General features: G+C 60.0%; 102 protein-coding genes (2 of these 102 running past the window's edge). 45 read left to right on the top strand and 57 right to left on the bottom strand.

Annotation, left to right across the window (positions count from 1 at the left end):
• From ACIQWS_RS17380 to ACIQWS_RS17405, 6 genes are all read left to right on the top strand, one after another.
• On the top strand, positions 1-740 hold the 3' end of the coding sequence (locus ACIQWS_RS17380; RefSeq protein ID WP_403181997.1) for an ABC transporter substrate-binding protein. It extends 913 nt beyond the left edge of the window; the window shows 740 of its 1,653 coding nt (coding positions 914-1,653); its start codon lies off the left edge, out of view; its stop codon occupies positions 738-740.
• Between the two features lie 55 nt (positions 741-795).
• A complete protein-coding gene (locus ACIQWS_RS17385; protein WP_105733352.1) occupies positions 796-1,773 on the top strand; it encodes an ABC transporter permease in 978 nt (325 codons plus the stop codon).
• Positions 1,774-1,788: 15 nt separating this feature from the next.
• Positions 1,789-2,667 carry an ABC transporter permease gene (locus tag ACIQWS_RS17390; protein ID WP_346307995.1) on the top strand — a complete coding sequence of 293 codons (879 nt, stop codon included), beginning with the start codon at positions 1,789-1,791 and terminating at the stop codon, positions 2,665-2,667.
• Positions 2,664-3,479: an ABC transporter ATP-binding protein gene (locus ACIQWS_RS17395; protein WP_403182002.1), complete on the top strand. Its 816-nt coding sequence runs from the start codon at positions 2,664-2,666 to the stop codon at positions 3,477-3,479. Before ACIQWS_RS17390 ends, ACIQWS_RS17395 begins: the two co-directional genes overlap by 4 nt.
• The gene (locus ACIQWS_RS17400; RefSeq protein ID WP_403182005.1) at positions 3,476-4,402 is read left to right on the top strand and encodes an ABC transporter ATP-binding protein; all 927 of its coding nucleotides are present in this window, start codon (positions 3,476-3,478) and stop codon (positions 4,400-4,402) included. The genes ACIQWS_RS17395 and ACIQWS_RS17400 overlap by 4 nt, the downstream gene beginning before the upstream one ends.
• 136 nt (positions 4,403-4,538) lie before the next feature.
• Positions 4,539-5,441, top strand: coding sequence for an AraC family transcriptional regulator (locus ACIQWS_RS17405; RefSeq protein ID WP_105733355.1), 903 nt, complete (start codon positions 4,539-4,541; stop codon positions 5,439-5,441).
• Here ACIQWS_RS17405 and ACIQWS_RS17410 read toward each other — a convergent pair.
• The 6 genes from ACIQWS_RS17410 to ACIQWS_RS17435 form a co-directional block, all read right to left on the bottom strand.
• Positions 5,438-6,514, bottom strand: coding sequence for an ABC transporter ATP-binding protein (locus ACIQWS_RS17410; protein ID WP_403182010.1), 1,077 nt, complete (start codon positions 6,512-6,514; stop codon positions 5,438-5,440). The two genes, ACIQWS_RS17405 and ACIQWS_RS17410, sit on opposite strands and share 4 nt — an antisense overlap.
• Complete coding sequence (locus ACIQWS_RS17415) at positions 6,511-7,446, bottom strand: PfkB family carbohydrate kinase (protein WP_403182013.1); 936 nt, start codon at positions 7,444-7,446, stop codon at positions 6,511-6,513. Before ACIQWS_RS17415 ends, ACIQWS_RS17410 begins: the two co-directional genes overlap by 4 nt.
• Positions 7,447-7,450: 4 nt before the next feature.
• Positions 7,451-8,473: an SIS domain-containing protein gene (locus ACIQWS_RS17420; RefSeq protein WP_403182016.1), complete on the bottom strand. Its 1,023-nt coding sequence runs from the start codon at positions 8,471-8,473 to the stop codon at positions 7,451-7,453.
• Complete coding sequence (locus ACIQWS_RS17425; protein WP_130271882.1) at positions 8,470-9,315, bottom strand: carbohydrate ABC transporter permease; 846 nt, start codon at positions 9,313-9,315, stop codon at positions 8,470-8,472. The genes ACIQWS_RS17420 and ACIQWS_RS17425 overlap by 4 nt, the downstream gene beginning before the upstream one ends.
• Entirely contained in the window at positions 9,315-10,196 is an 882-nt protein-coding gene (locus ACIQWS_RS17430) for a sugar ABC transporter permease (protein WP_346307982.1), read from the bottom strand. Before ACIQWS_RS17430 ends, ACIQWS_RS17425 begins: the two co-directional genes overlap by 1 nt.
• A gap of 215 nt (positions 10,197-10,411) precedes the next feature.
• Complete coding sequence (locus tag ACIQWS_RS17435; protein WP_403182024.1) at positions 10,412-11,650, bottom strand: extracellular solute-binding protein; 1,239 nt, start codon at positions 11,648-11,650, stop codon at positions 10,412-10,414.
• 222 nt (positions 11,651-11,872) lie between these two features.
• On the opposite strand from ACIQWS_RS17435, the gene ACIQWS_RS17440 reads away from it, so the two are divergent.
• The gene (locus ACIQWS_RS17440) at positions 11,873-13,087 is read left to right on the top strand and encodes an ROK family protein (protein ID WP_403182029.1); all 1,215 of its coding nucleotides are present in this window, start codon (positions 11,873-11,875) and stop codon (positions 13,085-13,087) included.
• On the opposite strand, the gene ACIQWS_RS17445 is transcribed toward ACIQWS_RS17440, so the two are convergent.
• Positions 13,088-14,416, bottom strand: coding sequence for an aspartate aminotransferase family protein (locus ACIQWS_RS17445; protein ID WP_288192075.1), 1,329 nt, complete (start codon positions 14,414-14,416; stop codon positions 13,088-13,090).
• Between the two features lie 150 nt (positions 14,417-14,566).
• Between ACIQWS_RS17445 and ACIQWS_RS17450 the strand changes: the two genes are divergently transcribed.
• A complete protein-coding gene (locus ACIQWS_RS17450; RefSeq protein ID WP_223614742.1) occupies positions 14,567-15,115 on the top strand; it encodes a cupin domain-containing protein in 549 nt (182 codons plus the stop codon).
• On the opposite strand, the gene ACIQWS_RS17455 is transcribed toward ACIQWS_RS17450, so the two are convergent.
• Complete coding sequence (locus tag ACIQWS_RS17455; protein WP_223614743.1) at positions 15,116-15,703, bottom strand: LuxR C-terminal-related transcriptional regulator; 588 nt, start codon at positions 15,701-15,703, stop codon at positions 15,116-15,118.
• An 82-nt stretch (positions 15,704-15,785) separates the two neighbouring features.
• Here ACIQWS_RS17455 and ACIQWS_RS17460 point away from each other — a divergent pair, with 82 nt between their 5' ends.
• From ACIQWS_RS17460 to ACIQWS_RS17480, 5 genes are all read left to right on the top strand, one after another.
• Positions 15,786-16,532 (top strand): CoA transferase subunit A, encoded by a 747-nt coding sequence (locus tag ACIQWS_RS17460; protein WP_403182036.1) that lies wholly within the window; start codon positions 15,786-15,788, stop codon positions 16,530-16,532.
• Between the two features lies 1 nt (position 16,533).
• Positions 16,534-17,175, top strand: coding sequence for a 3-oxoacid CoA-transferase subunit B (locus ACIQWS_RS17465; RefSeq protein ID WP_403182038.1), 642 nt, complete (start codon positions 16,534-16,536; stop codon positions 17,173-17,175).
• A 279-nt stretch (positions 17,176-17,454) separates the two neighbouring features.
• Positions 17,455-18,714, top strand: a complete 1,260-nt coding sequence (locus tag ACIQWS_RS17470; RefSeq protein ID WP_403182041.1) for an efflux RND transporter periplasmic adaptor subunit — start codon at positions 17,455-17,457, stop codon at positions 18,712-18,714.
• On the top strand, positions 18,711-19,430 hold the full coding sequence (locus tag ACIQWS_RS17475) for an ABC transporter ATP-binding protein (RefSeq protein ID WP_346305358.1): 720 nt from the start codon (positions 18,711-18,713) through the stop codon (positions 19,428-19,430). The genes ACIQWS_RS17470 and ACIQWS_RS17475 overlap by 4 nt, the downstream gene beginning before the upstream one ends.
• 2 nt (positions 19,431-19,432) lie before the next feature.
• Positions 19,433-20,632 carry an ABC transporter permease gene (locus ACIQWS_RS17480; protein WP_223614748.1) on the top strand — a complete coding sequence of 400 codons (1,200 nt, stop codon included), beginning with the start codon at positions 19,433-19,435 and terminating at the stop codon, positions 20,630-20,632.
• A gap of 252 nt (positions 20,633-20,884) precedes the next feature.
• On the opposite strand, the gene ACIQWS_RS17485 is transcribed toward ACIQWS_RS17480, so the two are convergent.
• Together ACIQWS_RS17485 and ACIQWS_RS17490 are read right to left on the bottom strand one after the other, a co-directional pair.
• Positions 20,885-21,517, bottom strand: a complete 633-nt coding sequence (locus ACIQWS_RS17485) for an outer membrane protein (RefSeq protein WP_403182046.1) — start codon at positions 21,515-21,517, stop codon at positions 20,885-20,887.
• Positions 21,518-21,945: 428 nt separating this feature from the next.
• On the bottom strand, positions 21,946-22,131 hold the full coding sequence (locus tag ACIQWS_RS17490; RefSeq protein ID WP_346305361.1) for a hypothetical protein: 186 nt from the start codon (positions 22,129-22,131) through the stop codon (positions 21,946-21,948).
• A 265-nt stretch (positions 22,132-22,396) separates the two neighbouring features.
• Between ACIQWS_RS17490 and ACIQWS_RS17495 the strand changes: the two genes are divergently transcribed.
• Positions 22,397-22,663, top strand: coding sequence for a helix-turn-helix domain-containing protein (locus tag ACIQWS_RS17495; protein WP_105733374.1), 267 nt, complete (start codon positions 22,397-22,399; stop codon positions 22,661-22,663).
• Positions 22,664-22,752: 89 nt separating this feature from the next.
• Here the strand turns inward: ACIQWS_RS17495 and ACIQWS_RS17500 are convergent, their stop codons facing one another.
• From ACIQWS_RS17500 to ACIQWS_RS17515, 4 genes are all read right to left on the bottom strand, one after another.
• Entirely contained in the window at positions 22,753-23,577 is an 825-nt protein-coding gene (locus ACIQWS_RS17500; RefSeq protein WP_346305362.1) for an alpha/beta hydrolase, read from the bottom strand.
• Positions 23,578-23,660: 83 nt separating this feature from the next.
• Positions 23,661-24,575 (bottom strand): ABC transporter permease, encoded by a 915-nt coding sequence (locus tag ACIQWS_RS17505; RefSeq protein ID WP_346305363.1) that lies wholly within the window; start codon positions 24,573-24,575, stop codon positions 23,661-23,663.
• A gap of 5 nt (positions 24,576-24,580) precedes the next feature.
• Positions 24,581-25,363, bottom strand: coding sequence for an ABC transporter ATP-binding protein (locus tag ACIQWS_RS17510; protein ID WP_346305367.1), 783 nt, complete (start codon positions 25,361-25,363; stop codon positions 24,581-24,583).
• Positions 25,364-25,473: 110 nt separating this feature from the next.
• Positions 25,474-26,448 (bottom strand): ABC transporter substrate-binding protein, encoded by a 975-nt coding sequence (locus ACIQWS_RS17515; RefSeq protein ID WP_346305364.1) that lies wholly within the window; start codon positions 26,446-26,448, stop codon positions 25,474-25,476.
• A gap of 117 nt (positions 26,449-26,565) precedes the next feature.
• Here ACIQWS_RS17515 and ACIQWS_RS17520 point away from each other — a divergent pair, with 117 nt between their 5' ends.
• From ACIQWS_RS17520 to kynA, 3 genes are read left to right on the top strand one after another with little or no spacing between them, the layout of a single operon-like run.
• Positions 26,566-27,309, top strand: coding sequence for a GntR family transcriptional regulator (locus ACIQWS_RS17520; RefSeq protein WP_223614754.1), 744 nt, complete (start codon positions 26,566-26,568; stop codon positions 27,307-27,309).
• 22 nt (positions 27,310-27,331) lie between these two features.
• Positions 27,332-28,567 (top strand): kynureninase, encoded by a 1,236-nt coding sequence (gene kynU / locus ACIQWS_RS17525; protein WP_403182058.1) that lies wholly within the window; start codon positions 27,332-27,334, stop codon positions 28,565-28,567.
• Entirely contained in the window at positions 28,564-29,403 is an 840-nt protein-coding gene (gene kynA, locus ACIQWS_RS17530; protein WP_223614756.1) for a tryptophan 2,3-dioxygenase, read from the top strand. The genes kynU and kynA overlap by 4 nt, the downstream gene beginning before the upstream one ends.
• A gap of 12 nt (positions 29,404-29,415) precedes the next feature.
• Here the strand turns inward: kynA and ACIQWS_RS17535 are convergent, their stop codons facing one another.
• The 7 genes from ACIQWS_RS17535 to ACIQWS_RS17565 form a co-directional block, all read right to left on the bottom strand.
• Positions 29,416-29,775 carry a hypothetical protein gene (locus ACIQWS_RS17535; RefSeq protein WP_346305366.1) on the bottom strand — a complete coding sequence of 120 codons (360 nt, stop codon included), beginning with the start codon at positions 29,773-29,775 and terminating at the stop codon, positions 29,416-29,418.
• A gap of 243 nt (positions 29,776-30,018) precedes the next feature.
• Positions 30,019-31,335, bottom strand: coding sequence for an NAD(P)H-dependent oxidoreductase (locus ACIQWS_RS17540; RefSeq protein ID WP_403182062.1), 1,317 nt, complete (start codon positions 31,333-31,335; stop codon positions 30,019-30,021).
• A 68-nt stretch (positions 31,336-31,403) separates the two neighbouring features.
• Complete coding sequence (locus tag ACIQWS_RS17545) at positions 31,404-32,426, bottom strand: aldose epimerase family protein (protein ID WP_403182065.1); 1,023 nt, start codon at positions 32,424-32,426, stop codon at positions 31,404-31,406.
• A gap of 2 nt (positions 32,427-32,428) precedes the next feature.
• Positions 32,429-33,406 carry an ABC transporter permease gene (locus ACIQWS_RS17550; protein WP_403182069.1) on the bottom strand — a complete coding sequence of 326 codons (978 nt, stop codon included), beginning with the start codon at positions 33,404-33,406 and terminating at the stop codon, positions 32,429-32,431.
• Positions 33,403-34,404 carry an ABC transporter permease gene (locus ACIQWS_RS17555; protein ID WP_403182072.1) on the bottom strand — a complete coding sequence of 334 codons (1,002 nt, stop codon included), beginning with the start codon at positions 34,402-34,404 and terminating at the stop codon, positions 33,403-33,405. The genes ACIQWS_RS17550 and ACIQWS_RS17555 overlap by 4 nt, the downstream gene beginning before the upstream one ends.
• Complete coding sequence (locus ACIQWS_RS17560) at positions 34,401-35,939, bottom strand: sugar ABC transporter ATP-binding protein (protein ID WP_403182076.1); 1,539 nt, start codon at positions 35,937-35,939, stop codon at positions 34,401-34,403. The genes ACIQWS_RS17555 and ACIQWS_RS17560 overlap by 4 nt, the downstream gene beginning before the upstream one ends.
• 103 nt (positions 35,940-36,042) lie before the next feature.
• Positions 36,043-37,023 (bottom strand): ABC transporter substrate-binding protein, encoded by a 981-nt coding sequence (locus tag ACIQWS_RS17565; protein WP_403182079.1) that lies wholly within the window; start codon positions 37,021-37,023, stop codon positions 36,043-36,045.
• Positions 37,024-37,199: 176 nt separating this feature from the next.
• On the opposite strand from ACIQWS_RS17565, the gene ACIQWS_RS17570 reads away from it, so the two are divergent.
• Positions 37,200-38,351, top strand: a complete 1,152-nt coding sequence (locus ACIQWS_RS17570) for a LacI family DNA-binding transcriptional regulator (protein WP_403182082.1) — start codon at positions 37,200-37,202, stop codon at positions 38,349-38,351.
• On the opposite strand, the gene ACIQWS_RS17575 is transcribed toward ACIQWS_RS17570, so the two are convergent.
• Both ACIQWS_RS17575 and ACIQWS_RS17580 read right to left on the bottom strand, forming a co-directional pair.
• A complete protein-coding gene (locus ACIQWS_RS17575) occupies positions 38,320-39,684 on the bottom strand; it encodes a sigma-54 dependent transcriptional regulator (protein WP_346306886.1) in 1,365 nt (454 codons plus the stop codon). The genes ACIQWS_RS17570 and ACIQWS_RS17575 overlap by 32 nt on opposite strands.
• A gap of 2 nt (positions 39,685-39,686) precedes the next feature.
• Positions 39,687-41,558 carry an ATP-binding protein gene (locus tag ACIQWS_RS17580; protein ID WP_403182087.1) on the bottom strand — a complete coding sequence of 624 codons (1,872 nt, stop codon included), beginning with the start codon at positions 41,556-41,558 and terminating at the stop codon, positions 39,687-39,689.
• Between the two features lie 232 nt (positions 41,559-41,790).
• Here ACIQWS_RS17580 and ACIQWS_RS17585 point away from each other — a divergent pair, with 232 nt between their 5' ends.
• A complete protein-coding gene (locus tag ACIQWS_RS17585; RefSeq protein ID WP_223614765.1) occupies positions 41,791-43,116 on the top strand; it encodes a dicarboxylate/amino acid:cation symporter in 1,326 nt (441 codons plus the stop codon).
• Positions 43,117-43,163: 47 nt separating this feature from the next.
• Here the strand turns inward: ACIQWS_RS17585 and ACIQWS_RS17590 are convergent, their stop codons facing one another.
• From ACIQWS_RS17590 to ACIQWS_RS17620, 7 genes are all read right to left on the bottom strand, one after another.
• On the bottom strand, positions 43,164-44,525 hold the full coding sequence (locus ACIQWS_RS17590; protein ID WP_403182091.1) for an FGGY-family carbohydrate kinase: 1,362 nt from the start codon (positions 44,523-44,525) through the stop codon (positions 43,164-43,166).
• 6 nt (positions 44,526-44,531) lie between these two features.
• A complete protein-coding gene (gene rhaM, locus ACIQWS_RS17595; RefSeq protein ID WP_403182096.1) occupies positions 44,532-44,855 on the bottom strand; it encodes an L-rhamnose mutarotase in 324 nt (107 codons plus the stop codon).
• Complete coding sequence (locus ACIQWS_RS17600) at positions 44,852-45,853, bottom strand: ABC transporter permease (protein ID WP_403182100.1); 1,002 nt, start codon at positions 45,851-45,853, stop codon at positions 44,852-44,854. The genes rhaM and ACIQWS_RS17600 overlap by 4 nt, the downstream gene beginning before the upstream one ends.
• Positions 45,850-46,848 carry an ABC transporter permease gene (locus ACIQWS_RS17605; protein WP_403182554.1) on the bottom strand — a complete coding sequence of 333 codons (999 nt, stop codon included), beginning with the start codon at positions 46,846-46,848 and terminating at the stop codon, positions 45,850-45,852. Before ACIQWS_RS17605 ends, ACIQWS_RS17600 begins: the two co-directional genes overlap by 4 nt.
• An 11-nt stretch (positions 46,849-46,859) precedes the next feature.
• A complete protein-coding gene (locus tag ACIQWS_RS17610; protein WP_403182105.1) occupies positions 46,860-48,380 on the bottom strand; it encodes a sugar ABC transporter ATP-binding protein in 1,521 nt (506 codons plus the stop codon).
• A 68-nt stretch (positions 48,381-48,448) separates the two neighbouring features.
• Positions 48,449-49,444: a rhamnose ABC transporter substrate-binding protein gene (gene rhaS, locus ACIQWS_RS17615; protein WP_346306892.1), complete on the bottom strand. Its 996-nt coding sequence runs from the start codon at positions 49,442-49,444 to the stop codon at positions 48,449-48,451.
• A 44-nt stretch (positions 49,445-49,488) separates the two neighbouring features.
• On the bottom strand, positions 49,489-50,301 hold the full coding sequence (locus ACIQWS_RS17620) for a DeoR/GlpR family DNA-binding transcription regulator (protein ID WP_346306893.1): 813 nt from the start codon (positions 50,299-50,301) through the stop codon (positions 49,489-49,491).
• A gap of 214 nt (positions 50,302-50,515) precedes the next feature.
• Between ACIQWS_RS17620 and ACIQWS_RS17625 the strand changes: the two genes are divergently transcribed.
• The 7 genes from ACIQWS_RS17625 (at position 50,516) to ACIQWS_RS17655 (ending at position 59,213) form a co-directional block, all read left to right on the top strand.
• The gene (locus ACIQWS_RS17625; RefSeq protein WP_403182110.1) at positions 50,516-52,606 is read left to right on the top strand and encodes a bifunctional rhamnulose-1-phosphate aldolase/short-chain dehydrogenase; all 2,091 of its coding nucleotides are present in this window, start codon (positions 50,516-50,518) and stop codon (positions 52,604-52,606) included.
• Positions 52,607-52,628: 22 nt separating this feature from the next.
• Complete coding sequence (gene rhaI / locus ACIQWS_RS17630) at positions 52,629-53,921, top strand: L-rhamnose catabolism isomerase (RefSeq protein WP_403182113.1); 1,293 nt, start codon at positions 52,629-52,631, stop codon at positions 53,919-53,921.
• 143 nt (positions 53,922-54,064) lie between these two features.
• Entirely contained in the window at positions 54,065-55,594 is a 1,530-nt protein-coding gene (locus ACIQWS_RS17635) for an ABC transporter substrate-binding protein (protein ID WP_403182116.1), read from the top strand.
• A gap of 87 nt (positions 55,595-55,681) precedes the next feature.
• Positions 55,682-56,623, top strand: coding sequence for an ABC transporter permease (locus tag ACIQWS_RS17640; RefSeq protein ID WP_346306897.1), 942 nt, complete (start codon positions 55,682-55,684; stop codon positions 56,621-56,623).
• Positions 56,623-57,492, top strand: coding sequence for an ABC transporter permease (locus ACIQWS_RS17645; protein WP_403182122.1), 870 nt, complete (start codon positions 56,623-56,625; stop codon positions 57,490-57,492). Before ACIQWS_RS17640 ends, ACIQWS_RS17645 begins: the two co-directional genes overlap by 1 nt.
• Before the next feature lie 2 nt (positions 57,493-57,494).
• Entirely contained in the window at positions 57,495-58,706 is a 1,212-nt protein-coding gene (locus ACIQWS_RS17650) for an amidohydrolase/deacetylase family metallohydrolase (RefSeq protein WP_403182126.1), read from the top strand.
• A 9-nt stretch (positions 58,707-58,715) separates the two neighbouring features.
• Positions 58,716-59,213, top strand: coding sequence for a RidA family protein (locus ACIQWS_RS17655; RefSeq protein ID WP_346306899.1), 498 nt, complete (start codon positions 58,716-58,718; stop codon positions 59,211-59,213).
• 2 nt (positions 59,214-59,215) lie between these two features.
• On the opposite strand, the gene ACIQWS_RS17660 is transcribed toward ACIQWS_RS17655, so the two are convergent.
• Positions 59,216-60,049: an IclR family transcriptional regulator gene (locus ACIQWS_RS17660; RefSeq protein WP_374042759.1), complete on the bottom strand. Its 834-nt coding sequence runs from the start codon at positions 60,047-60,049 to the stop codon at positions 59,216-59,218.
• 113 nt (positions 60,050-60,162) lie between these two features.
• Here ACIQWS_RS17660 and ACIQWS_RS17665 point away from each other — a divergent pair, with 113 nt between their 5' ends.
• Entirely contained in the window at positions 60,163-61,374 is a 1,212-nt protein-coding gene (locus ACIQWS_RS17665; protein ID WP_403182132.1) for an aminotransferase class V-fold PLP-dependent enzyme, read from the top strand.
• 40 nt (positions 61,375-61,414) lie between these two features.
• Positions 61,415-63,265, top strand: a complete 1,851-nt coding sequence (locus tag ACIQWS_RS17670) for an ABC transporter ATP-binding protein (RefSeq protein ID WP_403182135.1) — start codon at positions 61,415-61,417, stop codon at positions 63,263-63,265.
• Between the two features lie 4 nt (positions 63,266-63,269).
• On the opposite strand, the gene ACIQWS_RS17675 is transcribed toward ACIQWS_RS17670, so the two are convergent.
• From ACIQWS_RS17675 to ACIQWS_RS17685, 3 genes are read right to left on the bottom strand one after another with little or no spacing between them, the layout of a single operon-like run.
• A complete protein-coding gene (locus ACIQWS_RS17675; protein WP_403182138.1) occupies positions 63,270-64,466 on the bottom strand; it encodes an ABC transporter substrate-binding protein in 1,197 nt (398 codons plus the stop codon).
• A gap of 30 nt (positions 64,467-64,496) precedes the next feature.
• Positions 64,497-65,516, bottom strand: a complete 1,020-nt coding sequence (locus tag ACIQWS_RS17680) for an N-acetylglucosamine-6-phosphate deacetylase (RefSeq protein ID WP_403182142.1) — start codon at positions 65,514-65,516, stop codon at positions 64,497-64,499.
• On the bottom strand, positions 65,513-66,250 hold the full coding sequence (locus ACIQWS_RS17685; protein ID WP_403182146.1) for a glucosamine-6-phosphate deaminase: 738 nt from the start codon (positions 66,248-66,250) through the stop codon (positions 65,513-65,515). Before ACIQWS_RS17685 ends, ACIQWS_RS17680 begins: the two co-directional genes overlap by 4 nt.
• Positions 66,251-66,374: 124 nt before the next feature.
• On the opposite strand from ACIQWS_RS17685, the gene ACIQWS_RS17690 reads away from it, so the two are divergent.
• The 4 genes from ACIQWS_RS17690 (at position 66,375) to ACIQWS_RS17705 (ending at position 71,080) form a co-directional block, all read left to right on the top strand.
• Positions 66,375-67,553, top strand: a complete 1,179-nt coding sequence (locus ACIQWS_RS17690) for an ROK family protein (protein WP_403182149.1) — start codon at positions 66,375-66,377, stop codon at positions 67,551-67,553.
• A gap of 79 nt (positions 67,554-67,632) precedes the next feature.
• Positions 67,633-68,823, top strand: a complete 1,191-nt coding sequence (locus tag ACIQWS_RS17695) for a glycine C-acetyltransferase (RefSeq protein WP_223614784.1) — start codon at positions 67,633-67,635, stop codon at positions 68,821-68,823.
• 10 nt (positions 68,824-68,833) lie between these two features.
• A complete protein-coding gene (gene tdh / locus ACIQWS_RS17700; RefSeq protein ID WP_288194286.1) occupies positions 68,834-69,871 on the top strand; it encodes an L-threonine 3-dehydrogenase in 1,038 nt (345 codons plus the stop codon).
• A gap of 102 nt (positions 69,872-69,973) precedes the next feature.
• Positions 69,974-71,080 carry a (5-formylfuran-3-yl)methyl phosphate synthase gene (locus ACIQWS_RS17705; RefSeq protein ID WP_403182155.1) on the top strand — a complete coding sequence of 369 codons (1,107 nt, stop codon included), beginning with the start codon at positions 69,974-69,976 and terminating at the stop codon, positions 71,078-71,080.
• A gap of 14 nt (positions 71,081-71,094) precedes the next feature.
• Here the strand turns inward: ACIQWS_RS17705 and fae are convergent, their stop codons facing one another.
• The 5 genes from fae to ACIQWS_RS17730 form a co-directional block, all read right to left on the bottom strand.
• Positions 71,095-71,577 carry a formaldehyde-activating enzyme gene (fae, locus tag ACIQWS_RS17710; RefSeq protein ID WP_223614787.1) on the bottom strand — a complete coding sequence of 161 codons (483 nt, stop codon included), beginning with the start codon at positions 71,575-71,577 and terminating at the stop codon, positions 71,095-71,097.
• A gap of 72 nt (positions 71,578-71,649) precedes the next feature.
• Positions 71,650-72,390, bottom strand: coding sequence for an FkbM family methyltransferase (locus ACIQWS_RS17715; RefSeq protein WP_403182159.1), 741 nt, complete (start codon positions 72,388-72,390; stop codon positions 71,650-71,652).
• 321 nt (positions 72,391-72,711) lie between these two features.
• Positions 72,712-73,977 (bottom strand): glycosyltransferase family 4 protein, encoded by a 1,266-nt coding sequence (locus tag ACIQWS_RS17720; protein WP_403182162.1) that lies wholly within the window; start codon positions 73,975-73,977, stop codon positions 72,712-72,714.
• A complete protein-coding gene (locus ACIQWS_RS17725) occupies positions 73,974-76,097 on the bottom strand; it encodes a capsular polysaccharide biosynthesis protein (RefSeq protein ID WP_403182164.1) in 2,124 nt (707 codons plus the stop codon). The genes ACIQWS_RS17720 and ACIQWS_RS17725 overlap by 4 nt, the downstream gene beginning before the upstream one ends.
• Positions 76,094-77,341, bottom strand: a complete 1,248-nt coding sequence (locus ACIQWS_RS17730; RefSeq protein WP_403182167.1) for a capsular biosynthesis protein — start codon at positions 77,339-77,341, stop codon at positions 76,094-76,096. The genes ACIQWS_RS17725 and ACIQWS_RS17730 overlap by 4 nt, the downstream gene beginning before the upstream one ends.
• A 477-nt stretch (positions 77,342-77,818) precedes the next feature.
• Here ACIQWS_RS17730 and ACIQWS_RS17735 point away from each other — a divergent pair, with 477 nt between their 5' ends.
• Entirely contained in the window at positions 77,819-79,021 is a 1,203-nt protein-coding gene (locus tag ACIQWS_RS17735; RefSeq protein ID WP_403182170.1) for a Wzz/FepE/Etk N-terminal domain-containing protein, read from the top strand.
• Positions 79,018-79,764 (top strand): ABC transporter ATP-binding protein, encoded by a 747-nt coding sequence (locus tag ACIQWS_RS17740; protein WP_223614793.1) that lies wholly within the window; start codon positions 79,018-79,020, stop codon positions 79,762-79,764. The genes ACIQWS_RS17735 and ACIQWS_RS17740 overlap by 4 nt, the downstream gene beginning before the upstream one ends.
• A gap of 17 nt (positions 79,765-79,781) precedes the next feature.
• On the opposite strand, the gene ACIQWS_RS17745 is transcribed toward ACIQWS_RS17740, so the two are convergent.
• The gene (locus ACIQWS_RS17745; protein ID WP_403182175.1) at positions 79,782-80,540 is read right to left on the bottom strand and encodes a class I SAM-dependent methyltransferase; all 759 of its coding nucleotides are present in this window, start codon (positions 80,538-80,540) and stop codon (positions 79,782-79,784) included.
• A gap of 53 nt (positions 80,541-80,593) precedes the next feature.
• On the bottom strand, positions 80,594-81,403 hold the full coding sequence (locus ACIQWS_RS17750) for an ABC transporter permease (protein WP_346306915.1): 810 nt from the start codon (positions 81,401-81,403) through the stop codon (positions 80,594-80,596).
• Between the two features lie 241 nt (positions 81,404-81,644).
• Here ACIQWS_RS17750 and ACIQWS_RS17755 point away from each other — a divergent pair, with 241 nt between their 5' ends.
• A complete protein-coding gene (locus tag ACIQWS_RS17755) occupies positions 81,645-82,739 on the top strand; it encodes a Wzz/FepE/Etk N-terminal domain-containing protein (RefSeq protein ID WP_403182181.1) in 1,095 nt (364 codons plus the stop codon).
• A 30-nt stretch (positions 82,740-82,769) separates the two neighbouring features.
• On the opposite strand, the gene ACIQWS_RS17760 is transcribed toward ACIQWS_RS17755, so the two are convergent.
• From ACIQWS_RS17760 to ACIQWS_RS17810, 11 genes are all read right to left on the bottom strand, one after another.
• A complete protein-coding gene (locus ACIQWS_RS17760; protein ID WP_403182184.1) occupies positions 82,770-83,609 on the bottom strand; it encodes a tetratricopeptide repeat protein in 840 nt (279 codons plus the stop codon).
• Positions 83,606-84,586, bottom strand: a complete 981-nt coding sequence (locus ACIQWS_RS17765; RefSeq protein ID WP_403182187.1) for a hypothetical protein — start codon at positions 84,584-84,586, stop codon at positions 83,606-83,608. The genes ACIQWS_RS17760 and ACIQWS_RS17765 overlap by 4 nt, the downstream gene beginning before the upstream one ends.
• Positions 84,564-86,831: a glycosyltransferase family 4 protein gene (locus tag ACIQWS_RS17770; RefSeq protein WP_403182189.1), complete on the bottom strand. Its 2,268-nt coding sequence runs from the start codon at positions 86,829-86,831 to the stop codon at positions 84,564-84,566. The genes ACIQWS_RS17765 and ACIQWS_RS17770 overlap by 23 nt, the downstream gene beginning before the upstream one ends.
• Before the next feature lie 211 nt (positions 86,832-87,042).
• On the bottom strand, positions 87,043-88,236 hold the full coding sequence (locus ACIQWS_RS17775; protein ID WP_346306920.1) for a Hint domain-containing protein: 1,194 nt from the start codon (positions 88,234-88,236) through the stop codon (positions 87,043-87,045).
• A 61-nt stretch (positions 88,237-88,297) separates the two neighbouring features.
• Positions 88,298-89,002 carry an outer membrane protein gene (locus ACIQWS_RS17780; protein WP_403182194.1) on the bottom strand — a complete coding sequence of 235 codons (705 nt, stop codon included), beginning with the start codon at positions 89,000-89,002 and terminating at the stop codon, positions 88,298-88,300.
• 147 nt (positions 89,003-89,149) lie between these two features.
• Positions 89,150-90,292 carry a hypothetical protein gene (locus tag ACIQWS_RS17785; protein WP_403182197.1) on the bottom strand — a complete coding sequence of 381 codons (1,143 nt, stop codon included), beginning with the start codon at positions 90,290-90,292 and terminating at the stop codon, positions 89,150-89,152.
• 9 nt (positions 90,293-90,301) lie between these two features.
• Entirely contained in the window at positions 90,302-91,633 is a 1,332-nt protein-coding gene (locus ACIQWS_RS17790; protein WP_403182201.1) for a glycosyltransferase family 4 protein, read from the bottom strand.
• Positions 91,634-91,687: 54 nt separating this feature from the next.
• Positions 91,688-92,551 carry an FkbM family methyltransferase gene (locus tag ACIQWS_RS17795; protein WP_403182203.1) on the bottom strand — a complete coding sequence of 288 codons (864 nt, stop codon included), beginning with the start codon at positions 92,549-92,551 and terminating at the stop codon, positions 91,688-91,690.
• Between the two features lie 109 nt (positions 92,552-92,660).
• Positions 92,661-93,812, bottom strand: a complete 1,152-nt coding sequence (locus ACIQWS_RS17800) for a polysaccharide biosynthesis/export family protein (RefSeq protein ID WP_403182206.1) — start codon at positions 93,810-93,812, stop codon at positions 92,661-92,663.
• 114 nt (positions 93,813-93,926) lie between these two features.
• Complete coding sequence (locus tag ACIQWS_RS17805) at positions 93,927-94,919, bottom strand: helix-turn-helix transcriptional regulator (protein ID WP_403182210.1); 993 nt, start codon at positions 94,917-94,919, stop codon at positions 93,927-93,929.
• A gap of 491 nt (positions 94,920-95,410) precedes the next feature.
• Positions 95,411-95,683, bottom strand: a complete 273-nt coding sequence (locus ACIQWS_RS17810; RefSeq protein WP_346306927.1) for a hypothetical protein — start codon at positions 95,681-95,683, stop codon at positions 95,411-95,413.
• Between the two features lie 389 nt (positions 95,684-96,072).
• Here ACIQWS_RS17810 and ACIQWS_RS17815 point away from each other — a divergent pair, with 389 nt between their 5' ends.
• Positions 96,073-96,972, top strand: coding sequence for an alpha/beta hydrolase-fold protein (locus tag ACIQWS_RS17815; protein WP_346306928.1), 900 nt, complete (start codon positions 96,073-96,075; stop codon positions 96,970-96,972).
• Positions 96,973-96,998: 26 nt separating this feature from the next.
• Positions 96,999-97,766 (top strand): 4'-phosphopantetheinyl transferase superfamily protein, encoded by a 768-nt coding sequence (locus ACIQWS_RS17820; protein ID WP_346306929.1) that lies wholly within the window; start codon positions 96,999-97,001, stop codon positions 97,764-97,766.
• On the opposite strand, the gene ACIQWS_RS17825 is transcribed toward ACIQWS_RS17820, so the two are convergent.
• The 3 genes from ACIQWS_RS17825 to ACIQWS_RS17835 are packed head-to-tail and all read right to left on the bottom strand — an operon-like array spanning position 97,763 to position 103,375.
• Positions 97,763-99,109 (bottom strand): SidA/IucD/PvdA family monooxygenase, encoded by a 1,347-nt coding sequence (locus ACIQWS_RS17825; RefSeq protein ID WP_346306930.1) that lies wholly within the window; start codon positions 99,107-99,109, stop codon positions 97,763-97,765. The two genes, ACIQWS_RS17820 and ACIQWS_RS17825, sit on opposite strands and share 4 nt — an antisense overlap.
• 36 nt (positions 99,110-99,145) lie before the next feature.
• Complete coding sequence (locus tag ACIQWS_RS17830) at positions 99,146-103,129, bottom strand: amino acid adenylation domain-containing protein (RefSeq protein ID WP_403182219.1); 3,984 nt, start codon at positions 103,127-103,129, stop codon at positions 99,146-99,148.
• Between the two features lie 39 nt (positions 103,130-103,168).
• The gene (locus ACIQWS_RS17835; protein ID WP_403182222.1) at positions 103,169-103,375 is read right to left on the bottom strand and encodes an MbtH family protein; all 207 of its coding nucleotides are present in this window, start codon (positions 103,373-103,375) and stop codon (positions 103,169-103,171) included.
• Positions 103,376-103,635: 260 nt separating this feature from the next.
• Between ACIQWS_RS17835 and ACIQWS_RS17840 the strand changes: the two genes are divergently transcribed.
• The 7 genes from ACIQWS_RS17840 (at position 103,636) to fhuB (ending at position 113,211) form a co-directional block, all read left to right on the top strand.
• Complete coding sequence (locus tag ACIQWS_RS17840) at positions 103,636-104,577, top strand: GNAT family N-acetyltransferase (RefSeq protein ID WP_403182557.1); 942 nt, start codon at positions 103,636-103,638, stop codon at positions 104,575-104,577.
• Complete coding sequence (locus tag ACIQWS_RS17845) at positions 104,574-106,001, top strand: MATE family efflux transporter (RefSeq protein ID WP_403182225.1); 1,428 nt, start codon at positions 104,574-104,576, stop codon at positions 105,999-106,001. Before ACIQWS_RS17840 ends, ACIQWS_RS17845 begins: the two co-directional genes overlap by 4 nt.
• The gene (locus tag ACIQWS_RS17850; protein ID WP_403182227.1) at positions 105,998-107,185 is read left to right on the top strand and encodes a PLP-dependent transferase; all 1,188 of its coding nucleotides are present in this window, start codon (positions 105,998-106,000) and stop codon (positions 107,183-107,185) included. Before ACIQWS_RS17845 ends, ACIQWS_RS17850 begins: the two co-directional genes overlap by 4 nt.
• A 185-nt stretch (positions 107,186-107,370) precedes the next feature.
• The gene (locus tag ACIQWS_RS17855) at positions 107,371-109,533 is read left to right on the top strand and encodes a TonB-dependent siderophore receptor (protein ID WP_403182230.1); all 2,163 of its coding nucleotides are present in this window, start codon (positions 107,371-107,373) and stop codon (positions 109,531-109,533) included.
• 13 nt (positions 109,534-109,546) lie between these two features.
• Entirely contained in the window at positions 109,547-110,326 is a 780-nt protein-coding gene (locus tag ACIQWS_RS17860; RefSeq protein ID WP_403182232.1) for an ATP-binding cassette domain-containing protein, read from the top strand.
• A gap of 17 nt (positions 110,327-110,343) precedes the next feature.
• Positions 110,344-111,213 (top strand): ABC transporter substrate-binding protein, encoded by an 870-nt coding sequence (locus ACIQWS_RS17865; RefSeq protein ID WP_403182234.1) that lies wholly within the window; start codon positions 110,344-110,346, stop codon positions 111,211-111,213.
• Positions 111,214-113,211: a Fe(3+)-hydroxamate ABC transporter permease FhuB gene (fhuB, locus tag ACIQWS_RS17870; protein WP_403182236.1), complete on the top strand. Its 1,998-nt coding sequence runs from the start codon at positions 111,214-111,216 to the stop codon at positions 113,209-113,211. It abuts the gene before it with no gap.
• Here the strand turns inward: fhuB and ACIQWS_RS17875 are convergent.
• A complete protein-coding gene (locus ACIQWS_RS17875) occupies positions 113,198-113,716 on the bottom strand; it encodes a sigma-70 family RNA polymerase sigma factor (protein ID WP_288192195.1) in 519 nt (172 codons plus the stop codon). The genes fhuB and ACIQWS_RS17875 overlap by 14 nt on opposite strands.
• A 322-nt stretch (positions 113,717-114,038) precedes the next feature.
• On the opposite strand from ACIQWS_RS17875, the gene ACIQWS_RS17880 reads away from it, so the two are divergent.
• Complete coding sequence (locus ACIQWS_RS17880) at positions 114,039-114,518, top strand: class I SAM-dependent methyltransferase (protein WP_346307285.1); 480 nt, start codon at positions 114,039-114,041, stop codon at positions 114,516-114,518.
• Between the two features lie 34 nt (positions 114,519-114,552).
• On the opposite strand, the gene ACIQWS_RS17885 is transcribed toward ACIQWS_RS17880, so the two are convergent.
• On the bottom strand, positions 114,553-115,038 hold the 3' portion of the coding sequence (locus tag ACIQWS_RS17885) for an adenylate/guanylate cyclase domain-containing protein (RefSeq protein ID WP_403182240.1). 1,248 nt of this gene lie beyond the right edge of the window; the window shows 486 of its 1,734 coding nt (coding positions 1,249-1,734); the start codon falls outside the window, past its right edge — the gene reads right to left on this strand; its stop codon occupies positions 114,553-114,555.

Consider the following 115,038-nt stretch of genomic DNA (forward strand, 5'->3'; position numbering starts at 1 on the left):
TGATCGACGTGGCCGGTTACGGCTATCCCACGCTGAACGACGATCCCTCGGGCATGGGCGAACTGTACAAGAACTGGTCCGATCCGTCTGTGCTCGCCGACTTCGGCAAATACGGCAAATATGACACGGATGCGGCCAAGGCCCTGCTCGATGAGGCGGGCTATGTGGACAAGGACGGCGACGGCTTCCGTGACAACCCCGATGGCACCAAGCTGTCGTTCTCGCTGATCGTGCCCAATGCCTGGACGGACTGGATCGACACGGTGCAGATCGCCATCGAAGGCATGCAGGCGGCCGGGCTCGACGTGAAGATCGCAACGCCGGAAGAAGCGGTCTGGTCGGGTAATCTGATCAATGGCAATTTCGACATGGCCATCAACAGCCTGCCGGCGGCAGCCTCGCCCTATTATCCCTATCAGCGCGCCTATAACGAGCAGGATAAGGGCAAGACCCGCTTCACTTCGCAGCGCTGGTTCAATACGGATCTCGCCAAACTGTTGGTGGATTTCACACGGACTGCCGATCCGGCTGAACAGAAGACCGTGATGAACAAGGCCCAGCGCATTGTTGCGGAAAACCTGCCGATGATGCCGGTGTTCAACAATCCGAACTGGTATCAGTACAACACCAAGCGGTTCACCGGCTGGTCGACAAAGGAGCACCCTTTCGTCAATCCGTCGATCACCCGCAACAACCCGGCGCGTCTCATCCACCTCCTGGCGCTTGAGCCGGTTAAATAGGCATCGCACAGGCAGGGACGGGTGAAACCTGTCCCCGCCGCGATGGGAGATGCATATGGCCTTTTTGCTTCGACGCCTCGGATTCTATCTGGCTGCCTTCATTGCGGCTGCCACGATCAATTTTTTCCTGCCGCGCCTGATGCCGGGGGATCCGATCCAGATCATGTTTTCCAGCACCGGCACGGAACTGTCGGCGGAAAATCTCGCGTCGTTGAAGCTGACCTTCGGCTTTGTCGACGGGCCGCTCTGGCAGCAGTACCTCACTTATCTCAAGAGCATTTTTACCGGTGACCTCGGCCGGTCGATCAAATATTTCCCGCTGCCGGTGACGGAGGTTCTCGGCCATGCCCTGATCTGGACCGTGGCCCTGATGGGAACCGCCACGCTGATCAGTTTCACGCTCGGGACATTCCTCGGCATTCTCGCCGCCTGGCGGCGCGGCAGTGTCTTCGACGTCGTCGTGTCCGTCGGCGCAATCTTCGCCACCTCCGTTCCGGCGGTGGTCACGTCGCTGATCGTGCTTTTCTTCTTCGGCTTCACGCTCAACTGGTTCCCGACCGGCTACTCCGCCGATCCGGCGCTCGATCCGGCGTTCTCCCTGACCTATATCCTCAGCGTCCTCTATCATGGCATCCTGCCGATGCTGACCCTGTGCACGGTATTGACCGGTGGTTTTGCCGTCACCATGCGCAACAACATGATCAATCTTCTTGGCGAAGATTACATCGTCATGGGGCGGGCCAAGGGGCTTTCCGACAGCCGGGTCATGATCTGGTATGCGGCGCGCAATGCGCTGTTGCCAACGGTCAGCAGCCTTGCCATCGCCATCGGCACGGTGCTCGGCGGTTCGCTGGTGACCGAAGTCGTGTTCAATTATCCCGGCCTTGGCAATATCCTCTACCAGGCCATTCTCGCCCGCGACTATCCCGTAATCCAGGGCCAGCTCCTGATCATGACCATCGCCATGCTTGTCGCCAATTTCATCGTGGATATCAGCTATGTGCTGCTCGATCCGCGCCTGCGGAGGACATGAGCCATGCAACCTCTCATCGCCGGACTTGTCCGCAACCGCAAGGCCCTGGTCGGCATGATCATTCTTCTGGTCATCGTCCTGATCGCCCTCGCGGCACCGCTGCTGACAGAGTATAACCCGGCAGCGCGCGTCGGCCGGCCGCACCAGCCGCCATCGGCCGAGCATTGGCTCGGCACCACACGCATCGGCCAGGATGTCTTTGCCCGGTTGATCTACGGGGCGCGGACATCGCTTGCCGTCGGTTTCGGCGCCGGGCTCCTGATTACGGTGCTGGGCACGGCGCTCGGCATCATTGCCGGGTATCGTGGCGGCAAGACGGATGAAGTCATCAGCTTCTTCACCAATATGGTGCTGGTGGTGCCCAACCTGCCGCTGCTGCTGGTGCTTGCCTCCTTCATCGGTCAGGCCAGCCCGCTGGTCATTGCCATCATTCTCGGCTGCACGTCCTGGGCCTGGGGCGCGCGCGTCACCCGCGCCGAAACCCTGTCGGTCAAGCAGAAGGATTTCGTCAAATCGGCCGAAATGATGGGCGAGCCGCGCTGGCGCATCATGACCTTTGAAATCTTCCCCAATCTGATTTCCATCGTCGGCATCAACTTCATCGGCAGCGTTATTTTTGCGATCATCACGGAAGCAACGCTGGAGTTCCTTGGTCTTGGCGATCCCAAGACCGTGTCCTGGGGCATGATGCTGTACAACGCGCAAAAAGCGTCAGCCCTGTCCGTCGGCGCCTGGTGGGATATCCTGACTCCGTGTTTTGCTCTTGCGCTGCTGGGGATCGGCCTGTCGCTGCTGAACTTTGCCGTCGATGAGATTGCCAATCCGCGCCTTCGCACGGGAAACAGCATGAGCCGCTGGTCGGCACTGATCCGCTCCGGGGAGGGCCGCCTGTGACCGCACCGCTGCTTCAGGTGAAGAACCTCACCATCGACTATATCGGCGACAGTACAGATTTTCGCGCTGTGGACGACGTCAGCTTCGACGTCGCCCGCGGCGAAGTCTTCGGCCTTGCCGGAGAATCCGGTTGCGGCAAGAGCACGATTGCCTTTGCCATCAGCCGCCTGCACAAGCCGCCGGCATTGATCCGCTCCGGCCGGATACTGCTCGAGGACAGGGATGTGCTTGATCTCAACCCGGCGCAGTTGCGGGATTTCCGCTGGCGCGAAGTGGCCATGGTGTTCCAGAGCGCCATGAATTCGCTCAATCCCGTGCTGCGCATTCAGGAACAGTTTTATGACGTGCTGCGCACGCACCAGAAGATGAACCGGGCGCAGGCGCGCGAGCGGACGGCGGAGATGCTGCGTCTCGTCGATATTCCGCCCGACCGGATGAAGGACTATCCGCACCAGTTTTCCGGTGGTATGCGCCAGCGTATCGTCATTGCGATCTGCCTTGCGCTCAATCCGAAGATCGTCGTGATGGACGAGCCGACCACCGCGCTCGATGTGGTGGTGCAGCGCGAAATCCTGCAGCGCATCAACGAGCTGCGCCGCACCTTCGGCTTTTCCGTGCTGTTCATCACCCATGACCTCGGCCTGATGGTGCAGTTCTGCGACCGCATCGGCATCATGCTGGCGGGCAGGCTCGTGGAGCAGAACACCGCGGAAAACATTTATGGCGCGCCGCAGCACGACTACACCAGAAAGCTCTGGGCTTCCTTCCCGTCGCTGCACGGAGAACCGGTGATGGAGAAGGTATCGATATGAGCGATCCGCAAACCGCTATCCTTGCACTTGACCGCGTGTCGAAGTCCTTTGGCACGGCGCCCTTCAAGGTGAATGCAGCGCAGTCGGTTTCCTTCGAGCTGCATGCCGGGCGAACCCTTGCGCTTGTCGGTGAATCCGGCAGCGGCAAGACCACCTGCGCCCGGCTGGTGATGCGGGAATACATGCCAAGCGAAGGCCAGCTGCTGTTCAAGGGCAAACCTGTCGCGACCGACAACGCCAAGGCGCTCGCCGCCTATCGCCGCTCGGTGCAGATGATTTTCCAGGATCCGTTTTCCTCGCTCAATCCGGCCCATACCATCGACTATCACCTGCGCCGCCCGCTGCAGCTGCACCGGCGCGACCTCAAGGGAAAACAGCTCGATGCTGCCATTGAGGAACTGCTGACCCGGGTCAAGCTCGACCCGAAAATCGTCGCGCGCAAACACCCGCATGAACTGTCGGGCGGACAGCGCCAGCGCGTCAACATTGCCCGCACGCTGGCGGTCGGCGCCGAGGTGATCGTGGCGGACGAGCCGACCTCGATGCTCGACGTGTCGGTGCGTCTCGGCGTACTCAACCTGCTCAACGAGATGAAGCGGGACATGAAGCTTGCGCTGCTTTATATCACCCATGACATCGCCACTGCCCGCTACGTCGCCGAGGACATTGTCGTCATGTATGCCGGCCAGATCGTCGAATGGGGCAATGTCAACAAGGTCATCGACAACCCGCAGCATCCCTACACCCGGCTTCTCCTGTCGGCGGTGCCCGATCCGCAGATGCGGTTCGACGATCCGAAGGCGCAATTGAAGGCGGCCGACGTCGACGAAGTCCGGCGGTTGTCAGGGGTGCCGCAGGATCGCATCGTCGCTGTTGAGCCCGGCCATTTCATCCGCCAGATCGCAAGCGGCAGGGCGGCGTAGAACGCGCCGTCGCGATTGACCAAAACTGCCAGATGATTGCACAATCCTCCAAAGCGGATCAAAGCTGGCGGTTCGGCTCTGGTTCGCGCGCGTGATGACACCTAGATAGGGTGGGCATTACCCGAGGAGAACTGCCGTGGACAAAATTACCGAGCTTGCACAATTGATCGAAAAGCACACGGGTGCCGATGGGCTGTTTTCGACGGATATTCCGCGCCTGAACCTCGCCCGTGCCACGGCGCCGACCGAACCGAACCATGTGGTGCATGAACCGGCGGTCTGTGTGATCGCCCAGGGCCGCAAGCGCACCATGCTGGGGGACGAGGTGTATTATTACGACAAGGCGACCTATCTGACCGTTTCGGTTGACCTGCCCATCGTTGGGCATGTCATCGAAGCGTCGGAAGACGAGCCCTATCTGTCGCTGCGCCTTGACCTTGATCCCACCATGCTCAGCGCATTGCTGCTGGAAGCGCCGAAGGAAAGTTTCAGCAACCAGCTGCCCGACCGCGGCATGTCGCTCAATCCGATGGGGCCGGACCTGCTCGACAATGTTGTGCGGCTCGTCCGCCTTCTCGATACGCCGAAGGACATTTCCATGCTGGCGCCGCTGACCGAGCGTGAATTGCTCTACCGGCTCCTGACGGGCGAACAGTCCGGCCGCCTGCGCCAGATCGCCCAGTCGGAAAGCCGGCTGCATCAGGTGAACAAGGCCATCGGACTGATCAAGCGCAATTTCCGCAAGACGCTGCGCATCGAGCATGTGGCCTCAGAAGCCAATATGAGCCCGTCCTCCTTCCATCAGCATTTCAAGGCGGTGACGTCGATGAGCCCGCTGCAATACCAGAAGCAGCTGCGGCTGCAGGAAGCACGGCGGCTGATCCTCAGCCAGTCACTGGATGCGGCAACGGCGGGTCATGCGGTGGGCTATGATAGCCCGTCGCAGTTCAGCCGCGAATATGCGCGCCTGTTCGGCCAGCCGCCGCTGCGTGATATCGCCCGGCTGAAGGACATGCCGGACTATCTGCTGGAAGGCTAGAGTCGTTTGCCGGTCGCCTTGTCAAAAATGTGCAGGGCACCGGCATCGATGGCAAAGCGCTGGGCCATTCCGGCTGTCACCGCCGATTTCGGCGGCAGGCTGGCGGTCAGGCGCTGGCTGCCGATGGTTGATGTGACCACCAGTTCGGGGCCGGTCAGTTCCACCACCTCGACCATGGCATCGATGCCAAGCGCCGCATCGCCCGCCGGAGCAAGGCTTAGGCTTTCGGGGCGGATGCCGATGACGACATCGCGTGCCTGACCGGCCTTTTCCCGGATATCGGCGGGAAGCGCAAAGCCGCTCAGCGATCCGTCAATATGGGCGATACCCTCGGCCACCGTGGCTTCCAGCATGTTCATCGGCGGCGAGCCGACGAAGCTGGCGACATAACGGGTAGCCGGGCGGTTGTAGATCTCATCAGGCGTTGCCAATTGCTCGATCTGGCCGTCGCGCATCACGGCGATGCGGGTTGCCAGCGTCATCGCTTCGATCTGGTCATGGGTGACATAGACAATCGTTGTCCCCAGCATCAGGTGCAGGCGCTTCAGTTCGGTGCGCATTTCCATGCGCAGTTTCGCGTCGAGGTTCGACAGCGGCTCGTCGAACAGGAAAATTTGCGGATCGCGCACCAGAGCCCGGCCGATGGCGACGCGCTGGCGCTGGCCGCCGGAAAGTTCGGAAGGCTTGCGTTCGAGCAGGTTTTCGATCTGCAGGATTTTCGCGGTCTTGCGCACGGCGTCCGTGCGTTCGGCCGCCGGAACCTTGCGCATTTCCAGCCCGAAGCCGATGTTGCGCGCCACCGACATGTTCGGATAGAGCGCGTAGGACTGGAACACCATGGCGATGTCCCGGTCCTTCGGATGTACGCCGGTCACGGAGCGGTCGCCGATGCGCACGTCGCCTTCCGTTGCTTCCGCCAGCCCCGCAATGATGTTGAGGAGCGTGGACTTGCCGCAGCCGGAGGAGCCGAGCAGCACCAGGAACTCGCCGCTGGCAAGCGACAGGTTAATACCTCTCAGGGTTTCGATGACGCCGTAGCGCTTCCTGATGTCGATGAGTTCAAGGGCGCTCATTGCGCATTCTCCGGCGTGGTGTCGAGGTCATGGCTGTCATAGCGGCGGGGTACGGTCGAGATAGCTTTGGATGCCACATGGACACCGGCGGCAATGCAGTTTTGCAGGGGCATTTCCCGGGCAAGTGCGGCCAGGAAGGCCGCATTGAAAACGTCACCGGCGCCGATCGTGTCGGCAACGGACACCATCGGTGCATCGGTTGTCACCAGCTGATTGTCCGGGCCGATGGCCAGGGCACCGTCCGATCCGCATTTGACCACGACGATGGCGTTTTCCGGCATCAGCGCCTTCAGCGTGCGCGCCGCCTCTGCGGGCTCGATGCTGTTGGCAAGCCGCGTTGTTTCCACCTCGTTGAACAGGGCGCAGTGACAGCGCGCCAGCCATCGGCGGGTCGCCGCCCGGTTGGCGTCGCTCCAGCCGTCGGCTGGCCAGCCGGTATCGAGCGCGACGCGGATATCGTTGGCGTCGGCCCAGTCAAACAGCGCGTCATAGTCCGCCACCAGCGCATCGGTCAGGAAAGAGCCGCACAGGAGGACGTAGCCGCCGCGCAACCGGTGCGTGTCCAGCATGGCGAGCACATCCGGCCAGGACAGGGCACCGAGATGGCCGCGCGTCGTGAAGAATGTGCGCTCGCCATTCGGGTGGGTAATACCGACGGACAGGGTTGTTCCCATCGGGGCGACAGGCCAGCGCTGGCCGCGCCCGCCGAATTCCTCGCGCAGCCATTGGCCGAACCGGTCGCTGCCGACATTGGCGGCGATCTGGAAGTCGATGCCGAGCCCTTCCCAGGTCAACGCCGAATTGCCGGCCGAACCGCCGACACGCAGTTCGTCGTAATCGACCATGATCTCTGTGCCGGGCGTCGGCCAGGGGTCGGCGGGGCCGAGGATCAGGTCCACGTTCACGTTTCCAATGACGGCCAGCGGGCGCATGATCCTATTCGCTCCGCGTAATCTTGGTGGAGCGCACGGGCGTTCCGACATCGGCGACCCGTTCACCGGCAAAGGCGATCATGAAATGCTGCGCGGCGGGCAGCAGCGCGAAAATGGCAGCGATCCCGGCTGCTTCTCCGGCATTGACGGTGGTAACGCCATCAATCGGCTTTTCGCCCGAGGCGTCGAACACCACCACAGGCGATCCTGCTTCGCATGCGGACACGGCCATTCCGGCAACCAGCCCGGCGGTGGCATCCTTGCCGCGGAACAGCACGACACCGACCTTTGGCCCGAGCATTTCCATCGGCCCGTGCCGCAGTTGCCCGCCTTCCAGCGAAAAGCAGGGGATGCGCGACAGTTCGGTGAGGCCGAGCGCAATGGCTTCGGCGACACCCTGCAACCGGCGGCCGGAGGTTACGATCGAGGAAACATTGGAGAGGGCTTTGACGGCCGCATCGATCGGCGCTGTGCCACCGCGTTGAAGGCGCGCGAGCGCTGCCGAGGAATCGTCGCCCAGCGCTGTCAGAACAGCAAGATGCAGCGCAAAACTGACGGTCAGGCTGCGGGTGGCGGCAAAGGCGTTTTCGGTGCCGCCGGCACCCACGAGTGAGGGCACGGTACGGGCCAGCGTCGATCCGCCTTCGAGCGTCAGGCCGAACGTATCGGGCGCCACGCCCGCTTCGGCAAACCAGCGCAGCACTTCGGCGCTCTCACCGGACTGGGACGTTACAAGCACTGTCTTGCCGCTTATCGGCACCGGCTGCCCGAGCTGTTCCGACAGGGGCAGTGCCACCGCATCGATCCCCAGGCTGCGATAGAGCGGCTCGACGGCCCGGCTGACCGCGTGGGAGCCACCCATGCCGAGCAGCAGGAGGCGTCCGGTCTGGCGCAGCGACTGGGCGATTGTCGCGGCAAGCGGTTTTGCCGCTTCGAAGGAAGCGATTGCATCGGCATTCTGCCGCGCCATTTCCTTTTCGATCGCCACAAGGCCGGCGGGCCGGTTCTGGTCAGATGTCATGCTCATCCCTTGACGCCGCCATTGGTCAGGCCCGAAATCAGGGCACGCTGCATGAACAGACCGATGATCAGTGGCGGCAGGGCGGCCAGCACACCCGCTGTGGCGATCAGTCCGTAATCGGAGACCCGGCCGCCCGCAAGATCGGCGATAGCGACGGTGAGGGTCTTGGCCCGCTGGTCGGAGGTGAACAGCAGGGCATAGAAGAATTCATCCCAGGCGAGCAGGAAGGCAAAGAGCGCCGCCGTGGCCATGACCGGTGCAGCCAATGGCAGGGTGATCAGGCGCAGGATCTGGTCAAGCCGCGCGCCATCGACCGTCGCGGCGCTTTCGATTTCGCGCGGGATGGAATCGAAGCCGGATTTCATCAGCCATGTGGTGAAGGGCGCAAGGATGGTGAGATACACCAATGCCAGCCCGAAAACATTGTTGAGAAGACCGAGGGCGGACAGCGCCATATAGAGCGGAACGGCGAGAGCGACCGGTGGCAGCATGTAGGTGGCGATGACCGCATAGAGCGACCAGCCGACGCTTGGCGTGCGCGACACCGCCCAGGCCGAGGGTATGGCGACAACAAGCGCCGCCGCTGTTGCCATGCCTGCCACTTTGAGACTGTTGAAAAGCGAGGCGACGAATGCCTCCCCGGCGCTGTTGGCGACGCTCGACAGGAGAACGCCATAGCGTGAGAGGTCGATGGTTTCGGGCCACCAGCGCAGCGGCTTGGTGATGAGGTCGGTGGTCGACGAAATGCTCATGATGAACAGCCAGACCACCGGCGCAAGGATGACCGCCGCCAGCAGGAGCGCTGCGGCATGGACAAGGATCGTGGCTGTCAAGCTGCGGCGTTCCATCAGGAGGCTCCTGCGCTTTTGCGGATCAAGGCGGCATAGGCGACGGCAAGAACGGTGACGAGAAGCGTGACGATCAGGGCAAGCGACGCTCCGGACCCTGCGCGCTGAAACGAGAAGGCTTCCTGATACACAAGGATGGACAGCGTGCGGGTGCTGTTGGCCGGGCCGCCGCGCGTCATCACCCAGATGAGGTCAAAGACCTTGAATGCTTCGATGGTGCGCAGGACCAGCGCCACCATCAGCGGGCCGGCGAGATAGGGCATGATGACGAAACGGAACCGGGACCAGGCACCGGCACCGTCCACCATCGACGCCGCCGTGATATCGCGCGGCACGGCCTGCAGCGCGGCGAGCGCGATCAGTGCCACCAGCGGAAAATTCTTCCAGCAGTCGGCAACGATCAGGGCGGTCAGCGCCGTGCCCGGCTCGCCGAGCCATGAGCGATAGGTGTCGAGAAGGCCGATCTGCGTGAGCGCCGCGTTGAGTGCGCCATATTCCGGGTTGTAGATCAGCCGCCACAGGGTGGCATTGACCACCGTCGGCAGGGCCCATGGCAGGATCATCAGCGCCCGCAAGACGGAGCGGCCATAGAACTGCTGGTTCAGGAGGAGGGCGGCGAGAACGCCGATCACCATTTCGGCTGCGACCGAAAGCACGGCGAACAGCGTGGTGGTAACGAGGGTCCGCTGAAAATTCGAGCCGGACAGCATTTTCACGTAGTTGTCGAGGCCAACGAAGCCGCCTGCCGTGCCGACCAGTTTGGCATCGGTAAAGGAGAGGCGCACGGTATCGACCAGCGGCCAGCCGATAATCGCAATCATGACGATGAGAAGTGGCAGCATCAGGAGCCACGCGCGTGTCGTAATCCAATTGCTCGTCATGAAGGAATGCCTGTTTCATCAATTCGTGGTGTCAATTCACCCCCCTCTGGGCTGCCGCCCATCTCCCCCACAAGGGGGGAGATCAGCCAGCTTAAGCGACATCAAGCACACTTCACCATGACAAATCGGTCAAGAGCTTCATGTCGATGTGATCTCCCCCCTTGTGGGGGAGATGCCCGGCAGGGCAGAGGGGGGTGAAGCAGCACGTCGCGGTATCACAGGCCGCTGTTTGCGGCGGCTGTCTTGAGCGCATCTTCCGGCTTGGCCTGGCCGAGCAGCGATTCCTGCACAGCCTGCTGCAGGGCGGTCGACAGCTCCTGATATTTTGGCGTCGTCGGGCGCGGATACATCACCGCAAGGCTCTGCTTGGCGGCGGCAATCAACTCTTCCTGGCCCTTGGAGACCGCGGGATCCGCATAGGATGATGCCCAGATCGGCAGGCTCAGCTTGGCATACTGGTTCTGTGTCTGCTGCGAGGTCATGAACGCAATATACTTCCAGGCCTCATCGGGGTGCTTGCTGGTGGAGGTGACGCCGAGGCCCATCGAACCGTTGACGGCGGAGACGGCGCTCTTGCCATCGATACCCGGCGCGGGAACAACGCCGACCTTGCCGGCAACCTTGCTGTCCTTCGGATCATTGGCCATGTTGTACATATAGGTCCAGTTGAGCGCGAAGGCGGCTTCGCCGTTCTGGAATACGCGGCGCACGTCCTCTTCCAGGAATTCCTTGGAGTTGGGGTTGGTCAGGCCGGACTTGTAGCTGTCGACCATGTAGTTGAGGGCATCGAGGCCGCCGCCCGACTGGAAGACGGGCTTGCCGTCCTTGATGAAGCTGCCGCCATAGGCACTCACCAGCGTGGCGTAATCGCAGATCGCGGCTTCCGCCTGCGACCAGCTCCAGGCGATCGGTGTTGCCAGGAGGCCTTTGTCCTTGATGGTCTTGGCCTGCTCGGTCAGTTCCGCCCAGGTCTTAGGCGGGTTCTTGATGCCTGCCTTTTCGAGGATTTCCTTGTTGTAGAACAGGTACTTCGTATCGAGAATCCATGGCATGCCATAGCGCTTGCCCTGATACTCCACCGTGGTCCATGCACCGGGAAGCACGCCGGTCTTCATGTCGCCGGTAATCTTGTCCGAGACGTCAAGCAGCACCTTGTTGGTGGCGTATTCCGCCGGCCAGATCACATCGAACAGAACCACGTCGTAACCGCCGCCCGAGCCCTGGGCCAGGACGGTCTTGTCATGCAGGCCTTCATAGGGCACGAATTCGAGGTTGACGGTGACATCCGGATTGGCCTTGGTGAAGGCCTCGCTCATCGCGCGGACATCGGCTTCGCTATAGGCAGCCTGCGCCATGAAAAGCGCGTTGATCTTGGTTTCTGCATGGGCGGGAGAGGCAAGCGCTGCTCCCAGAAGTGTTGCGCCAAGCAGCGCGGTCTGGATGGATTTCAACATGGTACCTCCTATTTGGCTCTTGTGGCCCGGAACCTGTCCGTGATGAACGGGTGCCGGTTGGTGGTCATTATGCGCGGGAGCTTTTGTCATTCAGGACTGTCCGCGACGTGCCTACGTCCAGCCAGTGCTCACGTTCCCCAAGACTCTTGCGGTCTTTTGATTAAATCAATTGTTTTGACTTATTTCTTGATCAATATTGATCTGGTGTCAAGAGGGGGCGGAATGGACGCGAGAAAATCGATCCGGGCCAAGAGCGGAACCAATCTGGGTGGTGCGAGCGCGCACAACCGTCGCATCATGATCGATGCGCTGCGGGTCAATGGCGCCTTGTCCCGCGCCGACCTTGCCCGTGCCACCGGACTGACCCCGCAGACCGTGTCCAACATCATCGAGGAACTGGCCCGGGACGGGCTCGTGCAGTCGCAGGCCAGTGTCCGCAAGGGCCGGGGCCAGCCTGCCACACCGTACCATCTGGTGCCCGATGGCGCTTTCGCGGTCGGCTTGCAGATCGACCGGCATGTCACGCGCACCGTCATCGTCAACCTGGTTGGCGACGTGCTGGTGCAGACGGAATCCAAATTGCCCTCCGGCGGCCCGGCGGAAGGGGTTCTTGTCATTCTCGATATCGTCAAGAAGGCCTGTGAAACGCTGACAGCGCAATTCCCGCATGCGGCGAGAAAGCTCGTCGGGCTCGGCCTTGCCATGCCCGGGCCCTTCGGCATCAATGAGCTCTATGACGATCCATGGATGATGACAGCCTGGCAGAACTTTCCGCTGGCCGAACGGATAGCGGAAGGCACCGGCCTCGAAGTTGCCCTGCAGAACGATGCCTCGGCGGCGGCAACGGCGGAAAGGCTGCTGGGCGCCGCCCATGGCCTTGACCATGTCGTGTGCATTTATCTCGGCTATGGTCTCGGCGCCGGGCTGATCCTCAATGGCGAGATTTATGGCGGGGCCTACTCCAATGCCGGCGAGATCGGCATGATGCTGGCACTGGCTCCCGGCGACGATGCGAATGTCGAGCCGCTGGAGCACTACACATCCATGGCCTCGCTGTGCAATGTGCTGGGTATCGACCCTTCGGACCCCCGGCTTTTCGCACTGGTCACCGATGCGGTGGTCAATGGCGGTCCCGAAGTGGAGCGCTGGATCGACAACGCGGCGGACCGTTTGCGCCGGACTGTCCAGATGCTGGAATCGATCTTCGATCCGCAGACCACCATTCTGTGCGGCGGTGCGCCCAAAGCGCTGATTGACCGCCTGATCGAGCGGATGGGACCCCTGATGCCGTCGATAGCGGACCGGGCTCTCCGCTACCCCGAGCCCCGCCTTCAGGCAGGGCTCGCTGATCCTTGGTCAGTCGCCTTGGGAGCGGCAGCGGAACCGATCGCGCGGGCCTTTGACCCGCGCTTCTCGGCAATTCTGAAAACGCCCTGATCAGGCGGCGTTTTTGATGGCGTCGCCCAGCATCGACACGATGGTGTCGATCTGTTCCTTCTCGACGATCAGTGGCGGCGACAGGGCGATGATATCGCCGGTCACGCGCACCAGCAGGCCCTTCTTGAAGCAGTCGGTGAAGACATCGTAGCCGCGAGCACCCACAGCGTCGGGACGCGAGGCGAGTTCTATGCCGGCAACGAGGCCGATGGTGCGGATGTCGACAATACCGGGCAGGCCCTTGAGACTGTGGATCGCATCCTGCCAGTGCTCTGCCACATCAGCGGCGCGGGTCAGGAGCCCTTCCTCCTCGTAGACTTCCAGCGTGGCCAGACCGGCGGCGCAGGCGACGGGATGCCCGGAATAGGTATAGCCGTGGAAAAGCTCGATCTGGCTCTCCGGGCCATGCATCAGCGCGTCGTAAATGGTTTCGCTGGCAAACACCGCGCCCATGGGGACGGCACCGTTGGTCAGGCCCTTGGCGGTGGTGACGAGATCGGGCACCACGCCGAAGTAGTCGACGGCAAACGGCGTGCCGAGGCGGCCGAAGCCCGTGATGACCTCATCGAAAATCAGCAGGATGCCATGCTTCTGGCTGAGCGCGCGCAAACGCTCGAGATAGCCCTTCGGCGGCAGGAGAACGCCGGTTGACCCGGCAACCGGTTCGACGATGACTGCGGCAATGGTTTCCGCACCGTGCAGCGCGACCAGCCGCTCCAGATCGTCGGCCAGATCCGCGCCGTGTTCAGGCAGGCCTTTGACGAAGGCGTTGCGGACGGGATCGTGCGTGTGGCGGATGTGGTCGGTGCCTGGCAGGAGCGGAAAGACGCGGCGGTTGTTGACGAGGCCGCCGACGGAAATGCCGCCGAAGCCGACGCCGTGATAGCCGCGCTCACGGCCGATGACCCGGGTGCGCGTGCCCTGTCCGATGGCGCGCTGATAGGCGATGGCGATCTTCAGCGCGGTATCGACGGATTCCGAACCCGAGCCAGTGAAGAATACTTTTGTCAGACCGGCCTTCTTGCCGCCCGGCGCGTGCGCCGCAAGTTTTTCGGCAAAGTCGAAGGCGAGGGGGTGGCCCATCTGGAACGACGGCGCATAGTCCATGGTGATCAACTGGCGCGCCACGGCGTCGGCGATCTTTTCGCGCCCGTGCCCGGCATTGACACACCAGAGGCCCGCCGTGCCGTCCAGCACCTGTCCGCCATCGACATCGGTGTAGTACATGCCCTTGGCGGAGGCGAGCAGGCGCGGCGCTGCCTTGAACTGCCGGTTCGCCGTGAATGGCATCCAGTAATTTTCGAGTGATGGTGTATTGCTCATGAGCATGTGGGGCGACTCCTCTTCTCATCACAGGGAGCCATGCTTTCTATTCACCAACAAGTCCTTTTCTATGTTCACATAAAGCATTGATTTTACTGAATACGTCATTCATAAATTCATTATATCGAACATGTAGAACAGCCGGAGGGGCATCCGATGCAAATTGATCTGGGCGGGCGTCTGCGCTTCCTGCGGCAAAGGCACAACCTGTCGCAGCGCGAACTGGCCAAGCGGGCGGGCGTGACCAACTCCACCATCTCGCTGATCGAGTCCAATCAGACCAATCCCTCGGTCGGTGCGCTCAAGCGCATTCTTGATGGCATTCCCATCGGCCTGTCCGAATTCTTCGCCCTTGAACCGGACCGCAAGCAGAAGGTGTTCTACGAGGCGGGTGAACTGGTCGAAATCGGCAAGGGCAATATCTCCTACCTGCAAATCGGCGAGAACCTGTTCGGCCGTGCCCTGCAGATCCTGAAAGAGCGCTATGAACCCGGCGGCGATACGGGCCGGGTCATGCTCGTGCACGAGGGGGAAGAGGGCGGTGTCGTCATCAGCGGGCGGATCGAAGTGACCGTCGACGACCAGCGGCGCATTCTCGGCCCGGGCGACGCCTATTATTTCGAAAGCCGCCAGCCGCACCGTTTCCGCTGCGTCGGCCCCAATCCCTGCGAGGTCGTCAGCGCCTGCACGCCGCCGACATTCTGATCAGCGCAGGGATGAAAACCAGGCGATGAGTTCGGCGCTGTTGTGCAGCCCGAACGCGCGCATGATGCGGGCGCGGTGCGCCTCGATAGTGCGTTTTGACAGGCCGATTTCCAGGGCGATCTGCGCATTGGTCTTGCCTTGGGAAACAAGCGTCAGCACCTGTTTCTGCCTGTCGGAGATGAGGCTGGCATTGCCTGCCACCGTCCGGTTCATCGGCTCGAAGCAGTAGAGCGCTTCGGCGAAGGGATCGGCGTGGTTGCCGCTGCGTCCGCGCACCCGGCACCAGAAGCTGGCGCCGTCGCGCCGCCGCATCACCCGCTCGTCGTAATAGACGCGCCCGCCGGCGAAATTCGTTCGCCACATTTCTCCTGTACGCACGAAGTCGGTGATCTTGGGATAGAGGCGGCTAAAACTCTGGTCGATCAGTTCGCCGCGTTCATAGCCGAAGGTCTCGGCGAATTCGAAATTGCAATCGCGTATGATACGGTGTGTCGCATAGACCATCGGCACCGGCATGTCGGTCAACACGAAGCGTTTTGCGCTTCCTGAAACGGCAATGTCGGAGATAGGAAACTCGGCTGTGGTCATGCAGTATTAATACGACTACCTGTGCCATCAAGACAAGCCATACCGTTGCGGCAACGGCAGCGTTCAGACCCTGCCGCAGAGGATGCAGAACAATGGGAGAGTGTTCTTGAAAAAAGTACGATCAAATGTAAGCGATGCGCTGGATGGCGTGCTGTTTGACGGCATGACGATCATGGCGGGCGGCTTTGGCCTGTGCGGCATTCCGGAAGCCCTGATCTATGCGATCCGCGATTCCGGCGTGAAGAATCTGACGGTCATTTCCAACAATGCGGGCGTTGACGGCATCGGCCTTGGCGTGCTTCTGGAAACAAGACAGATCCGCAAGATGATCTCGTCCTATGTCGGCGAGAACAAACTGTTCGCCCAGCAGTATCTTTCCGGCGAACTGGAGCTGGAATTCAACCCGCAGGGCACGCTGGCCGAACGCATCCGCGCCGGTGGCGCAGGTATTCCGGCGTTCTTCACCAAGACCGGCGTCGGCACCATCATTGCCGACGGCAAGGACGTGCGCGAATTCGATGGCGAGTCCTATGTGATGGAACGCGGCCTGTTTGCCGACCTGTCCATCGTTCACGCCTTCAAGGGCGATACCGAAGGCAATCTCGTCTACCGCAAGACCGCCCGCAATTTCAATCCGATCATGGCGACAGCCGCCAAGGTGACGATTGCCGAAGTGGAAAACCTGGTCGATGCCGGCAAGATCGATGGCGACCATGTCCATACGCCGGGCATTTTCGTCAAGCGCGTCGTGCATGTGCCGAACCCTGTCAAACATATCGAACAACGGACGACCCGTCCGCGTCTTGTCGCTGCAAGCGAGGTGAACTGAGATGGCCTGGACACGTGATCAGATGGCCGAACGGGCCGCGAAAGAACTGCAGGACGGTTTCTACGTCAATCTCGGCATCGGTATTCCAACCCTTGTCGCCAATTACATCCCGACCGGCATGAGCGTCCAGCTGCAGAGCGAGAACGGCATGCTCGGCATGGGCCCGTTCCCCTATGAGGGCGAGGAGGATGCCGACCTCATCAATGCGGGCAAGCAGACCATCACCGAACTGCCGACAACCAGCTATTTCTCCGGCGCCGACAGTTTCGGCATGATCCGCGGCGGGCACATCGACCTGTCGATCCTTGGTGCCATGCAGGTGGCGCGCAATGGCGATCTGGCCAACTGGATGGTTCCGGGCAAGATGGTCAAGGGCATGGGCGGCGCCATGGACCTGGTGGCCGGTGTCAAGAAGGTCGTCGTTGTCATGGAGCATGAGGCCAAGGGCGAGGCCAAGCTTCTGGAAGAATGCACGCTTCCGCTCACGGGACAGCGCGTCACCGATCTCATCATCACCGATCTTGGCGTTTTCACGATCGAGCGGCGCGGCGAACCGAAGATGACGCTCGTCGAGATTGCGCCCGGCGTTACCGTGGACGAAATCAAGGCAAAGACACAGGCGGCATTCGACGTCGCCCTGTAAGATATTTTACGTATCATGCGAGTCGGCAGAGCGTGATCCTCTGCCGGCTCGCTGCTTTTCAGCGGGGGCGCGGCCATTTTAGCCCCGTTTTATCGGCAATTGGTCTGCAATGCTGACGCAATCTCGTCCTGCGATGATCAGGGTCAGGATGAATGAAGACCGCCCCGCAGGCGGTCAATAGTAAAAAGGCCATCGCATTGAAGTCTGTTTTTTGTGCGCTTATCTCAGCCGAAGCGCTTTGGCGTATCATGCAACCGATCAAGCGAATGGCGTAACGGCGTGGATTCCTCAACAAACCAACCCGATCTGAGCAAGACTCTGGCTTCCATTGTGGACAATAAGAGGCGGCGGAACGTCTTTCGCAGGCATCCCTTTCTGTTTGGCGGCGGGCTTCTCGTCATCCTGGCTTTGGCGGCGGTGAGCTGGTTTTCGCGCGGAACCCACTATGACTACACCCAGAAGCCGCTGACCAGGGGCACGCTTTCCATCACCGTATCGGCGACCGGAACCGTTCAGCCGACCGAACAGGTGGATGTATCCAGCGAGCTCTCCGGCACCGTGCGCACCGTTCTGGTCGACTACAACAGTTTTGTGGCCAAAGGCGACGTGCTGGCAACGCTGGATATCGACACGATCAGGACCAACATCGAGAGCTCGAAGTCAAAACTTCTGGCATCGCGAGCGCGGGTCGTGCAGTCGCAGGCGACGCTTGCGGCCAAGAAGAACGCGTTCGAGCGCATGACATCGCTGCAGGACAGCAAGGTTTCGTCGGTGCGCGAGCTGGATGTGGCCAAGTCGGAATATGATTCGGCCGTCGCCGCGCTCGACGTCGCCAATGCCGAGGTAGCCGTTTCGGAAGCGGAACTGCAGGTCAACGAGACCTCCCTGCGCAAATCCAAGATCGTTTCGCCGATCGACGGCGTCGTGCTCAGCCGCTCGGTCGATCCGGGGGCAACGGTGGCCGCGGCGTTTCAGGCGCCCGTGCTGTTCAAGCTCGCCGGCAACCTGAAGAAGATGCAGCTGCAGGTCAATGTCGACGAAGCCGATGTCGGTCTGGTCAAGCCGCAGCAGGACGCAACCTTCAATGTCGATGCCTATCCGGACCGGACATTCCCGGCAAAGATCGTCAATATCCGGTTCCAGCCGGAAACCGTATCGAATGTCGTGACGTACAAGGCGATGCTGGCCGTCGAGAATGACGACCTTGCCCTGCGTCCCGGCATGACGGCGACAGCCTATGTCAAGGTCAGGGAGGTCAAGGATGCCCTGCTGGTGCCGAATGCCGCCCTGCGTTTTGCGCCGCCCAGCGCGCCGGCGAAAACCGAGGCAAGCGAGAGCCCCGAGCAGACGGCAAGCATCCCCGACACGGTGAAGAAGGAAGCCGGTGTACAGCGGTCCGTCTGGGTGCTTCGTGCGGGCAAGCCGGAAAAAATCGAGGTGCGCGCCGGGGCGACGGACGGGCGCAACACCATCGTACTCTCGGGCGGCGTCAAGGAAGGCGACGAGGTCATCGTGGCAGCGAGCACGCCGCCCAAATGACCATCCAGTCCGTGCAAAAAGCCGTGCCGCTGATCGAATTCCGCCGGATCACCAAGAGTTATGGAGCGGGCGAGGCGGCGGTCCACGCCCTGGCGGGAGTGGACTTTGCCATCGAACGGGGCGATTTCGTTGCCATCATGGGGCCGTCGGGTTCCGGCAAGTCGACGGCGATGAACCTGATCGGCTGTCTCGACCGGCCAAGCACCGGGCAGTATCTGTTCGGCGGCACCGGCATCGACCAGCTCGACCGGCATCAGCAGACGACGCTGCGGCGCGAATTGCTGGGATTCGTCTTCCAGGGGTTCAATCTCCTGCGCCGCACATCCGCCGTGGAGAATGTGGAGCTGCCCCTCATCTATCGCGGCATGGGCGCTGCGGAGCGGCGCAAGCGGGCACTGGAAGCATTGCGGCAGGTGGGGCTGGCGGCACGCGCCAATCATGTCCCTTCGGAATTGTCGGGCGGCCAGCAGCAGCGTGTGGCGATTGCCCGCGCCATCGTCACCAACCCGCAGGTGCTGCTCGCCGACGAGCCGACCGGCAATCTCGACACGAAGACGAGTGTCGAGATCATGGAACTGATCTCCGGCTTTAACCGCGACAGCGGCATCACCGTGATCATGGTCACGCACGAGCCGGATATCGCCGCCTACGCCAAGCGCATCATCCGCTTTGTCGATGGTCACATCCAGAGCGACGAACGCAGACAGGATATATAACCATGCTGCTTGAAGCGTTCCGGCTGGCACTGCACTCCATGTCGCGCAACATGATGCGCTCCTTCCTGACGATGCTGGGCATTGTCATCGGCGTCGGCGCGGTGATCGCGATGGTCACCGTCGGCAATGGCACGCGCCAGAGGGTGACCGGCGAAATCTCCAAGCTCGGCACCAACCTGCTGTTCGTATCACCCGGCAATCCGGAGCGCCGGTCGACCCTGCCGCCGCGCACATTCGATATCCGGGATGTCGATGCGATCCGCGATCAGGTGCCGGGCGTCGCCGCTGTGGCGCCGCTCGGCCAGGTCTCGGGCACCGCCATCCGCGAGGGCAACAGCCGGACGGCATCGATCGTCGGTTCCACCAACGATTACTTCACCACCATGAACTGGCAGCTTGCCACGGGCCGCAATTTTCTGGAATCGGAGGAGCGCAGCGGCCGCTCCGTCTGCATCATCGGTGCGACGGTGCAAAGGGTCCTGTTCGGCAACAGCATTCCGGACGGCGAGCGCATCCGCGTCAACCGCATTTCCTGCGAAGTCATCGGTACGCTGGTCTCCAAGGGCAAGGCAATCGACGGGCAGGATCAGGACAACATGGTCCTCATCCCATTCCGCATGTTCCAGCGGCGCATTGCCGGTTCAACCGATGTCTCCCTGATAACGGTTTCGGCAAGGGATGGGGCAACGGCACCCGTCAAGACGGCGCTTGAGGACCTGTTCAAGGAACGCCGTAAAATCCGCCAGTCGGGCGACCGGGATTTCGAGGTGACCGATCTCAGCCAGATTCTTGGCATCGTTTCCATGACCACCGTGATCCTGACCGGGCTCCTGTCGTCCATCGCTGCTGTCAGCCTGCTGGTCGGTGGCATCGGCATCATGAACATCATGCTGGTCTCCGTCACCGAGCGCACCCGCGAGATCGGTGTGCGCCTGGCCATCGGTGCCACGGAAGGGCAGGTGCTGACGCAGTTTCTGGTCGAGGCCATCGTGCTTTGCCTGTTCGGCGGCCTGATCGGCACGGTGATCGGCCTGGCGCTCGCCTTTACCGCGGTGACATTGATGGGGGTGCCGTTCGTCTTCGATCCGTCGATCGTCCTCATCGCCTTCGGCTTTTCCGCCCTGATCGGCGTGGTGTTCGGCTATTTCCCGGCGCGCCGCGCCGCGCGGATGAATCCCATCGACGCACTGCGCTATGAGTAGCGCCGGTAGCCATGTGTCCTGTTTGAGCAGGAAAGACCCCTAAACAGAACGGAGAGAAAACAGTCTTGGCGGCAGGGACTGATGGGCGGGATCCCTGCAAGTGCCTTGACCATTCTCTCTCCGAACAGTGCCCATGATGGATAGGCACTTCTACACCGCAAGCGCGTGGACGGGACTGAAATCCACGGCGCTGCGGAATGCGGTCGGACATGATCCCGGCGGCCTTTGCGCCACCGGGATCATGCGTTGTCGTCAGAACCGGTAGTTGAGACCGGCTTTAAGCTCATGACTGCCAATGTCGGTCTCGCTGCGGCCGAGAGCCGACGTTGCCTTCACATTGGGCGTGTGGATGTAGTTGTATTCAATCTTGGCCGACAGGCCGCCGGCAAAGGCCTGTTCAACGCCGGCGCCGACGAGATAACCGGTCTTCCAGCCGCTGGTGTCACGCACCTTGTCGCCGGAATCGAATTTGGTCATGGCCACACCGGCCGTTCCGAAGACAAGCGTCTGGTTGAAGGTCAGGCCCGCCTTGGCCTTGGCGGCGGCGCGCCATTTTTCTTCGACCTTGCCGCCAAGGACCTTGTGCTCGGCACCGCCGAGATAGGAGCCTTCCACTTCGGCACCGAGGACAGCCGGTCCCATCTGGTAGTTGTAGCCGCCCTGGATACCGCCGCTCCAGCCGTTTCTGTCGGCGAAGGGGTTGGGAAACTTGGTAAAGGCGGTTCCGCCATGGGCGCCGATATATGCGCCGCTCCACTGTGAGGCGGGCGGATCACGATAGGTCGGTGCGGAATTGTAGAGATCGGCGGCCATCGCCGTCCCGGTTGATAAGGCTGCCAGCGCAAAGGCGCCGGCGAGCAAGACAGTCTTTCTCTGAGAGGACATTCGCATTACTCCAAACATACAAGCGCATGATCCACCGAACTGTCCGGCGACATGTTGATGCGCGGGTTCAACTCCTGAGAGCCTGATACACTTGGGTTGATCACGCTCTGGTACAGATGTCTTCCGGCGCGATGATCGCCCGATCCATGAAATGGCCACCGAAACTGACGCAAAACCCCTGCAATCGACCACCCCACTTCCGGCAATACCTCTTGCGCCGGAAGACATGGTTTATTTTGCAATTGAAGATTGCATCCACATTGCACAGAACGGGAAAATGAGAAATTTAATTATATATTTCAATAATTTATAGCGTTTTTGTTTACGATTTCTTAAGCAAAAACGGCATTCGGCGTGTCAGACGCTGTTCGCCGGCATGCCGCAAGGCGCGCCCTGTTGCCTGGCGCCGCCGCGATCCCCGGAGGGTTTTAACGGGTCTTTTCCACCACGCAGACCGGACCCCGCTCCGGGTGGCGCGAATCCGTGTCGACGCAGGTCGCATCATACCGGAACGTATCGTAATAGACACCGCCTGCGCATCCCGTCAGCAGGGAAAGGCCTGCGGCCAGCGTCAAAAATACCGGTTTGAAATATTTCAGGGGGTGATGGTTCATTTCCGCCGCATCTTTCCTATATATAGCCTGTCACAAGTGACACAGTGGCGTAACAATCCACTGATATTCTTTAGGAATTGGTCGAGTTAACATTCCGCGAATTACAGTATTCTACTGACATCTGGTGCCTAAATAAGGCATGTTCGGACGGAGCTTTGCGATCACGTTTTTGGTGATCGCTGATAAAAGGCTTGATCGAAGACGATGGACGTATAAGTTCTGCCTTCCGATTTGTTAACCAACCATTCACGTTAGGAGCAAAGCGATGAGCACAACCGTCGGCGACTATTCATTGCCAGAAGCCATTTCCACGGCGATAGCCAATGGTACAAACATTGTTAGGGCGTTCCGCGAACAATTCGGATATTCCGTAGAGGATTTGGCCGTTGCGTGCGGTCTTACAACCCTTGAAATTGATACAATTGAAAGCGGGCAGAATTCCGACCCGACGAAATTGGAACGCATTGCCCATGCCCTCGGGCTGCCGGCAAATGCCATGACGCCTGACGTCTCAAAACGTCTAAGCGCATGAAATAATTGATTTTTTAAATCAAAAAATCCAAAAGACTGCCAGAGCCAAATCCCAACTCTGGCAGTCTTTTGATTCTGGTGATTCCCTGGCTACAGGCAGAGCAGCGTACGCGTCAGCGGGTGCTCGCCATCGGCCAGGCCGTCAATCACATCGAAATGATGTTTTCCCGGCTCTTCCACCACATCCGCGTGACACTCGAAGCCTGACCAGATATTGGCCAGCAGTGTGCTCTGGCGCACGAATTCCGGCCGTTCCGCGCCGCCGACCCAGGCTGTCACGTCAATGCCTTCCTGCGGTTCGAGCAGGGCAGGGCTCTCCAGCCGCGCCTCGACAGCATCGAGATGAAACGTTTCATTCATCCGCGTCTTCATCAGGGGACGCAGATCGCCGAGCGCCGATATGGGCACCGTTTTGCGGATGCGATGGCGAATAGGCTGCCCGAGCGGCGAGGTGGACGACACCATCCGGGCGACGAGATGCCCGCCCGCCGAATGGCCCGTCAGGTGAACCGGTCCGGGGACTTCTCCCGCGGCATGGGTAATGGCGGTGCCAATCTGCACGGTGATGTCGCTGATGCGGGCCTGCGGGCACAGCACATAGGATGGGATGGCGACGGCAAACCCGTGCGTGAGCGGCCCCTTTGCCAGATGCGACCACGCCGACTTGTCGAAACTCATCCAGAATCCGCCGTGCACGAACACGACGAGGCCCTTCGCCTCGCCGCGCGGCATGAAGAGATCGAGGACATTGCGTTCATGCGGACCGTAGCCGATATCGGCCCTCAGCCGGCCGGCGGTTGTCATTTCCGTCCGAAAGTCCGCGGCAAGCCCCTTCCATTTCGGTGGAAAATCATTTCCCCCGGGGATGTAGGCGCCATTGGAATAGGCGGCGTCCCAGTCGAATTTCGCGCTCATGACGGTTCCCCCATCGATGCCGTTGCCCAAGACTATCAGAGGACGAACCCGGCGCAAAATGCCGGGTTCATCATGCGGGTTGTCTATTCCCGTATCTTTTCGCGAATCTGCGTACCGGAGCCGGATTTGCGCAGGTTGGGCAAGGCCAGCATCAGCAGAACGAATGCGCCGGTGGCGAATTTCAGATCGGCCGGGGCCAGACCAAGCGTCAGGCAGAAGGAAATCAGCTGGTAATAGACGATCGAACCGACCACCGGCGCCATGACTTGGCGCAGGATGGTTTGCCGTCCGGTGATCGCTTCGCCGATGATCAGCGCGGCAAGGCCGTTGATCAGGATGCCGAAGCCCATATTGACGTCGACGAAACCTTGCGTCTGCACCATGATGCTGCCGCCGGTTGCCGAAAGCGCACTGGCAACGCCGACGCCCATGATGGTGGCGATGCCGACATTGATGCCCTGTGCTTCCGCCATGTCAGGGCTTGCGCCGACGGCGCGCATCGAGGTGCCCTTTTCCGACATGAAGAAATACAGCATCAGGCCGACAACCAGGGCAATCAGGGCGCCGACGATCAGGATTTTCACCCAGGGAACGTTGGCCGACGGGCCGGCAAGAATGGTGAAGACCGTGTCATAGGTGAAGAGCGGAATGTTTGTGCGGCCCATGATGCGCAGATTGATGCTGTAGAGCATCGTCATGACGAGGATGCCGGCGAGCAGCGTGTTGATCTTGAAGCGCAGGTGGATGAATGCCGTGGTGCAGCCGGCGAGAAAGCCGCAGACAAGCGCGACGCCGCAGGCCAGAAACGGATTGACGCCCATGCTGATCAGCGTGCCGCAGACGCAGCCGCCGAGCGGGAAGGCGCCTTCCGATGTCAGATCCGGGAAATTCAGGATGCGGAACGGCAGCATCACGCCGAGCACCACGAAGGCGACGATCAGGCTTTGCGCTATCGTGACGGGAATGAGACCGTAGAAACTGGTAAGAATGTCCAGCATGCTGCTCAACTCCCCTGCAATGCGATGGCGTCGGATTTGGTGTGAAACCGGTCAATGAGGTCGGGTACGGTAATGCCGCGTTTCTCCTCCTGTCCGATCTCAAGCAGAACCTTGCCTGCATCCATCATGACGATCTTGTTGCCGTACTTGATCGCATGTTCCATATTGTGCGTGACCATCAGCGTGGTCAGCTTCAGTTCCTCGACGGCGCGCACGGTTGTGTCCATCACCAGCTTGGCGGTGCGCGGATCGAGCGCGGCCGTATGCTCGTCGAGCAGCAGCAGTTTGGGCCGTGTCGACACCGCCATCACCAGCGATAGCGACTGGCGCTGGCCGCCGGACAAAAGCCCGACCGGCATGTCCAGCCGGTTTTCCAGGCCGAGATTGAGTTCCGCGAGCTGTTCACGATATTTGGCCTTGCGCGGCGCGGTCAGCCCGTAGGAGAAGCCGCGCGGCTTGCCACGCAATTCGGCCAGCAGCATGTTCTCGCCGATGGTCATGGTCGGCGCCGTACCGATCATCGGGTCCTGGAACACGCGGGCAATGAACTGCGCACGGCGATGCGCGTTCAGCTTGGTGACATCCTGGCTGTCAATCGTGATCCGTCCGGCATCGAGCGGCAGTTTGCCGGAAACGGCATTGAGAAAACTGGACTTGCCCGCGCCATTGCTGCCGATGACGATGCAGAAGTCGGCCGGTTTGAGCGCGATGTTCAAGCCATCAAGCGCCCGGCGTTCATCCAGCGTGCCGCGATAGAAAATCTTTGTGCCGCCCGTTACGGCAAGCATGTTGGTAGTCATGTTTGAGCCCCTCAAACCAGGACGAAGCGCCCCGTGTCAAAAGTTCCTGCGCCTGTGATGGCGCAGGAACTATATGTTTGCAGACGATAGGAGAAGGCTTATTTGACGAAACAGCCGCAATCCTTGAGGGAGTCCGGGGCTTTATGCCCGGTTTTCTCCAGGACCTTCTCGTTGATCAGCGCCGCGTGATCCGCATAGGACGGCTTGATCGGTGCGAGGCTGGCAGCGGACTTTCCGGCAATGATCTCGGCAGCAAGCTTGGCGGCGTTCTGGCCAACCTTGGTGTAGGACACTTCGAAGGCAGCGGCGACAAGGCCGTCACGCACGGCCTGGGCCGAGGCATTGACGATCGGGATATTGATGCTGAGCGCTGCGGCGGCAACAGCGGGAACGGCCGGCTGCACCAGGTTCGAGGCCGGTACGTAAATGACATCGGCCTTGCCGGCGAGCGAGCTCACGCGCATCGGAATGTCATTGGTGTTGTCGAGACCGACTTCCACGACGGTCAGGCCCTGCGCCGCGGCAGCTTCCTTGACCAGCTTCAACACGGCAACGTCATTGTCTTCACCCGGATTGTAGAGATAGGCGAGACGCTTGGCATCCGGCAGCAGCTGTTTGATGAACTTGACGACGGAGTTGACGTCCTGCAGGTCCGACGCACCGGTCATGTTCTTGTCGCCGGCTTCCCAGGAGGGTGTCAGCTTGGCGACGACCGGATCGGTCACGGCGGCGAAAACAACCGGCGTACCGGTGTTGCCGACGATCTGGCGGGCGCCCTGTGCCACCGGCGTGGTGACGGCGAGGATCAGTTTCGGATTGGCCGAAGCCAGTTTCGTCACCATTTGCGGGATGAGCGTTGCATCGAAATTCACCTGCAGCTCATCGAAAACTGCATCGGCAATGCCGAGCTTGACCAGTTCGGCCTTGAAGGCGGTGACGGTCTCGTCCAGCTGCGGATGCTTGCCGAACTGCGCAATGCCGATCTTCGTTTCCGCATAGGCTGCGCTGAGCCCAAGCCCCATTCCCAGTGCTGCAGCAAGCGCTGTCCGCACGACGTATTTTGCACCGATCATCGATTGTTCTCCATTTTTTGTTGGCTTTTTATTGGCCTCGCCTCCTCAGGCTTGAAAATAATATAACAAACGTGAAATGATATACAAACAGAAAATGGCAAAGGCCGAGGGAACGCAATGGCCGAAAGCATCAAGTCGGAAAACCTCTATACAGCGTTGCGCTCGCGCATCCTGAACGGCGACCTGCAACCAGGGCAATCCCTGCGGTTGCGCACGCTGGCCGCTGAGCTCGGCAGCAGTGCCACGCCGGTCCGGGAGGCGCTCAACCGGCTGCAGGCGGAGAGCTTTGTGACCACCGAGGCCAACAAGGGCTTTCGCGTGGCCATCGTCACCCTGGAGGAACTGCAGGATCTCGAAGCGGCGCGGTCTGTCATCGAAACCCAGCTCCTCGTCAGTTCCATCGAGAACGGCGACCGCGACTGGGAGGCCAATCTCGTCGGGGCACACTACCGGCTGTCGACCTGCGAGGTGCCCAATTCCTTTTCGCAGTTCGAGGCAATCGATGTCTGGGACGTCGCCCACACCGAATTTCACATGGCGCTCATCGCCGGGGCGTCGTCAAAGTGGCTGCTCAACTTTGCCCAGCAGCTGCATGCCCAGCTGCACCGCTATCGCCGCCACATCATCCTGCGGATCGATCACCTGACCCGTGTCGCGCAGGAAAACAGCGACAAGTCGCTCGGCAACCTGTCGCGCGAAGCGCTGGGGATCGATGCCCACACGGCCCTGATGGAAGCGGCGCTGGCCCGCGACAAGGCCAGGGCAGCGGCCTTGATGCTGGACCATGTGCGGCTTGCCAAGGACGCCTTTCTGAAACTTGCCAAAGCCAGCGGCATCGCCGGTTTTGATACGGCCGCCTGACAGATCAAAGAGAAGAGTGACGATGACACGGATCAATGCAAAACATTCGGATGAGACGGATACCCTGCGCCATTTCCGCGAGCGGTTCGATCTGCCGGATGGGGTGATTTACCTCGACGGCAATTCACTGGGCGCCCTGCCGAAGACGGTGAAAGCCCGCGTGGCCCACACCATCAGCGAGGAATGGGGCAATCAGCTCATCCGCAGCTGGAACACGGCGGGCTGGGTGCATCTGCCGCAAAAGGTTGGCGGCCGGATCGGCCGCCTGATCGGGGCGCAGGAGGGCACTGTCGTGTCGGCCGACAGCACCTCCATCAATCTGTTCAAGGTGCTGTCCGCCGCGCTCAGCCTCAATCCGGGCCGCAGCAAGATTGTCTCGGAACGGGAGAATTTTCCGACCGATCTCTATATCGCCGAGGGTGTCGCCAGGCAGATCGGTCAGGGCCACCGGCTTGTGCTGGCTGACAAGCCTGCCGATATCCCGGCGATGCTGGCGGACGATGTCGCCGTTCTCATGCTGACCCATGTGAACTATCGCACGGGCTATCGGCACGACATGGCCGCGATCACCAAAGCGGCGCATGACAAGGGCATTCTCGTCATCTGGGATCTCGCCCATTCCGCCGGTGCCATGGCGATTGATCTCACGGGTGCGGACGCTGATTTTGCCATCGGCTGCGGCTATAAATATCTCAATGGGGGTCCGGGTGCTCCGGCGTTTCTCTATGTCAATCCGTGCCATCACGGCGGCTTTCGCCAGCCGCTGTCCGGCTGGTTCGGACATCGCGCCCCCTTCGCCTTCGAATCATCCTATGCGCCGTCAAACAGCATTGACCAGTATCTGTGCGGCACGCCCTCCGTGCTTGGCATGGTGGCGATGGATGAGGCGCTGGCGCTGTGGGACGAGGTGGACATGGGTGCGCTGCGGGCCAAGTCCGTGGCGCTGTGCAATTTCTTCATTCAGGAAGTCGACGGTTTTGCCGGAGAATTCGGCCTGACGCTGGTCACGCCGCGCAACCCCGATCAGCGCGGCAGCCAGGTTTCCTATTCCTGCGACAATGGCTATGCCATCATGCAGGCGCTGATCGCCCGCGGCGTCATCGGTGATTTCCGCGCGCCCGATATCATCCGCTTCGGCTTTACGCCGCTTTATCTCAGTTTTGCCGAAGTGTCCGAAGCGGTTGCCATCCTGCGGGACATTCTGTCGACACGGGCCTGGGATGCGCCGAAATACAAGGTGAGGGAGGCCGTCACATGAGCCGCACACCCTACAATCCGGAGACGGAAGGCGCGCAGATGTCCTTCGACGGGCGCATGTCCTATGGCGACTACCTGCGCCTCGACAAGATATTGACGGCACAGGCACCGCTCTCCGATGCCCATGACGAAATGCTGTTCATCGTGCAGCACCAGGCGTCGGAAATCTGGATGCGGCTGGTTATCCATGAACTCATGTCGGTCTGCGAACACATTGCCAAAGACGATCTTGCGCCGTCGTTCAAGATGCTCAGCCGTGTCTCGCGCATTCTCGACCAGCTGAATTCCGCCTGGGACGTGCTCCGGACCATGACGCCGAGCGAGTACACGACCTTCCGCGAGGCGCTCGGCATGTCATCGGGTTTCCAGTCGTTCCAGTACCGCGCCATCGAGTTTCTGGCCGGCAACAAGAATGCCGCGATGATGCGCCCGCACGCCCACAGACCCGATATTCATGCGTGGCTGGAGGGTATCCTGCGCGCGCCCAGCATTTACGACCAGTCGATCCGTCTGCTCGCCCGCAAGGGCTTTGCCATCGACGCGGCGGTGCTGGAGCGGGATTGCGCGCTGCCCTATGAGGCCAATGACAGCGTGCGCGATGCCTGGCTGGTGGTCTACCGCTCGCCGGAGGCCCACTGGCCGCTGTATGAACTGGCGGAAAAGCTGGTGGATTTCGAGGATTATTTCCGCCGATGGCGGTTCAACCATGTCACCACGGTGGAACGCATCATCGGTTTCAAGACCGGCACGGGCGGAACATCCGGCGTCAATTACCTGCGCAAGATGCTCGATGTCGTGCTGTTTCCGGAATTGTGGAGCATGCGGACCGAACTCTAGGTCCGCATTGCATCAGGCGGCGTATTTATCGATGGCGACGCAGTCCATCGCCGACTTGGCGTGAATGTGGTTGCTGTGGGCAAAGCCGTGCTTGGCAATGGCTGCCAGATCGTCGTCCGGCTTGATCGGCCGTGACCACCAGTTGTCGTTGAGCACCCAGCCCTGGGCGGTGGCGCTTTCGACGTCCTGGCTGTCAGGGCGCAGAACGCAGGACTCATGCATGATTCGGGCATTGGGCGAGCGCCTGTTCATCATCTTGCGGCCTTCGGTAAGCGCCGTGGCCTCGTCTTCGGCAATGACAAGCTGATGAAACAGATGACGTGTCTGTTTGTATTTGGTCAGATAGGCAAATTTGACTTGATACGCTGGCACTTCATTCTCCTGCACCAAAGACTCAGTCGTTAACCATTTATTAATATTGGCACTTGACACGGCTTTTTCAAGGAGATGCAGGTTTTATACAGGTTTATTTGCGGGCGGTTTTCATCGCCTACGCATTCGTCAAGCCTTTGTTTTAAAATGATAAAGTTATTTTGTTTCACGGTCGAAATAAAAAGCCGTCCCGCCCTCCGGGGCAGAACGGCGCAAATGTGGCGTCAATCGGCTTGACGCGAATCAGCCATAGACGAGCTTGTCCTGCCGCTGCCTGAGTTCGACGATCTTCGAGCCGGGGATGGGGGCGGCATTGGCGCTGGTGATGAGTGCGCCCTTGGCGATGGGTGCCGTCACCGTGCCACCCTGCAACAGGCCGCAGGGGATGGCTCCGGCGGCGCGCGCCTCCGGCGCCGTCATGATCCAGGCGCGGTAGCAATATTCGCCGATCGCATCGAGCGTGTCGCCGACCTTCAGGTCCTTCTTCGCCACCGCGCAGACTTCCGCCACGGGTTTCGCCAGAGGCACCATGTCGGCCTTGCCGTAGAGCACGACGCGCGCGCAGGTCAGCGGCACTTCCAGCGAGGTCAGGTGATAGGGCCGGTGGAAGGTGAAATACGGGCCCTTGCCCATCTTCAGATCCTCCATCCGCTCCGAAATGCGCGGATGCGACATGTCGGCAACCACGAACACGCCCGGTGCCACGCCCTTGCCGATGGAATAGTCGACAACGCCGACCCGCGACAACAGCCCGCCATCCTTTTGCGGGATCAGCGTCTTGTTGAGCTGGTCCAGCGTGGCGGCGGGGCCGTGCATGCCGGCCTTGTCGGGGACCAGCCCCGTCGCATTGGCGATCGCCGCCATTTCCACCATGGTTTTGGACCCGTCGACGAATTCCACCAGCATGCGCACATTCATGTGGCGGCGTGCCGCCTCTTCCTGGTAATCGTCGGGAATGGCGTCGATGTTGAGCGGGTTGTTCTTGCCCTTGCCGGCGGCAACGATCGGATGGCCCATGGCCGAGACGAACTCGATCAGCTCCATGCAGGAGGACGGCTCGTCGCCGGCGCCCAGCGAATAGGTGACGCCCAGGCGGTCCGCCTCGCTTTTGAGGTACGCGCCGATGGTCACATCCGCCTCGACATTCATCATGACGAGGTGCTTGCCGTGCTCCATGGCTCTGAGGCCGATCTCGGCCCCGACCGCCGGAACGCCCGTCGCATCGATCACCACGTCGATCAGGTCATTTTCGAGGATGAGGTCGGCATTGCCGGTGACGGCGATCCTGCCGCCCTCCATCGCCGCGGTCAGGGCCGAGGCGGTGGTCACTTCCTTGGCATGCCCGGGTTCGCGGTAGGCGATATCGACGGCCTTGAGCGCATTGGGCAGGTTCAGTTCGGAAATCGCGCCGATCTCGACGCCGGGCATATGCGCCACCCGCGTGACGATGTCCGTGCCCATCTCGCCCGAGCCGATCAGCCCGATGCGGATCGGACGCCCCGCATCCGCCCGCGCCTGCATGTCCCGCGCCAATCCCGTCAATGCCACATTGCTCGCCATACCAAAACGCTCCTCATCCGGCTGCTTTGCGTTCCGGCATAGGACGGCAGACGGCGCTTGGCAACAGGCTAGATCTGCAAGAAGCGGAATTCCGTCTGCTGCCGGTAGGTCTCGCCGGGACGCAGCACGGTACCGGGGAAATGCGGCTGGTTGGGGCTGTCGGGAAAGTGCTGGGCCTCCAGGCACAGGCCTGCATGCGGCCCGTAGCGCCTGCCGCCAAGGCCGGTCAGTCCGGGGGCGATCATCCGGCCGTCGTAGAATTGCAGGCCGGGTTCGCTGGTATGAACCTGCAGTTCAAGGCCATTATCCGCGGCAAGGGACGCGGCATGGCGCAGGCCATCCCTGAGTGCGCCGCTCAGCACAAAATTGTGGTCATAGGCCGCGGGCGGCTGCGCGCCGATCAGGCGCGACGCGCGAAATTCGAAGGGCGTTGCGTCGACCGGCAGGATGTCGCCGGTCGGAATGAGGTCGCCCGCGACCGGCGTATAGCTGTCGGCGAAAATCTGCAGCCGGTGGCTGCGGATATCGTCGGACGCGTCGAGATTGAAATAGCTGTGCTGGGCGAAACTGGTGACTGTCGGCGCATCGGTCGTCGCCGTGATGTCCATGTGCAGCGTCGAATCCGCGGTGAAGCGGTAGGTGCAGCGCACCTTCATTGCCCCAGGGAAACCCTGGTCGCCGTCGGGCAGCCGCAAGGCGAGCGTGACCGACGAGGCGCTCCAGTCGGCGATGGTCCACAGGCGCTGTGACGTCCCCATCGCGCCGCCATGCAGGGTCTGTTTCCCACCTTCATTGCGGTCGAGCTGGTATTCCCTGCCGTCAAGGGTAAAGCGACCACGGGCAATCCTGTTGGCGTAGCGCCCGACCAGCGCGCCGAAATAGGGCGACTGGACGGGATAGGGGTCGAAGTGGTCGAAGCCGAGCACCACCCGTTGCGGCGTGCCATCCGCCAGCGGGATGTGCAGGTCGCGGATAACCGCGCCCCAGTTCAGCACATGCGCCAGCGCACCGGATGGCGACTGGATCGTCGCCTGGAACACCGGTTCCCCGGCGAACATTCCGAATGGCTGGGGGCCGAGCAGCGCGCGCACGCTCAGTGGTCCCGCACGGCTGTATTGCCGCGCGCGGCGAGCTTCGCCTGCAGGACAACGACAATGAGCAGAAACAGGCCGCGAATGACCGACTGCCAGTAGGCGGAGAGCGAAATCCAGCCTTTGCCGTTCTCGAAATTGAGAACGTTGAAGAGAATGCCGAGGAGCAGCACACCCGCCAGCGTTGCCCCGACCGAACCGACGCCGCCGGTCAAAAGGGTGCCGCCGACGACCACGGCGGCAATGGCAAAAAGCTCCCAGCCGACGCCCTCAATCGGTTGGCCCGCGCCGAACTGCGAGGCGAGGATGACGCCGGCCAGACCGGCAAGGCCGCCGCTGGCAAGATAGACCAGGAACTTGATCCGGCCGACCGGCAGGCCCATCATCCGCGTCGCATCCTCATTGCCGCCGACGGCCAGCACGCCGCGTCCGGTGCTGGTGAAGTTGAGGATGATCCAGCCGGCGATATAGGCGGCAAGCGCTATCCATGCCGGGATGGGGAAGCCGAAAAAGTTTTCCTGGCCGATGCTGGTAAAGCCGCTGTCGTAGGAGACGGAAACTGACTGGTTGTCGGCGAGCAGCAGGGCGGTGCCGCTGGCCGCCAGCATGGTTGCGAGCGTGGCGATGAACGGCATGATCTTCAGCCGGGTCACCAGCGCGGCATTGACGAGGCCGACGCAGAGCCCGGCGCCGACGCCGGCACCAAGCCCGATCCATGCGCCCTGCGGGCTGAAGAGCGCGGCGACCACGCTGCCAAGCGCTGCGGTCGACCCCACGGAGAGGTCGATGCCGCCGGTCATGATGACGAAGCACATGCCAAGCGCCACCAGCGCGAACATCGAATTGTAGCGCAGCACGCTCGATATGTTGAAAAAGCCGAGGAAATAATCGTAGCGCAGCCAGCCGAACAGGACGAGCAGCAGCAGCGCGACCACCACGCCGTACCTGCCGAGCAGGGATATCCATCGTGTCCGGGTCATGCGTGCGCCCTGCCTTGCTGCTGGATCCAGACGGCCAGGATGATGATCCCCGCCTTGACCACCAGTGCGGCGGCATCGGGCACGCCATTGGCGAGCAGCGTGTAGCGCACCAGCTGGATCGTCATGGCGCCGATGAGCGTGCCGATGATGGTGGCCTTGCCGCCGCTCAGCAGCGTGCCGCCGACGGCGACCGCGGCGATGGCGTCAAGCTCCATGCCGAGCCCGACCAGATTGGCGTCGCTGGAGGAATTGATGGCGATGACGACGAGCCCGGCCAGTCCCGCGCACAGGCCGCTGATGGCGTAGACCAGCAGCTTGACCCTGGCGACGGCAATGCCGGACAGTTCTGCCGCCCGCTCATTGCCGCCGATGGCGATGATCTGGCGGCCAAACACCGTCCGTTTCAGCATCCACGCGGCGGCAAGGACAATCAGCAGCATCAGGATGACCTGCACCGGAATGCCGAGCACCCGGCCAAGCCCGATGAACTGGAACTGCGGCACACGGAATGTCTGCAGATTGCCGTTGGTCATGACCTGCGCGATGCCGCGCCCGGCAATGAACAGAACAAGCGTGGCAACGATGGGCTGGATGCGGAAGGCGGAGATGAGCCAGCCATTGAACAGGCCGAACAGCCCGGCAACGGCGATGGAAACGAGCATGGCAGCGGCAACGGCGAGATAGATGTTGCCGATGGGCATGATCTTGCCGAGGAAGATCATCGGGGCGAGGGCGCCCGAGATGGCCATGAGCGACCCGACGGAGAGGTCGATGCCGCCTGTTGCAATGACCAGCGTCATGCCGACGGCAACGATGACGATGGTGCAGACCTGGGTGAGGTTTACATTCAGCGTCTGTATCGTTGCAAAATTGCGGGTGAATACCAGGTTGAACAGGATCAGCAGCAGCAGCGCGATCAGCGTGCCGTAGCGCGCGAGGAAGTCGAAGGGATCGAAACGCCGGGCTGTCGTGCGCGCCATTTGGGGTGTGCCGGTCATGCCAGGGCCTCCTCGACAGCGGGCGCGTTGCCGTGGGCCATGGCGCCCATGAGCGCATCTTCGGTGGCGGCGGCGCGGCCGAATTCGGCGACGCTGATACCGTCGCGCAGCACAAACACCCGGTCGGCGCCCTCGATGACCTCTTCCAGCTCGGAGGAGATCATCAGCACGGCCAGTCCCTGGTCCGCCAGCGATTTGATCAGCGACTGGATTTCGCCCTTGGCACCGACATCGATGCCGCGTGTCGGTTCGTCGAGAATGAGCAGGCGCGGGTTCATCGCCAGCCAGCGGCCAAGCAGGACTTTCTGCTGATTGCCGCCGGAAAGCTCGCGCACCTTCTGGTCCGGTCCGGAGCATTTGATGCCGAGCTGTTTGATGAAACGTTTCACGATCTCCTGCTGCGCCTTCTCGTCGATCACCCCGGATTTGGCGAGTTTCGGCATCAGCGCCAGCATCATGTTTTCCGCAACGCTCATATCCGGCACGATGCCTTCGCTCTTGCGGTCTTCTGTGCAGAAACCCATGCCTGCGGCGATGGCGTCGGAGGGCCGTCGCGGTTCGAACGTCTCGTCGCCATAGGTCATGGCACCCGCCTTCAGGCGGTCGATGCCGAAGACCAGCCGCGCCGTTTCGGTGCGGCCCGCGCCGAGCAGTCCGGCAAAACCGGCAATCTCGCCGCTGCGGATGGTGAAGGAGACGTCCTGAACGATCTGCCCGACAGCGAGATTATCGGCGGACAGCAGGACCTTGCCGATGTTCTTTTCATCGCGCGCGGTGAAGGCGGTGGCGTGGCCCTCGGTCTTTTCAATGCTGCGCCCCAGCATGGACGAGACGAGCTCGATCTTTTCAATTCCATCCATGCGGGCGGTCCTGATCGTCCGGCCGTCGCGCATGATCGTCACGCGGTCGCACACCGCATAGAGTTCATCCAGCTTGTGGCTGACGAACACCACGGAAACGCCGTCCTGTTTCAACTGGCGGATGACGTTGAAGAGGACGCCGACTTCGCGCTCGTCGAGCGAGGAGGTCGGCTCATCCATGATGACAAGCTTGGCGGAAAACCCGATGGCGCGGGCAATGGCCACCATCTGCTGGGTTGCCGTGTTGAATTCCATCAGGGGACGGCGCACGTCGACCCGGATATTGAAGCGCTGCAACAGGTTTTCAGCCTCCCGGTGCATGCTCGCCCAGTCGAGCAGGCCGTAGCGGCGTTTCTCCCGTCCAAGGCAGATGTTCTCCGTCAGGGAACGGTAGGGCACCAGATTGATTTCCTGATAGATGGTGCTGATGCCGTTCGCCTGCGCCTGCTGCGGCGAGGCGACTTCAAACGGCTTGCCGTCGAACGTCACGTCGCCCGCATCCCGCCGGTGATAGCCGGTCAGCACCTTGATGAGCGTCGATTTTCCCGCGCCGTTCTGGCCGATCAGCGCATGCACCTCGCCGCGGGCCACGGTGAACGAGGCGGCGGAAAGGGCAGGGATACCCGCAAAGCGCTTGTCGATGCCTGTCATCGACAGAAGAATATCGGTGTCCATTGCAAAGCCGTTTCTGAAATCATCCGGAGCTTTTGCCTGGATGCAGGGTTGCACCAGACATGAAAAAGCCAGCGCTCCATGGAAGCGCTGGCTTCGTCAGATATCAATAGGCGGAGCTCAACAATTTTGCCGCATTGCCGGCATCGTAGAACTGGTCCGGATTGATGATCTTCGGGGCGATTTTCTCCCCGGCGGCATAGGCGGCTGCCGTATCGTAGGCCTTGGGGCCGAAGCGCGGATTGCATTCGACCACCGCGGCAATCTTGCCGTCGACCACGGCCTGGACCGCTTCCTTGCCGCCATCGATCGACAGGACGAGGATGTCCTTGCCGGGCACCTTGCCTGCCGCTTCAATGGCGGAAATCGCGCCGATCGCCATTTCGTCATTGTGGGCGTAGATGACATTGGCGTCGGGATGCGCCTGCAGCAGGGTTTCGGCGACCTGGCGGCCCTTGTCACGGGCAAAATCGCCGGTCTGCGAGGCAACGATCGAGAAATCCGAATGCTTGGCGATGACGTCGTCAAAGCCCTTCTTGCGGTCGTTGGCCGGCGAGGAGCCGGTCGTGCCTTCCAGTTCGATGATCTTGGTCTTGCCCTTCGCATTGGCCACCAGCCATTCGCCGATGCGCTGGCCTTCCTCGATGAAGTTGGAGCCGATGAAGGTTACATAGTCGTCGCCGGCCTTGGCGAGGGACGGATCGACGCTGCGGTCAAGCAGGATAACCGGAATGCCGGCGCTCTTGGCGGCCTTGATCGCCGGAATCAGCGGCTTTTCCTCGCGCGGGGCCAGGAAAATCAGGTCGACGCCCTGTGCGATCATCGAATTGACGTCGGCGACCTGCTTGGCCGCGGAGCTTGCCGCATCCGTGTAGACAAGCTGCCAGCCGCGCTTCTTGGCCTCTTCCTGCATGCTGGCCGTCTGGGCCAGACGCCACGGATTGTTGCTTTCCGTCTGGGCGAAGCCGACCTTGTAGGTGTCTTTCTTCTTCAGCGGCGGCGACGCGGCGAAAACACTGCCTGCAGCCATGGCGGCGACGAGGCCGGCGGCCGAGGTGAGCAATAGGGTACGACGGGTGATGGACATACGAATTTTCCTCCCAGAAATTCAGAGCGTGGAAATTCCACTGGTCTGATCATCTTCATTTATAAAAATTAGTCAATAATTATTTATGTTGATTAGCCGGTGTTTCGCTGCATAATCATTCCCAAGCGGTCTGATTGATTCAGCCGTGCTTGCATGTGGCAAAGGGCTGTTTTCGAATGAATGACACAGTGGATGATGTGACCACTGAAAAGAAAAAGCCCGTCCGGGTCACGGCCCGGCGCAAACGCGTCAACAAGCGCGTGACGATGACCGATATCGCGCGCATCGCCGGCTGTTCGCAGGCAACGGTTTCCTTCGTGCTCAACAAGACGCCGGGCATCAAGCTGGCGGCGGAAACGCGCGAACGCGTGATCGAGGCTGCCCGCTCGCTCGGCTATGCCGCGCCCAACTTTGCCCACCTGGACAGCCATGATGCCTATGCGCCTGCGGTCGACGGCAAGATCGGCTTCGTGGTCGACCAGCTGGCAACCAGTCCCGAAGCGGTCGTTGCCATTGAGGGCGCGCGGCAGGCCTCGTGGAATGCAGGCAACATCATTCTGGTTGCCCAGACATTGAATGATCCCGAGATGGAGCCGCGCACCATCCGCGCCCTGCGCGAGCAGGGGATTTCCGCGCTGATCTATATGGCGATCTTTACCCGCGAGGTGACGTTGCCGGATTACCTCTACAATCTCGATATCCCGCTGGTGCTCCTCAACTGCTATACCGCCGACTATGCTTTTCCGGCGGTCGTTCCGAGCGAGATTGCCGGCGGCCAGCACTCGACCCGCCACCTGATCCAGCATGGCCACCGGCGCATCGGCATCATCACCGGCGAGCCGTGGATGGAGGCGGCGAAGGACCGGCTGCGCGGTTATCGCCGGGCGCTGGCGACCGCCGATATCCCCTTCGATCCGGAACTGGTGATTGAGGGCGACTGGTCGGCAAGCGCGGGCTACAAGGCGACGAAGACGCTGCTGGCGCTGAAGGACAGGCCCACTGCCATTTTCTGCCAGAATGACCGGACCGCCATCGGCTGCTACGAAGCGTTGAAGGAAGCGGGCATCCGCATCCCGGAGGATATTTCGGTCATCGGCTATGACGATGAAGAAATATCACGGCACCTGCACCCGCAATTGACGACATCCGTTCTGCCGCACCGGGCGATGGGCCGCTGGGCCATCGAACAGCTCGACAGCTATGCCCCGGGGAGCGAAACGCGCTACCCCATCACCAAGCTCGAATGCCCGCTGGTCGAGCGTCTCTCGGTGGCGGAGCGCACCAGGCAGATATCCGCTAGATCTGGTCCGGGGGTGACTTTCCTTTGACATAATCAGCCCGGTCGATGCCGTGGCGCTGAAGCTTGTCGTAGAATGTCTTGCGCGGAATGCCCAGGGCCTCGATCGTTGTCCTCACATCGCCATTGTTGCCCGTCAGGGCCTCGCGGATGAGCCTTGCCTCATGGCGTTCCATGGCCTCGGGCAGGGTGAGCGTGCTGGTCTGCGACGGCGTCTGTTCACTGGTCATTTCATCCAGACCCAGCGCAACCCGCTCGGCGAAATGCGCGAGTTCGCGCACATTGCCGGGCCAGTCATGATCCATCAGCCGCGCGCGCATCGCCGCGTTTATGTCCTGCGGTTCCGTCTTGAAGCGGATGGCGGCGCGGTGCAGGAAATGCGTGAACAGCAGCGGAATATCCTCCTTGCGCTCGCGCAGGGGCGGTATCGACACCGTGACGACATTGAGACGGTAGAACAGATCCTCGCGGAAATTCGCCCGCTGTTCGGGGCTGCCGAGATCGACCTTTGCCGCGGCGACGACGCGCAGGTCCACGGGCCTGTGTTCATTGGTGCCAAGCGGCGTGATTTCCCGCATTTCCAGAACGCGCAGCAGTTTGACCTGGGTGGCCAAAGGCATGCTCTCGATCTCGTCGAGGAACAATGTACCGCCGCTGGCATGTTCGATCCGCCCGATACGCTTGTTCTGCGCGCCGGTGAAGGCTCCGGCCTCGTGGCCGAACAGCTCGCTCTCGATCACCGATTCCGGCAGGGCGCCGCAATTGAGCGCGACAAAATTGCCCTGCCTGCGACGGCTCCATTCATGCAGGAGACCGGCGGCCACGTCCTTGCCGCTGCCGGTCTCGCCGGCAATCAGCACATCCACATCGGCATTGGCCACATGACGCAGCGTCTTGCGCAGATTCTGCATCACGGGTGTCTGGCCGATCAGCGGCACCGTTTCGTCGGAGGCCTCCATGAATTGCCGCAGCTGGCGATTTTCCATGACAAGCTGGCGCTTGTCCGCGGCGCGGCGGATGCTCTGGACGAGGCGCTCGGCCGGATAGGGTTTGGCGATGAAGTCGTAGGCGCCTTCCTGCATGGCCTCGACGGCCATTTCGATATCGCCATGCCCGGTGATCAGGATGACGGGCAGATCCGCGTCCATCGCGCGCAGGCGCCGGAAAAATTCCAGCCCGTCCACATGCGGCATGCGGATATCGCTGACGACGACGCCGGCGAATTCCGGTGTCAGGAAGCGCAGGGCACTCATGGCATCGGCGAACGGAATCACGCTGAACCCGGCAAGTTCCAGCGTCTGCCTGTTGGCGTTGCGCAGGTCGTCATCATCGTCGACAAAGGCGATTTGCGGCTGGAATCCCATGATCAGGCAACCCTTTTGAGATGGACGGTGAATCGGGTTCCGGCGCTGCTGCTGTCCACTTCGATGCGTCCGCCATACTCGGCGACGATGTCATGGCAGATGACCAGGCCAAGCCCGAGCCCGCGGTCCTTGGAGGTGTTGAAGGGGGTAAACAGCGCCTGCATGATGTCATCCGGAATGCCGGGGCCGTTATCGGCCACGGTCAGCTGCACCTCGTCGTCGCCGACGGCATAGCCGACGCTGATCCGGCTGGATGGCCCACCTTCGGTTGCCTCCAGCGCGTTCTGCATCAGATTGATCAGCACCTGCTCGAGCCGGATGCGGTTGCCATGCACCTTCAGTCCGGCCGGCGGCGTCTCGGTCGTGATTTTGCCGACGGTCTGGCGGAAACGGCTGCCGAGCAGCAGCAGCGCGCCTTCGATGACGTCGCTGACATCTGCCGGACCGGCATCGCCTGTGCCCTTGCGCGAGAAGGTGCGCAGTTCATCGGTGATGCTGCCGATGCGTTCGGTGAGGCCCGCGATGGCCGACAGGTTTTCCCTGGCCGGTTCGATCTGATTGCGCGACAGAAACGTCCCGGCATTGTCGGCATAGGCGCGGATGGCCGCCACGGGCTGGTTGATCTCATGCGCAACGCCCGCCGTCACCTGCCCGAGAATGGCAAGGCGGTTGGCCTGCACCAGTTCCTGCTGCACGGTCTGCAGCTTGTTTTCGGTTTTCTGCCGCTCCTCCGCCTGCATCACCAGTTCGGCATGCGCGGTGCTCAGCGCTTCGGTGCGTTCCGCCACACGGCGCTCCAGTTCGCGGCGCGCCAGTTCCTGCTCCTGCAGGCGCTGCAGCGCCAGGCCGCGGCGATGCAGGAAGAACGCGGTGAAGCCGAGGACAGGCGCAATGACCGCCAGGGCCGCGAGCTGCGCGGCGCGGATGGCTTCGCTCACCGCCGCGCCGGCCGGGGTCAGCAATTGCAGCGTCCAGCTGGTTGTCGGCACGGGAACACGGACCCGGACATATTCCGCGTCCTGGCTGGAACCCGGCAATTGGGCGGTTACCCTGTCCGGCGTCGCGGTTGTCAGGGCGGGCGCGACGCTCAAAGGTTCGAGCGGCGCATTGCCGAACTGCAGGCTTTCCCGGATCGGGCCGAGCTGTTCGGCCGGGATTGGTGCCTGCGCCATGAAGCGCCATTCGGGAAAGCTGGTGATCAGCACGATGCCGCGCGGATCAAGGACATAGGACGGGTCGCTGCTCCGGCGCCAGTCGGCTTCCAGTTCGTCGAACTCGACCTTGACGACAATCACGCCAAGCAGGCCGTTCGGACCGTCGATGCGCCGCGAAATATACAGGCCCGGCCGTTTGCTGATCGTGCCGAGCGCATAGTGCTCGGCACTGCCATTGGCGAGTGCGCGCAGATAATAGGGGCGGAAACTGTAGTCGACGCCGACAAAGCTGGTCGGTTCCTGCCAGTTGCTGGCCGACAGGGCCGTGCCCTTTGCGTCGAGGAGATAGATGACGGACGCGTGCGTGCCTTCGATCAGGCTTTCCAGCTTGCGGTCGACAAGATGCAGCATGCTTTCGCTGCGGGATGACAGCGCGCTGATGAGGTCGCGGTCCTGCGAGAGGACGAAGGGCAGGGAGCGTTGCTTCTCCAGCACGGTCCGCAGCAGGACGGCGTTGAGTTCCGCCGCGCTTCTCGCCCGGGTTTCCAGCGCGACATAGGCGCGGTTGCGGCCGTAGTCATTGGCGGCCAGCAGGGCGCCGAGAATGATGAAAACGGCCAGGGCGCCATAGACGATTTTGCCCATGGTGCTGAATCCCCCGGTCCGGGGCAGCATATCGGCATCGTTTGGCAAGGGGCGGTCCATGGCTGATTTGTGCATATATCCGCACGATTGACAATATATTTGTGCGAAATTCCGCACGCTTTTATACCCTGCGCCCGAAGGTTAAAAATAATATGTAATAAAATCAATATATTATTAAATAGATCAAGATTGGCACGGTGCTTGCTTATGCCTTTCCAGAGAACGCATGCGTTGTTCTCGAGAACAAGAAGGGCCCGGGAGGCTGACAGGGTTTCTGCCAGACGCGGCTCGCACCATGGAGGAAGACATGAGTCCTGTGACCATCAGCGCAGCACCGCAGCCGCGCGTCAAGAAACCTATCTATACCCATCTGTATTTCCAGGTCATCGTTGCCATCACCATCGGCATCGCGCTTGGCCACTATTATCCCGATGTCGGCACCAGCATGAAGCCGCTCGGCGATGCCTTCATCAAGCTGGTGAAGATGATCATCGCTCCGGTCATATTCCTGACCGTGACGACCGGCATCGCCGGTATGAGCGATCTGCAGAAAGTCGGCCGCGTCGCCGGCAAGGCGATGATCTACTTCCTCACCTTCTCGACACTGGCGCTGATCGTCGGCCTTATCGTTGCAAATGTCGTGCAGCCCGGTGCCGGCATGAACATCAATCCGGCAACGCTCGATCCGGCCTCGGTCGCCACCTACACGCAGCAGGCGCATGAACAGAGTGTCATCGGCTTCCTGCAGAATATCATTCCGACGACGATCGTCGGTGCCTTTGCCTCCGGCGACATTCTTCAGGTGCTGTTCTTCTCGGTTCTCTTCGGTGTATCGCTGGCCATGGTCGGCGAGCGCGCAGCGCCGGTCACCAACTTCCTGCACGTGCTGTCCGCACCGGTGTTCAAGCTGGTCGCCATTCTGATGAAGGCCGCCCCCATCGGTGCCTTCGGCGCCATGGCGTTCACCATCGGCAAGTACGGCATTTCGTCGGTTGCCAACCTGCTGTTCCTCATCGGAACCTTCTACCTGACCTCGATCCTCTTCGTGGTCATCATCCTCGGTGCCGTCGCCCGCTACAACGGCTTCTCGATTTTCGCCCTGATCCGTTACATCAAGGAAGAACTGCTGCTCGTTCTCGGCACCAGCTCATCCGAAGCCGCCCTGCCGACGCTGATGGCGAAAATGGAAAAGGCGGGCTGCAAGAAGTCCGTTGTCGGTCTCGTCATCCCGACCGGCTATTCCTTCAACCTGGACGGCACCAACATCTACATGACATTGGCTGCGCTGTTCATTGCCCAGGCAACCAACACACCGCTGACCCTGACGGATCAGGTTCTGCTGCTGCTGGTGGCCATGCTCAGCTCCAAGGGTGCTGCCGGTATCACCGGTGCCGGCTTCATCACGCTGGCGGCAACGCTGTCCGTGGTTCCGGCCGTGCCGGTCGCCGGCATGGCGCTGATCCTCGGCATCGACCGCTTCATGTCGGAATGCCGCGCGCTGACCAACCTCGTCGGCAATGCGGTCGCAACAATCGTTGTCGCCCGCTGGGAAGGTGAACTGGACAAGGGTCAGCTTGACCGCGCACTGCATGGCGGTGTCAGCGAAGACGAAGCCCTTGCCTATGCCGGCTGACAGCCGGTAACTACTGAAAGGGAAAGGCGGGCTTCGGCCCGCCTTTTTCATGTGAGGTGGTCCCGCCATATCGCCGCATAGGTGTCGAATGCGGCGTCGAGCGGCTGCACGTTTCCGGTCTTTGCCTGCACGGGGATTGTCGCGCCCGCCAGAAGGGCGGCGCCAAGGCTGGTTCCCGTCGAACCGGGCAGGGCCGCCACGTCACGCCCTGTCAGGCTGCGCAAGGCAGACAGATACACCGCATTGCGGGCGAAGGGACCTTCGACCATCGTGGTGCCCTCAGCCCCGATCAGCCCGAGGCTGACATGGGTCATCAGCGCGGCGTAGAGCGATGCGGCGGCATTGCGTTCGGCCGGTGTCCGGGCCTCGCCGTTCGGCCATACGGCCTCCCGGTCTGGAAACGGCCCTGTTCCCTTGACGAGACTTGGCAGGAGCATCAGCTGATCGCTGATGACCCGGTCGAGCGTTGCGGTATCGGGCGCGGCGGCATTGCCGCCCGTCAAAAGGTCAAACTCCCGCCCACCCATGAAACGGGCTGACGGCACCGCCTTGCCATAGGCGTCGACATTGGCAAGCGTGTCACGCGCCTGATCGAGCTGATCCAACTGCCCGCCCACGGCAAACAGCACCACCCACGTGCCCGTCGAGACGACGGAAAATGGCGAGCTGCGCGTCATCAGATGCGGCAGCAGCGACGCGTTGGAATCGTGAATGCCGCAAAAGACCGGCACAGGATTTCTGATGCCCAGCTGATGTTGAAGAGTGGGCAGCACATCGCCGATATGATCGAAGGCTGGGCGGATCGGCGGCAGGAGCGGGCGCAGGTCCAGCGTGTCGACAAGGCTGGAATAATCACCTTCCCGCGGATTCCACAGATCCGTATGGCAGCCGAGCGACGTCACTTCATTGACCGCAATGCCGGTCAGCCGCCACACCCAATATTGCGCATAGGTCAGGATGGTTCTGACATCCCGGAACCGTTCGGGAAACTGCGTCTTCTGGTAATGGATTTGCGCGCCGACATTCAGTCCGCCGGCCAGATTGGGCGAGGCGGTCTCGGCAAAGTCCGGCCGCAGGTCGGCATAGGCGCGGCGCACCGCGTCGGGATAGCTGTGTTCATAGTCGATGACGGGCATGGCCAGGCCGTCGTCTCCGAGCAGGGCTGCCGCTGCGCCATGGGCTGTGACGGATATCGCGTCGAAGCCGGGTGTTGCGGCAAGTTCCGTCAGTGAGGCCAGAAAAAAGGCCCAGAGGGCGTCGATATCGTAATGCGGATAGGGGCCGCCAGTGACCACGCGGTTGGGCGTGCTGCGTGCTGCACGTTCCACGCCGCTCGCCGCGTCAACGACGACGACTTTGGCGTTGGTCTTGCCGACGTCAATGACAGCGATATGGCGCGGCTTGCCCATGCCGGATTAGGCCAGATGGAACAGGCAGACCAGATCGGTCTGCACCGGCGAATTGTCGGGGTTCGTCACCATGATATCGGCCATGTGCGCCCACCATTTTTTCATCACGGGATGATCGGGAAGATCAGCCATCCCATGCACTTTCGGGCGGGTCAGGACACCGAACAGCGTGTGGGTGTCGCGATCAAGGTGGATCGAATAGTTCTGCACGCCCGCATCGTGCAATAGATCGGTAAGTTCCGGCCAGATGGCATCGTGCCGCCGGCGGTATTCCTCTTCCATGCCCGGATGAAGGGTCATCTTGAACGCATAGGTCTCTTGGGTGCTCATGCGTGTTTCCTGTGCCTGAAGCGGCGGATGATGATCGGCAGGGTGATGGTGATGATCAGGAGCAGGCCGATGAAGATCGACATGACGATGCCCGGCACATTGAGCAGCCCGAGCCCGAATGTCACCAGCCCCATGACAAAGGCGGCGATGACCACGCCGCCGATGGTTCCCGAGCCGCCAAGGATGGAGATGCCGCCGAGAACCACCATGGTGACGATTTCGAGTTCCCATCCTTGCGCGATGGAAGGCCGTGTCGAGCCGAGGCGCGAGGTGAGACAGACCGCGGCGATGCCTGACATCAGCCCGGTCATCAGGAACAGCGTGAACTTGATGCGCTCGACGCGGATGCCGGAGAAACGCGCCGCAAACTCGTTGTTGCCGATGGCATAGACGCGCCGGCCGAAATTGGTCGCGTGCAGGAGAATGGCAAAGAGAATGGCCAGGGCGGCAAACAGGGCGAATTCGAAGGAAATGACCCAGAAGACATACCCCTGGCCGAAATAGGCGAAGGAGGCGGGGTAGCCGCCATAGGCCTTATCGCCAAGCACGATATAGGCGATGCCGCGAAACAGGCTCATCGTGCCGATGGTCACGACAATAGACGGCAGGCGCAGCCCGGCGACGAGAATGCCGTTGATCACGCCGCAACCGATGCCGACCCCGAGGCCGATGGCAACAAGGCCCGGCGTGCCGACGCCCATCTGGGCCGCAGCGCCCATGGCCGTCGAGGCAAGTGCAATGATCGCCGCGACGGACAGGTCGATTTCACCGGCGATGATCAGGAGCGCCATGGCGAAGGCCACCATCGCCTTCTCGGTGAAGTTGAACGTGGCGTCGGACAGGTTCCATGCATTGAGGAAGTAAGGAGATGCAAAGGAGTTGGCGATGAAGATCAGGATCGCGACAACCAGCAGCAGTGCTTCCCAGCTGGCAAACAGCCGCGTTGCGGAGGTGCCGAGCCGGTCCGGGATATGACGTTTTTCGCTGACCACACTCATGCGATACCCTCGATTGTTTCCGATGCCCCGCGGTCACGCAGGATGATGCGGCCGCGCCGCCGTTCCTGCCGCGCGTTGAAGATCACGGCGGCGATGATCACGCCGCCGGAAATCGCCATTTGCGAGAACGGCGAAATGTTGATGACCGGCAGGGCATTCTTGATGACGCCGAGAAACAGCGAACCCAGCACCGCCCCGGCCACCGAACCGATGCCGCCGAGGGTCGAGATGCCGCCGATGACGCAGGCGGCGACGCTGTCGAGCTCGAAGCCCGCGGCGATATCCACATAGGCCACCGCATAGCGCGATACCCAGAGGTAGCCGCAGAGCCCGGCGAGCGTGCCCGATATGACAAAGGCGAAAAAGCGCGTGCGCCCGACATCGATACCCGCATAGACCGCCGCCGTCGGGTTGCCGCCGGAGGCGTAGATTGCCCGGCCGAGGAAGGTGCGCGACATCACGATATAGATGACGGCGACGATGACGATGGCCGTCCAGCCGAGCACCGGCAGGCCGAGGAAAAGCTGGCGCGGCGTCTGCAGGAACGGTTCGGTCATCTGGTGGGCGTTGACCCAGCCGCCACCGGAAAGCACGAAGGCAATGCCGCGATAGATGGTAAGCGTGCCGAGCGTGACGACAATCGAGGGAATGCCGAGCTTCCAGACGAACAGGCCGTTGATCGCCCCGAGGACCGCACCGACGCCAAGCGCGATGACAACGATCAATGCCAGCGGCAGGCCGGGATGCGCCGCGTTAAGCATGGCAACCGCCATGCCGGTAAAGGCCACATTGGCCGCGACGGAGAGGTCGATCGATTTCGTCAGGATGACGGTCATCTGGCCCAAGGCCAGAATGATCAGGATCGACGTGTCGTTGAAAATATTCGACAGGTTCGACGGGCTGGCAAAGCCGGGCGAGCGGGAAGAGAAAACGCCGAGCAACACGGCGATGATCACCACCAGCAGCATTTCGCGAAATTTGAACAGTTGCTTGATCATCCCGATCCTCACGCGTTGCCCGTTGCGGCGCGAACCAGCGTCTCGGCGCTCATGCCGGCGCGCTCGAAGAGACCGGCGGACAGGCCTTCGCGCATCACCAACACCCGGTCCGACATGCCAAGGATTTCCGGCAGTTCCGACGATACCATGACGATGCTGAGGCCTTCGCCGGCAAGTTCACTGATAAAGGCGTGGACCGCTGCCTTCGAGCCGATGTCGATGCCCTTGGTCGGTTCATCCAGAATGAGGATTTTTGGTTGCGTGGCGAGCCACTTGCCGATGACGACCTTCTGCTGGTTGCCGCCGGAAAGCGTGCCGACTGGCACCGAGAGTGCGGCGGCCCTGAGGTCGAAGCGTTCGGCGTATTTTCGCGCCAGCGCCAGTTCTTCGGCGGCGCGCAGGAAACCCGAACGGGATGTCCGTCCAAGCGACGGCAATGAAATGTTCTGGTAGATCGGCAGTTGCAGCACGGCACCATGGCGGCCGCGCTCCTCCGGCACATAGACGATGCCCGCATGGATTGCATCGCCGGGCGAGCGGATCTGAATCTCTTTGCCGTCCAGTTCCAGCCTGCCGCCGGACGGCCGGGTCACGCCGAACAGGGACTGGCAGATTTCCGAGCGGCCGGCACCGACCAGCCCGTAGATGCCGAGGATTTCACCCTTCCTGAGGGCAAAGGAAATGTCGCGGAATTCGGTGGGATGGCTGTAGTTCTCGACTTTGAGCACCGTTTCGCCGAGCGGGATGTCGACTTTCGGAAAGGCATGCTCGATGGAACGGCCGACCATGAGGCGGACAATGTCGTTCTGGCTGATCTCAGCGAGAACCCCGTTGCCCACGGCCTTGCCGTCACGGAACACGGCATAGTTATCGGCGATTTCATAGACCTCGTCGAACTTGTGGCTGATGAAGAGAATGGCCTTGCCCTGCGCCTTCAGCCGCTTGACGATCTGGAAGAGGTCGTCCACCTCCTTGCGCGACAGGGCGGCCGTCGGCTCGTCCATGATGACGATGCGCGCATCGACCGACAGCGCGCGGGCAATGGCAACAAGATGGCGCTGGGCGATGGAGAGATCCTTCAGCCGCGTGCGCGGATCGATATTGCTTTCGAGCGAATGGAGGAGGGCGAGCGCCCTGGCGTTGACGCCCTTCCAGTTGACCAGACCCAGCGATGTCTTCGGCGCGTGGCCGATGAAAATGTTCTCGGCGACCGAGAGTTCGTCAAACAGCACCGTTTCCTGATGGATGGCGGTCACGCCGTGATCGATGGCATCCTGCGCGTTGCCGAAGGTGACGGGCTTGCCGTCGATATGGATCTCGCCTTCGTCGGACTGGTAGATGCCGGTCAGAATCTTGACGAGTGTGGATTTGCCCGCACCGTTCTCGCCGATGAGCGCCGTCACCTCGCCGGGAAACAGGGCGATGTTGACGTCATTCAGGGCTTTCACACCCGGAAAGGTCTTGGAGATGGCCCGCATTTCCAGAATGGGGGTTGCAAGGGGTGATTCAGCAAGCGCTGCGGTCATCATGGGCAATACCGAAGGGTTAAAAAATGCCCGGCAGACGGCCTGCCGGGCTTTGCGGCGCGATTGCCGGATCAGAAAATCTTGGAGAACTGATCGATGTTCTTCGCGTCATAGACGAAGGGATCAGCCATGGCGGCCTCGCCATTGTCGCCGATCTTGATCTTGCCCATGCGTCCGGCAGTGATTTCGCTGCCGGGTTTGCCGTCGGTATCACCCTTGACGAGGTGATAGGCGATCTGCGTGGCGGAGTAGCCAAGATCGATCGGGTTCCAGATGGCGAATTCCTTGGTGGCGCCTGATTTGATGGCGCCGGCCATTTCCGAAGGCAGGCCGAGGCCGGTCACATAAACCGTGCCGATCTTCTTGGCATCGGATACCGCCTGCGAGGCGGCCAATACACCCACCGTGGTCGGCGCGACAATGACCTTCACATTCGGCTGCGAGGTCAGGAGGCCCTGCGCTTCGCGGTAGCTCTTGTCAGCGAGGTCATCGCCATAGACTGTCGTGACGAGGTTGAGGCCGGGGAAATTCGGCAGCTGCTTTTTCATCTCGGCAATCCAGGTGTTCTGGTTTGTCGATGTGGTCGTGGCCGAGAGGATGGCGAAGTCGCCCTTGCCATCAGGCAGATGGGCAGCGGCAAGCTGCAGGCACATCTTGCCGATCAGCTCGTTGGATGACGGATTGAGATGGACGATGCGGCCATCCTTGGCCACGGCGGAATCCCACGAGATCACCTTGATGCCGCGCGCCATGGCCTTCTTCAGAGCCGGGACGACAGCGTCAGGGTCGTTGGCGGAGATGGCGATGGCATTGACGTTCTGCGCGATCAGCGCATTGATGACCTCGATCTGGCCTTCAGCCGTCGTCGATGTCGGTCCAGTATAGATGACTTCGACGCCGCCCAACTCCTTGGCGGCTTCCTGCGCGCCCTTGTTGGCTGCTTCAAAGAAGCCGTTGCCGAGTGATTTGGCGACGAGACCGATCTTGATCGTTTCTGCCTGTGCATGCGATGCGAACATGGCAAGGGCCAAGGCCGATCCCAGTGCGAGTTTCTTCAACAGTTTCATTTCATCCTCCCTAGATTGAAATACGCCGCTTCGGCGCCTGGTTTTTATGCGATCGAAGCGGAATCCCTTGATTTGTCCTGAGCTCCCACCTTTGCGATGATGAGCTCGACCCCGGCATCCTCCACCATCTTCCGGTCGGCATCCGCAATGCCGTCATCGGTGATGATTGTTGCGACCCGCTGCAACGGGCACAGGATCAGGCTCGACCGGCGCTCGAACTTGCTGGAATCCACCAGCAGCACCAGTTCATCCGCCTGATTGATCAGCTTCTGCTCGCCCTGAATGATCAGCGGGTCCGATTCCATCGCGCCGAACGGACCGACCCCGACGGCGCCCATGAACATGCGCTTGCCGTAGAAATTGCGGGTTACGTCATTGTCGAACGGCGAGAGGATCATGCTCTGCTCGCGATAGATCATGCCGCCGGGAATAATGACCGTGCTCTTGGAGTTCTTCACCAGATGTTCGGCGATGGCGAAGGAATTGGTCATGATCTGCAGGCGGCGGGTGGCGAGATAATGCACCATCTGGAATGTCGTGGTGCCACCGTTGAGGATGATAGCGTCGCCCTCGTTGCACAGGCCCACGGCTTCGCGGGCAATCGCCCGCTTCTTGTCGATGTTCTCAGCTTCCGAGACGCGAAATGGCCGGCCGGCAAGCGCGGTCTGCTGCGGCGGGTGAATGGCTTCCGCGCCGCCGCGCACCCGGCGCAGCTTGCCCTGGACGTGCATGGAGGCGATGTCACGGCGGATCGTTGCTTCCGACGCTTCCGTCAGTTCGGCAATGTCCTGAATGGTGATGAACGGCTTTTCCTGAACGGCACTCAGGATAATTCGTTGGCGCTCACGTTCGTGCATTTTTCCCTCCACTGCTGCGAACATTGCGCAAAGAAATGCGCGGTGTCAATCAACTTCAGTCAAAATTATTCATACTGCACTGCACAATTGCAATTTTATGATTGAATTTGATCATTTATGATTGACAGCAAATCACTCCCTGCTTCATAGCTAGAGAAAATTCACATGGCTGCGGCGCGTTGTCAGGCCATCAGATCGTCTTCGGGAGGCAAGCATGGCGAACAAGGTCCAACTTCTGGATAATCGTTGGGATGATCAAAAGGCTGCCGCGCTGGATGAGCCCGGCAAGCTGCTCTACCGCTCCAATCTGCTGGGTGCCGACAAGCGCATCACCAATTACGGCGGCGGCAATACCTCGGCCAAGGTTTCGGAAACCGATCCGCTCACCGGCAAGCCGGTGGAGGTGCTGTGGGTGAAGGGATCGGGCGGCGATGTCGGCACGATCAAGCTCGACGGTTTCGCCACGCTTTATATGGAAAAGCTGGAATCGCTGAAGTCCATCTACAAGGGTGTTGCGGATGAAGACCGCATGGTGGGTTTTCTGCCCCATTGCACCTTCAATCTCAACAGCCGCGCCGCATCGATTGATACGCCCCTGCACGGTTTCGTGCCGTTCAGGCATGTGGATCACATGCATCCCGATGCGATCATTGCCATTGCCGCCTCGAAGAACTCGCGCGAACTGACGAAAGAAGTGTTTGGCGACGAAATCGGCTGGCTGCCCTGGCGCCGCCCGGGCTTTCAGCTCGGCCTCGATCTTGGCGCCTATGCGGCGGCGCATCCCAATTCAAAAGGTGTCGTGCTGGAAAGCCATGGCCTGTTCACATGGGCCGATGACGCCAAGGAATGCTACGAGCTGACGCTCGATATCATCAACAGGGCGATTGTCTGGTTCGACGCCAAGACGGCGGGCAAACCCGCATTCGGCGGGGAGGCAACGGCGAGCCTCGACGCATCGGCGCGCCGCGCCATTGCCGCGCGGCTGATGCCGGAAATCCGCGGCAAGATCGGTGTAGCGGAACGCAAGCTCGGCCATTTCGACGATCAGCCGGCGGTGCTGGAATTCGTCAATTCCCGCGACCTGCATCCGCTGGCGGCACTCGGGACGAGCTGCCCCGATCATTTCCTGCGCACGAAAATTCGCCCGCTGGTGCTGGATGTCGATGCGGCCAATCCGGACGCCGCTGTCGAAGCGCTCTATGCAGCGCTGGAAGCCTACCGCACCGACTATGCCCGCTATTACAACGCGTGCAAACACGACAACTCGCCAGCCATGCGCGATCCCAACCCGGTCATCTTCCTCATTCCCGGCGTGGGCATGCTGTCCTTTGCCAAGGACAAGGCAACGGCGCGTATCGCCGGGGAATTCTACGTCAACGCCATCAATGTCATGCGCGGCGCATCGTCTGTCTCGGACTATCAGGGACTGCCGGAACAGGAGGCCTTCGATATCGAATACTGGCTGCTCGAGGAAGCCAAGCTGCAGCGCATGCCGAAGCCGAAATCCCTGGCGGGCCGCGTGGCTTTTGTCACGGGCGGCGCCGGCGGCATCGGCCGCGCCACGGCAGAACGGCTGCTCGGGCAGGGCGCCTGTGTCGTCCTTGCGGATATCGATGCGGAGGCCCTGAAGGCAGCCCATCAGGATTTTGCCGCGCGCTACAGCGCTGATGCCGTGCGCGGTGTACAGCTCAACGTGACGGATGAGGCCGCCGTGATCGCTAGCTTCGCCGAGGCCTCGATCGAGTTCGGCGGCGTCGATATTCTCGTTTCCAATGCCGGCATCGCCTCATCCGCCCCGATAGAGGTTACCGAGCTTGCCATGTGGAACCGCAACATGGACATTCTGGCGACCGGCTATTTCCTCGTATCGCGCGAAGCCTTCCGCCTGTTCCGGCGCCAGAAGATTGGCGGTAACGTGGTCTTCGTCGCATCCAAAAACGGGCTTGCCGCCTCGCCCAATGCCAGCGCCTATTGCGCCGCCAAGGCCGCGGAAATCCATCTCGCCCGTTGCCTCGCGCTGGAGGGGGCGGAAGCCGGTATCCGCGTCAACACGGTCAATCCCGATGCGGTGCTGCGCGGCTCGAAAATCTGGAACGGCGAATGGCGCGAACAGCGTGCCGCCTCATCCAACCTGCAGGTGGATGAGCTGGAAGAGCATTACCGCAAGCGGTCGCTGCTCAAGCTCAACGTGCTGCCGGAAGACATTGCCGAGGCGATCTATTTCCTTGCCTCCGACGCGTCTGCAAAATCGACGGGCAATATCATCAACGTCGACGCTGGCAACGTGCAGAGCTTCACGCGATAAAGGCAGTCCGGGGGAGGACAACATGGCTGAACAGCATATTTCCGGCGATCTGATCGCATCCGAGAACGACAGGCGCGGTGCGGCGCACGGCAGCGATTTCGAGGCGCTGGGCGCGCATCTTGCCCGCCGCAACATCGATATCGAGGCGATCACGGCCAAGGTGGCCGATTTCTTCGTTGCAGTTCCCTCATGGGGCGTCGGTACCGGCGGCACGCGCTTTACCCGGTTTCCGGGGCAGGGTGAACCGCGCGGCATTTTCGACAAGCTCGACGACTGCGCGGTCATCCACCAGCTGAGCCGCGCGACGCCCAATGTCTCGCTGCACATCCCGTGGGACAAGGCCGATCCGCAGCAGCTGAAAGCCCATGCGGATGCGCTCGGTCTCGGCTTCGACGCGATGAATTCCAACACCTTTTCCGATGCGCCGGATCAGGCGCATTCCTACAAATACGGCTCGCTCAGCCATGCGGATGCGGCGACGCGCAAGCAGGCGATTGCGCACAATATCGAGTGCATCGAAATCGGCAATGCCATCGGCTCGAAGGCCCTGACGGTATGGATCGGCGATGGATCGAATTTTCCCGGCCAGAGCCATTTTGCCCGGTCGTTCGAGCGCTATCTCGATGCCATGGCGCAGGTTTACAAGGCGTTGCCGGATGACTGGCGCATTTTCTCCGAACACAAGATGTTCGAGCCCGCCTTCTATTCGACCGTGGTGCAGGACTGGGGCAGCAACTATCTGATCGCCCACACACTGGGGCCGAAAGCCTTCTGCCTCGTCGATCTGGGCCATCACGCCCCGAACACCAATATCGAGATGATCGTGTCGCGGCTGATCCAGTTCAAGAAACTGGGCGGCTTTCACTTCAACGATTCGAAATATGGCGATGACGATCTGGATGCGGGTTCCATCGATCCGTACCGGCTGTTCCTGGTGTTCAATGAGCTGGTCGATGCGGAGGAGCGCGGCGTCGAGAATTTCCACCCCGCGCATATGATCGACCAGTCGCACAATGTGACCGACCCAATTGAAAGCCTGATCTCGAGTGCCAATGAAATCCGCCGCGCCTATGCGCAGGCACTGCTGGTCGACCGGGCAGCTCTGGATGGCTATCAGGACGGCAACGATGCGCTGATGGCATCGGATGCGCTGAAGCGCGCATACCGGACGGATGTCGAGCCGATACTCGCCGAAGCCCGCCGCCGGGCGGGGGGCGCCATCGATCCCATCGCCGCCTACCGGGCCAGCGGCTACCGGCAAAAGGTCGGAAAAATCCGGCCAGCCAGCACGGGCGGCAGCGGCGGCATTATCTGAACGGATTGCCGGCCGGTTGCATGATCAAGGCAGCGCCCCTCGCGCTGCCTTTTCTTTTTTGTTTGACAGCGCCTGATACATTTGGTCTTATTCTACTATAAAACATTATATAACATAATAATAGAATAACAAAGGGAACTGTCATGAAATCACTGAAACTCGCACTCCTGTTGGGTTCGGCGCTGATTGCCCTCAGCCCTGCGGCCTTTGCCCAGACCAAGGGCGGCGTCATCAATGTCGCGACCATCGGCGAGCCGCCGACACTTGACGCCATGGCATCGACGGCCGATCTGGTCGGCATTGTTTCGCAGCACATTTTCGAGACACTCTACACCTTTGATGAAAACTGGAACCCGACCCCGCTTTTGGCGGCAAGCCTGCCGGAGATTTCGGCGGATGGCAAAATCTACACGATCAAGCTGCGCACCGGCGTCAAGTTCCATGACGGCACCGACATGGATTCCGCCGACGTTGTCGCCTCGCTGAAGCGCTGGACCCAGATCGCCTCGCGCGGCAAGCAGGTCGCGCCTCTCATCACATCCATTGACGCGGTGGATGCCTCGACTGTCCGCATCACGCTCAATGCCCCGCATGCACCGCTGCTGTCGCTGCTGGCGTTCAACAATGCCGCGGCGATCATCCTCCCAAGTGAAAAGCAGCAGAACCCGATGACCGACCCGGTCGGCACGGGCCCCTACAAGCTGAAGGAGCGCAAGGCGGACCAGTATATCCAGCTCGTGCGTTTCGACGGCTACAAGTCTCCGGAAGGGCGCGAGAATGGTTATGGCGGCGCCCGCCATCAGTATCTCGATGAAATCCGTTTCGTTCCTGTCCCCGATGCCAATACCCGGGTCGAAGGCGCGATTTCCGGCCAGTTCGACTATGCCGACAGTTTGCCTGTCGAGGCCTATGACCGCCTGAAGGGCCAGAAGGTCACAGAGCCGGTGCTGCTGAAGCCTTTCGGCTGGCCGGTCTTCGTGCTGAACACGGCGCAGGGCCTGACCAAGAACCAGGATATGCGCCTGGCGATCCGCGCTGCGCTCAACGTCGAAGACATGCTGGCCGCCGCTTTCGGCAGCAAGGACTTCTATGCGCTCAATGGATCGTTCTATCCGGCGTCCTATAGCTGGGCGAGCGATGCGGGCGTCAAGGATGGCTATAATATCGGCGATCCCGAAAAGGCTGCGACGCTTCTGAAGCAAGCCAATTACGACGGCAAGCCGGTGCGCATTCTCACCAGCCGCCAGTATGAGTTCCATTACAAGATGGCGCAGGTCGCGGCGGAATATCTGAAGGCCGCCGGGATCAATGTCGATCTGCAGGTGGTCGACTGGGCAACGCTGACGCAGCGCCGCGCCGACCCGACACTCTGGGATATCTATATCAGCCACAGCCCGTTCCTGCCGGAACCCGCGCTGATCGGCGCCCTGTCGACCAGTGCGCCGGGCAATTGGGATACACCGGCCCGCAAGGTGGCGGTGGATGCCTTCAATGCCGAAACGGACCCGAAGAAGCGTATCGCGCTATGGGCGGACGTTCAGAAGGTGATCTACGCGGAAGCACCGATCATCAAGATCGGCGATTTCAACGCGCTGTCGGCCAAATCGCCCAAGCTGGAGCACTTTACCCCGGCGCCCTGGCCCTATTTCTGGAACGTGTCGCTCAAGCAGTAAGCTGAAGCGTTCGGGCGCGGGCGGCAGCAAGCCGCCTGCCGCCCGTGCCTTCGTATCGTAGCTCCCGCAGCAGGATCCAACCGGCCCATGCTCCGTTACATCTTCCAACGCTTTATCGGCATGATTGTCGTGATGTTTCTGGTGGTGACCATCGTGTTCATCATCGTGCGCGTCACGCCCGGCGATCCGGCGGCCGTCATGCTCGGACCGGAAGCGACCGCTGCCGATATCGCGCAGTTGCGGACAGCCCTCGGGCTCGACCGCTCCATCCTCGTTCAATATGTTTACTTCATCGGCCAGCTGCTGCAGGGCGATCTCGGACGGTCGATCTTTCTCGACCAGCCCGTGCTGACCGCATTGGCGCAGCGTGCCGAGCCGACATTTTTCCTCACGGTTTTCTCGATCCTCATCGCCAGTGTCATTGCGATCCCCATCGGGGTCTATGCCGCCTACCGGCGCGGATCGGTCTTCGATCAGGCCGCAACGGCGCTTGCCATGCTGGCCGCCAGCATTCCCAGTTTCTGGCTCGGCCTGATCCTGATGCAGGTGTTTGCCGTCCGCTTCGGCATCTTCCCGGTCTCCGGTTATGGCGGGCCGGACACGACGCTGGGCGAGCGGCTGTATCATCTCGTTTTGCCGGCTTTTGCGCTGGGAATCGTTTCATCGGCGCTGATCATGCGGTTTACCCGCGCGTCGATGCTGGATGTGCTTGGGGATGACTACATCCGCACGGCGCGCGCCAAGGGCGTTGTCGAACGCAGTGTCGTGCTCAAGCACGCCTTCAAGAATGCGCTGATCCCAATCATCACCGTCGTCGGCCTGACGGCCGCCGTGCTGATCTCCGGTGCGGTGGTAACGGAGACGGTCTTCGGGCTGCCCGGTGTCGGCAATCTCGTCGTCTCGGCCGTGCTGCGCCGCGATTACCCCGTCATTCAGGGCGCACTCCTCATCATCGCCGGGCTCTACGTCCTCATCAATTTCGCCATCGACATGCTTTACCTCGTCGTTGACCCAAGGGTGCGCTACTGATGACCGATATCGTTTCACCCGTTCCCGCCAGCGAGCGCAGCAAATTCCTGCGGGTTCTCCTGCGCCGCAAGACCGTCCTGTTCGGCCTGATCGTTCTGGCAATCTTCATCATGCTTGCCATTCTCGCACCGCTCATTGCCCCCTATGCGCCGAACAAGCTGTCGATTGTCAACCGGCTGAAACCGCCGAGCGCCCAATGGATTTTCGGCACGGACGAGTTCGGACGCGACGTATTTTCGCGCACGATCTATTCCGCCCGGCTGTCGCTGCTCGTTGGTTTTGCCGTGGTGGTGCTCGCCTCGCTCATCGGCGTGACCCTCGGCATTCTCGCCGGTTTCTTCCACAAGCTCGATGCGCCGATCACCCGGCTGATCGATGCGATGATGGCATTCCCCGATATCCTGCTTGCCATTGCGCTGGTTGCGGCACTCGGTCCGTCGCTGACGACGGTGATCATCGCGCTCAGCATCGTCTATGCGCCGCGGCTTGCCCGCGTGGTGCGGGCCTCGACACTGGTCATCCGCGAACTGCCCTATGTGGAAGCCGCCCATGCGCTTGGCATTTCGACACCGCATATCCTGACGCGCCATATCCTGCGCAATCTGCTCTCGCCTATCCTCGTCCAGGGAACGTTCCTGTTTGCCCATGCCATGCTGGCGGAAGCCGGGCTGTCCTTCCTCGGTCTCGGCGTCAGCCCTGAAGTGCCGACCTGGGGCACGATGATTGCCGCCGGGCGGCAATATGTCGGTCAGGCCGACTGGATGACCCTGTTTCCCGGCATTGCCATCGTCCTCTCCGTTCTCTCCCTGCAGATGGTCGGCGACGGCTTCCGCGACCTCCTAGACCCCCGCCTCAGAAAGGATCTCTGATCATGCCCGCCCCCTCCGCAACCGACGGCCGTTTGCTGCTGACCAATGTCAAGCCGGTTGCCTTTGGCCCCAATACACCCACCGGCACCATCGATATCCTGATCGGTTCGGACGGAAAAATCGCCGAATTCGGCCCCTCCCTGAACGTCGCCGGCGATGCCAGGCGCATTGACATGAAGGGCGCCTGGATTTCACCCGGCTGGACCGACCTGCATGCCCATGTCTGGCATGGCGGAACCGATATCTCGGTTCGCCCGCAAATCTGCGGTGTCGAGCGCGGCGTGACGACCATCGTCGATGCGGGCTCGGCCGGCGAAGCGAATTTCCACGGCCTGCGCGAATATATCATCGAACCGGCGAAGGAGCGCATCAAGGCTTTCCTCAATCTCGGCTCGATTGGTCTGGTCGCCTGCAACCGCGTCAGCGAACTCAGCGATATCCGCTCCATCGATCTCGACCGCACGGTCGCCTGCGTCAACGAAAACCGCGACCACATTGTCGGCCTGAAGGTGCGTGCCAGCCATGTCATCACCGGCTCCTGGGGTGTAACCCCGGTCAAGGTCGGCAAGAAGGTGGCAAAAATTCTCAAGCTGCCAATGATGGTGCATGTGGGCGAACCGCCCGCGCTCTACGACGAAGTGCTGGAGATTCTGGGACCGGGCGATATCATCACCCATTGCTTCAACGGCAAGGTCGGCGCCAGCATTATCGAAGATGAGGATCTGTTCGAACTGGCGGAACGCTGCGCCGGTGAAGGCATCCGGCTCGATATCGGCCATGGCGGCGCGTCGTTCTCGTTCCGCGTGGCGGAAGTCGCCATCAGCCGCGGCCTGCTGCCATTCTCCATCTCGACGGACATCCACCTGCACAGCCTGAACTATTCCGTGTGGGATCTGGGAACGACGATGTCGAAGCTGCTGAGCGTCGGCATGCCGTTCGACAAAGTCGTCGAGGCAGTCACGCTCTCGCCGGCATCGGCCATCGGCCTGCCGACCGACAATCTCCTCTCCGTCGGTAAGCCGGCCGAGTTCACCATCTTTGAACTGGTCGATTCAGATCTCAGCGTCATCGATTCGCTGGGCTACGAGGCGACGCTGCACAAACTGTTCGAACCGCGCATGGTGGTTCTGGGCACCGAAACCATCGCGGCGAGCCGCTATCAACCGGTGAAGCCTGAGCTGGTCAATCACCGCCATACCCATTCATACCGCTAAGGAGCTCGCGTGAATCCTTCATCCAGTCCGGCTGTCGACGCCGGCACCTCTCCTTACATCAGGCTGAAGGCGCTGGGCATCGTGTTGCCGCCGGCACCGCGTCCGATTGCCAATTTCGTTACCCACATTCAGGAAGGCAACATGCTGTACCTCTCGGGCCAGGGCCCGCGCGAGGATGACGGCTTCATGCATACGGGAAAAGTGGGCGATAATGTCAGCGTCGAGGACGCCTATGCCCATGCCCGGCTGACCGGCATCAACCTGCTGGCGGTCCTGCAGTCCGCCCTGGGCGATCTCGGCCGCGTCAAGCAGGTGGTCAAGCTGCTCGGCATGGTCAATGCCGTGCCTGACTTTGCCGATCATCCGCTTGTTATCAACGGATGCTCCGATCTGCTGATCGACGTGTTCGGCGATGCGGGACAGCATGCCCGCTCGGCCGTGGGCTTCGGCTCACTGCCGGGCAACATCACCGTGGAGATCGAGGCGATCATCGCCTTGAGGGACTAGGATCAGGAATGACTGCGCCAGCCCATCACCGTCTCGATCCGTTCGGCAGATGCCTTGACCTCGGCCGTGTAGCGCTCGGGGTCATCCGCAATCTTCTGCTCGGGCAGAACGATGGAGATGGTGGCAACGCAGGTGCCCTTGTCGTCGCAGACGGGCGAGGCAACACAGGCAACGGCGTAGTCGGATTCGCCCGCCTGAATGGAAATGCGCGATTGCAGCGCCTCGGCAGCGGCTTTCGACAGCGCTGCCGGTTCGATGACGGCACGGCCCGTGGGCGAGGATTTGGCGCAGCGCTTGAACAGATCCAGCCGTTCGGCTTCGGGCAGATGGCCGACAAGCAGGCGGCCGGATGCGGTCCAGTTCAGCGGCACGCGCGTGCCGACGCGCGACGTGACATGGAAATGGCCGGGACCATCGGCCATGGCCAGAACCATCATGTGATCGCCGTCGCGGCCGCACACCTGCACCGTTTCACCCGATACGCGGCTGAGATTGTGCATTTCGTGGTTGGCGACGTCGAGAAAATCCAGCGAGCGGGCATAGGCGAGACCATAGTGGTAAAGCCGTGCACCCAGCCAGACGGAGCCGTCATTGTTGCGGGAGAGAAGGTTCTTCTCAACCAGATCGTCAATGATGACATAGACGGTCGACAGCGGCGCACCGATGGCCTTGGCAATGCCGTAGACACCGGCCGGGCTGCCGGTTTCGTAGAGATAGTCCAGAACCTGCAAGGCCCGGTCGATGCCGCTGACACGGGAACGGCGGCCCGTCGCTTCCGGTTGTTCGGTTGTCTCAAGACCGGGGGCAGCGCCCATGTCTGATGTCTTTGCGTCCACGTTCAGGCTCCTGGCAGGCTCGATTGATGTTCAAACAGTTTATTACATTATAATGGCATATATGCCTAGAAAATGGAATGTGTTGCAAGCGGCAACATTTCGAGGAGATTAGCATGACAGACTCTCACAACCCCGACGATATTCGCGAAACGCTCGGGTTGCGACCCGTTATCAACGTGTCCGGCACGATGACCTCGCTGGGGGCGTCGATCGTGGTTCCGCAAGCGGTCGCCGCCATGACGGCAATCCTTCCGCAGTTCGTCGAGGTCAACGACCTGCAGAAGAAGGCGAGCCCGGTGATTGCCCGGCTGACCGGGGGTGAAGCCGGCTTTGTCACGGCGTCCTGCTCCGCCGGCATCAGCCTTGCTGTAGCAGCGGCCATGACGGGGAATGATCTTGCCGCCATCGAACGCCTGCCCGATACGACGGGCCTGAAGGACGAGGTGATCATCCAGATGGGCCATGTGGTCAGCTATGGTGCTCCGGTCGATCAGGGTATCCGGCTTGCCGGTGCCAAGGCCGTTCTGGTCGGTCAGGCGACATCCTGCTACCCCTATCATCTCGATGGGGCGATCAACGAGCGCACCGCCGCTGCCGTCTTTGTTGTCTCGCATCACACGGTTCAGTACGGCCTCGTTGCCCTGCAGAAGTTTGCCGAAGTCTGCCACGCTCGCGGCGTGCCTGTGATCGTCGATGCGGCGTCGGAATATGATCTGAAGATTTTTCTCGAACAGGGGGCCGACATTGCGCTCTACTCGTCGCACAAGTTTTTGGGCGGTCCGACCGGCGGTATCGTCGCCGGCGCCAAGGATTTCGTCCGCAACACCTTCCTGCAGAATATGGGCATTGGCCGCGGCATGAAAGTGGGCAAGGAGAGCATTCTTGGAACCATCGCTGCGCTCGAAGCCTGGGAAAAGCGCGACCATGCGGGTATCCGCGAGCGGGAAACCGGCTATCTCAACCTCTGGCAGCAGACGCTTGCGGGCAAGCCGGGCGTCACGGCAGTCATCGAGCCCGATCCGACACACAATCCGCTCGACCGCCTGCGCGTCACCATCGAACCGCAGGCCGCCCATATCTCCGCTTGGGATCTCGCCGATGCGCTGGCACAGGGCGCCCGCCCCGTGATCGTCCGGGACCATGAGGTCGAACACGGCTACTTCTATATGGACCCGTGCAATTTGCATCCGGGAGAAGAAACCATTGTGGCCAGCCGTCTGACGGAAGAGCTCGGCAAGGCGCGGGCTTCCAACGCGATCATCTCGACCCCGGTTGAAAACCGCTACGCGCGCCGCATGGCCGGTCTCATGCGCTGGCCCGACTGACCGGCGCATCGCCATCTGCCAACGGAAAGGATTTGTACTCATGGACAATCGTCAGCCTTCCCATCCCGGCAACAGGGGCAATGCTCCTGCACCGGTTCTGTCGGTCGCCAATCTGACGACATCCTTCCAGTCCGACGGCAAGTGGCGGCCGGTCGTGCGCAATGTCTCGTTCGACGTGGCGCCGGGCGAGACGGTGGCCATCGTCGGTGAATCCGGTTCGGGCAAGAGCGTGACGTCGCTGTCCATCATGCGGCTGTTGCAGAAGGACAAGAGCCGCATCGAAGGCCGCATCATGCTGGACGGCAAGGACATTCTTGCGCTTCCCGAGAGCCAGATGCGGGCGGTGCGCGGCAATGATGTCGCCATGATCTTTCAGGAGCCGATGACCTCGCTCAATCCGCTGTTCACCGTAGGCCAGCAGATCAGCGAAGCCCTGCTCTGCCATTCCGCCATGTCGCGGGCGGAAGCCAAGGCCGAAACGATCCGGCTTCTGGAGAAGGTGCGCATTCCCGCCGCGCAATCGCGCTTCGATGAATATCCGCACCGCTTCTCCGGCGGCATGCGCCAGCGCGTAATGATTGCCATGGCGCTGGCCAGCAAGCCGAAGCTGCTGATCGCGGATGAGCCGACGACGGCGCTTGACGTGACGATCCAGGGCCAGATTCTCGACCTGATCAAGCTGCTGCAGGAAGAGGAGGGCACGTCCGTCCTCTTCATCACCCACGATATGGGCGTTGTCGCCGAGATCGCTGACCGCACCGTCGTCATGTATAATGGTGAGGCGGTGGAAACCGGCAGGACCGAGGACATCTTTGCCCGCCCGCAGCATCCCTATACCCGCTCGCTGCTTTCCGCTGTTCCCATTCTTGGCTCGATGAAGGGACACAAGCGTCCGTTGCGGTTTCCGGTGGTGGACCGCGCAACCGGCACGTCGGATGTGCCTGTCGAGGCCGCTGACACCGTCAAATCGCAGGTAAAGCCACTGCTCGAGGTGAAGAACCTCACCACGCGCTTCAATATTCACTCGGGGATGTTCGGACAACTGGAAGGCCGCGTGCATGCGGTGGAGAATCTGTCTTTCACCCTGCAGCCGGGCGAGACCCTGTCGCTCGTCGGTGAATCCGGTTGCGGCAAGTCGACGACCGGACGCTCGATCATGCGTCTGGTGCAGCCGCTCAGCGGAGAGGTGCTGCTGAACGGGGAAGACGTGCTGACCATGGAGCCGAAGCGGCTGCGCGATATGCGCCGCACCATGCAGATGATCTTTCAGGATCCGTTCGCCAGTCTTAACCCGCGCATCACCGTCGGCGCTGCGATTGCCGAACCCTATCTCGAACACAAGCTGGGAACGCGCGCGCAGGCAAAAGAGCGTGTTGCCGATCTTCTGGAGCGGGTCGGGCTGACTGCGGATATGGCAAGCCGCTATCCGCATGAATTTTCCGGCGGCCAAAGGCAGCGCGTGTGCATTGCCCGCGCACTCGCACTCGATCCGAAACTGATCGTTGCCGATGAATCCGTCTCGGCGCTGGACGTGTCGATCAAGGCGCAGGTCATCAACCTTTTGCTCGATCTGCAGGCGAGCCTCAACCTCGCCTATCTCTTCATCTCGCACGATATCGCCGTGGTGGAACGGGTCAGCCATCGCATCGCGGTGATGTATCTCGGTGAAATCGTCGAGATCGGATCGCGTGAAGCCATCTTCGAGAACCCGCAGCATCCCTACACACGCAAGCTCATTTCAGCCGTGCCGGTGCCCGATCCGTCGCGGCGCGGCATCAAGCGGCCGGTCTCCAATGACGAGATCAAGAGCCCGGTGCGCACGCCGGACTTCATTGTGCCTGTGCGGCAATACAATGAAGTCTCGGCGGGGCACCTGGTTCAGGTGCAGTAAGCCCTTACTTCGCTTTCTTGGAACCGACCAGTTCGTCCCATTTGCGGAAGGCGATGACCATCTTGTCCGGCTTCAGCGGCAGTTCGATCGGGTTGTTGGCGATCAGCCCGGCATATTCCTCCCGGCCGAACTGCTTGATCACGTCCTGGCTGTGCTGCGGTGCCATGGACAGCGGCACGTTCTTCACCGCCGGACCCGGATAGAGATAGCCCTCGTCATAGGAATAGGCCTGCGCCTTGGGTGTAAGCAGGAAGGCCATCAGGTCGAGGACGACCGCCGCCTTGTCGTCGGCGATGCCCTTGGGCATGCACATGAAGAAGGCGTCGGAAACCCAGTGGAAACCCTTGAGGGTGCCGATCTTTGCCGTTTCGGGCACGATGCCGAGCGCGCGCGGATTGATGTCCCAGCCGGTGGTGCTGATGATGATGTCGCGCGATCCCTCGCCGAATTCTTTCATCGTCGCGCCGGTTCCAGCCGGATAATAATCGATGTATTGGCCGATATCGGTAAGATAGGCCCAGGTCTTGTCCCAGCCATTGACCGGATCCTGCGGGTCCTTGTCGCCGAGAATATAGGGCAGCCCCATCATGAAGGTGCGGCCGGGACCGGAATTGGTCGGGCGGGCATACATGAAGCGCCCGGGGTTTTCCTTGGCATAGGCCAAAAGTTCTTCCGCGCTGGTCGGGACCTTCTTGACTCGTTCCGGATCATATTCGATCAGCGGGCCCGAGGGATAATAGTTGACGACGACACCGTAGCCGTCGCCCTGCGCCTTGTGCAGGGCGAGCGCGGCGGGTTCGTAGTTTTCCTCGATCCCCGGAAACTTGTCGGCGAAATCCGGCAGGATTTTCAGCCACGTCTCATTGGCAAGCCCGGCCGCCAATCCGTCGCTGCCGGTCAGAACGATATCGATATCGACGCGGCCCGCGCTCTGCTGCGCCTTGAGCTTGCCGGCGAGCTCCGTCACCGGCGCCTTGGTGAAGATGATCCGCGACGCCCGTTCCGGATAGGTTTTGGCATATTCCTCGAATGCGGGCTGGATCAGCGCCAGCGCACCGCCCACGTCCATCACGGTGATCACGACAGGCGCGGAGGGCAGGGCGGGTGTCTTGGCCCAGGCGGGCATCGCGCCCGCCATTGCCGATGCGGTCATGCCGCCGAGCAGCACCCGGCGGCTCATTCGAAACTGGTCATTTCCCATTTGCATTCCCCTTTATTGTTCTTGGATGTTTCAGTTGCAGTTTCTGATCTCGTCGCCGATGCGGACGCTGCGGATGGCCATGCTGTCCGACCAGTCGATTTCCGCATGCGGCAGGGTGATGTTGCGGGCGCGCAGGACCGGAGCGAGCGCAACCAGCAATCGTGTGGACGCCATTTCAACCGCCTGTTCGAAGGACGCGATGCCCCAACGGACAAGGTTGCGCACCCCGTCATCGAGACAAAGGGACGATCCGGCAAGGCCGGTTGTTCCAGGCAGGCGCACCGTGCCGTCTGCGGTGCGTTCGATGCGCATGCCGGCGAAATCATAGGCGCCTGCGGGAACGGCCGCGGCGGCGACGGCATCGGTCACCAATGCGGAGCGCTCAAAGCCCTTGGCCCGCATCAGGGATTTGAGCGCCTTGGGTGGAAGATGAATGCCGTCGGCAATGAAGGTCGCCAGCAGCCGGTCTTCGCCAAGCTGGGCAAAGAGCGGATTGTCGAGCTTGGGCATGATCTGCGGCAGGCCGTTGCCGAGATGCGTCGACAGGCTCGCACCGGCCAGTGCCGCGGCCTCCACCATGGCGAAATCCGCAGCGGAATGGCCGATTGAAACCAGAATATCCCGTGCCGCCATGGCCCGGATGAAATCGAGGCTGCCGGATATCTCAGGCGCGACGGTCACGAGAAGAATCGGCCGCTTGATCGCGTCTTGCAGACGCGTGACCAGGGCAGGATCAGCCGATGTCATGGCCTGTGCGGGATGGCACCCGGAAAAGCCCTGCGCCGGATTGAGAAACGGCCCCTCCAGATGATATCCCGGACACATCAGCGGACCGAGACGGCTCGTACTGACGCAGCGGTCGAGCGCGGTAAAGCGCGCTTCCAGTTCATCGGGATAGGCGGTGATGATCGTCGGCAGGCATGTGGTGACGCCCGTTGCCAGCATGGCCTCCAAGGCGTGGTCCAACGCCTCCGGTGTCAGGCTGGCGGTGTTGAAATCCACCCCGGCAAACCCGTTGACCTGGATATCGACGAGGCCCGATGTGATCATGACAGTTTTGACGCCGAATCCGGATCGAGCAGCAGGATTGTCTGCGGATGGGTCTGGATGATCGAGGCGGGATGACGCGGGTCGACCGGACCTTCCAGTGCGTCCTTGACAGCCTGCGCCTTGCGCGCATCAGGCACCGAAAGGATGACGAGGCGGCTCTTGAGGATTTGCCGGATGCTCATCGAAATGGCCTGCTCAGGCACGGCGTCCAGCGACGGGAACCAGCCTTCACCCATCTGCTGCTTGCGGCAGGCCTCGTCCAGCGTCACGACGATATAGGGCTCTTCCGTATCGAAATCGGCGGGTGGGTCGTTGAAGGCCAGATGGCAGTTTTCGCCGATACCGGCAAAGCAGACATCGATATCGTGTTCGGCGATCACGGCACTGAGCCGCTTTGCTTCGGCCTGCGGATTGCCCTCGGCATTGACCGGATGAAACGTTACATCGCCGCCGAGCGGCGCAACGAACCGCTCCTGCAGATATTTGCGGAAGCTGGCGGGGTGGGTGATGTCCATGCCGACATATTCATCGAGATGGAACGCCGTCACCCGCGACCAGTCGATCTCCTCTGCCGCAACGAGATTTTGCAGGAGTTCGAACTGGCTGGCGCCCGTGGCGACAATGATCGACGCCTTGCCCTTCTGCGCAATCGCCTGGCGGATCGCCGCTGCGCCAAGCGCGGCGCCGGTCGCGCCAAGGACCTGCTTGTCGGATAAAATACGCGTATCGACCATGGGCTTTACCAACCTTCTTGCATATGCTTTTCACCGTGGCCGCCATTGTAAGCATAGCTGTCCATGGCACTGCAAGGTATTTTAGAATAATATTGTTCAAAAATAAGAACGAGGGCGTTCCCGCATGATTCTGACCGTTGACGAGACACATTATGACGATGCCCACCAGCGTGACTGCGCCCGGGTCGTAGCGCTTGTCTCCGATGGCGGTCAGCATTCCCGGCCCGGCATTGCCGAAGCGCTCGACATGACCTCGACCACCACGTCAAAAGTGGTGGGGGACCTGATCGCCCGCGGCCTGCTGGTGGAAACGGCCGGCGAAAAAAGCGGGCGGGGCCGCCCTGCCATCCGGATCGGCCTCAACACGCAGCGTTTCGCCGCAACGGTCATTCATGTGTCGAGCCGTTCCCTGCGCGGTACGCTGGTGGATTTCGGCGGCCGGACGCTGGAACGCTTCAGTCTCGATATGCGGGCCGACGCCGACTGCGGCCAGATGACGACCGCCATGCAGGATCTGGTCACGCTTCTGGCGGACAGGTGTCCGGCGGGAATGCAGCACATCGGGACATCCGTGTCCGTATCCGGCGTTGTCGATGTCGAAAGCCGCACCTGGCTGCTCACCTCGCGCTGGCCGAAGATCCGTGATTTTGACCTGGCGGCGGCGCTGGCGCCGGTCACCCCGGAGGTTCTGGTCTGCCGGCACCTTGATGCCGAACTCAATGCCCGCATGCTGCAGGACCCGGTTTACGGCACCGACAATACATTGCTCCTGCACTGGGGCTGGGGCATCGGCCTGGCCTATAGCGTGAATGGCGATCCGTTCATCCGTGCCGGCGGCCCGTTCGGCGAAATCGGCCATTGGCGTTTCAACCTGCTGGAAGACCGCCCCTGCGGCTGCGGCAATCATGGCTGTCTTGAAACGGCTGCGTCGCTCTGGGCGCTGCTGCCCCGGATGCTCGAACGATGGCCGTCCCTGTCCGAGAACGAGGAAGTGCTGGCCGGGCAAATGGCCCGGCGGCCCCTGCTCGACATGGACGATATGCGCACCGGGGTCGAGCTCATGGCGCGATCCCTCGCCAATGTCTGCCGCCTGCTTTTTCCCAAGCGGGTTATCGTGACCGGGCCATTCATTGCCAATGCGGATGTCTGGCAGGCGTTTGAGCAGGCTTTCCAGGCGGAAGGCCTGATCGGCACGCTGGAACTGCCGGTTCTGATCGCGGACAAATCAAGCGAGGAGTTCGCCATTCTCGGTGCCGTGCGGCCGCTGTTCAATCTGGGGCTTGAGACATTCATCCGATCGTGAGATGACACTGCCTGCGAACATCCGATTGCACCAACGCCACGGCCCCGCCGGAAGAACACAGCAGGACATCATACCGATCATGACGCAGCAATTCATCGATCACCTCACGAGCGAGCTGAAAGGCTTGAAGGAGTCCGGACTTTACAAATCCGAACGTGTCATCACCTCCAAGCAGGCCGGGCAAATCGAGGTCTCCGGCGGTGCCCGGGTCCTGAATTTCTGTGCCAACAATTATCTCGGCCTTGCCGACAATGCGGAGCTGGCGGAAGCCGGAAAAGCCGCACTCGACCGTTACGGCTATGGCATGGCGTCGGTCCGTTTCATCTGCGGCACGCAGGAAGAGCACAAGCAGCTTGAGTCGCGCATCTCCAGCTTCCTTGGACTTGAAGACACAATCCTCTATTCCAGCTGCTTCGATGCCAATGGCGGCCTGTTCGAGACGCTTTTGGGTGAAGAGGATGCGATCATTTCCGATGCGCTGAACCATGCCTCGATCATTGACGGCGTGCGCCTGTCGAAGGCAAAGCGCTTCCGCTATGCCAACAACGATATGGCGGCGCTGGAAGAAGAACTGAAGAAAGCCGAAGGCAGCCGGTTCAAGCTGATCGCCACCGACGGCGTCTTTTCCATGGACGGCATTATCGCCAATCTCGGCGGCGTCTGCGATCTCGCCGAAAAATATGGCGCCATGGTCATGGTCGACGACAGCCATGCGGTCGGCTTTGTCGGCAGGCATGGCCGCGGTTCGGCCGAACATTGCGGCGTGGAAGGCCGGGTGGATATCATCACCGGCACGCTGGGCAAGGCGCTGGGCGGTGCCTCCGGCGGTTATACCTCCGGGAAGGCCGAAGTGATCGACTGGCTGCGCCAGCGGTCGCGACCCTACCTCTTCTCCAACACGCTGGCGCCGGTTATCGCGGCAGCCTCGCTGAAGGTCTTCGACCTGATCGACCGGGGTGCCGACCTGCGGGCGCGCCTCAGTGCCAATGCCGCGCATTTCCGCAAGGATATGAGCAAGCTCGGCTTTACCCTTGCCGGTGCCGATCATCCGATCATCCCGGTCATGCTGGGCGACGCATCGCTGGCGCAGGAAATGGCTGCACGCATGCTGGACAAGGGCGTCTATGTCATCGGTTTTGCCTTCCCGGTCGTGCCGAAAGGCCAGGCGCGCATCCGCACCCAAATGTCTGCTGCCCACACCACGGAAGATGTCGCCCGCGCTATAGACGTCTTTGCCGAAGTCGGGCGTGATCTCGGCATCATCAAATAGGAAAAACACCATGTCGAACATGATGAAGGCACTGGTAAAGGCCAAGGCGGAACCCGGCATCTGGATGGAACATGTTCCCGTGCCGGAGCCCGGTCCCAACGATGTGCTGATCCGCGTGAAGAAATCCGCGATCTGCGGCACCGACGTTCACATCTACAATTGGGATCAGTGGGCGCAGGCGACGATTCCAGTGCCGATGGTTGTCGGCCATGAATTCTGCGGCGAGATCGCCGACATCGGCTCGGCGGTCACCAAATACAAGGTCGGGCAGCGGGTTTCCGGCGAGGGGCATATTGTCTGCGGCACCTGCCGCAACTGCCGGGCGGGCAGGGGGCATCTGTGCCGTAACACGCTGGGCGTCGGTGTGCATCGTCCCGGCTCGTTCGGCGAATATGTGTGCATTCCGGAATACAATGTCGTGCCGATTCCAGACGATATTTCCGACGAGATCGCCGCGATTTTCGATCCGTTCGGCAATGCGGTTCACACCGCGCTGAGTTTCGATCTGGTGGGCGAGGACGTGCTGGTCACGGGCGCCGGGCCCATCGGCATCATGGGCGCGCTGGTTGCCAAGCGCTCGGGCGCCCGCAAGGTCGTCATCACCGACATCAACCCGTCCCGCCTTGCGCTTGCCAAGCAGTTGGGCATCGATCACGTGGTCGATGCGTCGAAGGAAAACCTTGCAGATGTCATGCGCCAGATCGGCATGACGGAAGGTTTTGACGTCGGCCTCGAAATGTCCGGCGCGGCGCCGGCCTTCCGCGACATGATCGACAAGATGAACAATGGCGGCAAGATTGCCATTCTCGGCATTGCACCGACCGGCTTCGAGATCGACTGGAACAAGGTCATTTTCAAGATGCTCAACCTGAAGGGCATTTATGGCCGCGAAATGTTCGAAACCTGGTACAAGATGATTGCCTTCGTGCAAGGGGGGCTTGATCTGAGCCAGATCATCACCCACCGCCTGCCGATCGATGATTTCCAGGCGGGCTTTGATGCCATGCGCTCGGGAAGCTCGGGCAAGGTTGTTCTGAGCTGGCACTGAAATACGTGCCCTGTTTCGCAATGACGCCATTTCATGGCGTCATGATCGGCGCGGATATGCGCCGATAGATGTAGTTCATGGTGCATCCGGAGGTTTTTGCCCATGACCAAGATGCTTGCCATTGTCCGCAGTCCTGAAGAGGCGGACATCGTCCTTCAGTGCGGCGCCGACATCATTGATGTACCGGCATCTGATCTGCAAGCGCTGCAGACCTATGCAAAAGCCGCGCGCGGCAAGGCCGTGCTGTCCGCAACACTGCCGGAGGCGGCGCGCGCATCCCATGCCGGGGAACTGACCGGTGCAGGACTTGGGTTCATCGGCATTCCGGTCGAGACGTCCACGCCGCTGCATTCCCTCCCCGACTTGCCCGCTCCGGCAAAGTGGATGGCGGTCGTTCATGTGGACCTGATGAGCGCGTTGCCCGACGTGTCCAGCCTGTCGTCCCGGGGCTTTGCCGTGATCATGCTGGATACGAGCAACGGATCACGGCTTTTGAACCATGTGTCGCTCGCCCAAATCGATGCTTATGTCCGGGAGTGTCACGCGCTTTCGATCCTGGTCGGCATCGCCGGTGCGCTTGAAACGCCGGATATTCCGCGTCTTCTCAGTTTTCAGCTGGATATTCTGGGCTTCAGGCAGGCATTTTTCGAGAATGCCCATGCGGGCACGATCAACGTTGAGGCGGCTTCGCAAATCCGCGATCTCATTCCTCCCGAACGGCAGGACAGTCTTGCGCCCGGTGTCGATTATCAATTGCTGGCGGCGCGCGGCTATTTCCCCGATCCGGCCGAAGAGGGGCTTGGGACGGACAAGATTTTCGTGCGTGATTTCGTCCTGCCCGTTCATATCGGCGCGTACAGTTTCGAGCACGGCATTGCCCAGAAGATGCGTTTCGACGTCACCGCCGATGTCCTGCGGGTAACCCGCAATCCCGAGGACATGCGCCACATCGTGTCCTACGACCTGATCATGGACGGCATTCGCGCCATCGTTGCCCGTGGTCACGTCGAGCTGTCGGAAACACTGGCCGAGCGCATTGCTGCGTTCATCCTCGAGAATCCGCGTGTCACCCGCGTGGTGGTGCGGGCGGAAAAGCTGGAACTGGGCCCGGGGGGCGTGGGTGTCGAGATCGAGCGCAGGCGCGAGACACAGATCGCGCCGGTCCTGCCCGCAAACGCGCCCGTGCCACATCGCAGGCGCGATCACTGATCATCGGGCGGCGGTTATGATTTCAGGCCGAGTATCTCCGCGGCCGTCGGCCGTCCGGTAACCGCGCGCTGAATGGCCTCTTTTGTCGCCTGATAGTTGTAGTCGTGTATCCTGCTGTCGTCGCGCGCCTGCCAGTGAATGAAAACACCGACGCAGATAAACAGGTTGTCGGCTTCCTCAAGCGGGATCACACCTTCCGCCACGCAATCGCGCACCGCCTTGGCAATACCCGATTGCGCCGGTCCGAACAGCTGCATGGCCTGGCCGGATCCGCGGATCGTGACCTTGTTGTACATCACCGTATTGGGCTTGCAGGGCAGATTCGGTTCAATGACGGCCAGAACCGAGGTAAAGCCGTCCTTGTTGTTGGTCAGCGCGTTGCAGAATGCGGTTTCCACCGCACTGCCGCGCGGCCCGATCAACAGGTCGATATGGGCAACCTCATTGCCTTCGCCGACCAGGGATTCGCCCACCATGACTCTGTTGATGATCTGCATGCCGATTCCTCCATCTCGCGCAGCTATAGCCCAAGATGCGGATGCGGGGAAAGAATTGTATTCTGCAGCCCGTCAGAGTGTCAGATCGAGCGCTTTCATCCGTCGCGCGACGTCCTGTTTGCGGTCGGGGTGGACGGCAAGGATGTTCGCCACATGGTCGGCCGGAAAGGCCATGTTTGTGGCGTGAGCGGTCGTCAACGGCCGGAGTGCCCCGGAGAGGACCTCCCACATGTCGTAACCCCAATCGGCCAGTTGTTCGAAAATCTTGCCGGGCGTTGTCTTTGACAGATTGGCAAGGAGCTCGCGATTGATCTCGACGAGGATCGTTGGTTTTGAAGCGCGAATTGTGGCCGCCGCGCCGATGAGAAACAGCCCTTCGGCGCCCTCGATATCGACCTTGATGGAATCGGGTTTCAGCTTCTTTGCCAGGGCATCGAGCGTTTCAACCTTGGTGCTGCGCTCGCATTGCGCACCACCGGAGCCGGGGACGAGACTCGTCGCGCCGGCATTGATCGTGTATTCGGCGCCGTTCAGCTGCATGGTGCCCGACGCATCGGCCAGCGCGAGCTGGTGCAGCTTTATGGTTTTTGCAAGCCTATTTTCGGCAATCGATTTGTTGAACAGATTCCACAGATACGGCAGTGGTTCAAACGCGACGATCTTGCCGCGGAAGCCGGGTTTGCTGGCCAGCGACAATGAATAATATCCGACATTGGCGCCCACATCGACGAATATGCCGTCATCGGGCGTAATCGCCTTGATGATCTCGACGTCGAATTTCTTGTGCTGGCCGCTGAAAATGCCGAAACTCATGTAATACTGGCGAAGGTCCAAATATATCTTGAAGTTACTTTTTGTTTCGTAGAGTACCTCCACGCTTTCGCGCACGAAATTCTCGAAAACAACGTCCGCATGCCTGTGGTGAAATTCCGGGGATGAGAGAAAGCGCCGCCGGTGCTCTTCAAGCGATAGATCTGAGACATCAAGCAAATTCTCTGAAATTAGTTTCACTTCTTCAGCATTTGCTTCGCGTCCAAGGATAAATTTGTAGCAACTCATAATGTCATTGTAACTCGTCATGACGCCTTCACATTCATTCGAATTGACCTGCTACGGAAATAGAAACTCTGCCTGCTAGCGTGCAGTCTGAACAGCACTTGCTAACAATTCATCCAATACTTGGAAATGCCCGTTCCAATCTTGTGGTGTGTGTCGTGATTTACTGCGGTATTCGCCGGCATGCGCTTCGATTGCCGCCCGCCAGCCAAGGCCATCACAGGGATCGAGCAGCGTTGCCTGGTCGCCGACAATTTCCTTATGGGACGGAATGTCCGACGCGATGACAGGCGTTCCCGTCGCCATGGCTTCGGCAACCGGCATGCCATATCCCTCGACGAAGGAGGGGGCGAGCAGGGCGGCGGCACCGGACATCAGATCGGCCAACGCGGCATCGCCGAGATCCGGCACTTCGAGCACCATGTTGCGCAGCTGGGGGCACCGGTCCAACGTGGCAAAGACCTGCGCGTTTTCCCAGCCGCGCTTGCCCGCGATCACCAGGCGCGGCGCGCTGTCGCCATCGCGCTCGACGAGCCAGCGCCACAATTGCAGGAGCAGGATGTGGTTCTTGCGCGGTTCAATGGTTCCGACAATGACGAAATAGGGGTTTTGGGTGCGGGGCGTGCCTGTGCGGCGGACCTGGCGAAAGCTGTTCTCGATGCCCGGAGGCAGAATCGCCATGGGCGGTGCCACGCGTCCGCGTTCATCGGCAAATGACCGCAGCGAACGCGCCGTTGTCTGGGAATTGCACAGGATAAGACCGGCATGCCGCAGCACAGTCTCCATCCGCTGCAGGTGGCGCTGGGGCTCCTTCCTGCGGACAAATTCGGGATGGGTGACGGGGATGAGGTCGTGGACGTAGAAAACGCCGCTGCGGCGCTTTCCGTCAAGCCATGAAAAGGCGGCAGGCCTGTCGAGGTTCGTATGCGAGACATGGACGAAGGGGGTGTTGCGCGCCATCGGCCCGGCCGGAAACAGGGTCCGCAGGGCCTTTCCGGCGACGAGACCCCATTGTTTCACCTTTGCCGGCTTTGATCCGGCCGGGGCGGGCCTGATATCACACCAGGATATCCGTCCATCGATGGCCGCATAGAGCTGTTCCAGCTCGGCAGACTGCTTCGGGCTCAGCGCCGTGCCGGACCAGCGCGCGCTCAGGTCGGTTATCAATCCCGCTGCACGGCCCTCATTGATCGCAATCGGCTTGTTCCGCCCCATTTCGACAAAAAGCGAACAGCGTTCCCTGGCCCAATGGGCGTATTGCAGTTCAAAGCGATCAATCCCGGTCGGTGTCGAATAATGCGCGCGCCCGATCAGGCGGGAGATGTCCATGGCTATTGCGTTCATCGTGCCCACCCAATCCGGCGTAATGACCGGCGCAACAGGCCGGTCTTGTTGTGTCGCGTTGCGTGAATTTCATCGATAACGTCTTCCACCTCGCAGGGCAGACCGGTGTTCCCGGAGAGATAGCGGGGATAGAGAATGAGAACGCCGGCCATGAGCGCATCGAGCGATAGCGTGCGGCGCGGGCGAAGCGGCGTGACGGCGTCATGGGTCAGGCCCCAGCCCGCATAAAACGGCAATCCGTAGCACCACACCGGCCGTTGCCGGACCAGGGCTTCGAAGCCCAGCTGTGACGTTGCGACGTGCACCTCGTCACTCGCATCAAGCAGGGTGTCGAGCGCGACATTGCCGGCGACAAGGTCGGCCAGCGTGTCAAGTGCAGCAGCATCGGCAAGGCTTTGCCGCTTTCCCGCCAGCAGATCGGGATGTTCCTTGTACACCACGAAGGCATCCGGGCGGCGCGTGCGCACCATCTGCAGCAATTGGAGGTTCGAGATGCCGCCGGTGAGGCCAAGCCGCAGGGAGGCATCGTCCGGCACCTGTCCGGCGATGGTGACGATGCGGCGGCCGGCGGCGAGCGTGCGGTAGTCGGGCGATGCGGTGGCGTCGAGATTGTATTTGCTGATCCCGTATTGAATCATCCGCTGGCGCAGGCGGGCCGCCCGGGCGAGCAGCGGCGGGTCGAATGATGCCGTGCGCAGCAGCCTCTCCAAACCGCTTTCGCGCGCGGCATCGTAGTAGAGCGCCTCCCGGTCGATACAAAGCGAAGAGGCGGGCGTCAGGTTGGCGCCGAGCCCCGCAGACCGGATGAACCCATCTTCGATGCGCAGAACCGGCAACGGTGCGGAGAAGGCATTCCCCCGATGGGGCTCGTCGGCATTCTGACCCCAGCGCACGAGACAGTCCGCCTGTGCCAGCTGTTTTTTCGTCGGCACCTCACCGCAGAAACTGACGCTGGACCAGGGCCCCTGCAGCAGACGCCGGATTGTCGGCCGCTTATGGCGCGAGAAGCCCGCACAGAGATAGTTGCCACGCCGTTCCAGCGCGTGGTGCCGCCAGGCGACAAGCCGGTCGATGGCGTTTTCGGCCGTGGTTTGCCGCCTTGTCACGGGGTCGACATAGAGGGCGTACTGAAGCAATGTTGCCGCGACAAAAGCATCGAGAGTCACCCGGTGTGTGCGGCGGTTCAAAGCGGCATTGGCAATCGGGCCGTCGGCCCAGTCCCGTGTCAGACCCCAGCCGGCATAAAACGGAACGCCAAACGTCGTGACGGGGATTGACCGCAACAGCGCGTCGAAACCGAACTGGCTGGACACCGTCCAGACTTCATCGACGACATCGAGCAAGGCATGCGGCGATACGTTCTCGTCGATAAAGCGGATATTGGGCCTTCCCGCGAGATGGCTGAGATACCCCCTGGCATAACCGGCAACACTATCCGGATGGCTTTTGACCAGGACCGTTGCCCCGGGCACGGCGCAGGCTTCATTGGCCATATGCCGGAACGCGTGTTCATCGGCACCCGCTCCCCTCACCGAATGATCGCCGGCCACCTGATCGATGAGCAGGATCCGCCGGCCATGGGTTGCGGGCAGGGCGACCGGCCGGTCCGGGAAATGATTGTACTTCGTCAGCCGGTGTTCAACGATCATGGCGCGCAGCGTGCGGGCGCGGGCGAGGTCCGGCTTGTCGGCACCCCACTGCAGCAATTCTTCCAGGCGCGATGGCCTGGCGGCATTGAAATAGATGCCGAGATCGTCCGCCACCATCGAAACCGGCGGCGCCCCGGCCTTGCCAAGCCCAACCGAGCGGAGAAAGCCGTCTTCCAGCGACCAATAGGGAATGCCGCGCATGGTAGCCAATCGCTTTCCCAGACGGGCAAGCGGCTTTTCACCCCAGCCGACAACACCGTCGGCGCGGTTCCAGACCATTTCAGCCGACCTTATCGCGGCGGTGCCGAGCGCTGGTCCAATGAGGGGAAACCGCAGTCTCGTCGGCAGAAATGCCAGCAGCGCGGCGCCCTGCGGCGGCAGCCAATTCGCCTGCTCTGCCGCTCCAATGGCCGCCGCGCCGGCGTTTGCCGGGCCTGTTGCTTGCAGGGGGAGTGATCGGGCGAAACTCATGGCGTTCCGTTCGGAATGTCGGGCGACAGCGCGGGTGTATTGACCACAATCATCTTCAGGTCGCGCTGGATGCGTTGCACGACGCGTTTGCTTGTGGCTTCGGTCAGGTTGCGCAGGTAGAAACTGCCATTGACGAGGCTTTCCTCGTGCATGCGCGCATTGAATGCCTTGACGGCGTCGCGGCGCGGCGGAACCGGCGATGTCCAGAAACCATCCATTCCGGCCGTGTCACCCGGCTCGCCGCCATGTCGGCGGCCCCAAACCAGATCGCGCTTGTTGTAGATTGCTTCGCCGAGGGAAAGCACGGGTTTGCCATGGTTCAGCGCCAGCAGTCCCGAGGTGCTGTTGACCGTTATCAGCCCCAGGGAGTGCCGTATCAGCAAGCCGATGGAGCCATCATCGACCACATGGACCCGCTCTGCGCAGCCGGCGATCCGTGCCAGTTCCATGGCAAATGGCCGGTAGCTCTTGTGACCGCGGTCCATCGGATGCACCTTGATCACCAGATGGTGCGCCGGGGCGGCATGTCGCCGGAATGAGCGGATGCTTTCGGTGATGAGCTTTTCCATTGTCCAGCCGCGGCCATGCCGCAGCAGCTGCTGGTCGTCGTGCACCTGCAATGCAATGACGAAATACTGGTTCTCCAGATTCTCGATCAGATTGAGCATCATCGCGTTGTTCGCGGGATAGTGGCGTATTTTCCGGCAGAAGTTCCGCGTCCAGAGAACAGCTTCCGACAGAATGCCGCGGCTGCGATGATGGACGTTGCCGCGAAAGAACACGGCACCAGCCGTCTTTGCCAGGTAGTAGCGGACGGCAAACAGGGTCATGGCGCGGAAAAGGTTGCCCTTGACGGGTTCTATTGGAAGCGCCGACGATGCGGACCGCGCCGGCTGGGGCCTGCGAAGGGGCGACAGCGCATTGTTGCCATCCCATTCGCAGGTGATGAAATTGGGGCGGATATAGCCTTCCTCAAAGCAGGAGACGGGCACGCCGGCGCGCAGCGCAACCATGATCGCCTGGCGGTGGTAGGGCCGGCTGTCGCCGAACAGGATGATCGCCTCCGGCCGCCTGCTGCGTATGAACGCGTCCAGCCAATCTGACCAGGCATCCATGGAACCGCAGAAGTTGAGCGTGCCGGCACCATGCGAAAACAGCCAGTCTCCACCGTTGAAGTTGATCTTGAGGACATCAAAGCCCTGTGCTTCGAACGTGCTGGAGAGGATGCGAAAGAATGGGCCCACGGGCCCCTGAAGCAGCAGGACAAGGGGCTTTTGCGAGGAGATGCAACGGTTTGCCCGTCCGCGGATCGGAAAAGGAACGATTGTGCCAGATTGCCCGGATTTCTCCTCCACAGGTCGTCAAGCCCCTTCGCAATCGGTTCCGCATTGACGTTATGTCAGCAGAGCCCAAAACAAACGCAATTTCAGGTAGTTATTCCATTCGGATTTTTGCGGCGCTATACTAATTCCGCCAGAACAAGTATATTTACGACAATAAGATGTGTATTTGTCTTTTCATTGTTGTTGATGAACATTTGTATTTTATCATATTTGATTATATCAATAGTTATATTCAGTTGTAATTGCAGAATATTTATTTTCATTATATCTTGGCGTTGTAGTGGATGGCATCAGGCCACTGGCGGAGATGAATATGAGTTTGGCATTATCCGGCAAACATTCTGAACCCGATGCCGCGACAACCGGGTGCTTCTTGGCATGACGCGGCTCAGTCCCAACGACGAATTCCTCGATTACCTGACGCTGGTTGATCTCAGTCAGTCCGAAGCTGCGAAAGCGCGCAAAGACCATTGGACGATACGCCTGATGGCGCTGTTGCGCCGGCATGTGCTGCTTATCCTGATGGTCATTCTCCCGACGACGCTTGCCACGGTGTATTACGGGGTCATTGCTTCGCCCCAATATGTATCCGAAACGCGCTTTGTGGTGCGCAGCCCAAACAGAAATGCAGCGGGCCTGCTCAGCGGATTTTTGCAGAGTACAGGCTTCGTTCGCGCCCAGGACGACAGCTATGTGGTGATGGAATATATTGAATCGCGCGCCGCCGTTGCCACGCTTGAAGCGAAAACCGACCTGCGCGCGATACTGTCCCGGCCCGACATCGATTTTCTGACCCGCTTTCCCCGCATCTGGGGCGATGCGACGGAAGAGGCGCTTTACAAGCACTATCTCAAAATCATGAAAGTCGGCACGGATTCGGGCGGCGGCATCACCACCCTTGAAGTGCGCGCGGCACGGCCTGAGGACGCGCAAAAACTGACGGAAGTGCTGCTCGACGGCGCAGAGGCGCTGATCAACCAGCTCAATGAGCGGGCGCGCCAGGACGCCATACGCTACGCCAAGCTCGAGGTTGCCGACAGCGAAAACCGGATGGCGGAGGTGCAGAAGTCGCTGACGGAATTCCGCAACAAGGTTGCAATGATCGACCCCGGCAAGCAGTCGGCGGTCATGCTCGACATGATTGCGAAGTTGTCGGACGAGGTGGCGAAGAACAAGGCCCAGTATACGGCGCTGATCCAGCAGGCGCCGCAAAGCCCGCGGATACAGTCGCTTCGCAGCAGCATCGATGCAATGGAGACACAGATCAGCATGGAGCGGGCCCGGGTCGTTGGCGGGGATGCTTCCATGGCGCCATTGATTGCTCAGTATGAGCAATTGCTCCTGCAGCGCGAACTCGGCATGCGGATGCTGGAATCGTCATCGACGTCGCTCGAGAATGCAAAGATCGAGGCGCAAAGGCAGCAGCTTTATCTCGAGCGGATCGTCAATCCCAATCGCCCTGACCATGCCTTGTATCCAAGGCGCCTGTGGTCGATCCTGCTGACCTTCGTGATGTGCTTTGCCGCATTCTGGATCGTCCGTTTCATGCTCAACCAGATCAACGAGCACGCAGAGACATGAGCAATTCGGACACACTGACGTTCACCCATCCCGGTGGTGCTCCGCCTGCATTCACCGCGAACATCCCGTCACCCGACGGATTGCCGAAAGACGGCACCATCGGCGTGTATAATCTGGTCAAGGAATATCCGGTCCATGGCGGAACCCGGCGCGTGCTTGACGATATCACTTTCGAAGTGCGCCCCGGGGAGAAGATCGCGATACTCGGCCACAATGGTGCGGGCAAATCCACGCTGGTCCGTTTGATTGCGGGCATTGAAAAACCAACGGCCGGCCGGGTCGTGCGCTCCATGTCGCTTTCGTGGCCCATCGCCTTGAGCGGTGGTTTTGGCGGATCGATGACCGGATATGACTGCATGCGGTTTCTGTCACGCATCTATGACAGACCGCTCGATGAGATACGCGACAGTGTCGAAACCTTCAGCGATCTCGGCAAGTATCTGCAGATGCCGATCAAAACCTACTCCTCCGGAATGCGCGCGCGCCTCTCCTTCGGTCTGTCCCTTGCGATCGATTTCGACTGCTACCTGATCGATGAAGTCATCGCGGTTGGCGATCAGCGCTTTCAGCGCCGGTCATTTGACGAGCTGTTTGTGAAGCGCAGGGATCGCGCGATGATCATCGTTGGCCACACCCTTGATATCATCGCCGACCAGTGCAAATCGGCGCTTGTCCTGAAAAGCGGAAGGGGCCGGGTCTTCGACGACGTCAAGTTCGCGTTCAGTATTTACGCTTCGTTGTAGATGGTGCAGGCGCTCGTTCAATCGCGCCGGGCGATGAAGTAATAGGCATGAATACCCGTTGCCGACTGATCGTGGAGAAGATGGACATTCGTCATCTGGTTCTTGTGGAACAGAGCCAAAACCGTATTCGCATCATAGTCGTACATCTGTATGTCCGGATGGCTGTAATTATCCCGGTCAACAAAGACTGTTTCGTTCTTGTAGTAGTCGTTGCGAAAATACATGACCCGGTCATTGTAATACTCGGCCTTGTTCGCCGTCTTGAACAGCGGAATATGCAGTGAAGCAACCCCTCCGCTTTTCACACATTGCAACAGATCGTTGATGATGAAATAGCCGCGACGCGGCTCGATGTGCTGCAACACGATGTAGCTGTTCAGCCAATCGACTTTGACGCCTTCCTTGACGAGCGTTTCAGCACTTTCAACACATCGGACGTTATCAAGGCCGTGACGGGTAACGTTCTGCAGGGTGATGGAGCGCATGGTCTCCGATATATCGATGCCGATGGCGTTTTTTGCCTGCTCGGCCAGCGGAATGAGCAGCCTGCCGACGCCGCAGCCAAAATCGATGACGGATTCCGTTGGCGTCGAAAAACCGGGAATAAGACTTTTGATCTTCGCCCTGAGATTAGCGATATCGGCGCGGCCCGTGGCGAAAAACGTCTGCAGATGTTTTTTTGTCAGTTTCTTTGATTTGAACTCGTCCTCGGTCAGAACCGCCCAATAGGCATTGTCTTGCGCCAGTTTTTCCCAATCTTCATTTGTATCGCGCATGGGTTCCTCCGCTGTTGCTGGTCAGCTTGTTTGGTAAACGGCTGCCTTTGCTCTCATTCAAACTTGACGTGTCCTTTGACGCGTTCAATGAGGTAAAAGCCCACGGCATTTGTGAGCAGGCATGCCGTGAAAATGTATGAGACATCGTAAAAGGGCTTGATCGTATTGCCGAAGGTGCCCGCCCGGAACATCTCGTAACAATGCACTGTCGGCACGTAGAGCGCCAGTTTCTGGGCTTCGTGGGGCAGCCAGGACACCATGAAGAACATGCCGGAGATAGGCAGCATCAGATACTGAAGCGGCGCGACCAGCTTTTCAACAACCTCAAATATTTCCGCCAGCGCAGCCAGAACGAGCCCGACGGAAAAGGCAAACCATGCCATGAACAGCCAGCCGGCCAGGACGAGGCCAAGATCGGCAAACGGTTCGATAAATCCTGCCAGATAGGCGCCATGATAGACAACCAGCAGGGCGAAAGTGGTTCCGCCGATCTCAAGCAAAGCCCGGGACATCAGCGCATCGGCGAGGCCGATCTGCCGGTGGTACATCAAAGGCAGATTTTGACGGATGCAGCTCACCATATAGGACGAAACGTGCCGCCACAGGGTCAGGGGCATATAGCCGCTCAGAACGAAGGCAGTTACCGTCAGCCCGTGCGCCTCATGACGCATCAGGGTCCACATCAACATGACGCCGCATGTCAGAATCATCGGTTCAAGTATCAGCCAGAGGAAGCCGATGTTTTCGCGTCCATAGCGGGTTATCATCTCCCGCATGATCAATGCGCCCAAAACACGCCGCTGCGCGCGCAGGCCAGTAAAAAAACGGGATCTGGTGTTATATTGAGGCAAGACAGCTTTCATTGAATGTCTTCTTCAAGTTATATCCGCAGAACGTCAAATGAAACTTTATACGTTCTTTTCGTCTGCGCAAGCGCGATCTAAATACTTCACAAGTCATATATTTTAGACATATACTCTTTTTGTTTCAGTTTGAATGAAATGAGACGTGCAATATTCAATTTCGTTGCTGAAAAGGATTAAAATCATAAATAGTCTGGCGCATAATTCTTTTGTTCCGTCCTCAAGGGGAAGAAAATGGGGCGTGTTTGCCAGGCTTTGGCAGAAGCGGCTGCCCTTGGTCGTCATCGTGCTTCCCGTTCTGTTGGTCAGCGTCTACTACGCATTCATCGCGGCGCCGATTTATGTTTCACAATCGTCTTTTGTCGTGCGTGTCTCGGCGCCACCCTCGTCGTCAAGTTTCGGCAACCTGCTGCAGAACAGTGGCATTACCCGATCCCAGGACGACACATTCTCCGCGCAGGAATACATCCGGTCCCGCGACGCCTTGCAGCGGATGAGTGACGACCTTCCCATCCGCACCTATTTCGATCGTCCGGAGGCGGATGTTTTTGCGCGCTTCCCGGCGCCGTGGCAGACCGGCCTGTTCGAAGAACTCTACCGGTATTTCTCGCAGCGGGTGCAGGTCATTCACAACGACACAACCGGCATCACGGTTCTCCGGACATCGGCGTTCCGGCCGGACGATGCCTATGAGATGAACCAGAAGTTGCTTGAACTGGGCAGCGAGCGGCTTCTGAAAATGAATGAGCGGGCGCGCGGCGATGCCATTCGCTTCGCCACCACCGAGGTGGGCAATGCCGAGCAGCGCATGATCGATGCGCAGAAGGCGATCACGCTTTTCCGCAACAGGGAATTGATGATCGATCCGGGGCAGAACTCCGTATCGCTGGTTGAACTGATGAGCCGGCTGAGCGCCGAGCTTGCCGCTTCGCGCGCCAGTCTTGCCGAGACGCGGGAAACGGCGCCGGATTCCAGTTCGATTCCTTTCATCACCAGCCGTATCAGCGCCCTGGAAGAGCAGCTGAAACTCGAGCAGCAAAAGGTGGCGGGAACGGACAACTCCATCGCCCCAAGAATTGCGGATTATGAAGGGCTGATCCTGCAGCGGGAATTTTCCAACAAGGCGCTCCTGTCCGCGCTCGATTCGCTGAAGACAGCAAGGGCGGATGCCAGGCGGCAGCAGCTTTATCTGGAGGTTGTCGTGCCAGCCAATCGTCCTGACAAGGCGGAACTGCCGACGGCCATACGGAACATCACGATTGTTCTGCTGGTGACGTCCATCGGCTATCTGCTCGCCTGGCTGCTGCTCACCGCAATCCGGGATCACAGCAACTAGGGTGTATTGAACTGGGACGCCCGCCATCGTTCACGCGGAGAAGCAGGTGTATATTTCGCTGATGCAGGCTTGAATTTCGCGCTCATGTGATGACGTTGCATCGACGTAGCCGGAACGTTTGAATTGATGGTTCCGCGCCCTGATGTAGTGGGTGAGCGCTGTTCGATAATCACCGGCAATCTTGTGCAGATGCCCGAGCTGAACCTCCACATCTTCCAGGCTGTCAGGGTTGAAGGCATTGGCATAATCGCGGTACTGGCCATAGAGCTTCAGCGCCGCGTCGAAATCTCCGTCTTCCTTCGTGACATTGGCGAAGACGGCAATCATGTCGGTCTGGCCATTGTCGACGACCAGTGCACGCAGGGCGGCGCGGGCCTGTGACCATTTGTTTTCCTCCACGAGCCGCATGGCATCGCGGCGGCTCTGGTCGAGGCCGGGGCGGCTGGAGCCGTTGCGCGCGATATTGACGTGGCGGGCGATTTCCCGGTCATCGGGGGCAAGCTGAAGGGCCTTTTCATACCAGTTGAACGCGGCCTTCAGGTCACCCTTGCGATTGAAGAGGTGGCCGAGCTGAACGTGAATATCGACATTGCGGGGATGCAGGCCCTGATATTTGCGGTAAGCGGTTTCTGCGCGGTCGTAATTCCCGAGTTCCTTTTCGGCGTGGCCAAGCTGCACGAGCAAATCCGTGCGTGCCGGGCTATCGGCAATGGCGCGGCGGTAAAAGGTGACTGCGCTTTGCCAGTCACCCCGATTGCGGGCGGCATCCGCCTGTGCCCCGGCGGACAGCTGTGTCTCAACCGCCGCACCGTTGTCTGCCGGTTTCGGCTGGCGTCTGGCCGCTTGCCCGGAGAATGGCAGGCGGATCATGACTGTGCCTCGCGAACCATCGATATATCGCGCAGCCGTACCCACGACGTCTCACTGTGTGTATCGACAATCTTTACACGCAGCTCAACGAAGCGGTGTTCGGCACGGATCTCGGTTGAAAGATTGCCGGTGAAAGAGCCTGCTATCGTCACTTCCTGAAGAATATCGAGGCCGGAATTGGCAACCAGTTGTATGGCCAGCTTGGCATTCATTTCCTGCACCAGATCGATCTGGATACGCCACGACCCCGTCTGAAAGCTGCGCTTCGGCCCGACGAGCAGCCAGCCAGGGCTGACCTTCCATCCATTGTCGACAACGTTGACCGGCTGGCGCAACAGGTCCGGCCCGATCATCCAGCCGGACCCCGGTACCTCGCGCACGAAAATCAGCGTCTCCTGACCGTTCAAATCATAGGAGAGGCCAGCCGGCATGGTCCGCGCGGCACTGCTGTCGTCCTGCACGCCTTGCGTATGGCCCGATTCCGCCAGTGTATCCCAAAGCGACACCCGGCCTTCGCGGCGGGCAACACCAACAATCGTCTTGATGACCTCCTCGCGTGCCATCGTGCCCCGTCGCAGGTCGAACTCGAATGCGAGCCGCTCCTTGTCGGTGGGCTCGCGCCCGAGAATCTTGGAAAAGCCGTACCGCAGAAATGCCACGTCGCTGTCAGGCGCGAAGCGGGCAAAATTTTCGATCAGCGCGAACTGGTCTGCTGGCCGGCGTATGACCTGTGCCGAGAAGTCGCCAATCTTCTCGCTGGTTTCGGGGGCAACGGACCGAAGGGCGTCGATGACTTTCATCCTGTTGGTTCCATTGCGAATGGCCTGCGCCAGATCATGCCGGTCGTCCGCACTCAGATCCGTTTCTGCGAGGTTGAAGGCGGCGGCCCAGGCGTCGACGAATGCGTCGGCCGGTAAGGAAAAGACATCCTTGGGCAGGGCTTGCAGCGGTATCTTATGCAGCTCGGCGATTGTCATGTTTGCGTCCCAACATCTGTTCGATCATCACAACGTGCCGCGCAGCCACGCGCGGATAGGAATTCCATTCCGCCGCCTGCCGGCGGTCGGCGTCACGCAAACCCAGAAGGTCCGGGTTCTGGGCGAGACTGACCAGAGCTTCGGCGACGCAATCCACATCCACCGAGCGCACGACATGGCTGATAGGCCACATGTCCCGCAACACCGATGAACGGGAGCACAGGAGGGGGCGATCCGCCGTCATGGCAATCCGTGCGGCGCCGGTCGCCGTCTCGGTCGAGGCGCCGTAGAGAAAAGCCAGCAGGTTGCATTGGGCCAGCTCGTCGCTCAGCTCATTCTCGTCGATGAAATCAAAGCGGGCTGTTGCAACGTCATGCAGGTCAAAGTGTGTCAGAAGATTCTCGATCAGCACCCGGGATGCCCGGGACTCGTCATTCGGAACCGTGCAATTGAGCAGTTTGAGGCGCAGTCGCGGTTCGAAAAGCCGCGCTTTTGCAAATCCCTGCACCAGGATGTCGATGTTCTTGTGCGGCATCAAAAAGCCGAACGAACCGATGGTGAATGCGGATGGATCGGGTTGCGCACCCCCGCCCATCGCCTCACGCACCCCGTGGGGAACAACAATGGCGTTGGGATGTCCCGCCTTGGCCAGGAGGCCCGCGTCTTCAGCGGAATGGACAAACACGATATCGAAGCTCTTCGTCCAGTCCAGATTGCCGCCGCGCTGCGTTTCCTTCACGCTGTGCATGGTTATCACGCGCAGCTTGTGGTTGATCTGCAGCAGGGTTTTCAACAGCAGTTCCATGTCCGGTGTTGAGAAGTGGCCGGGATGATGCTGCATCCACAGGACGTCGCCCTTTGCCTCCTCGATTTCCGCGATGAACCGCATGAGCGAGGTAAGATCATAGCCCCACGGCCGCGATGTGATATCGGCGGTTTCGGCCGTCCTGGCGGCTGCGCTGTCCGGCAGGGCATCATCGAGAATGCGGCGCGCATAGATATGCGAGAAACGGCCGGCCAGCGCCGGGGTGGAAAACAGGTGCCCGGCATAGGTCGCAAGGCCGCACTGCTGTTGCCACGACGAAACGAGGTCGACGGTCCATGGCCGCTTGGGGGAGACGATCAGCTTCACCGGTTTGGCGATGGCCGCAAGAACCCTGGCAGCCACCGAATTCCATCCGGTATGCGCGTCCAGAAAACGTTGCGCATTTTTGCTGCGCATGCGTGCCTCCTCCTCATTGTCGAGCGCTGCGCGCATTTGCGCGCCAAGATGCAGGGTGGAAGGCTCGGCCCACAAGCTCAATGAGCCCGATACATGGGCCAGCGACGGCGCCATGTGATAGTCAACCAGCCATGCGGTTGAAGGGGTGCAGAAATCCACCTGGCCGCTGTAGCCGGTGGTTACAACGGGGATTCCCAGGCGCATTGCCTCCGCCAGGGGCAGGCCGAACCCTTCGCCCCTGCTTGGTGCAACGACAAGCGATGCGGTCCGGTACAGCGCAAGCAATTGCTCGGGATCGCAATAATCTTCGATCAGAATGACGGGTGGCGCCTGTTTCAGCTGCTCTTCGAAGCGGGCCATGACGGATTTGAGGATATTGTCCGGATTGGGAAAAGTCTTGATGACGAGCTCAACGGGCTCATCGTGTTTGAATGTCCTGGCGTAGGCCTCGACAAGCGCATCCACGCCCTTGCGCGGAAAACAGGATGACACGTGCAGAATCCGTGCCTTGCCATGCGGCGGCAGCGGCGATTCCGCGGCAAGTCCGGCATGGGCCTGGATATGGTCCGTCCCGTTGCCGACAACTTCGACAGGAATGGTCAATCCGGATTGTACGAAGGCTTGTTTGACGAAATTGGACGTTACCATCAAGAGATCAAGATCGCGGTTGAAACGCGAGACAAGATATTGCGGAACTTCCAGTTCCTCCCAGGCAAAATTGACATAGGCATTGAAGCGTCCAAGCATGTCATGGGTCACCGGCGGCCAGGTGTTGCGCACGTGAATATCGAATGTTTCACCGACGGGATAGTGGGCAAGCAGCCGGCGTTTGACGTCCGGCATGGCATTCAGGCGGGAATCGGTTTGCCAATCGGATTCGTGCGTGTAGCAGACGATTTCAACGCCTGATGCAATCAGTGCTTGTGCAAGGAAGCGGTTGACGATGGCCAGGCTGTAATCGCCCTTGAACACGCCATCAAAGAAAATGCGCTTGCCTGCAAACCTGGCAAGCAAACCTCTCATATCGTCTATATCTGCATCGAGCGAATAAGGTGAAGTAAATAATTCACTGCGCATTCACTGCTCTCCGAGTATATTTGAAGCTTATTTCATACTGAAAAATAGAATTTGTAAATAAAATATATTGTTATTTATAAGGGTATTATTTCACGTGTTGTTAAAATTACAGATTGCAGCGACATATACCGCTGCAATCTGTATTTATGTTTTTATATTAAGACGCTTTTGCTTCACTCGTGGTGTAACCAAGAGCGGCTTCACGTTCGGCGATCAATGCGCGAGCTTGATCAACGGCAGGGCCCCAGTAAGCCAAGGGATAGCAAGCCTTCGCCTGTTTCGCCTTGGGAGATGTGAACTGGATAACACCCGGTTCTAGGAATGCGCTCTTGTTGCCGAGATCAAGATAGGTCTCGGTCTGGGCGCCTTCAGCCCAGATCACGTCATGTTCTTCGAGTTCGACATGATAATAGTCTACAGGCGTGAGCGTGATTTCCTGCGTCACTGTCGTTCCGTTGATCAGCAGTTTTGCTGGAACAAGCACTCCATCCAAGAACATGCAATGGTCCGGCGAAACGGAAAGATCTCTTTGCGGCACGTTGTCTGCAATGGCACCGGCACGGATGCGAACCGGCAAATCATTGCGAGGTTTATCAAGTGTTTTGGGATCAATGGTGCGGCGTCCGATCCACGTCACTGCAACCGGTCCTTTGTTCAAGCTGAGCACGATATCCCCGGTCTTTAGCCACTCGACGGCAACTTGGCCGTCCGGTGTGGCAATCAATGTGCCTCGAACGAAGCACGGCGTGACAAATGTCAGGGTGTCGGTCGAGTCGACAAAATTGTACGTCGCGCCGGCTGGTATTGTATAGGTTGCGAGTGTAGGTCCCGGCAGACCAAGACCTGGGCTAGGTCCAAGGAACGAGACGACATTGCCAGATTGGGTGACAGACGCCGCACCGTTGACGGTGACTTTGTCGCCTGTATTGGCGTTGATGATATTTGGGGGCGTGCTGAGTGTAAGCGCCAACAACGGAGGATTGTATGTGAAATGTCCTGTGCCAGCGGCATTGGCAAAGTCGATGGTGGTGCCGTTCAACAGGCTGGCAGCAACAGGAGCAGCGAGGATTGTCAGATTGGTACCCGCGCCAATATTGTAATGGAATGTTGAGCCTGCTGTTACGCTGAGAAGCGCGGTATCGACCGTAAGATTGGCATTGTTCACGAGATTGATCGTCGTGCTGGTGACAACACCGGCACCCGCGACATTGGTCAGCGTGACATTGACACCATCCACAGTGAGGATGCCGTTTGAAACCAGGCCCAAATTCACCGTATCGCCGTTACTGGCATTGCTGGAATTGATGGTCTGGTTGGTATTGGATACAAGTTGAACGTTTAGCAAAGTCATGACAAATCCCTCTCTGTTAAGAGCTGAGTGTTCGTTTCTTGCATTCCCAGAGTGGGGCGGATCAGAACTTGTAGTTCAGGCCGACGCGCACGCTGTGGAAGTCAGACGTTGCGTCTGTCGAAATAAAGTCATTCCCGACCGTATGCGTGCCGAAATTGATGTACTGGTATTCGAGTTTGGCTGTCAGGTGGTCTGTGAAGGCATGTTCGATACCGGCGCCCGCGACCCAGCCGGCCCGGGTCTTGCTCTCGCTGGCGGCATTGCCGATGCTGTCGGAAATCGAGTATTTGACGTTGCCGTAGGCCAGGCCGCCCGTTCCGTAAATCATCGTGCGGTCAAATGCATATCCGAGGCGCGGACGAACGGTGCCGAACCAGTCGATCTTTGAGTGGGCATCGAAGTTCACGCGGCCAAGCGGACCGGAAATGCTGTCGCTGATGTCGCCGCCCTGGAAATCCGCTTCCAGGCCGAGAACGAAATTGTTGATCTGATAGTTGTAGCCGACCTGCGCGCCGCCGAGAAAGCCGTTATCTTCCAGGGTGCCGATGCTGCCGAGGAAGTTTCCGCGCTCACGGAATCCAACGCGATCATTTCCAGAAAATGCATAGCCAGCGTTCACACCGGCATAGAAACCCGTCCAGGTAAAAGCCGGTGCCGTGAACACTGCTTCCGGGGGAGCTGTATCAGTGACGGCATCGGCGGCATAAGCATTGCCCGATAAAACTGCGGCTGCAAAGAATAGACCGATAGCACCAAGTTTCTGCATAACTTTCACCTTCAAGAGACCAACTTCGAGGTGAAGATTGCCATAGATTATAATTACGATATATACTTTAATTACATTGATTTATCTAAATATAGTCGCCAGATGTCTGTGCTTGTCGCGTTTTGTATTGCGGTGGGAAATATCGCATCAGTCCTGATGGTTAACAGATTCCAGTTTCATTGCGTCCGCATCTTGTTCGGGCTCCGGATCCGAACCAGACTGGTAATCTTCGGGAGTGCCAATCTCGCTATCGACCGGACTTAAGTCGACATGCCAGTGCGCTATTGCGCCCTCGATGGAGCCTGTTTCTGTAAAGAGGCGAATTTCAATCGGTATTTTAGGCCGTTCAACCCGGAAGGTGGTTTCCGCTGCGAACGACCCTGTTCCGGATGGGCGAATGCGGATTTTACCCAGTACGTCCTCGCTGTAGATTTCGATCGTAAAAATCTGTCCGTAGATATTCTGATCAATATCCAGAAAAAACCGGACGTTCCATTCGCCGGCCGGAAGATGGAAGTAGGGACCATAGACGAGGCAGCGGGCCCGTCCAACGAGGTCGATTTCACCTGTCGCGGGCTCGCCTCCCTTGTCGGCAAGCAGGAAGCTTTCCTGTGGCCAGGTGAGAGAAGCGACCTGTCCCTTGAGTATTTTGCCATCAAACGGTTCAATCGCGTGCTGTACAATCTTCAACAGCCCTTCCACCTCATCCGGCTGATGCACATCGTGCGGGCTGATCCTGGCGGCGGACTCCTCAAGGGTCGGAATGTGCCCGGTTTCTGTGGTTGAACCGGTGCTGTCCATGCCCAATTGTTCCAGGCACCGGATCATGCCGGCGGGTGTCAGCGAGACACCGAGCTGCCGGCACAGTTGAGCGATGATGCGGTGGATGCGCACATTGCCGATTTTTGTACGGTCCAGATGGACGAGAAAGGGGTGTGGGCGCATTTGCGAAACGCAGGCAATGCTGGCTGACAGAGAGCGAACGAGTGCTATATCCTGCTCCGCGAACTGATGGATGAGATGCGCAATGGAATCCAGGGCGCTCTCGCTGAAGATGATGTAAGGAGTCTTGGAGCGGCATAGAAATGCGCACAACGCCGCATCGGGGTAGAGCGAAGACAGGATGACATTCTGGCTGCTCCGGTTTGTCCAGGCATTGCGCATGTCGTCCAAAGTTTCCACGGACGCGTAATTGTAATCGTCGAATGCTTCGTCCGCTATGACTTTCAGGGCATGGATTCCCCAGGTCGACATCAGACCTGGTATCCCCAAAGCAATCTGAAGGGTCATCTGGCCTGTCTACCTCCCGCCGTTGAAGACGTTGTCGTACAGTGAACTGACAGCCTGATGATAACGCGCAGGCGAGAAAAGTTCAGCCTGTTTGGGTCCGAGATTGGCAAGATGGTTGCAGAGGTCGTCATCGCGGGCAAGCGCCTTGACCGCATTGCGCAGGGAATCCGTGTCGTAAGGATCGATCAGCAGGGCAGCGTCACCGGCAATCTCTGGAACGGACCCCTCCGTTGATGTCAGGACCGGTGTGCCAAGCTGCATGGATTCGAGGACCGGGAGACCAAAGCCCTCATAGAGGGATGGGAAGAGCACGGCGCGGGCGCCGCGGACAAGACTGATGAGAAGAGAATAGGAAACGAAGTCGAAACGATGGATACGGCGGCCAGGAATAACCCGGTTTTCGACGTGTGTGTAGAAGCGAAACCGTTCGTCGTCGATGAGGAGCTGTGTCTGGTCGCCTTTCCAACCCGGCGCACCGACGATGATCAGGGGAAAATCTACCTTGGCCGAGAGATAGGCTTCAACCAGCCTGGACAGGTTTTTCTTCGGCTCAAAGGCGCCAAAGAACAGAAAGTATTTCTTCCAGTCGAGATTGAAGATGCCGGCAATCTCATCGGCCGCCACGCCCTCCGGTTTTTCACGTAAATCCAGAGGGACGTGGACAGCCTGATACGTATTGGTGATGCGTTTCTCGTCTACCCCGAGGATGCGAATAATGTCCTGCTTGGAGGTTTCGGAGACCGTGACAATGTGATCGGCCGATTTGGTCAGATGGCGCAGCAGCTTGTAGTGGTATCGCTTGTTGTCCTCGGTCAGATAGGGCAGGCGCAATGGAACCAGGTCATGAATTGTGCAGATGTTCAGGCCTTTGCGCGCTCTGAGCGGCAGCGGATATGTGCAGTGAAGAAGATCAGGAGCCTTGTCGAATGACAGCGGCAGGCTTTTCCCGAAAGTCTTGAAGTGCTGGCGGGCCAACGCAAAGATATCATTGTGTGCATAGAGAAACTCTGAATCCATCAGGTTTCCCTGCAGCGATTTGACAATGACGGTGCCGGTCAGCGGAATGGGGGTAGGGGTCGCCCCCAACGGGGCGCCAATCTGCCGGCGCAGCCAGCGTTTCGCCTGCGCAACCGGAGCCAGTTTTCTGTTTGAATTATCGTCGAAAAGGATGACTTCCCGCAGGGCCGGATCTTTGGGGAGCTTGCCGCGAACCGAATGCACAATGCCCGTCTTGTAGTCGAGCTGGCGCGCGGTTTGAATCAGACCGCGCGTATAGGTGGCCACGCCTGTGCCCTTTTGCATGGATAGATTGAGACCGTCATACAGTATGGTTCTTGCCAAGTCGGCTTCCTTTCAGGGCAGCGCAGAAATGCAAATCAGCCCAAAATCGTACAATCATGCCGGTTCATGAGCCGACAAGACAAGCAGCCAGTCATCGCCAGTGTCGTTTGCAGAGAGCTGTTCGAGCGTCACAACATGGGTCTGCCCCTTGAAATCGAGGTGCCGCAACGTGCCGTAGACCGCCGTCAACCGGCGAATGAATTCAACGCTGTCTGCATACCGGAGCGCATTAAACTCCATGACAATCATGGGCTTATGGCGTTCGATGGTTTCTTGCATCGCATCAAAAATATGTTCCTCGGCACCTTCCGCATCGATTTTTATGAAGTCCACCCGCTCGTAGGACTGACACAGCTGATCGAGCGTCGCCGTGCGAACATTGACGAGGGACCCCGAGACAGCGTCCGCGACGAAGCCGGGCTCCACCACTGCCGCGTTCTTGGGCTCATTGTGAGGGATGTAGAGGGAGACAAGCTTGTCGTTGGTATCGCTGAGTGCGGTTTGTTCGAGGCGGGTACGACGCAGAAAACCGTTCAGACCGATGCTGCGCCTGAGAAAATCCATGGCATGGGGGTTGGGTTCGATCGCAAGCAACTGCCCCGACGCGCCAACAAGCTCCGCCAGCAGGACAGAATAGTAACCGAAATTTGCCCCCACATCGACGGCGACCATGCCGGCGTGCACGTTCCGGGCACAAAACTGTGTCAGCCAGATTTCCCAGTACCCGTCCAGGAGAAGGTGTGATCCAAAACCGCGGTCCCGGGTGTCGATATAGAATTTGTAGCGGCCCAGAATGCGCGCAACCGCTGTGCAGTCGCCGAGATAGGCGCTGCGTGCGAGGTTTTGAACGGCCAACTCCAGATCCGGGCGCTTGAAGCTTGCAATCTCATGGAGGTGAAGCAACGATTGGGATGGCATTGTTTACTCTCACGGCAGCTGCTCCCCAGGGGAAGCATAGGACGGTAATGGTCTCGTTGTTCAAGTCCCCGCATATCGGCGGATCAGGCGTTACTTTCTCTTGCCAGTTTCATTTCGTTGCCGCCGCCGCGCTTATGCCGATCGAGGTGGCGGACAGGGCAGGGGATGCGACACCCTGGAAGATGGCCATGACCTTCTGCCATTCGGCCCCGGATGCATTGGCAATGTAGATGACGTCGCGCGGCTGCATTTCGAATCTTTGCATTGCCAGCATCGTGCTCGTGTTCTTCATGTTGAAGCGGTACACCACGGGGATATATTCGCCGGAGTTGAGAAGCGGGTTGCCGGCGGCAAGAAAGCGTCTGGCAACGGAGGCGAGTTCGTAGCGCAGGACGAAGACGCCATTGGCGTCAGCGCGGTTGTCGTTCAGGCCTGCCGCCTTGGCCAGCGCGTCGGCCATGGAAATCCGGGATGCTTCAAACGGAATCTCGGCATTGCGTCCAGCCGCACCCAGCACAAGAATGGTGCGCGGTTCGCGCACGACAGTGATGAGATCGCCGGATTTCAGGCGTATGTTTTCCGCCGGATTTTCGATAAGCACATCGAACGGAATACGGGCAGTCACGCCATTGCGCGTCAACCGGATGATGCTCTCGCTGGCCGCTGCCCGGATACCGCCCGCTGACGCGATGGCATCCAGTATGCGTTCGCCGGCACCCGAAAGGGAAATCCGCGCGCCGGAAGCAACTTCGCCGGTGACGGTGACGGAATTGGCCGTGCTGCGCTGAATGGTGACAAGCGCCTGGGGCTGGACGGCCTTGCCGTCAAGGGCCGCTGCGATCTGGCGCTCCACTTCGGAGGGAGTCCGTCCGGCGACGGCAATGCGCCCGGCATAGGGCACGGCAATCGTGCGATCACCCGAAACGGTTTGCGGCGGAATGACCGTCGATCCGCCGGAGGATTGTTGAAAGCCTGCTGCGGTGATGTTGCTGCCGAACAGGCTGCCGGGCGGCGCTTCCCACAGGTTGACGCCAACCACATCGCCGACCGCAATGCGCAGATCGCTTGTGCGCGGCCCGGCGCCAAAGCGATTGACGAGGCTTTCGCGCGGCCGCGTTGCCGCATAGGAAAGCACGGCGTCGTTCACATCGACCATGGCGTAGTTGGTACGCGTTTCCGTTTTCCGCTGCTCGACAATCTGCGCGGTTGAAGGACCCGAACCGGGAAGTGCGCAGCCGGAGAGGGCAATTGCAGACATCATGGTGAGAACCAGCCCCGCCGATGCGGATCGTCTCGGCTCCAAATGCCGATGAAAGGGATAGGGTGGCATCACGATGCTTGGCAGTGAGGGTCCAGCTTGCCTTTTCAGCATGTCTTACGTGCTCTTTTCGTGAAATCGCATCATTGCCGACGGGCTCATTCCATAGGCATTCCGATACAGGGACGAGAAACGTCCCGGATTTGAAAACTGCAGGTGCATGGCCAGGTCGGTGACATTGCGCGCACTGCCGCTGACGATTGCATCATGCGCCGCCGACAATCGGTATGCGCACAGAATGTGCATGGGGCTGGTATCGCGATATTCCTTGAACATACGCTGCAGGGCGCGGGAACTGCAGCCTGCTGCCGCTGCAATGTCATCGAGCGTGATCGAATTGTGAATGTTCTCACGCATGAATGCTTCGGCGCTCTGCAGATAGCGCGGTGAAATTCTCCGGGAGGACTGGCTGCTCAGGGCGCTGACATTGTCAGGCCTGGTCATGAACAGCTTGGCGAGCAGCAATCGTTCATAGACGCCTGCCAGGACATCGCGGCCTGAACCTGCCGCCGCCGCTATATCCTCGCTCACATAGCAAAGCGTCTGGTACAGCGCGGAAGCGCTACCGGTACGGAAATCATGCAGGGGCGAAAATGCGAGCTCCTGAAAGTACGGGCGCCGCATCAGGCGTTCGAAGTGTTCACGCAATGTCGGTACCGGAACAAGATAACTCACCCAGGAGCTGGCCGGATAAAGTTTCGCCTTGACCCCCGGGCGGTCGAACACGCCGGTGGCGGTTCCAGCCGGAATATTCTGTATCTTGCGGTTCTTGGTATCGATGAGATCAACCGCGCCCTTGAGCACGAATACAAAGCTTAACGTTGCACCAATACCATTGGACGCAACTTCCAATCGGCCGCTTGTTTCACCATAAACAATGGATGTCTGATGTAATGGACACACCTGGCGTTTGAAGCCATAACGTCCCTGTTCATCAGGGTAGCCCGACCAGCGCCAATTCCCGTCCATCTTTTCAACGTTGCTGGATATGTCACCGCTTGAGCTCGAAAGAGATCTGTATTCAGAACGTTCCATCGGATTCTTATACATTCACTCCCCCCAAAAAACCCAAATACCTCAAGCAACTTCTACAACGGAAGTTCAAGATCAACTTTAGACGTTCAAGGAAGTTCAGACTACGAGAAGTTTTACAGAAATAGCAACTAAAGAAATTGTCATCACAAGTTTTTCACTTATTTTGATTAATTCAGAATTTAAATACAAGTTTACATATCCCGTACAATACAAAACAATTGTTCAAGTCGTGAGATTTTTGAACACTTTTTTCAATATATATATTGACGTAAGCGAGAATAAATTGACGTTTATTATATATGTTTGTCGTGATGTGTATAATTTACACGTGCGATGCCAAATCGCGCACGCCGGGGGCGGAGGGCACCTTGTATGGATGAAACGCCGCGGCGAATCAATGCAGGGATCGCACCCGCGATCCCCCGAAGGCATTTTACACGACCAAATTATGGGTGTCCGTGACGGGGCAGAGGTGCCCCACGGTGCCGATTCTACCGGAAAATGCGCTATATTTTACCGTTCGGATTGAGTGGCGATGCATCGACGGCCGCCTGAATCGTTCTTGACGTGACGGATGGGCGCGCTCGGTTGGCGGCATCGATCATTTCGTTGGTTGGATCACGCAAGACATTATACACGATCGTAATGGCCGCCTTGGCATATTCCCGGTATGTCTGACGGATAAAATCCGGAATGCTGTCCCAGCTCTGGTTTCCAGTATATTTCTGGGCGTGGATAGCCTTTGCCATGGATTCGATTAGCTTTTCATGTGCATTCATATATTTCTTCTCACTTCTTTGATAACTCCAAGGCAAAAAGAACGATCAATATGTAATTTACTTATACATACGAAGAGAGAGAATTCCTGTATCTGAGTAAACATCGGAAATTAACTGCGTTGCTGCAAGGGGCTTTCCATAATTGTTCCAAAGGAAATGGAATATATGGTTAGCGCAGCTTTGTTGCAGGCGAGAGCCTATGGTCCCGCACCTGTTTGGCGATGATGATGTCCAGCACTTGGCGCCGCGTCGCAACGGTCCTTCCAGCGCCAGTGGATAATAAATATTGACCATTATAGTCATGTTTAATAACAGGGTAGCCGGATTTGCACTATGCAAGCTGCTCCGATGGCGGAAGGGTTCTCCTTCCCTTCACAAGATACGGACCAATGACAGCATTCTCCAATTCATCACCGGCCATGATAGGCAACACCACCTTTCATGACGTGGTCTCGAACCAGAATGGCCTGGTGTACCGCGTTTTCATCTACCGTCCGGGCGGGGAGCCGCCAAGCGATGGATGGCCGGTGCTTTATATGACCGATGGCAATGCGGTGATCGGCACGGCGGTCGACGCGATGCGGGCGCAGGCGAGTTATCCCAGCGGCACCAATGTGGCTTATGGCGTGATTGTCACCATCGGCTATCCCGTGGACGGCGCCTATGATCCGTTGCGACGTTCCTGGGATCTCGGGCCGCCGCCCGGACAGGTCTATCCGCCGTTCTATGAAAACACTCCTGAAGTCAGGACCGGCGGGGCCGGGGAGTTCCTGACGTTCATCGAAGATCAGATCAAGCCAATGATCGAAGCGGATAGTCCCATTGACCGCAATCGCCAGGCGATCTTCGGTCATTCCTTCGGCGGCCTCTTCGTGCTCTACAGTCTCTTCACCCGCCCATCGGCCTTCACAACCTGGATTGCGGCGAGCGCGTCGATCTATTGGGAAAATTGTGCGATCAACGCCTTTCTTCCCCAATTCGAAGCTGCGCATGCGACGCGGCCGGGGGCGGCGCTTTATCTCTCCTGCGGCGAGTACGAGACGGACAAGCTGGCGCCATTCCAGCGCGGTGCGGCCGACGAGGCGGAGCGGCTGGCACAGAAGAAAATCACGTTGAATGATGTTCATTCCGTCGAACTCATGCGTCGGTTGAACGCTCTGCCTGACCAGCCGGTCCGGACGCAGTTCGAGATTCACGCCGGTGAAAACCACATGTCTCTGCTGCCGGTCGCGGTCAATCGTGCCATTCAGGCTGCTTTCGCCGTTGTAAAGCTGCGCGAGGACGGTTGAACACAGCCGGGGAAGGGAGCGGCCCGATGTTGCCATATGATCGTCTCACGGATTTGCCGGAGGCCAGCCCGGCCCGGACCCTCGGGAATCCTGCTGCGATTGATATCTGGTGGTGGGCCTTTACCGAAGGCCAAACGGATTGGAATGAGGTCAGGTCCGCACTCACGCTGCCGGAACAGGAGCGGGCGGCTGCGTTCAGGTTCGACCGGGATGCCATCGGGTTCATGGCAGGGCGTTACCTCCAGCGCAGCGTCCTGTCGCTCTACACCGGAGATGCGGCGGAGGACTTGAACATTGCTGCCGGCGAACACGGCAAACCGTATCTTGCCGGCGAAACGGCGCTGGCATTCAATCTCAGCAATACAAACGGTCTGGCGGTGCTCGCGGTCAGCCGGGATTGTGCCGTTGTCGGGATAGATGCCGAAATGCGCTCGGCGACACTTGAGGCCGGGACGGCGCAACTCATCTGCTCTGCCGCTGAATCTGCGACGCTCTCCATGCTTCAAGGCGCCGAGCGTCAGGCACTGCTGCTTGCGCTCTGGACACTCAAGGAGAGCTTTTTGAAAGCGACAGGCCACGGGCTGGCTGTCGAGCCACATCGGCTGACTGTGCGGGTCGATCCGGTAAGCCGGGCAATCCGCGTGGAGCATGATCTGCCGGGAGATCGGGACAACTGGTGCCACCGGCTGCTTCTGTCCCCAAGCGGGCATATGATTGCGGTTTGCGCACAATCGGATCGGACAGGGCTGGTATTTCGCCAGCACAGCCTGCCCGACCCCATTTTCCAATTCTAATAATCTACGGCGATGGACTGGCCGAGAGTCTCGTGACCGCTCGACAGCCAATTGACCTGCGAGTCATGCGGCTCCAGATCGAAGTGCTCGTGGCCCGTGAGCGTGTTGATGATGTGGGCGCTGCGCCATGCCATCAGGCTCAGTTGAGAATCGGCAATGCCATGGCTGTAGCGCCCGGCGTTCTGGGCAAAGATGCGGTTCTGCTTCGGACCGTTCCAGTTGAGACAGTATTCGTCATTGAGGGCGGGGCGGCTGTGACGGTCGAACTGGATACGGTCCTGCAATCCGGCGAGGGCCTCGGGCAGCTTGAACTGGTAGCCTGTGGCGAGAATGATGGCATCGGCATGGGCAACCTCGACACCGCCATCAAAGCGGTTGCGCACGATCAGCCGATAACCGTCCTTGTCCGCTTCCACCTGAATCACATCGCGATTGGGCGAGAGCTTTGCCTCGATGCTGCGGCCTTCCAGATAGCGCAGACTGTACAGCCGGCGGTAGATCGCATTGATCGTCGACAGGGAAAGGCCGTCGCTGGTCAGGATCGAAGCTTTCAATGCTTCGAGCTTCTGGTCATTGTTGAGGTTGAGGTAGGCATAGACATATTCCGGCGAAAACACCTGATTGGAGAAGGCCGTGTCGTTGATCGGTTCGAAATTGTGCCGGCGGCTGAACCAGTTGAGCTCTTTCAGATTGGCTTTGGAGTTGAGCAGGGATTCAACCACTTCGCCGCCGCTCTGGCCGCCGCCGATCACCGCGATGCGGGCGGCATTGAGGTCCGGCAGCCGGAATTTTGCTTCGCAATTGTGGAAGCAGCGTTCGCCGAGGAACGGTGTCGCCCAGGAGGGCACGAATGGGCTGGTTCCTGTTCCCAGCACGATGTTCTTTGCCGCCACACTGCCATTGTCGAACTGCACCACGAACCTGTCCTTGTCGTGTTTGACCTCGCGCACGGCAGCATCAAACGAGACATTGTCGAGCTGTCCGGCGACCCAGGCGAGATATTGCGCAAACTCCCGGCGCGGCACGGCATCGTAGTGGGCGTTGAGGAACGCATAGAGGCGCTTGTGCGCCACGAGATAGGACACGAACGACCATGGATTGGTCGGCATGACGGGTGTAACGAGGTCCTTCAGATAGGACGATTGCAGTTCGACATCGGGCAGCATCATGCCGGGATGCCAGTCGAAATTGGCCCGGCGCTCGTAGAAATGCGCCTTGAGGCCGCCGACGCTGTCGAGCAGCGCCGCAAGGCTCAGGTTGGAAGGTCCGACACCGATACCCGCCAGATCGAGGGTCTCGTTCGGCTGGCGCGTATGATCATTGTTCGCAAACATGGCAGTCATCAGAATTCCTTTCCGTGATCTTGATTCCAAAGGCCCCTATCGGGCCTCGTCCAGCCGGTGGGAGAGGCGGCTGTGGAATGCCTGTGATCCGATTACGTGCAGATGGTTGGTGCCAGAGATGATTTCCGCCGGATTGGCCCGGGGGGAGTAGCGCCGCCAGTCGATCAGGTTGAGACCCCGATTCAGGCTGTCGTCGGCCGCCCAGGAATGGATCGGCACGTCATGCGGCTGCAGTTCGTGACGCCTGAAAATCAGAGCGTTGTCGATGAGGATCCAGAATGTGTGTTCGCGGCTGCTGATATCGGGACCATCCGTCGGCAGCTCGTCTTTCTCATCGCCGACAAAGCGCAGGAACTGCTCATAGGTATCCTCGTCCATGACGTTGAGCAGGCGGTCCCATTCGGTGCGCATGGCAGTGCGCGACAACCACTCCTGCACGGTCGCGTGCAACTGGTCGCGTTCGCCCGGCTTGAAGCGCGGCTTGGCGCCGATGGCGAACTCGGTGCCCAGATCACAGACGTCGACCATGGTGATCAGCCGCAGATCGATCTCGTTGCCGAGCTTGCGCGCGGTTTCATAGGCCAGAAGTCCGCCCCACGACCAGCCGAGGAAATAGCAGGGCTGGCCTTTGCTCTCGCGGCGGATGTAATCCACATAGCCTTGGATGATATCGTCGACGGATGAGCCGATTTCCTTCTGTTCGGAGAGCGAATAGCAGATGAAGCCGGTAGCAGGCTGATCGGCGCCGAGATAGTCGACGAGTTTGACATATTCGCGCGTGCTGACGAGAAGGCCGGGGAAGCAATAGAGCACGGGCTTGGTTCCCGATGCGCGCAGCACAATCACTTCGCTGCCTGCCTCGCTGTTGCCGTTTTCGACGACCTCCGCGAACGAGCGGATCGTCGGATTGTTGAAGAGGTCGGCAATGGTCGTGCGGTTCTGCGGCTTGCGCTGCCGCAGGGCGGTGAGGATGCGGATGGCCCCGAGGGAATTGCCGCCGATGGCAAAGAAATTGTCCTCGACGCTGATCGGGCTGGTTTTCAGGATGTCCTGCCAGATATCTCGGATTTCTGCCTCGATGGCGTTTTCCGGTTCGACAATGTTGCGCTTCATCGGCATGGGCGCGGGCAGGGCGAACCGGTCGAGCTTGCTGTTGGGATTGATCGGCATGGCTTTCAGCGGAACAATGGCCGAAGGCACCATGTAGGCGGGCAGCATCCGCTCCAGCGCGGCGTGCATCTGCGCCACGTCGAGCTCGAAACCCTGCTTCGGCACGACATAGGCCACCAGCATCTTCTGCCTGGTGGCTTCGTCGTCCCGCAGGACGACGAGCGCCTCGCCGACACCCTCAAGCTGCAGCAGCGCTGCTTCAATTTCGCCGAGCTCGATGCGGTAGCCGCGCAGCTTGACCTGATGGTCAACGCGGCCGACAAACTCGACCGTGCCGTCGTCGCGCCAGCGGGTCAGATCGCCGGAACGATAGAGACGCCCGCCCTCCTTGGAAAACGGGTCGGGAATGAAGCGGTCGGCAGTGGTATCGGCCTTGCCGATATAGCCGCGGGCCATGCCTTCGCCGGCGATATAAAGCTCGCCCGTCACGCCGATGGGGCAGGGATTGAGGTCGGGATCGAGGACATAGACGCGGCGATTGCCGACAGCACGGCCGATCGGTGCATAGGTGCCTTCGAACTTCTGCCCGGCACGCACTTTCCAGACCATCGGTGTCATAATGGTTTCAGTGGGGCCGTACCCGTTGATCAGCCATTCAGACTTCAGGGCCGTGGACAGGAGATCAAACGTCTGCTGGGCCAAACCTTCGCCGCCGAAGGAATAAAGCCGCATCGGCGGCGCGCTGTCGGTGAGATCAGCCCATTCCGCCAACTGCTGCAGGTAGGTGGTGGGAATACTGGCATTGTTCGCGCCGTGCTTGCGCATGGCAGTCAATGTTTCCTCCGGGGTCCACAGGGGCTGGTCCGGCAGAATGATGCTGCCGCCTTCCATCAGCGGGTTCATCCAGCGCTCGTGTCCGCCATCGGAGCTGAAGGGCAGGAATGGCAGCTCGCGCGAGTCCGCGCTCATGCCGTAGACGCGCGATGTGTTCTGCATATGGTGGGTCAAGGGACCATGCTCGACAGCAACGCCCTTGGGCAGGCCGGTCGAACCGGATGTGTACATGATATAGGCGAGCTGGTCCTTGTGAACTTTGACGTCGGGGACGCTGTCCGGCTCCTCCGACAGGTCGAGTTTGTCGAGTTCGAGGATGACCGCATCCAGGCCCTCCGGAATGCGGTCAAGCAGCCAGCTGTGGGTGAGGATGACCTTCACGCCGCCATCGCGCAGAATGTGGTGGTTGCGGCTGGTCGGATGATCCGGCTCAACGGGGATATAGGCGCCGCCCGCCTTGAGCGTGGCGAGAATGCCGACGATGGCTTCGGGAGAACGCTTGACGGCAATCGCCACGCTGATATCGGCACCGATGCCAAGCTTGATCAGCCGGTGCGCCAGCCGGTTGGCGCTGCGGTCAAGCTTGGCGTGGCTCCAGACTTCGTCGGCAAAGATGATGGCGGTCTTGTCAGGCGTGCGCTGGGCATGGGCGGCGATGTGTTCATGCACCGCCCGGTCGTCGTTGATAGTGTCATCCTCATAGGGAGCCGAGAGAACATAAAGTTCATCCTCGGCGATGAGGTCGATATCCTTGATGCGGACCTCATCCCCGGCAGTGGCCTGGGAGAGAACGCGCTGGAAATGAATGGCGGCGCGCTCGACGAGTGCCGGCTCATAGATGTCTTCGGCATAGTCGAACAGGCCGGCGAGCGCGCCGTCCGCCTTCGGGGTCAGCACCAGTGCCAGTTCTGCATCCGAGCGCGGCGCGACGGCCGGCACATGGTCTTGCGCCAATACGGAATGCCGGGGCGGCTGACGGAACTCGAACAGGGATTTGACGATCGCGTCCTGTTCCCGTTCCTCATGCGTCTGGATTTCCTGCACGAGGCGTTCGAACGGAACGAGATATTCCGTTCCTGTGGCAACCGCCGATGCAAGCGCTTTGCAAACATCCAGGAAGGCAGTGCGCGACGTCAGGTCAAACTTCAGCGGCAGGATTTGCTCGCTGCGCGCTATGGTCTCCTGGCTCGTGGATCCAAGCAAAATGCCATATTGCAGCAAATAGGTGCCGCTGTAGCGGGCCAGGAGAACAGCAAAGGCCGCGGAAAGCAGCTCTTCAACCTTCAACCCTTTCAGCGTTGCATAGGACTGGATGCCGGTCCAAAGCTTTGCGTCGAGTGTGAATGGCACGCGTTTGCGTCGGGCACCGGCATATCCGGCAGCATTGAAGCGTGTGGGGAGGGTCGTCGCATTGTACTCCTCGCCAATCAGATCGCGCCAATGGGCAAGGGCCGCCGCAAATTGCGGCGTTTCCAGTGCTTCTTCTTCGCGCACGCCGCGCTGCAGGCTGTCGCCGGGAAGTGCTGGCAATTCCCTGCCCTCGGCGAGCGCGATGAGATCGCTGCGCAGAATGGCAAGCGCTGCCTCATCGCAGACGATGGGATGCAGCACGATTGTCGAGATCAGTTGGCCGTTGTTTCCGGCAATCAATTGATAGCGGGCGGAAACACCGTTCAGGAGATCGAAGGGGCGGGCAACGAAGCCCGCCTTTTCCGTTTCGGCTTCTGTCGCGCTCAGAGGGTTGCTGTCACTACCAACAATCTCATTGGAGGGAACGTCGCCCGGAACGGAAAACTGCTCGATACGACCGCCGGCAAAGCGGCGAAAGCGCGTGCGCAAAGCGCTGTGCCGCTGCGCCAGCCGGTCGAGGGCGCCCTGCACCTGATCAAGTGTAACGCCCTTCTCCCATTGCAGGGAAAGCACCTGGAAGGGAAAAACCGTTGCGTTGCCGATCTGCTCGAGCGACCAGATGCGCTTTTGCGCCAATGTCAGTGGAAAGCTTTCGGCCACGCCGCTGGCGATGCCATCCATGGCAACCGGTTCATTGGGTTCGGGTTGAGCGAAGAGTTTGTTCATGGTGTCACCGATCTGTTATCTGAAAGGGATTGCCGGCAATCACGCCATGGCCTGCCGCAGGGCAAGCGGCCGCGGATCAACCCAGATTTTCTTGATTTCGGCGAGGCATTCCTCGCGGGTGCCGCAAAAACTTTCCTTGCTCCAGCCGACGGGCAGAGCCTTGTCATTGGACCAGACGGAATAGCGGTGTTCCTGATCGCGAACGATGCTCCAGGTTTCTGGCGACGTCTCGGCATTCGACATCATGCGGGCTCCTTGCAGAATAAAGACATGACCAAGAGACGGATGAACCCGCGCCCGATTTAAGCGGAACGGGAGAAAAATTTTTCAAAGTTTTGGCTAAATCGAGCGGTGCGCCGGCCGTCTCTGTAGCAACCATCTTGTCAAAACTTGTCAGCGAGCAGGCTGCGGAGCGCACCATGACCCTTGTTTCCAATATCTCCCAAGAAGCCAATGTTTCGCCGCTTCCAGCTTCTGGTCTGTCGTGCTTCCTGAAATCCGCCGAAATGAAAACGCCGGGCCAGATGCTGATTTCGACCGTGGCCGGGCGCTATCTCGCGGATGTCGAGCCAAGGGCTGGAAGTGTCAGGGTTCGTTTGCCGGATTTGAATGCCGACGAAACCGTTTCGGTTCTGGCCTCGGCCATCGAATTTCTGTCGGCGCAGTCGCGCAATATCAGTCTGGTTGAAGTTGACAATGTGCAGTCATCGGATTTTCCGCTGGGGACGCACAGCGGCAATTCCTTGACCGTCGATACCAGGGAATTCTGGCAATGGCCGATGCCATGGATTGCCAATCCCGCCTGGCCGCACCCGCAGGTGCACATCATGACCAATGGCCAGTATCATCCCAAACGCCCGCGCAAGCCGGTCGGTGTTGTCTATGAACGTTACATTCCCTGGCTCGATCAGGTGCTTTCGTTCCGGGCTGCGGATCCGCAGACGGATCTCGAGCATTTCCATCGCTGGATGAATGACGAGCAGGTCAATGTAATCTGGGAAGACGGCGGGGACAGGGAGAAGCACGCGGCCATTCTCGAGGAGCGGCTGCATGATCCGCATGTCCTGGCGCTGATCGGCTGTTTCAACGGTGTGCCGTTCGGCTATTTCGAGGTCTATTGGGCTAGGGAAAACCGGCTTGGACCCTATTACGATGCGCAGGATTACGACCGTGGCTGGCATGTCGCCATCGGTGAGCCTGCCTATCGCGGCAAGCAGTGGATCACGGCGTGGCTGCCGTCGCTGATGCATTTCATGTTTCTCGACGATCCGCGCACCCAGCGCATTGTCGGCGAGCCGCGCGCCAGCCACGAGCAGCAGATCCGCAATCTCGACCGCTCGGGCTTTTCCAAGGTGAAGCACTTCGATTTCCCGCATAAAAGGGCCATGCTGGTCATGCTGCTGCGCGAGCGCTTTTTCGACGACAGGCTTTGGGTGCCCGCACCATGAATCCTGAAGGAATCGGGCAAGAGAAGCCAAGGCGCACCTATTTTGCGCCCGACGATCTCAACGATCCGGCGCTGACGCGCCTGATCTTCCGGCTCGGCCTGCCGGCCGTGGCGGGCCTGTCGATCAACGCGGTGCATCATACGATCAACATGGTGTTTGTCGGCATGATCGGCGCCCACGAAATTGCCGCCATCACAGTTGTCCTGCCGATCCTGATGATGATCGGTGCCATCGGCGAGGGGCTTGGCGTCGGGGTGGCGACCGCCGTCGGGCGTGCGCTGGGCAGCGCCAATCCGCAGCGCGCCAATGTGACGGCATCGACGCTCGTGGTTCTGACCGTGCCGCTCGGTATCGTGCTCACCGCAGGCATCCTTGTCTTCCGGCGTGAACTGCTCGGCCTGTTCGGTGCCAGCGAAGCGATCATGCCGCTTGCCGAATATTATCTGATCATCGTCGCCTTTTCCGTGACGCTGACGATGCTGCAGATCGTGTCGGATTTCATCGCCATCTCGGAAGGCAATACGCGTTTCAGCATGTGGACACTGCTCGGGTGTTTTGCCCTGAATATCATTCTCGATCCGATCATGATCTTCGGGTTTGGCTTCGGGCTTGCAGGCGCCGCCATGGCAACAATCCTGTCGCAGATCGCAGCGATTGCGGCCTACGCGCTGTATTTTCGCAAGCGCATGGGCACATTGCACCTGTCGGCGCGCTTTGCCGCATTCCGGGCGGATATATTGAAACCGGTATTCTCCATCGGCCTGCCGACGACGCTGACCAGCATGCTGAGCAGCATCAGTTTCGCCGTGCTGTTTACCTATGCCGGGTTCTATCGCGGCGACAGCGGCATTGCCGGTGTCGGTATCGCACTGCGGGTTCTCACTCTGGGCATGCTTCCCATCGTCGGTCTGTCGCTCGGCGGCCAGGCGGTCCTGAGCTTCGCCTGGGGCGCGGGGAAGACGCCGCGATTGCTGGCGGCATCGAACCTGCTCCTGATGCTGACCTCGGTTTTTTCCGTGGCGTACGGGCTTGGTGCCGTTCTCCTGCGCTACCCCATTGCAGCCATTTTCACCGATGATCCGGAGATCGCCCGGATCGCCGCGCTGACCATCATCGTCACCCATATTCCCTTCATCTTTTTCGGCATGCGGCAAATCCTTGTCGTGCTCCTGCAGGCACAGGGCAGAGCGCGGCTCGCCGCCACGATCAGCATCGCGCAGAACGGCTATTTCCTCCTGCCGCTGCTGTTTGTCCTGCCGCATTTCCTCGGCTTTGACGGCCTTCTTGCCAGTCTGTTTCTTGCCCCGGCGCTGACCGCACTTCTCTCCGCCGTCATTCTTTTCACCGCGCTGCGCCAGCTGCGCGGCGACACCGATCTTCCCATCGCAACCTTCAACAACACCGTGTCTGAGAGGGCATCATGAACAAATCCATGCCACCCCATGAATTCGATCCAATGGAAATGCCGGACGACCTGTTTTCGCCGGTCGATGCGGCTGCTTTCAACGCGATTTCGCCGCCGATCTTCCAGACGTCGCTCTTCACCTACGACACTTATGAAGCCATGGAAGATGTGTTTGCCGGGCGTGCGCGCAACTACATCTATTCGCGCGGCGACAACCCGACGGTGCGCGAATTCGAACTGCTGACCGCCCGCCTGGAAGGCGCAGAAGACGGACGCGGTTTCTCCAGCGGTACGGCCGCAATCACAGCGACCATTCTCAGCCTTGTCGAGTCCGGTGACCGCGTGGTTGCCGTCCAGCATCTCTACAATGACATCTACCGGCTGTTCGTGAAGCTGCTTGCCCGGTTTGGCGTCACGGTGGATTTCGTCGATCCGTCCAACCACGATGAAGTGCGCGCCGCCTTGCCGGGCGCCAAGCTGCTTTATCTGGAAAACCCGACATCGATGGTGTTCGAATTGCAGGACATCGAAGCCCTGACGTCCATGGCCAAGGAATATGGCGTGACGACCGTCATCGACAATTCCTGGGCAACGCCGCTCTTCCAGAAGCCGATCCAGCACGGCGTCGACATCGTCATCCACGCCGCTTCGAAATATCTTGGCGGTCACAGCGATACGGTGGCGGGCGTTGTCGTCGGGCCGCGTGACCTGATCGCCAAGATAAACAGCTCGACCTATCCCTATATCGGCGCAAAACTCTCACCGTTCGAAGCGTGGCTGCTGCTGCGCGGCATGCGTACGCTGAAAGTCCGGCTGAAGGAACACATGCACAACGGGCTCGTCCTCGCCAAGCACCTGCAACAGCACAACGATATCGCCCTTGTCCGCCATCCCGCTTTTTCGGATCATCCGGGCAAGAAGACGCTGACGGGCTTTTCCGGCCTCTTTGCCTTCGATCTGAACCCGGACATCGATGTCGCGCGCTTTGTCAACGCGCTGCGCCATATCCGCCTTGGCGTCAGCTGGGGCGGACCGGAAACGCTGGTTGTTCCTGCCAAGGCCGCCTTGCAGATTCCTGACCGGATGACCTCCTTCGTGCGCTTTGGCGTCAACCCGCAGACGATCCGTTTCGCTGTCGGTCTTGAGGAGCCCGAGGTCATCTGGAACGACATTCAGCAGGCCCTCCACGCCGCCAGGTTGTAGGCAGGACACAGGCAAAACAAAGTTGGTCAAGGCGGGTGAAAAAGACGGACATTTCGTCGAACGCGCCTTGACTCGGACAACATGACAAATGTAGTCATGTTTTGAATATGAGAATAATACTCATATTAAATATCAAATAGTCTCAGGGTTTTAACGGGGGTTTGGTCATGCGGGGTTGCAGGACGATGATTTGGAACGGGGTCAATTCAGCCGGGCGCAAACAGCGTTCGCACAAACGTCTGCTGATGACCACATCGCTGGCAACGCTCATGACTGCCAATCTCGCCTATGCGCAGCAGGCGCCGACCATCGAGCTCAATCCGATTGTCATCAACAGCGGCGACGATGCCACTGGCCCCGGCAACGGCTATCTCGCCAACAGCACCTTGACTGGAACAAAGACGAGCACGCCGCTGCGCGAAGTTCCCCGTTCTGTTTCCATTATCACGCGCGAGCAGCTGGATGACCGTCCGTCGCAGCGAATCGAGGATGCGCTGGCCTATACGGCTGGGGTGACCAGTTCGCCCTGGGGTGTTGACGAACGCTATAATCAATTCATGATCCGTGGTTTTGACGTCGGCCCTTATGCGGTATCTCGCGACGGGCTGCCGCAGCGGACCATTGATTTCTCCGGCTTCAAGGCTGAGCCCTACGGACTTGAGCGCATCGAGGTGATCAAGGGGGCAGCGTCGGTGCTCTACGGTCAGAACGGTGCCGACGGTCTGGTGAACCTGACGACCAAGCGGCCAACCAAGGACCCGCTGTATAGCGCCTATGCCGGTTATGGCTCGCATAATACCTATGAAGTCGGTCTCGATGCCGGCGGTCCGCTGGACAAGGAAGGCGTGTGGACCTACCGCCTGACGGGTCTGTTCCGCGAGGGGCATGAGGCGATTGATTTTTCCAAGAACAACCGCGTGTTCATTGCACCGGCGATCACCTGGTCGCCCAGTGCCGACACCTCTCTGACGGTCTTCGCCAACTATCAGTGGGATAAGCTTCCGCCCAATACGTTCCTGCCCGTTGCGAGCCCGCTTCATCCCAACCTGCCGAAGTTCTCGCGCAGCTTCACAACATCGGATCCGGATTTCGACCGCTTCAACGCCAATCATGGCTCGATCGGTTATTCCTTCGAGCACCGCTTCAACGATGCCTGGACGGTTCGCCAGAACGTTCGCTATACCTCGCAGGACACGGATTACCGGCACCTCTATTACACCCAGATGCTGGATGAGCAGACCCTGGGCAGAGCCGCCTTTACGGTTGATGAAACGGCGACCATCTTCAGCGTCGACAACAGTGCGCAGTACGACTACCAGTCCGATCATATCAAGAACACGCTGTTGATGGGCCTCGATTACAATCGCTACACGGTTGACGGTCACAACGGATATGCACCCGGACCCGGTCTCAATTTCGAGAACCCGGTCTATGGCATTGACGTGCCGATGCCGGGCACGATTGTCGACCGGAAGACCACGACAGACCAGGTTGGCATCTATGCGCAGACACAGACCAAGATCAACGATCGCTGGCTGCTCAATCTCGGCGGGCGGCAGTCCTGGTTCGAGGAAAAGACGGATGACCGCCTGAGCAATACGAGGACGGATACATCGGACAATGCCTTCACCGGCAATGTCGGCCTCGGCTATCTCTTCGACAATGGCATCACACCCTATGCCAGCTACTCCACCTCATTCGTGACCAATATCGGCCAGGATGCCCTGACCGGTTCTCCTTATGCGCCGTCAAAGGCGCGGCAATACGAGGTCGGCGTCAAGTATGATCCCGATTTCATGCCGGCGCATTTTACCGCTGCCTTGTTCGACATCACGAAAACCAATGTGCTGGCCTTTGTCAGCGACGGTGCATATCGCCAGATCGAAGAAGTGCGCCATCGCGGCTTTGAGTTCGAATCCACCGTCGATCTCTTCCACAATGTCAGCCTGACAGGCAGCTACACCTATCTCGACGCTGAAATCACGGCCAGTTCTCTGCCCGAAGTCGGCAACCGCACGCCGATGGTGCCCAAGAACCAGGCATCGCTCTGGGCCAAGTACACCTTTGACTCCGGCCTTCTTCAGGGGCTGAACATCGGCTCCGGCATACGCTATGTCGGCAGTTCCGTCGGCAGCGGCGCCAGTGGCAAGCAGGTGAACGTTCCTGACTATACGCTGGTCGATGCGGCCGTCAGCTATGAGAAGAACGGATGGAAGGGCGCGCTCAAGGTCAGCAATCTCTTTGACAAGGGCTACTATTCCACCTGCTCGACCGACTATGACAATGCACCGATGTGTATCTACGGCGAAGGCCGGACAATCAAGGGTACCTTGTCGGTCAAATTCTAAGGTCAAATATCAAATGAACGGAACGTCCTTTTCCCTCAGTGGTGTCGGTTTCGATATCGACGGAAGAACCCTGCTTCATCCACTGACACTGGACGTTCCGAAAGGGGAGGTGGTCGGCATTCTCGGCCATAACGGTTCGGGCAAGTCGACGCTGCTGAAAATCCTGGCCCGGTTCCAGGCGCCGACGCGGGGGCAGGCTGACTATCACGGCCAACCGCTCGCCTCGTTCCGCCCCAAAGACTATGCCAGGAAGGTTGCCTATCTGCCGCAACAGACACCGGACACCGATGGCATGACGGTCAGGGAAGTGGTTTCGCTGGGGCGTTATCCCTGGCACGGGGCGCTTGGCCGCTTCTCGCTCACCGACCGCACCAAAGTGTCCGAAGCCCTGGAGTTGACGGGACTGACGCCGTTTGCCGACCGTATCGTGGACACGCTGTCCGGCGGCGAACGGCAACGCGCCTTTCTCGCCATGCTCATTGCGCAGGATACGGAATGTCTTCTGCTGGATGAGCCGATCTCGGCGCTCGATATCAACCACCAGATCGAAGTGATGAGCCTCATCCGCATGCTGGCGCATGAGCATGATCGCTCGGTGCTGATCGTCCTGCACGATATCAACATGGCCGCGCGCTTCTGCGACCGGCTGATCGCCTTGTCGGGCGGCAGGCTGGTGGCTCACGATGCAACCGATGCGCTGATCACGGCCGACAAGCTCAACGCTATTTACGGGGTCCGCATGGGTATTTTCCGGCATCCGGAAACACAGTCGCCCATAAGCTACGTTCTCTAAGGATCGGGATATTGATGATGCCCGCGCTGCGCCGCCGCGATTTTCTGTTCGGCTCAAGCCTTCTGCTCGCATCGCCGCTGCTCGCGCGTGCTGCCAGGGCTGCGCCGCCGCGCATCATTTCGCTGGACTACGGTTTGGCGCAGACGCTGATCGAATTCGGCACGCCGCCCGTTGGCCTGATCGACACACAGGGCTGGTATGACTGGGTCATGGAGCCGCCCCTGCCGCCGGGCATTGCCAATGTCGGTTCGAACTATGAGATCAATATGGAAATGCTGCAGCTGCTGCAGCCCGATTTGATCATTTCTACACCCTATCTCGAATGGATCAGGCCGCAGCTCGAGACAATCGCGCCGGTCAAATCCTTTCCCATCCATGCACTCGGATCCTCGCCATATCCACACATCGTTGCTGCAACGCTGGAGCTGGGGCAGATCGTCGGGCAACCGCAGCAAGCGCAAGCCCTGATTGACCGCACCGAGCGGGAGCTGCTGGCGGCAAAGGCGGCAACCCGGCGTCTCGCCGAGCAGAAACTGGCCATCATGACGTTTTTGGACGCCCGCAACATTCGGGTGTATGGCCCTGGCGGTATCTTTCAGGACGTTTTCGACCGGCTCGACCTGCACAATGCCTGGACAAGACGAACCAATGAATGGGGTTTCAGCGATGCCGGGCTTGCCGATCTCATTGCCATTGGCGACAGCCGCATTTTCTACATGGATCCGGTTCCGCCGGATGTTCTGGCCGGCTTGGCGGGAAGTCCTCTATGGCAGGCCATGCCCTTTGTTCAAAGGGGCCATGCCGAGCGCATGGCCAGTGTGCTGATGTTCGGCGCCTTGCCGTCGGTCTCCCGCTTCGCCCGTCTTCTGGCGGAGGTAAAAGTCTAGATGTTGCGTACATCGTCATCCCAACGTCTGATCTGGACCGGTGCCCTGTGGCTGGTTGCGCTCGGCGTTGCTGCTTTCAATCTGTGGCCGATGATCGGCAAGCTCGGTCTTGATGCCGTTTTCCTGCCTCCGCAGGCAAGCGACGGTGAGGCGGTTCTCCTGCACTACAGCCTGTTGCCGCGCCTTGCCATGTCCGTCGTCTGCGGCTTTGCCCTCGGGCTGTCCGGCACACTATTCCAGCATGTGCTGCGCAATCCGCTGGCATCGCCCTCGACGCTGGGCATCGAGGCCGGGGCGCAACTGGCGCTTGGCGTGGCGATCCTGTGGTTTCCGGCCTTGCTTGGCTGGAGCCGGGACCTCACCACTGCCATTGGCGGGTTCGCGGCCATGGCCATCGTCTTTGCTGTGGCGTGGCGTTTCCAGTTCCAACCTGTCACCGTCATCCTGACGGGTCTCGTCATGGGGCTTTACTGCACCGCAATCACGACCATTCTGGTGCTGATGAACAACCATTATCTCGCCGGTCTGTTCGTCTGGGGCGGCGGTTCGCTCAATCAGAATGACTGGCGCGATGTGAGCGCACTCCTGCCAAAAATCGCTTTCTTCACGTTTCTGGCGTTTCTTCTCGCCCGGCAACTGAATGTACTGACCCTTGGCGAGGCGGCGCAGGGGCTCGGCATGAAGCTTCAAACCACGCGTGCCTTGACCCTCGTGGTTGCCGTCGCATTGACGACATTCACCGTGAGCGTGGTCGGCATCATCGGCTTCCTCGGCCTTGCCTCGCCGGCCATTGCCCGGGCGATTGGCGCGCGGCGTATCAAGGACCGGCTGATCGTCGCGCCCCTTGTCGGTGCGGGGCTGCTTGTCCTGATCGACCAGCTCCTGCAGATGCAGGCGGCCGTGACCGGCATCCTGCTGCCGACCGGCGCCGTGACGGCGTTGATCGGGGTGCCGGCATTGCTGATCGTCATGTTGCGCCGCAAGGCCGTGGGGCAGCCGACAGCCGCTGCATCGCCGGTGCGCAGGAGCCGGAATCCGGCGCTGATCCTGACCGCGCTTGCCGGTCTGCTCCTGCTTGCCTGCATTGCCGCCATCTTTGTCGGCCGCGGCATCGACACGGCCTGGGCCATCCATACCGGCGCCACACTGGACGCCCTGCTGCCGTGGCGGCTGCCCCGGCTGATTGCGGCGCTGTCTGCCGGAACCATGCTGGCGCTTGCCGGCAGCCTGCTGCAACGGCTGACCGGCAATTCCATGGCCAGCCCCGAGGTGCTCGGCGTCAGCGCGGGTACGGCCTTTGGGCTGCTGTGCGTGCTGTTTGTCGTGGCGCAGCCAGATTATATCGGCAGGCTGCTGGGCGGTTTTCTCGGCGCATCCGCCGTGCTTGTGGCGCTGTTTGCCATGAGCTGGCGCAAGGCGCAGTCGGGCAACCAGTTCCTCATTATCGGCGTCTCGCTGAGTGCGTTCCTGACGGCGCTGATTTCAGTCATCCTGGCATCGGGCGATCCGCGCGCCATGTCGCTGATCAGCTGGATGACGGGATCGACCTACAGTGTCACCGGTGCCGCGGCGGTCATCTCGCTGATCTGCGCTGTAGCGGCAATGGCGGTGGTGCCGGTGTTCCTGCGGCCCTTGCAGCATTTTGCGCTGGGCGAAATGTCAGCCCATTCCCACGGCGTCAATGTCAGGATATTCCGCATCCTTATCCTCGGTTTTGCCGCCCTGTTGACGGCCATCGCTACTCTCGTCGTCGGGCCGTTGAGCTTTGTCGGTCTGATGGCGCCGCACCTTGCCCAGCGCATCGGACTGACACGCGGATTTCCGCATCTTCTCGGTACGGCTCTGTTTGGCGCGTTGTTGATGGCGGTCGCGGATTTCATCGGCCGCACGGCCTATTTCCCGTGGCAATTGCCGACGGGATTGATCGCCACGCTTCTGGGCGGTCCGGTGTTTGCGCTGCTGCTTCTGCGCCCGCACAAGGCGGCTAAGCGACTTTGAGCGATTGCTCGCAGTAGCGGTGGGCATCCTTGATCATGAAGTTCACCAGGGTGCGCGAGACGCCCAGTTCTTCCGCAATATCCTTCTGCGGAACACCTTCGATGCGGTGGCGGATGAACGCGTCGTGGGTGCGCTTGGGCAGGTCGTTCAGTGAGGTCATGACCCGGTTGAGCGCCTCTGTCATCACGATACAATCGAGCGCGTTGACGCACGGCGCCGGCACGGAATCGACACCGTCCATCGGCATGAGATTCTTCTTCTCGTATTGCCGCTTGCGCGCCTCATCGAGCGCAAGATTATAGACCATGCGGCAGGCATAACCGACCGGGCAATGAATGCAATTTGTCTGCATGGTGCAAGCTTTGACGATGGCGTCATGAAATATATCTTCCGCTTGAGCATGGGAGTGCAATACACTTTCGGCAATAGATATCAGTTTATTTTTATATTTAACCAGTGCATCAATAAGAACATTTTCATCATGAAGACTCTTTTCTTTAGGCATGATCTTTATTCTTTTTTGCATAGGATTGTATTGCCGCTCATGGCAACATGAGATACGGCCAGAAATATTTCAAATTTTGAAATATCCAGCTTTGCAACTATCGCGAGTGCAGCTATACAAGAACTTGAGAAAAAGAGTCAAGTTAAAGAAAATACGATTTGTAGAGGCGCCGTGAAAGCGCCGGCAACCGGGGATTCGAGGGCGGTTCCGCCCGAAGCGATCAAAAAGAATCTACCGGATATGTCGTTCGGTGCGGTCGACCCGGCTGCGTCGGCCTGCTAAGCCAAGCCTGTAGTGAATTGACAGTGGATACCCGATCACCATGAGCCGTCTTGACAGCTTCATCCGCCGCGTGACGGCCCAGCGCGATGTTCTCAACCATATCAGCGACACGGTCAGGGAATTGCCGGGGCCGGTGCTGGAGCTGGGTCTCGGCAATGGCCGCACCTACGATCATTTGCGCGAGCGGTTTCCGGATCGTCGGATCATTGCGTTTGATCGGGCATCCCATGCCTACAAGGCTTCCACGCCCGATCCGGAAAACATGGTTATCGGGGAAATCAGGGAAACCGCACAAAGCTTTACGGGCATCGATGCGGCGCTGGTGCATGCGGACATCGGCACGGGCTATCCGGACCAGGATGCCATTACCCAGACATGGCTGCCGCAGCTGGCCGCTGGACTGCTTGCCCGCCATGGTATCGTCGCCAGCGGCCTGGCGCTGGATCATCCCGCGCTTGAACTGCTTCCCTTGCCTGCCAGCGTCAAGCCGGGACGTTACTTCCTTTATCGCCGCCGCTGATCCCGCGCGCCAAAGGGCGTATGCCGCGCGCACTTTACCCGAAACGAATGCTGCTTTCCTGCGGAACAATGTAGACCCGAAGCGGAAGCGCCCGCCCGCGAATGGCAACATCCCTGACCTCAAGCCCTGCGGTATCGGAAGCGGCGAGGGTGACGACCGGTTCTGAAACCACGAGGGTCACGTCGAATTCCTTCGCAACGGCTTCCAGCCGGCTGGCGACATTGACAGTGTCGCCAATCGCGGTCAGGCTCTTCACCGCCCCGTACCCCATCGCGCCGACAATGGCCGGACCGGTGTGAATGCCGATGGCAACGCGCAGGGGCATGCTCAGCTCACCCGCTAGCTCATTGTTCAGCCGTTCGATTTCCTTGACGATGATTGCAGCCGCCTTCAACGCGTTCTTGCAACCGTCGGCGGTAGAACCCGTCAGGCCAAACAGCGCCATTGCCCCATCGCCGATGAATTTGTCGAGCCGTCCCCCCGAACGCTCGACGGCCTGGCCGACGATGGCGAAGTACCG

This window comes from Phyllobacterium sp. NPDC097923, assembly GCF_044760925.1.
In the GTDB taxonomy this organism is placed as follows: Bacteria; Pseudomonadota; Alphaproteobacteria; order Rhizobiales; family Rhizobiaceae; genus Phyllobacterium; species Phyllobacterium calauticae.

Bases quoted from the DNA above. Each gene is read 5' to 3' on its own strand.
- ACIQWS_RS17385 (WP_105733352.1), top strand. From the start codon at position 796: ATGGCCTTTTTGCTTCGACGCCTCGGATTCTATCTGGCTGCCTTCATT.
- ACIQWS_RS17400 (WP_403182005.1), top strand. From the start codon at position 3,476: ATGAGCGATCCGCAAACCGCTATCCTTGCACTTGACCGCGTGTCGAAG.
- ACIQWS_RS17410 (WP_403182010.1), bottom strand. From the start codon at position 6,514: ATGAGCGCCCTTGAACTCATCGACATCAGGAAGCGCTACGGCGTCATC.
- ACIQWS_RS17415 (WP_403182013.1), bottom strand. From the start codon at position 7,446: ATGCGCCCGCTGGCCGTCATTGGAAACGTGAACGTGGACCTGATCCTC.
- ACIQWS_RS17420 (WP_403182016.1), bottom strand. From the start codon at position 8,473: ATGAGCATGACATCTGACCAGAACCGGCCCGCCGGCCTTGTGGCGATC.
- ACIQWS_RS17425 (WP_130271882.1), bottom strand. From the start codon at position 9,315: ATGGAACGCCGCAGCTTGACAGCCACGATCCTTGTCCATGCCGCAGCG.
- ACIQWS_RS17430 (WP_346307982.1), bottom strand. From the start codon at position 10,196: ATGACGAGCAATTGGATTACGACACGCGCGTGGCTCCTGATGCTGCCA.
- ACIQWS_RS17435 (WP_403182024.1), bottom strand. From the start codon at position 11,650: ATGTTGAAATCCATCCAGACCGCGCTGCTTGGCGCAACACTTCTGGGA.
- ACIQWS_RS17440 (WP_403182029.1), top strand. From the start codon at position 11,873: ATGGACGCGAGAAAATCGATCCGGGCCAAGAGCGGAACCAATCTGGGT.
- ACIQWS_RS17445 (WP_288192075.1), bottom strand. From the start codon at position 14,416: ATGCTCATGAGCAATACACCATCACTCGAAAATTACTGGATGCCATTC.
- ACIQWS_RS17450 (WP_223614742.1), top strand. From the start codon at position 14,567: ATGCAAATTGATCTGGGCGGGCGTCTGCGCTTCCTGCGGCAAAGGCAC.
- ACIQWS_RS17455 (WP_223614743.1), bottom strand. From the start codon at position 15,703: ATGACCACAGCCGAGTTTCCTATCTCCGACATTGCCGTTTCAGGAAGC.
- ACIQWS_RS17460 (WP_403182036.1), top strand. From the start codon at position 15,786: ATGCAGAACAATGGGAGAGTGTTCTTGAAAAAAGTACGATCAAATGTA.
- ACIQWS_RS17465 (WP_403182038.1), top strand. From the start codon at position 16,534: ATGGCCTGGACACGTGATCAGATGGCCGAACGGGCCGCGAAAGAACTG.
- ACIQWS_RS17475 (WP_346305358.1), top strand. From the start codon at position 18,711: ATGACCATCCAGTCCGTGCAAAAAGCCGTGCCGCTGATCGAATTCCGC.
- ACIQWS_RS17480 (WP_223614748.1), top strand. From the start codon at position 19,433: ATGCTGCTTGAAGCGTTCCGGCTGGCACTGCACTCCATGTCGCGCAAC.
- ACIQWS_RS17485 (WP_403182046.1), bottom strand. From the start codon at position 21,517: ATGTCCTCTCAGAGAAAGACTGTCTTGCTCGCCGGCGCCTTTGCGCTG.
- ACIQWS_RS17490 (WP_346305361.1), bottom strand. From the start codon at position 22,131: ATGAACCATCACCCCCTGAAATATTTCAAACCGGTATTTTTGACGCTG.
- ACIQWS_RS17495 (WP_105733374.1), top strand. From the start codon at position 22,397: ATGAGCACAACCGTCGGCGACTATTCATTGCCAGAAGCCATTTCCACG.
- ACIQWS_RS17500 (WP_346305362.1), bottom strand. From the start codon at position 23,577: ATGAGCGCGAAATTCGACTGGGACGCCGCCTATTCCAATGGCGCCTAC.
- ACIQWS_RS17505 (WP_346305363.1), bottom strand. From the start codon at position 24,575: ATGCTGGACATTCTTACCAGTTTCTACGGTCTCATTCCCGTCACGATA.
- ACIQWS_RS17510 (WP_346305367.1), bottom strand. From the start codon at position 25,363: ATGCTTGCCGTAACGGGCGGCACAAAGATTTTCTATCGCGGCACGCTG.
- ACIQWS_RS17515 (WP_346305364.1), bottom strand. From the start codon at position 26,448: ATGATCGGTGCAAAATACGTCGTGCGGACAGCGCTTGCTGCAGCACTG.
- ACIQWS_RS17520 (WP_223614754.1), top strand. From the start codon at position 26,566: ATGGCCGAAAGCATCAAGTCGGAAAACCTCTATACAGCGTTGCGCTCG.
- kynU (WP_403182058.1), top strand. From the start codon at position 27,332: ATGACACGGATCAATGCAAAACATTCGGATGAGACGGATACCCTGCGC.
- kynA (WP_223614756.1), top strand. From the start codon at position 28,564: ATGAGCCGCACACCCTACAATCCGGAGACGGAAGGCGCGCAGATGTCC.
- ACIQWS_RS17540 (WP_403182062.1), bottom strand. From the start codon at position 31,335: ATGGCGAGCAATGTGGCATTGACGGGATTGGCGCGGGACATGCAGGCG.
- ACIQWS_RS17550 (WP_403182069.1), bottom strand. From the start codon at position 33,406: ATGACCCGGACACGATGGATATCCCTGCTCGGCAGGTACGGCGTGGTG.
- ACIQWS_RS17555 (WP_403182072.1), bottom strand. From the start codon at position 34,404: ATGACCGGCACACCCCAAATGGCGCGCACGACAGCCCGGCGTTTCGAT.
- ACIQWS_RS17560 (WP_403182076.1), bottom strand. From the start codon at position 35,939: ATGGACACCGATATTCTTCTGTCGATGACAGGCATCGACAAGCGCTTT.
- ACIQWS_RS17565 (WP_403182079.1), bottom strand. From the start codon at position 37,023: ATGTCCATCACCCGTCGTACCCTATTGCTCACCTCGGCCGCCGGCCTC.
- ACIQWS_RS17570 (WP_403182082.1), top strand. From the start codon at position 37,200: ATGAATGACACAGTGGATGATGTGACCACTGAAAAGAAAAAGCCCGTC.
- ACIQWS_RS17575 (WP_346306886.1), bottom strand. From the start codon at position 39,684: ATGGGATTCCAGCCGCAAATCGCCTTTGTCGACGATGATGACGACCTG.
- ACIQWS_RS17580 (WP_403182087.1), bottom strand. From the start codon at position 41,558: ATGCACAAATCAGCCATGGACCGCCCCTTGCCAAACGATGCCGATATG.
- ACIQWS_RS17585 (WP_223614765.1), top strand. From the start codon at position 41,791: ATGAGTCCTGTGACCATCAGCGCAGCACCGCAGCCGCGCGTCAAGAAA.
- ACIQWS_RS17590 (WP_403182091.1), bottom strand. From the start codon at position 44,525: ATGGGCAAGCCGCGCCATATCGCTGTCATTGACGTCGGCAAGACCAAC.
- rhaM (WP_403182096.1), bottom strand. From the start codon at position 44,855: ATGAGCACCCAAGAGACCTATGCGTTCAAGATGACCCTTCATCCGGGC.
- ACIQWS_RS17600 (WP_403182100.1), bottom strand. From the start codon at position 45,853: ATGAGTGTGGTCAGCGAAAAACGTCATATCCCGGACCGGCTCGGCACC.
- ACIQWS_RS17610 (WP_403182105.1), bottom strand. From the start codon at position 48,380: ATGATGACCGCAGCGCTTGCTGAATCACCCCTTGCAACCCCCATTCTG.
- rhaS (WP_346306892.1), bottom strand. From the start codon at position 49,444: ATGAAACTGTTGAAGAAACTCGCACTGGGATCGGCCTTGGCCCTTGCC.
- ACIQWS_RS17620 (WP_346306893.1), bottom strand. From the start codon at position 50,301: ATGCACGAACGTGAGCGCCAACGAATTATCCTGAGTGCCGTTCAGGAA.
- ACIQWS_RS17625 (WP_403182110.1), top strand. From the start codon at position 50,516: ATGGCGAACAAGGTCCAACTTCTGGATAATCGTTGGGATGATCAAAAG.
- rhaI (WP_403182113.1), top strand. From the start codon at position 52,629: ATGGCTGAACAGCATATTTCCGGCGATCTGATCGCATCCGAGAACGAC.
- ACIQWS_RS17635 (WP_403182116.1), top strand. From the start codon at position 54,065: ATGAAATCACTGAAACTCGCACTCCTGTTGGGTTCGGCGCTGATTGCC.
- ACIQWS_RS17640 (WP_346306897.1), top strand. From the start codon at position 55,682: ATGCTCCGTTACATCTTCCAACGCTTTATCGGCATGATTGTCGTGATG.
- ACIQWS_RS17645 (WP_403182122.1), top strand. From the start codon at position 56,623: ATGACCGATATCGTTTCACCCGTTCCCGCCAGCGAGCGCAGCAAATTC.
- ACIQWS_RS17650 (WP_403182126.1), top strand. From the start codon at position 57,495: ATGCCCGCCCCCTCCGCAACCGACGGCCGTTTGCTGCTGACCAATGTC.
- ACIQWS_RS17665 (WP_403182132.1), top strand. From the start codon at position 60,163: ATGACAGACTCTCACAACCCCGACGATATTCGCGAAACGCTCGGGTTG.
- ACIQWS_RS17670 (WP_403182135.1), top strand. From the start codon at position 61,415: ATGGACAATCGTCAGCCTTCCCATCCCGGCAACAGGGGCAATGCTCCT.
- ACIQWS_RS17675 (WP_403182138.1), bottom strand. From the start codon at position 64,466: ATGGGAAATGACCAGTTTCGAATGAGCCGCCGGGTGCTGCTCGGCGGC.
- ACIQWS_RS17680 (WP_403182142.1), bottom strand. From the start codon at position 65,516: ATGATCACATCGGGCCTCGTCGATATCCAGGTCAACGGGTTTGCCGGG.
- ACIQWS_RS17685 (WP_403182146.1), bottom strand. From the start codon at position 66,250: ATGGTCGATACGCGTATTTTATCCGACAAGCAGGTCCTTGGCGCGACC.
- ACIQWS_RS17690 (WP_403182149.1), top strand. From the start codon at position 66,375: ATGATTCTGACCGTTGACGAGACACATTATGACGATGCCCACCAGCGT.
- ACIQWS_RS17695 (WP_223614784.1), top strand. From the start codon at position 67,633: ATGACGCAGCAATTCATCGATCACCTCACGAGCGAGCTGAAAGGCTTG.
- tdh (WP_288194286.1), top strand. From the start codon at position 68,834: ATGTCGAACATGATGAAGGCACTGGTAAAGGCCAAGGCGGAACCCGGC.
- ACIQWS_RS17705 (WP_403182155.1), top strand. From the start codon at position 69,974: ATGACCAAGATGCTTGCCATTGTCCGCAGTCCTGAAGAGGCGGACATC.
- fae (WP_223614787.1), bottom strand. From the start codon at position 71,577: ATGCAGATCATCAACAGAGTCATGGTGGGCGAATCCCTGGTCGGCGAA.
- ACIQWS_RS17715 (WP_403182159.1), bottom strand. From the start codon at position 72,390: ATGAGTTTCGGCATTTTCAGCGGCCAGCACAAGAAATTCGACGTCGAG.
- ACIQWS_RS17720 (WP_403182162.1), bottom strand. From the start codon at position 73,977: ATGAACGCAATAGCCATGGACATCTCCCGCCTGATCGGGCGCGCGCAT.
- ACIQWS_RS17725 (WP_403182164.1), bottom strand. From the start codon at position 76,097: ATGAGTTTCGCCCGATCACTCCCCCTGCAAGCAACAGGCCCGGCAAAC.
- ACIQWS_RS17735 (WP_403182170.1), top strand. From the start codon at position 77,819: ATGACGCGGCTCAGTCCCAACGACGAATTCCTCGATTACCTGACGCTG.
- ACIQWS_RS17740 (WP_223614793.1), top strand. From the start codon at position 79,018: ATGAGCAATTCGGACACACTGACGTTCACCCATCCCGGTGGTGCTCCG.
- ACIQWS_RS17745 (WP_403182175.1), bottom strand. From the start codon at position 80,540: ATGCGCGATACAAATGAAGATTGGGAAAAACTGGCGCAAGACAATGCC.
- ACIQWS_RS17750 (WP_346306915.1), bottom strand. From the start codon at position 81,403: ATGAAAGCTGTCTTGCCTCAATATAACACCAGATCCCGTTTTTTTACT.
- ACIQWS_RS17760 (WP_403182184.1), bottom strand. From the start codon at position 83,609: ATGATCCGCCTGCCATTCTCCGGGCAAGCGGCCAGACGCCAGCCGAAA.
- ACIQWS_RS17765 (WP_403182187.1), bottom strand. From the start codon at position 84,586: ATGACAATCGCCGAGCTGCATAAGATACCGCTGCAAGCCCTGCCCAAG.
- ACIQWS_RS17770 (WP_403182189.1), bottom strand. From the start codon at position 86,831: ATGAGAGGTTTGCTTGCCAGGTTTGCAGGCAAGCGCATTTTCTTTGAT.
- ACIQWS_RS17775 (WP_346306920.1), bottom strand. From the start codon at position 88,236: ATGACTTTGCTAAACGTTCAACTTGTATCCAATACCAACCAGACCATC.
- ACIQWS_RS17780 (WP_403182194.1), bottom strand. From the start codon at position 89,002: ATGCAGAAACTTGGTGCTATCGGTCTATTCTTTGCAGCCGCAGTTTTA.
- ACIQWS_RS17785 (WP_403182197.1), bottom strand. From the start codon at position 90,292: ATGACCCTTCAGATTGCTTTGGGGATACCAGGTCTGATGTCGACCTGG.
- ACIQWS_RS17795 (WP_403182203.1), bottom strand. From the start codon at position 92,551: ATGCCATCCCAATCGTTGCTTCACCTCCATGAGATTGCAAGCTTCAAG.
- ACIQWS_RS17800 (WP_403182206.1), bottom strand. From the start codon at position 93,812: ATGATGTCTGCAATTGCCCTCTCCGGCTGCGCACTTCCCGGTTCGGGT.
- ACIQWS_RS17805 (WP_403182210.1), bottom strand. From the start codon at position 94,919: ATGTATAAGAATCCGATGGAACGTTCTGAATACAGATCTCTTTCGAGC.
- ACIQWS_RS17810 (WP_346306927.1), bottom strand. From the start codon at position 95,683: ATGAATGCACATGAAAAGCTAATCGAATCCATGGCAAAGGCTATCCAC.
- ACIQWS_RS17815 (WP_346306928.1), top strand. From the start codon at position 96,073: ATGACAGCATTCTCCAATTCATCACCGGCCATGATAGGCAACACCACC.
- ACIQWS_RS17820 (WP_346306929.1), top strand. From the start codon at position 96,999: ATGTTGCCATATGATCGTCTCACGGATTTGCCGGAGGCCAGCCCGGCC.
- ACIQWS_RS17825 (WP_346306930.1), bottom strand. From the start codon at position 99,109: ATGACTGCCATGTTTGCGAACAATGATCATACGCGCCAGCCGAACGAG.
- ACIQWS_RS17830 (WP_403182219.1), bottom strand. From the start codon at position 103,129: ATGAACAAACTCTTCGCTCAACCCGAACCCAATGAACCGGTTGCCATG.
- ACIQWS_RS17835 (WP_403182222.1), bottom strand. From the start codon at position 103,375: ATGATGTCGAATGCCGAGACGTCGCCAGAAACCTGGAGCATCGTTCGC.
- ACIQWS_RS17840 (WP_403182557.1), top strand. From the start codon at position 103,636: ATGAAAACGCCGGGCCAGATGCTGATTTCGACCGTGGCCGGGCGCTAT.
- ACIQWS_RS17845 (WP_403182225.1), top strand. From the start codon at position 104,574: ATGAATCCTGAAGGAATCGGGCAAGAGAAGCCAAGGCGCACCTATTTT.
- ACIQWS_RS17850 (WP_403182227.1), top strand. From the start codon at position 105,998: ATGAACAAATCCATGCCACCCCATGAATTCGATCCAATGGAAATGCCG.
- ACIQWS_RS17855 (WP_403182230.1), top strand. From the start codon at position 107,371: ATGATTTGGAACGGGGTCAATTCAGCCGGGCGCAAACAGCGTTCGCAC.
- ACIQWS_RS17860 (WP_403182232.1), top strand. From the start codon at position 109,547: ATGAACGGAACGTCCTTTTCCCTCAGTGGTGTCGGTTTCGATATCGAC.
- ACIQWS_RS17865 (WP_403182234.1), top strand. From the start codon at position 110,344: ATGCCCGCGCTGCGCCGCCGCGATTTTCTGTTCGGCTCAAGCCTTCTG.
- fhuB (WP_403182236.1), top strand. From the start codon at position 111,214: ATGTTGCGTACATCGTCATCCCAACGTCTGATCTGGACCGGTGCCCTG.
- ACIQWS_RS17875 (WP_288192195.1), bottom strand. From the start codon at position 113,716: ATGCCTAAAGAAAAGAGTCTTCATGATGAAAATGTTCTTATTGATGCA.
- ACIQWS_RS17880 (WP_346307285.1), top strand. From the start codon at position 114,039: ATGAGCCGTCTTGACAGCTTCATCCGCCGCGTGACGGCCCAGCGCGAT.